Annotated in this window: 97 protein-coding genes and 1 pseudogene (2 of these 98 running past the window's edge); 42 read left to right on the forward strand and 56 right to left on the reverse strand. The window is 71.5% G+C overall.

Going from position 1 to position 114652, the window contains the following annotated elements:
• Both yaaA and AB0K35_RS17950 read right to left on the reverse strand, forming a co-directional pair.
• Positions 1 to 660, reverse strand: the 5' portion of a protein-coding gene (gene yaaA / locus AB0K35_RS17945; protein ID WP_238669357.1) for a peroxide stress protein YaaA. 138 nt of this gene lie to the left of the window's left edge; 660 of the gene's 798 nt are visible here — the first part of the coding sequence; its start codon is at positions 658 to 660; the stop codon falls past the left edge of the window.
• A gap of 65 nt (positions 661 to 725) precedes the next feature.
• Positions 726 to 2381 carry a hypothetical protein gene (locus AB0K35_RS17950; protein ID WP_363886332.1) on the reverse strand — a complete coding sequence of 552 codons (1656 nt, stop codon included), beginning with the start codon at positions 2379 to 2381 and terminating at the stop codon, positions 726 to 728.
• Between the two features lie 174 nt (positions 2382 to 2555).
• Here AB0K35_RS17950 and AB0K35_RS17955 point away from each other — a divergent pair, with 174 nt between their 5' ends.
• Positions 2556 to 3596, forward strand: coding sequence for a phosphatase domain-containing protein (locus tag AB0K35_RS17955; protein ID WP_238669359.1), 1041 nt, complete (start codon positions 2556 to 2558; stop codon positions 3594 to 3596).
• 13 nt (positions 3597 to 3609) lie between these two features.
• Here the strand turns inward: AB0K35_RS17955 and glgB are convergent, their stop codons facing one another.
• Together glgB and AB0K35_RS17965 are read right to left on the reverse strand one after the other, a co-directional pair.
• A complete protein-coding gene (gene glgB / locus AB0K35_RS17960) occupies positions 3610 to 5712 on the reverse strand; it encodes a 1,4-alpha-glucan branching protein GlgB (protein WP_363886335.1) in 2103 nt (700 codons plus the stop codon).
• 212 nt (positions 5713 to 5924) lie between these two features.
• Positions 5925 to 7973 (reverse strand): annotated as a pseudogene (locus AB0K35_RS17965) (maltotransferase domain-containing protein); the annotation flags it as partial.
• A gap of 177 nt (positions 7974 to 8150) precedes the next feature.
• Between AB0K35_RS17965 and AB0K35_RS17970 the strand changes: the two are divergent.
• The 3 genes from AB0K35_RS17970 to AB0K35_RS17980 all read left to right on the forward strand — a co-directional run bounded on the left by AB0K35_RS17970 (position 8151) and on the right by AB0K35_RS17980 (position 10004).
• Positions 8151 to 9095: an inositol-3-phosphate synthase gene (locus AB0K35_RS17970; RefSeq protein ID WP_363886337.1), complete on the forward strand. Its 945-nt coding sequence runs from the start codon at positions 8151 to 8153 to the stop codon at positions 9093 to 9095.
• A gap of 115 nt (positions 9096 to 9210) precedes the next feature.
• Positions 9211 to 9609, forward strand: a complete 399-nt coding sequence (locus AB0K35_RS17975) for a CrcB family protein (RefSeq protein ID WP_363886340.1) — start codon at positions 9211 to 9213, stop codon at positions 9607 to 9609.
• Positions 9609 to 10004 (forward strand): CrcB family protein, encoded by a 396-nt coding sequence (locus AB0K35_RS17980; protein ID WP_238669364.1) that lies wholly within the window; start codon positions 9609 to 9611, stop codon positions 10002 to 10004. Before AB0K35_RS17975 ends, AB0K35_RS17980 begins: the two co-directional genes overlap by 1 nt.
• A gap of 135 nt (positions 10005 to 10139) precedes the next feature.
• On the opposite strand, the gene AB0K35_RS17985 is transcribed toward AB0K35_RS17980, so the two are convergent.
• Entirely contained in the window at positions 10140 to 11063 is a 924-nt protein-coding gene (locus AB0K35_RS17985; protein WP_363886343.1) for an aldo/keto reductase family oxidoreductase, read from the reverse strand.
• 139 nt (positions 11064 to 11202) lie between these two features.
• Here AB0K35_RS17985 and AB0K35_RS17990 point away from each other — a divergent pair, with 139 nt between their 5' ends.
• On the forward strand, positions 11203 to 11652 hold the full coding sequence (locus tag AB0K35_RS17990) for a helix-turn-helix domain-containing protein (protein ID WP_238669365.1): 450 nt from the start codon (positions 11203 to 11205) through the stop codon (positions 11650 to 11652).
• 10 nt (positions 11653 to 11662) lie between these two features.
• Here the strand turns inward: AB0K35_RS17990 and glgA are convergent, their stop codons facing one another.
• On the reverse strand, positions 11663 to 12883 hold the full coding sequence (gene glgA, locus AB0K35_RS17995) for a glycogen synthase (RefSeq protein WP_363886346.1): 1221 nt from the start codon (positions 12881 to 12883) through the stop codon (positions 11663 to 11665).
• 70 nt (positions 12884 to 12953) lie between these two features.
• Between glgA and glgC the strand changes: the two genes are divergently transcribed.
• A complete protein-coding gene (glgC, locus tag AB0K35_RS18000; protein WP_363886349.1) occupies positions 12954 to 14186 on the forward strand; it encodes a glucose-1-phosphate adenylyltransferase in 1233 nt (410 codons plus the stop codon).
• 31 nt (positions 14187 to 14217) lie between these two features.
• On the forward strand, positions 14218 to 15861 hold the full coding sequence (gene pgm / locus AB0K35_RS18005; protein ID WP_238669368.1) for a phosphoglucomutase (alpha-D-glucose-1,6-bisphosphate-dependent): 1644 nt from the start codon (positions 14218 to 14220) through the stop codon (positions 15859 to 15861).
• A gap of 139 nt (positions 15862 to 16000) precedes the next feature.
• Here the strand turns inward: pgm and AB0K35_RS18010 are convergent, their stop codons facing one another.
• The 10 genes from AB0K35_RS18010 to AB0K35_RS18055 all read right to left on the reverse strand — a co-directional run bounded on the left by AB0K35_RS18010 (position 16001) and on the right by AB0K35_RS18055 (position 31571).
• The gene (locus AB0K35_RS18010; RefSeq protein WP_238669369.1) at positions 16001 to 16933 is read right to left on the reverse strand and encodes an NAD(+)/NADH kinase; all 933 of its coding nucleotides are present in this window, start codon (positions 16931 to 16933) and stop codon (positions 16001 to 16003) included.
• 91 nt (positions 16934 to 17024) lie between these two features.
• Positions 17025 to 20129 (reverse strand): M14 family zinc carboxypeptidase, encoded by a 3105-nt coding sequence (locus tag AB0K35_RS18015; protein ID WP_363886352.1) that lies wholly within the window; start codon positions 20127 to 20129, stop codon positions 17025 to 17027.
• Positions 20130 to 20384: 255 nt separating this feature from the next.
• Positions 20385 to 22268 carry a nucleoside-diphosphate sugar epimerase/dehydratase gene (locus AB0K35_RS18020; RefSeq protein WP_238671680.1) on the reverse strand — a complete coding sequence of 628 codons (1884 nt, stop codon included), beginning with the start codon at positions 22266 to 22268 and terminating at the stop codon, positions 20385 to 20387.
• Between the two features lie 105 nt (positions 22269 to 22373).
• The gene (locus tag AB0K35_RS18025; RefSeq protein ID WP_238671679.1) at positions 22374 to 23624 is read right to left on the reverse strand and encodes a glycosyltransferase family 4 protein; all 1251 of its coding nucleotides are present in this window, start codon (positions 23622 to 23624) and stop codon (positions 22374 to 22376) included.
• Positions 23621 to 24889: a glycosyltransferase family 4 protein gene (locus AB0K35_RS18030; protein WP_363886355.1), complete on the reverse strand. Its 1269-nt coding sequence runs from the start codon at positions 24887 to 24889 to the stop codon at positions 23621 to 23623. Before AB0K35_RS18030 ends, AB0K35_RS18025 begins: the two co-directional genes overlap by 4 nt.
• Before the next feature lie 17 nt (positions 24890 to 24906).
• Positions 24907 to 27780 carry an O-antigen ligase family protein gene (locus AB0K35_RS18035; protein ID WP_363886357.1) on the reverse strand — a complete coding sequence of 958 codons (2874 nt, stop codon included), beginning with the start codon at positions 27778 to 27780 and terminating at the stop codon, positions 24907 to 24909.
• Positions 27777 to 29000, reverse strand: a complete 1224-nt coding sequence (locus AB0K35_RS18040; RefSeq protein ID WP_363886360.1) for a glycosyltransferase family 4 protein — start codon at positions 28998 to 29000, stop codon at positions 27777 to 27779. The genes AB0K35_RS18035 and AB0K35_RS18040 overlap by 4 nt, the downstream gene beginning before the upstream one ends.
• Before the next feature lie 74 nt (positions 29001 to 29074).
• Entirely contained in the window at positions 29075 to 29719 is a 645-nt protein-coding gene (locus AB0K35_RS18045) for an acetyltransferase (protein ID WP_238671676.1), read from the reverse strand.
• Complete coding sequence (locus tag AB0K35_RS18050; protein WP_363886363.1) at positions 29716 to 30864, reverse strand: aminotransferase class I/II-fold pyridoxal phosphate-dependent enzyme; 1149 nt, start codon at positions 30862 to 30864, stop codon at positions 29716 to 29718. The genes AB0K35_RS18045 and AB0K35_RS18050 overlap by 4 nt, the downstream gene beginning before the upstream one ends.
• Positions 30861 to 31571, reverse strand: coding sequence for a sugar transferase (locus tag AB0K35_RS18055; protein ID WP_363886366.1), 711 nt, complete (start codon positions 31569 to 31571; stop codon positions 30861 to 30863). The genes AB0K35_RS18050 and AB0K35_RS18055 overlap by 4 nt, the downstream gene beginning before the upstream one ends.
• Positions 31572 to 31809: 238 nt before the next feature.
• Between AB0K35_RS18055 and AB0K35_RS18060 the strand changes: the two genes are divergently transcribed.
• Positions 31810 to 32757 carry a DUF389 domain-containing protein gene (locus AB0K35_RS18060; protein ID WP_363886368.1) on the forward strand — a complete coding sequence of 316 codons (948 nt, stop codon included), beginning with the start codon at positions 31810 to 31812 and terminating at the stop codon, positions 32755 to 32757.
• Here the strand turns inward: AB0K35_RS18060 and AB0K35_RS18065 are convergent.
• The 3 genes from AB0K35_RS18065 to AB0K35_RS18075 form a co-directional block, all read right to left on the reverse strand.
• Positions 32687 to 33154 (reverse strand): hypothetical protein, encoded by a 468-nt coding sequence (locus AB0K35_RS18065; RefSeq protein WP_363886371.1) that lies wholly within the window; start codon positions 33152 to 33154, stop codon positions 32687 to 32689. The genes AB0K35_RS18060 and AB0K35_RS18065 overlap by 71 nt on opposite strands.
• A gap of 24 nt (positions 33155 to 33178) precedes the next feature.
• Positions 33179 to 34063, reverse strand: a complete 885-nt coding sequence (locus AB0K35_RS18070; RefSeq protein ID WP_363886574.1) for an aminoglycoside phosphotransferase family protein — start codon at positions 34061 to 34063, stop codon at positions 33179 to 33181.
• Positions 34064 to 34397: 334 nt separating this feature from the next.
• Entirely contained in the window at positions 34398 to 36875 is a 2478-nt protein-coding gene (locus AB0K35_RS18075; protein WP_363886374.1) for a Tex family protein, read from the reverse strand.
• 173 nt (positions 36876 to 37048) lie between these two features.
• Here AB0K35_RS18075 and dgt point away from each other — a divergent pair, with 173 nt between their 5' ends.
• Complete coding sequence (gene dgt, locus AB0K35_RS18080; protein WP_238672000.1) at positions 37049 to 38560, forward strand: dGTP triphosphohydrolase; 1512 nt, start codon at positions 37049 to 37051, stop codon at positions 38558 to 38560.
• A gap of 97 nt (positions 38561 to 38657) precedes the next feature.
• On the opposite strand, the gene AB0K35_RS18085 is transcribed toward dgt, so the two are convergent.
• From AB0K35_RS18085 to AB0K35_RS18115, 7 genes are all read right to left on the reverse strand, one after another.
• On the reverse strand, positions 38658 to 39806 hold the full coding sequence (locus AB0K35_RS18085; RefSeq protein ID WP_363886377.1) for an MBL fold metallo-hydrolase: 1149 nt from the start codon (positions 39804 to 39806) through the stop codon (positions 38658 to 38660).
• Between the two features lie 245 nt (positions 39807 to 40051).
• A complete protein-coding gene (locus tag AB0K35_RS18090) occupies positions 40052 to 41056 on the reverse strand; it encodes a serine hydrolase (RefSeq protein WP_238672002.1) in 1005 nt (334 codons plus the stop codon).
• Positions 41057 to 41168: 112 nt separating this feature from the next.
• Positions 41169 to 42098: an SDR family NAD(P)-dependent oxidoreductase gene (locus AB0K35_RS18095; protein WP_363886380.1), complete on the reverse strand. Its 930-nt coding sequence runs from the start codon at positions 42096 to 42098 to the stop codon at positions 41169 to 41171.
• A 55-nt stretch (positions 42099 to 42153) separates the two neighbouring features.
• Entirely contained in the window at positions 42154 to 43338 is a 1185-nt protein-coding gene (locus tag AB0K35_RS18100; RefSeq protein ID WP_357283656.1) for a zinc-dependent alcohol dehydrogenase, read from the reverse strand.
• A gap of 270 nt (positions 43339 to 43608) precedes the next feature.
• Positions 43609 to 44373 carry a succinate dehydrogenase/fumarate reductase iron-sulfur subunit gene (locus tag AB0K35_RS18105; protein ID WP_238672004.1) on the reverse strand — a complete coding sequence of 255 codons (765 nt, stop codon included), beginning with the start codon at positions 44371 to 44373 and terminating at the stop codon, positions 43609 to 43611.
• Positions 44370 to 46307: a fumarate reductase/succinate dehydrogenase flavoprotein subunit gene (locus AB0K35_RS18110; protein WP_238672005.1), complete on the reverse strand. Its 1938-nt coding sequence runs from the start codon at positions 46305 to 46307 to the stop codon at positions 44370 to 44372. Before AB0K35_RS18110 ends, AB0K35_RS18105 begins: the two co-directional genes overlap by 4 nt.
• Position 46308: 1 nt before the next feature.
• Positions 46309 to 46992: a succinate dehydrogenase cytochrome b subunit gene (locus AB0K35_RS18115; protein ID WP_308193583.1), complete on the reverse strand. Its 684-nt coding sequence runs from the start codon at positions 46990 to 46992 to the stop codon at positions 46309 to 46311.
• Positions 46993 to 47075: 83 nt separating this feature from the next.
• Here AB0K35_RS18115 and AB0K35_RS18120 point away from each other — a divergent pair, with 83 nt between their 5' ends.
• Positions 47076 to 48008, forward strand: a complete 933-nt coding sequence (locus tag AB0K35_RS18120) for a LysR family transcriptional regulator (protein ID WP_238672006.1) — start codon at positions 47076 to 47078, stop codon at positions 48006 to 48008.
• Between the two features lie 17 nt (positions 48009 to 48025).
• On the opposite strand, the gene hrpA is transcribed toward AB0K35_RS18120, so the two are convergent.
• Positions 48026 to 52090: an ATP-dependent RNA helicase HrpA gene (gene hrpA / locus AB0K35_RS18125; RefSeq protein ID WP_238672007.1), complete on the reverse strand. Its 4065-nt coding sequence runs from the start codon at positions 52088 to 52090 to the stop codon at positions 48026 to 48028.
• 143 nt (positions 52091 to 52233) lie between these two features.
• Here hrpA and AB0K35_RS18130 point away from each other — a divergent pair, with 143 nt between their 5' ends.
• Complete coding sequence (locus AB0K35_RS18130; protein ID WP_238672008.1) at positions 52234 to 52626, forward strand: cytidine deaminase; 393 nt, start codon at positions 52234 to 52236, stop codon at positions 52624 to 52626.
• 4 nt (positions 52627 to 52630) lie between these two features.
• On the opposite strand, the gene AB0K35_RS18135 is transcribed toward AB0K35_RS18130, so the two are convergent.
• The gene (locus AB0K35_RS18135) at positions 52631 to 52990 is read right to left on the reverse strand and encodes a YciI family protein (protein ID WP_357283676.1); all 360 of its coding nucleotides are present in this window, start codon (positions 52988 to 52990) and stop codon (positions 52631 to 52633) included.
• 118 nt (positions 52991 to 53108) lie between these two features.
• Here AB0K35_RS18135 and AB0K35_RS18140 point away from each other — a divergent pair, with 118 nt between their 5' ends.
• From AB0K35_RS18140 to AB0K35_RS18160, 5 genes are read left to right on the forward strand one after another with little or no spacing between them, the layout of a single operon-like run.
• A complete protein-coding gene (locus AB0K35_RS18140; protein WP_363886386.1) occupies positions 53109 to 55067 on the forward strand; it encodes a multicopper oxidase domain-containing protein in 1959 nt (652 codons plus the stop codon).
• A 60-nt stretch (positions 55068 to 55127) separates the two neighbouring features.
• Positions 55128 to 56174 carry an iron ABC transporter permease gene (locus AB0K35_RS18145; RefSeq protein WP_238672011.1) on the forward strand — a complete coding sequence of 349 codons (1047 nt, stop codon included), beginning with the start codon at positions 55128 to 55130 and terminating at the stop codon, positions 56172 to 56174.
• A complete protein-coding gene (locus AB0K35_RS18150) occupies positions 56171 to 57343 on the forward strand; it encodes an iron ABC transporter permease (protein ID WP_238672012.1) in 1173 nt (390 codons plus the stop codon). Before AB0K35_RS18145 ends, AB0K35_RS18150 begins: the two co-directional genes overlap by 4 nt.
• 19 nt (positions 57344 to 57362) lie before the next feature.
• Positions 57363 to 58265: an ABC transporter ATP-binding protein gene (locus AB0K35_RS18155; protein WP_363886388.1), complete on the forward strand. Its 903-nt coding sequence runs from the start codon at positions 57363 to 57365 to the stop codon at positions 58263 to 58265.
• On the forward strand, positions 58265 to 59212 hold the full coding sequence (locus AB0K35_RS18160; RefSeq protein WP_238672014.1) for an iron-siderophore ABC transporter substrate-binding protein: 948 nt from the start codon (positions 58265 to 58267) through the stop codon (positions 59210 to 59212). Before AB0K35_RS18155 ends, AB0K35_RS18160 begins: the two co-directional genes overlap by 1 nt.
• A 218-nt stretch (positions 59213 to 59430) precedes the next feature.
• Here the strand turns inward: AB0K35_RS18160 and AB0K35_RS18165 are convergent, their stop codons facing one another.
• From AB0K35_RS18165 to trmB, 4 genes are all read right to left on the reverse strand, one after another.
• Positions 59431 to 60333 carry a hypothetical protein gene (locus AB0K35_RS18165; RefSeq protein ID WP_363886391.1) on the reverse strand — a complete coding sequence of 301 codons (903 nt, stop codon included), beginning with the start codon at positions 60331 to 60333 and terminating at the stop codon, positions 59431 to 59433.
• Positions 60334 to 60784: 451 nt separating this feature from the next.
• Entirely contained in the window at positions 60785 to 61429 is a 645-nt protein-coding gene (locus AB0K35_RS18170; protein WP_238669877.1) for a hypothetical protein, read from the reverse strand.
• Between the two features lie 156 nt (positions 61430 to 61585).
• Positions 61586 to 64099: a DUF3516 domain-containing protein gene (locus AB0K35_RS18175; RefSeq protein WP_357287196.1), complete on the reverse strand. Its 2514-nt coding sequence runs from the start codon at positions 64097 to 64099 to the stop codon at positions 61586 to 61588.
• A gap of 112 nt (positions 64100 to 64211) precedes the next feature.
• Complete coding sequence (trmB, locus tag AB0K35_RS18180; RefSeq protein ID WP_363886577.1) at positions 64212 to 64841, reverse strand: tRNA (guanosine(46)-N7)-methyltransferase TrmB; 630 nt, start codon at positions 64839 to 64841, stop codon at positions 64212 to 64214.
• A gap of 208 nt (positions 64842 to 65049) precedes the next feature.
• Between trmB and AB0K35_RS18185 the strand changes: the two genes are divergently transcribed.
• Positions 65050 to 65688 (forward strand): hypothetical protein, encoded by a 639-nt coding sequence (locus AB0K35_RS18185; RefSeq protein WP_238669950.1) that lies wholly within the window; start codon positions 65050 to 65052, stop codon positions 65686 to 65688.
• Positions 65689 to 65965: 277 nt separating this feature from the next.
• On the forward strand, positions 65966 to 66631 hold the full coding sequence (locus AB0K35_RS18190) for a class F sortase (RefSeq protein ID WP_363886394.1): 666 nt from the start codon (positions 65966 to 65968) through the stop codon (positions 66629 to 66631).
• Positions 66632 to 66872: 241 nt separating this feature from the next.
• Here AB0K35_RS18190 and AB0K35_RS18195 read toward each other — a convergent pair whose 3' ends face one another.
• Positions 66873 to 67748: an alpha/beta hydrolase gene (locus tag AB0K35_RS18195; RefSeq protein ID WP_363886397.1), complete on the reverse strand. Its 876-nt coding sequence runs from the start codon at positions 67746 to 67748 to the stop codon at positions 66873 to 66875.
• Positions 67749 to 68113: 365 nt separating this feature from the next.
• Here AB0K35_RS18195 and AB0K35_RS18200 point away from each other — a divergent pair, with 365 nt between their 5' ends.
• On the forward strand, positions 68114 to 69031 hold the full coding sequence (locus AB0K35_RS18200; RefSeq protein ID WP_363886399.1) for a zinc-binding dehydrogenase: 918 nt from the start codon (positions 68114 to 68116) through the stop codon (positions 69029 to 69031).
• Between the two features lie 130 nt (positions 69032 to 69161).
• On the opposite strand, the gene AB0K35_RS18205 is transcribed toward AB0K35_RS18200, so the two are convergent.
• From AB0K35_RS18205 to AB0K35_RS18215, 3 genes are read right to left on the reverse strand one after another with little or no spacing between them, the layout of a single operon-like run.
• The gene (locus tag AB0K35_RS18205; RefSeq protein ID WP_238669882.1) at positions 69162 to 69479 is read right to left on the reverse strand and encodes an antibiotic biosynthesis monooxygenase; all 318 of its coding nucleotides are present in this window, start codon (positions 69477 to 69479) and stop codon (positions 69162 to 69164) included.
• Between the two features lie 17 nt (positions 69480 to 69496).
• The gene (locus AB0K35_RS18210) at positions 69497 to 70294 is read right to left on the reverse strand and encodes an exodeoxyribonuclease III (RefSeq protein WP_363886401.1); all 798 of its coding nucleotides are present in this window, start codon (positions 70292 to 70294) and stop codon (positions 69497 to 69499) included.
• A gap of 37 nt (positions 70295 to 70331) precedes the next feature.
• The gene (locus AB0K35_RS18215) at positions 70332 to 71252 is read right to left on the reverse strand and encodes a PAC2 family protein (RefSeq protein WP_091401570.1); all 921 of its coding nucleotides are present in this window, start codon (positions 71250 to 71252) and stop codon (positions 70332 to 70334) included.
• A 420-nt stretch (positions 71253 to 71672) separates the two neighbouring features.
• Here AB0K35_RS18215 and AB0K35_RS18220 point away from each other — a divergent pair, with 420 nt between their 5' ends.
• From AB0K35_RS18220 to AB0K35_RS18230, 3 genes are all read left to right on the forward strand, one after another.
• The gene (locus tag AB0K35_RS18220; protein ID WP_238669884.1) at positions 71673 to 72527 is read left to right on the forward strand and encodes a peptidase M23; all 855 of its coding nucleotides are present in this window, start codon (positions 71673 to 71675) and stop codon (positions 72525 to 72527) included.
• A gap of 106 nt (positions 72528 to 72633) precedes the next feature.
• Positions 72634 to 72780 carry a hypothetical protein gene (locus AB0K35_RS18225; RefSeq protein ID WP_167457721.1) on the forward strand — a complete coding sequence of 49 codons (147 nt, stop codon included), beginning with the start codon at positions 72634 to 72636 and terminating at the stop codon, positions 72778 to 72780.
• Between the two features lie 49 nt (positions 72781 to 72829).
• Complete coding sequence (locus tag AB0K35_RS18230; protein ID WP_363886403.1) at positions 72830 to 73585, forward strand: EcsC family protein; 756 nt, start codon at positions 72830 to 72832, stop codon at positions 73583 to 73585.
• 18 nt (positions 73586 to 73603) lie between these two features.
• Here AB0K35_RS18230 and AB0K35_RS18235 read toward each other — a convergent pair whose 3' ends face one another.
• Both AB0K35_RS18235 and AB0K35_RS18240 read right to left on the reverse strand, forming a co-directional pair.
• Positions 73604 to 74455 carry a GDSL-type esterase/lipase family protein gene (locus AB0K35_RS18235; RefSeq protein ID WP_238669886.1) on the reverse strand — a complete coding sequence of 284 codons (852 nt, stop codon included), beginning with the start codon at positions 74453 to 74455 and terminating at the stop codon, positions 73604 to 73606.
• A 120-nt stretch (positions 74456 to 74575) separates the two neighbouring features.
• Positions 74576 to 75169 (reverse strand): antibiotic biosynthesis monooxygenase, encoded by a 594-nt coding sequence (locus tag AB0K35_RS18240; protein ID WP_238669887.1) that lies wholly within the window; start codon positions 75167 to 75169, stop codon positions 74576 to 74578.
• Positions 75170 to 75291: 122 nt separating this feature from the next.
• Here AB0K35_RS18240 and AB0K35_RS18245 point away from each other — a divergent pair, with 122 nt between their 5' ends.
• Genes AB0K35_RS18245 through AB0K35_RS18265 form a run of 5 tightly spaced genes read left to right on the forward strand, consistent with a single transcriptional unit; the run spans position 75292 to position 79864 of the window.
• A complete protein-coding gene (locus AB0K35_RS18245; protein WP_130400182.1) occupies positions 75292 to 75555 on the forward strand; it encodes a DUF6343 family protein in 264 nt (87 codons plus the stop codon).
• Positions 75556 to 75567: 12 nt separating this feature from the next.
• Positions 75568 to 76983: an NADP-dependent succinic semialdehyde dehydrogenase gene (locus AB0K35_RS18250; protein WP_238669888.1), complete on the forward strand. Its 1416-nt coding sequence runs from the start codon at positions 75568 to 75570 to the stop codon at positions 76981 to 76983.
• Between the two features lie 52 nt (positions 76984 to 77035).
• Positions 77036 to 78001, forward strand: coding sequence for a TIGR03885 family FMN-dependent LLM class oxidoreductase (locus tag AB0K35_RS18255; protein ID WP_238669889.1), 966 nt, complete (start codon positions 77036 to 77038; stop codon positions 77999 to 78001).
• A 37-nt stretch (positions 78002 to 78038) separates the two neighbouring features.
• Positions 78039 to 79610 carry a Na+/H+ antiporter gene (locus tag AB0K35_RS18260; protein ID WP_238669890.1) on the forward strand — a complete coding sequence of 524 codons (1572 nt, stop codon included), beginning with the start codon at positions 78039 to 78041 and terminating at the stop codon, positions 79608 to 79610.
• Positions 79607 to 79864 (forward strand): UBP-type zinc finger domain-containing protein, encoded by a 258-nt coding sequence (locus AB0K35_RS18265; RefSeq protein ID WP_091401591.1) that lies wholly within the window; start codon positions 79607 to 79609, stop codon positions 79862 to 79864. Before AB0K35_RS18260 ends, AB0K35_RS18265 begins: the two co-directional genes overlap by 4 nt.
• A 3-nt stretch (positions 79865 to 79867) precedes the next feature.
• Here the strand turns inward: AB0K35_RS18265 and AB0K35_RS18270 are convergent, their stop codons facing one another.
• Together AB0K35_RS18270 and AB0K35_RS18275 are read right to left on the reverse strand one after the other, a co-directional pair.
• On the reverse strand, positions 79868 to 81121 hold the full coding sequence (locus AB0K35_RS18270) for an MFS transporter (RefSeq protein ID WP_363886406.1): 1254 nt from the start codon (positions 81119 to 81121) through the stop codon (positions 79868 to 79870).
• A gap of 207 nt (positions 81122 to 81328) precedes the next feature.
• The gene (locus AB0K35_RS18275) at positions 81329 to 82195 is read right to left on the reverse strand and encodes a hypothetical protein (protein ID WP_363886409.1); all 867 of its coding nucleotides are present in this window, start codon (positions 82193 to 82195) and stop codon (positions 81329 to 81331) included.
• 358 nt (positions 82196 to 82553) lie between these two features.
• Here AB0K35_RS18275 and AB0K35_RS18280 point away from each other — a divergent pair, with 358 nt between their 5' ends.
• Positions 82554 to 83210 carry an HAD family hydrolase gene (locus AB0K35_RS18280; RefSeq protein WP_363886411.1) on the forward strand — a complete coding sequence of 219 codons (657 nt, stop codon included), beginning with the start codon at positions 82554 to 82556 and terminating at the stop codon, positions 83208 to 83210.
• A 65-nt stretch (positions 83211 to 83275) separates the two neighbouring features.
• On the opposite strand, the gene AB0K35_RS18285 is transcribed toward AB0K35_RS18280, so the two are convergent.
• Entirely contained in the window at positions 83276 to 85885 is a 2610-nt protein-coding gene (locus tag AB0K35_RS18285; protein ID WP_363886414.1) for a glycoside hydrolase family 9 protein, read from the reverse strand.
• A gap of 274 nt (positions 85886 to 86159) precedes the next feature.
• On the opposite strand from AB0K35_RS18285, the gene AB0K35_RS18290 reads away from it, so the two are divergent.
• The gene (locus AB0K35_RS18290; RefSeq protein ID WP_238669896.1) at positions 86160 to 86885 is read left to right on the forward strand and encodes a protein phosphatase 2C domain-containing protein; all 726 of its coding nucleotides are present in this window, start codon (positions 86160 to 86162) and stop codon (positions 86883 to 86885) included.
• Positions 86886 to 86893: 8 nt separating this feature from the next.
• On the opposite strand, the gene hrpB is transcribed toward AB0K35_RS18290, so the two are convergent.
• The 3 genes from hrpB to AB0K35_RS18305 are packed head-to-tail and all read right to left on the reverse strand — an operon-like array spanning position 86894 to position 90529.
• Positions 86894 to 89434, reverse strand: coding sequence for an ATP-dependent helicase HrpB (hrpB, locus tag AB0K35_RS18295; protein ID WP_363886417.1), 2541 nt, complete (start codon positions 89432 to 89434; stop codon positions 86894 to 86896).
• Between the two features lie 28 nt (positions 89435 to 89462).
• On the reverse strand, positions 89463 to 89663 hold the full coding sequence (locus AB0K35_RS18300; RefSeq protein WP_112678514.1) for a DUF397 domain-containing protein: 201 nt from the start codon (positions 89661 to 89663) through the stop codon (positions 89463 to 89465).
• 41 nt (positions 89664 to 89704) lie between these two features.
• Entirely contained in the window at positions 89705 to 90529 is an 825-nt protein-coding gene (locus tag AB0K35_RS18305) for a helix-turn-helix transcriptional regulator (RefSeq protein WP_308193514.1), read from the reverse strand.
• Positions 90530 to 90712: 183 nt separating this feature from the next.
• Here AB0K35_RS18305 and AB0K35_RS18310 point away from each other — a divergent pair, with 183 nt between their 5' ends.
• From AB0K35_RS18310 to AB0K35_RS18320, 3 genes are read left to right on the forward strand one after another with little or no spacing between them, the layout of a single operon-like run.
• Positions 90713 to 91339 carry a GPP34 family phosphoprotein gene (locus AB0K35_RS18310; RefSeq protein ID WP_363886420.1) on the forward strand — a complete coding sequence of 209 codons (627 nt, stop codon included), beginning with the start codon at positions 90713 to 90715 and terminating at the stop codon, positions 91337 to 91339.
• Between the two features lie 48 nt (positions 91340 to 91387).
• Positions 91388 to 92899 (forward strand): APC family permease, encoded by a 1512-nt coding sequence (locus AB0K35_RS18315; RefSeq protein WP_238669899.1) that lies wholly within the window; start codon positions 91388 to 91390, stop codon positions 92897 to 92899.
• Positions 92896 to 93486 (forward strand): GNAT family N-acetyltransferase, encoded by a 591-nt coding sequence (locus AB0K35_RS18320; protein WP_238669900.1) that lies wholly within the window; start codon positions 92896 to 92898, stop codon positions 93484 to 93486. The genes AB0K35_RS18315 and AB0K35_RS18320 overlap by 4 nt, the downstream gene beginning before the upstream one ends.
• Positions 93487 to 93601: 115 nt before the next feature.
• On the opposite strand, the gene AB0K35_RS18325 is transcribed toward AB0K35_RS18320, so the two are convergent.
• On the reverse strand, positions 93602 to 94426 hold the full coding sequence (locus tag AB0K35_RS18325) for a SigB/SigF/SigG family RNA polymerase sigma factor (protein ID WP_238669901.1): 825 nt from the start codon (positions 94424 to 94426) through the stop codon (positions 93602 to 93604).
• Positions 94427 to 94805: 379 nt separating this feature from the next.
• On the opposite strand from AB0K35_RS18325, the gene AB0K35_RS18330 reads away from it, so the two are divergent.
• Entirely contained in the window at positions 94806 to 95555 is a 750-nt protein-coding gene (locus AB0K35_RS18330; protein ID WP_238669902.1) for a hypothetical protein, read from the forward strand.
• Here AB0K35_RS18330 and AB0K35_RS18335 read toward each other — a convergent pair.
• Entirely contained in the window at positions 95504 to 97093 is a 1590-nt protein-coding gene (locus AB0K35_RS18335) for a phospholipase D-like domain-containing protein (RefSeq protein ID WP_357361300.1), read from the reverse strand. The genes AB0K35_RS18330 and AB0K35_RS18335 overlap by 52 nt on opposite strands.
• A 134-nt stretch (positions 97094 to 97227) precedes the next feature.
• Between AB0K35_RS18335 and AB0K35_RS18340 the strand changes: the two genes are divergently transcribed.
• Positions 97228 to 97356, forward strand: coding sequence for a hypothetical protein (locus AB0K35_RS18340; RefSeq protein WP_256441970.1), 129 nt, complete (start codon positions 97228 to 97230; stop codon positions 97354 to 97356).
• Positions 97357 to 97421: 65 nt separating this feature from the next.
• On the opposite strand, the gene AB0K35_RS18345 is transcribed toward AB0K35_RS18340, so the two are convergent.
• Positions 97422 to 98408 carry a pirin family protein gene (locus tag AB0K35_RS18345; protein ID WP_238669904.1) on the reverse strand — a complete coding sequence of 329 codons (987 nt, stop codon included), beginning with the start codon at positions 98406 to 98408 and terminating at the stop codon, positions 97422 to 97424.
• A 10-nt stretch (positions 98409 to 98418) separates the two neighbouring features.
• On the reverse strand, positions 98419 to 98901 hold the full coding sequence (locus AB0K35_RS18350; protein ID WP_238669905.1) for a MarR family transcriptional regulator: 483 nt from the start codon (positions 98899 to 98901) through the stop codon (positions 98419 to 98421).
• Between the two features lie 158 nt (positions 98902 to 99059).
• Here AB0K35_RS18350 and AB0K35_RS18355 point away from each other — a divergent pair, with 158 nt between their 5' ends.
• Positions 99060 to 99593 carry a GNAT family protein gene (locus AB0K35_RS18355; RefSeq protein ID WP_238669906.1) on the forward strand — a complete coding sequence of 178 codons (534 nt, stop codon included), beginning with the start codon at positions 99060 to 99062 and terminating at the stop codon, positions 99591 to 99593.
• 61 nt (positions 99594 to 99654) lie between these two features.
• On the opposite strand, the gene AB0K35_RS18360 is transcribed toward AB0K35_RS18355, so the two are convergent.
• Entirely contained in the window at positions 99655 to 100143 is a 489-nt protein-coding gene (locus AB0K35_RS18360; RefSeq protein ID WP_363886426.1) for an FBP domain-containing protein, read from the reverse strand.
• A gap of 60 nt (positions 100144 to 100203) precedes the next feature.
• Here AB0K35_RS18360 and AB0K35_RS18365 point away from each other — a divergent pair, with 60 nt between their 5' ends.
• Positions 100204 to 100773 (forward strand): TetR/AcrR family transcriptional regulator, encoded by a 570-nt coding sequence (locus AB0K35_RS18365; RefSeq protein WP_238669908.1) that lies wholly within the window; start codon positions 100204 to 100206, stop codon positions 100771 to 100773.
• A 56-nt stretch (positions 100774 to 100829) separates the two neighbouring features.
• On the opposite strand, the gene AB0K35_RS18370 is transcribed toward AB0K35_RS18365, so the two are convergent.
• Both AB0K35_RS18370 and AB0K35_RS18375 read right to left on the reverse strand, forming a co-directional pair.
• Positions 100830 to 101243: a VOC family protein gene (locus AB0K35_RS18370; RefSeq protein WP_238669909.1), complete on the reverse strand. Its 414-nt coding sequence runs from the start codon at positions 101241 to 101243 to the stop codon at positions 100830 to 100832.
• Complete coding sequence (locus AB0K35_RS18375; protein WP_363886430.1) at positions 101240 to 102247, reverse strand: hypothetical protein; 1008 nt, start codon at positions 102245 to 102247, stop codon at positions 101240 to 101242. Before AB0K35_RS18375 ends, AB0K35_RS18370 begins: the two co-directional genes overlap by 4 nt.
• A 94-nt stretch (positions 102248 to 102341) precedes the next feature.
• On the opposite strand from AB0K35_RS18375, the gene AB0K35_RS18380 reads away from it, so the two are divergent.
• Together AB0K35_RS18380 and AB0K35_RS18385 are read left to right on the forward strand one after the other, a co-directional pair.
• Positions 102342 to 102746, forward strand: coding sequence for a helix-turn-helix domain-containing protein (locus AB0K35_RS18380; RefSeq protein WP_238669911.1), 405 nt, complete (start codon positions 102342 to 102344; stop codon positions 102744 to 102746).
• Positions 102743 to 103330 (forward strand): DUF1684 domain-containing protein, encoded by a 588-nt coding sequence (locus AB0K35_RS18385; RefSeq protein WP_238669952.1) that lies wholly within the window; start codon positions 102743 to 102745, stop codon positions 103328 to 103330. Before AB0K35_RS18380 ends, AB0K35_RS18385 begins: the two co-directional genes overlap by 4 nt.
• Before the next feature lie 47 nt (positions 103331 to 103377).
• On the opposite strand, the gene AB0K35_RS18390 is transcribed toward AB0K35_RS18385, so the two are convergent.
• A complete protein-coding gene (locus tag AB0K35_RS18390; protein WP_363886433.1) occupies positions 103378 to 103965 on the reverse strand; it encodes a general stress protein in 588 nt (195 codons plus the stop codon).
• A gap of 111 nt (positions 103966 to 104076) precedes the next feature.
• Here AB0K35_RS18390 and AB0K35_RS18395 point away from each other — a divergent pair, with 111 nt between their 5' ends.
• From AB0K35_RS18395 to AB0K35_RS18405, 3 genes are all read left to right on the forward strand, one after another.
• On the forward strand, positions 104077 to 105909 hold the full coding sequence (locus tag AB0K35_RS18395; protein ID WP_363886436.1) for a glycoside hydrolase family 15 protein: 1833 nt from the start codon (positions 104077 to 104079) through the stop codon (positions 105907 to 105909).
• A 153-nt stretch (positions 105910 to 106062) separates the two neighbouring features.
• The gene (locus tag AB0K35_RS18400; RefSeq protein ID WP_363886438.1) at positions 106063 to 108939 is read left to right on the forward strand and encodes a ricin-type beta-trefoil lectin domain protein; all 2877 of its coding nucleotides are present in this window, start codon (positions 106063 to 106065) and stop codon (positions 108937 to 108939) included.
• A gap of 130 nt (positions 108940 to 109069) precedes the next feature.
• Positions 109070 to 109570, forward strand: a complete 501-nt coding sequence (locus tag AB0K35_RS18405) for a metallophosphoesterase (protein WP_363886441.1) — start codon at positions 109070 to 109072, stop codon at positions 109568 to 109570.
• 119 nt (positions 109571 to 109689) lie between these two features.
• On the opposite strand, the gene AB0K35_RS18410 is transcribed toward AB0K35_RS18405, so the two are convergent.
• Positions 109690 to 109908, reverse strand: a complete 219-nt coding sequence (locus AB0K35_RS18410; protein WP_091402204.1) for a DUF3072 domain-containing protein — start codon at positions 109906 to 109908, stop codon at positions 109690 to 109692.
• Positions 109909 to 110012: 104 nt separating this feature from the next.
• On the opposite strand from AB0K35_RS18410, the gene AB0K35_RS18415 reads away from it, so the two are divergent.
• Positions 110013 to 110951 (forward strand): FAD-dependent oxidoreductase, encoded by a 939-nt coding sequence (locus AB0K35_RS18415; RefSeq protein WP_238669953.1) that lies wholly within the window; start codon positions 110013 to 110015, stop codon positions 110949 to 110951.
• Positions 110952 to 110991: 40 nt separating this feature from the next.
• Here AB0K35_RS18415 and AB0K35_RS18420 read toward each other — a convergent pair whose 3' ends face one another.
• From AB0K35_RS18420 to AB0K35_RS18430, 3 genes are all read right to left on the reverse strand, one after another.
• Positions 110992 to 112287, reverse strand: a complete 1296-nt coding sequence (locus AB0K35_RS18420; protein WP_238669916.1) for a cation:proton antiporter — start codon at positions 112285 to 112287, stop codon at positions 110992 to 110994.
• A 107-nt stretch (positions 112288 to 112394) separates the two neighbouring features.
• Positions 112395 to 113072 (reverse strand): HAD family hydrolase, encoded by a 678-nt coding sequence (locus tag AB0K35_RS18425; protein ID WP_363886445.1) that lies wholly within the window; start codon positions 113070 to 113072, stop codon positions 112395 to 112397.
• Between the two features lie 25 nt (positions 113073 to 113097).
• On the reverse strand, positions 113098 to 114652 hold the 3' portion of the coding sequence (locus AB0K35_RS18430; RefSeq protein WP_363886447.1) for a SpoIIE family protein phosphatase. The gene runs 584 nt beyond the window's last position; 1555 of the gene's 2139 nt are visible here — the last part of the coding sequence; its start codon lies off the right edge, out of view — the gene reads right to left on this strand; the stop codon is at positions 113098 to 113100.

Raw genomic sequence — 114652 nt, forward strand, 5'->3', positions numbered from 1 at the left:
GTCCCGGACCAGACGCCCCTTTGTCGCCTTGTTGAAGTGGCTGACCACGGAGCGGACCGGCACGCCGTCGACCTCCCGCTCGTGCAGAACCCGCACTGTGACAGTGCGCTCGGCCGCTTCACCGCGCGGCGTCCAGGTGGCCGCGTACGCGCCGGAGCGAAGGTCCAGCACCGGGCCGCGCCCGGCGGCGGCGTCCACCGCCGGCGTCAGCTCCCTGCGCCAGTACGTCGACAGCGCCCCGACGTCGGGCAGGCGGGCGCCGATCGGGCAGCGGTACGGCGGAATCCGGTCGGCCAGTCGGACCGCGCCCCACAGCCCGGAGCTGATCAGGATCGACCGGCGGGCCGCCCGTTGCGCAGTGGGCGGCAACGAGGCCAGGTCCAACGCCTCGTAGAGCACCCCGGTGTAGAGCCGCTCGGCCGGCGCGGTGGCCGCCTCCCGCAGGCGGGCGTTGCGCCGCAGCTCGCCCCGCTGGCCCTCGCTGAGGCCGAGCGCCGCTCGCGCGGCCTCCTCGTCCGGCCCGGCGCACAGCGCCACCAGGGCGTCCAGAACCCGTTGGCGGGCCGGGTTCAGCTCGGGCAGTGAGAGCCGGTCCGGGGCCCAGCGCCGTCCGGTGCCGGCGTCGGCTTTCCCCTCCGAGGGCGGCAACAGGATGAGCATGGGTCTCCTCGACTGGCGAAGCGGCGGCGCCCCACGCGCCGGCCCGGCCAGCGTACGACCAGCCCCTACCGCCAGGGCCGCACCGGGGTGTCGGGGTGGTACACGCGATAGCCGCCGACCTCCCGTACCGGCGCGGCGTCGGCCCGGTCGGCGAGCAGCCTGCGCAACCGCCGGTCCATCGGCGAGTCGATCTCCACCACGTAGCCCGGCCGCTCGGCCCGCCCCACCTGCCGCCAGTACGGCCGGTAGCGGTTCTGCCCCGGCGACAGGTCACCGTCGAGCACCCCGCAGACCACCGACTCATCCGTGTTGAAGATCAACCGGTTGCAGGTCCAGTAGTCCCCGTACACCTCGTGGGGTCCGTCGGCGCGCAGCGCGGCGGCCAACTCCCGGGCCTGGCGCTCCTCGGTCCGCGACGCCGCGGTGCCGGTGGCCGCGAACAGCACGGTGGTCACCAGGGTGATCACTGTCAGCGCGGCCAGTACGGCGGCGGACAGCGCGCCGGTGAACCGCCCCAGCACGCTGCTGGTGCCCCGCCAGGCGGTCAGCGCCGCCACCCAGAGCGGCCAGAGCACCGCCGGCAACGACAGTTGCAGCACCGACAGGTAGCGGGCGTTGTCCAGCGGGCTGGTCGCGGCGAGCGGACTGCGCACGTACGACAGCAGTGTCAACGCCGCGCCGGCGATCAGCGCGAGCTGCACGACCGGCCCGACCCGGTCCCCACGCAGCCCTCCGGCCCCGCGTCCGGCCCGCTCCCCGCGCGGTGCCCGGGCGGCGCGACGGTACGCGAGCACAGCGAGTGCGGCGCCGGCCAGCAGCAGCACCGGGTAGAGCACGCCGAACCACTGTTGCCAGCGTCCGCAGCCGTCCACCGGGCAGAGCCCGTGCGCCAGCGGCACCCCCTCCAGCAGGCCGCCCCGGATCCGGTCGGACCACTGCGGTTGCGGCCCGGCCTTGGTGCTGACCTCCCGGAACACCGACAGCGAGTCCTCACCGGGCCCGGCCCGCAGGTTGTCGACGATCATCGGGGCCACGCCGACGACCACCCCCGCCACCAGCAGCAGACCGGACCATCCGAGCAGCTCTCGCCGTACCGCCCAGACCAGTGCCAACCCGGCCACCGCGAGGTACGGCAGGATCAGCCAGTCCGACCAGACGGCAAGTCCGACGAGCAGCCCGAACAGGCCGATCGCGAGCCGACGGCGGTGCACGGTGCCGGCCGCCAGTCCCACGGTGATCAGCAGCATCAGCAGCACCGCCGGCTTCACCTCCGGCCTCCCGCCGACGACGGTGAGCTGGTCGCGCACCACCCGCTCCGGCCCGAGCGCGAGCAGACCCACCACGAAGGCGGCGAACCAAGGGGTGCCGAGCCGGCGGGTCAGCCGGTGGATCAGGTAGAGGAAGATCGCGTACAGCGCGAGCATCGGCAGGCGCAGCACCGGCCAGCTCGGCCCGGCCAGCGCCACCAGGGGAGCGGCCAGGTACGACTCCAGCATCCCCATGTAGTGCTGGCCGTAGAGAAAGACCGGGTGTTCCCGACCCTGCCCGATGTGCAGGGCCGCGAGGCCGAAGGTCGCCTCGTCGCTGTTCGACACCGGCACCGTGAACAGCGTCAGGACCAGCCGGTAGACGACACCGGCGAGCCCGAACAGCAGCGCGACGAGCGCCGGCCGATCGAGTCGCGGGCGCCGTCGCCCACTGTGCTGCTCTGGATGCGACACGACCAGCGCCCCCGTCGTCGTCCCGACCGGAGTGTTTCACGTTCGGCCGGGTCGCCGAGGTGGATCGGCGCAGCCGGGGTGGGGCCGGACCGACTCCACGGCGGGCGGGCCGCAGCGGCGCGGCCGGGGTCGGCTCGCGTGGCCGTGGCTGTCGACGTGTGGCAGGGTTGGCGCGTGCCACCCACTCCCGCCGGCCAACTGGCCGTTCCGAACCTGCACCGGGCTGCGCGGATCGAGGACGCCGTGCACCAGCTCGTCGAGCGCCGGCTGCGGCGCACCGGCTGGCGGGTCAACATCGTCGCGTACACCGGCTACGGCGCGCCGGGTTGGGTGCGGGTGATGTGTCGGGTGCTGCTGGGCCGTCCGGACACCCGCCAACGGGGTCGGCTGGACAAGGTCCGCGGCTGGCGCAGCTTCACGACGCTGCCGAACAAGCACGTCACGGTGACCATCGAGGCCGGCGGGGTGCGGCACGAGACGCGGGCCGACCGCAGCGGCTTCGTCGACACGCTGGTCGAGGCGGACCTGCCGCCCGGTTGGGGCACGGTCCGGCTCAGTGTCCCGGACGCCGAGCCGGTCGACGCCCCGGTGCGCATCCTCGACCCGGAGGTCAAGTTCGGCATCATCTCCGACATCGACGACACGGTGATGGTGACCGCGCTGCCCCGGCCGCTGCTCGCCGCATGGAACACGTTCGTGCTCGACGAGCACGCCCGCAACGCGGTGCCCGGCATGGCGGTGCTCTACGAGCGGCTGGTCACCGCGCACCCCGGCGCACCGGTCTTCTACCTCTCCACCGGGGCCTGGAACGTGGCGCCCACGCTGACCCGCTTCCTGTCCCGGCACCTCTACCCGGCCGGGCCGCTGCTGCTCACCGACTGGGGCCCGACCGCCGACCGCTGGTTCCGCAGCGGCATGGAACACAAGCGGGTCACCCTCGCGCGGCTGGCGAAGGAGTTCCCCGACGTGCGCTGGCTGCTCGTCGGCGACGACGGCCAGCACGACCAGGAGATCTACCGGGAGTTCGCCGCCGCCCACCCGGAGAACGTCGCCGGGGTGGCGATCCGCAGGCTCTCCCCGACCCAGTCGGTGCTGGCCGGCACCCTGCCCGCCCCAGCCGGCCGCCCGTCGTCGGGGCCGGTGGGGCAGAAGTGGCTGTCCGCCCCCGACGGCGCCGGCCTGTGGCAGTTGCTGCGCGACGCCGGCCTGGTCTGACGGTCCGGCCGCGTCAGCTTCGGCGCAGCCAGATCACGCCCAGTGGCGGGACCTGGAGGGCCGCCGAGGCGACCATCCCGTGCCACGGCACGTCCTCGGCGCGTACCTCGCCCAGGTTGCCCACTCCCGACCCGCCGTAGTGCTGCGCGTCGGTGTTGAGCACCTCCTGCCACGTCCCGCCGGCCGGCAGGCCGATCCGGTAGTCGTGCAGCGGCTGGGCGGAGAAGTTCGCCACGCAGACCAGCGTCGAGCCGTCCGGGGCGATCCGGACGAACGACACTGTGTTGTTGGCGACGTCGTCGCCGGCGATCCAGCGGAACCCGGCCGGTTCGGTGTCCTGTGCCCAGAGCGCCGGGGTGTCCCGGTAGACCCGGTTGAGGTCACCGACGAGTCGTTGCACTCCGGCGCGGGCCGGGTCGTGCAACAGGTACCAGTCGAGGCCGCGTTCCTCGCTCCACTCCCTGTCGTCGGCCAGTTCGGAGCCCATGAAGAGCAGTTGCTTGCCGGGGTGCGCCCACATGTACGCCAGCAGGGCCCGCACGTTCGCCAGCCGCTGCCAGGTGTCGCCGGGCATCTTGCCGGCCAGTGAGCCCTTGCCGTGCACCACCTCGTCGTGGCTGATCGGCAGCACGTAGTTCTCGCTCCAGGCGTACGCCAGGGAGAAGGTGAGCTGGTGGTGGTGGTGCTGGCGGTAGATCGGGTCCTTCGAGGTGTAGAGCAGGGTGTCGTGCATCCAGCCCATGTTCCACTTGAAGCCGAAGCCCAGCCCGCCGTCGGCGGTGGGGCGGGTGACACCCGGCCAGGCGGTGGACTCCTCGGCGATCATGACGACGCCGGCGTGGTGCTTGTAGACGGTCGCGTTCACCTCCTGCATGAACGCGATGGCCTCCAGGTTCTCCCGGCCGCCGTACTTGTTCGGGGCCCACTCACCGTGGTTGCGGGAGTAGTCCAGGTAGAGCATCGAGGCGACAGCGTCGACCCGCAGCCCGTCGATGTGGAACTGGTCGCACCAGTAGAGCGCGTTGGCGACCAGGAAGTTGCGGACCTCGTTGCGGCCGAAGTCGAAGACGTACGTGCCCCAGTCGGGGTGCTCGCCGCGCCGCGGGTCGGGGTGCTCGTAGAGCGGGGTGCCGTCGAAGCGCGCGAGGGCCCACTCGTCCTTGGGGAAGTGCGCGGGCACCCAGTCCAGGAGTACGCCGATGCCGGCGGCGTGCAGTTGGTCGACGAGGTGGCGGAACTCGTCAGGGTCGCCGAACCGGGAGGTCGGCGCGTAGTAGCCGGTGACCTGGTAGCCCCAGGAGCCGCCGAACGGGTGCTCCATCACCGGCAGGAACTCCACGTGCGTGAACCCCAGCTCGGTGACGTACGCGGTGAGTTGTTCGGCCAGTTCGCGGTAGCCCAGGCCGGGCCGCCACGAACCGAGGTGCACCTCGTAGACGCTCATCGGCTCCTGGTGCGGCTGCCGTTCGGCCCGCCGGGCCAGCCAGTCCCCGTCGTTCCACCGGTATGTCGAGTGGTGCACCACCGAGGCGGTGGCCGGCGGCACCTCGGCGTACGCCGCGAGCGGGTCGGCCTTGTCCCGCCACTGCCCGTCGGCGCCCAGCACCCGGTACTTGTAGCGGGCCCCGACCCGGGCGTTGGGGACGAACAGCTCCCACACCCCGCTGGAGCCGAGTGACCGCATCGGCCAGCCGTCGTCGGGGCCCCAGCCGGTGAAGTCGCCGATCACCCGCACCCCACTGGCGTTGGGCGCCCAGACGCTGAACGCCACGCCCTCGTCGAAGACCCGGGCGCCGAGCGCCTCCCACAGCCGCTCGTGCCGGCCCTCGCGGATCAGGTGCAGGTCCAGTTCACCGAGGGTCGGCGGGTAGCGGTACGGGTCGTCGTGGGTGGTGCCGTCGACCTCCACCCGGTAGTCGAGCACAGTGCCGTCGACCTGCGCCTCGAAGACGCCCACGTCGTGCACCCGCTTCATCGGGTACCGCTCGTCGCCGACGAGCAGCGCGACGTCGCCGGCGCCCCGACGCATCGTGCGGATCGTCGTCGAGTCGTCGGCGGGGTGCGCGCCGAGCAGCGCGTGCGGGTCGTGCGTCGCGCCGGAGATCAGCTGGTCCATCGGTCGTCCTTCGGGGCGGGAGCGGTCGGCGCGGAACGGGACGAGCGGGCGGCAGCCGAACGGGCGGCGGACAGCCGGGACGCCACGGTGGCCGGGGTCGTCGCGGCAGCGGTCGTCGTGGCCGCAGTGGTCGTGGCCGCAGTGGTCGTGGTCGTCGCGGCCGGTGTCGTCGCGGCCGCAGTCGTCGTGGCCGGGGTGGCCGGTGTCGTCGTGGCCGGTGTCGTCGGCGCGGTGCCGCCGGAGAGGTCGTCCGGCACCTCGGCGACTGTGAGGTCGGCCGGCTCGGCGCCCGCCGGCTGCGGCGCGGTCGGCGGGGTCGGGCGACGCACTGTCAACACGTGCGCGGGTTGCAGGTACGGGTCGAGCCGTACCGCGTTGCGCTGACCCCAGTCGTAGCTGGTGCCGGTCAGCTCGTCGTGCACGGTGAACCGTTCGTGCCAGTCGAAGCCGAGCGCCGGCATGTCGAGCGTGGTGTTGCCCCACTGCACGACGCGCGGGTCGAACGAGCAGATCACGATGACGGTGTTGCCGGTCTCCGGGTCGTGCTTGGACCAGCAGAGCAACGCCGGGTTGTCGATCTCGTGGAAGCGCAGGTTGCGGAGCTGGTGCAGGGCCGGGTTGTCCCGGCGTACCCGGTTGAGGGTGGCAAGGAACGGCGCCAGCGAGCGGCCCTGCGCCTCGGCGCCGGCCCAGTCCCGCGGTCGCAGCTCGTACTTCTCGTTGTCCAGGTACTCCTCGGCGCCCGGTCGGGCCACGTGCTCGAACAGCTCGTAGCCCGCGTACAGGCCCCAGGAGGGGGAGAGCAGCGCGGCCAGCACCGCCCGGATCTTGAACATCGGCGGGCCGCCGTGCTGCAACGCCTCGTGCAGGATGTCCGGGGTGTTCGGCCAGAAGTTCGGCCGCATGTAGTCGGCCGCCTCGATCAGCTCCTCGCAGTACGCCCGCATCTCGGCGGCCGTCGTGCGCCAGGTGAAATAGGTGTACGACTGGGTGAAGCCGATCTTGCCGAGGCCGTGCATGATGGCGGGCCGGGTGAACGCCTCGGCCAGGAACAACACGTCCTCATCGACCGCCTTCACCTCGGCGATCAGCCAGTGCCAGAAGTCGAACGGCTTGGTGTGCGGGTTGTCCACCCGGAAGATCCGGATGCCCTCGCCGACCCAGTGCAGCACCACCCGCAGCACCTCGGCCCGGATGCCCTCCGGGTCGTTGTCGAAGTTGACCGGGTAGATGTCCTGGTACTTCTTCGGCGGGTTCTCCGCGTACGCGATGCTGCCGTCGGCCCGGGTGGTGAACCATTCCGGGTGCTCGGTGACCCACGGGTGGTCCGGCGCGCACTGCAACGCCAGGTCCATCGCCACTTCCAGGCCCTGTGCCGCCGCCGCCTGGATGAAGGCCCGGAAGTCCGCCAGCGTACCCAGATCGGGGTGGATGGTGTCGTGGCCGCCCTCGGCGGCCCCGATCGCCCACGGCGAGCCTACGTCGGTCGGCCCGGCGGTGAGCGCGTTGTTCGGACCCTTGCGGTTGACCCGGCCGATCGGGTGGATCGGCGGCAGGTAGAGCACGTCGAAGCCCATCGCGGCAACCCCGGGCAGCCGCTCGGTGGCGGTCGCGAAGGTGCCGGACCGGCCGCCCACCGCTCCCTCGGAGCGGGGGAAGAACTCGTACCAGGCCGAGTAGAGCGCCCGCTTGCGGTCCACCCAGATCGAGTACGTGTCACCGGCGGTGACCAGTTCCCGTACCGGGTGCTCCCAGAGCAGGTCGGCCAGGGCCAGTGCCGGGTCGACCCGCTGCGCCAGCGGCAGGTCGGTGTCGACAAGAGCGGTGAGCGCGTCGGCGACCCGGGGCCGGTCGGCGGTCGGGACGAGACCCCGGGCGGCGGCGAGCACCCGCGCGCCATCGGCCAGGTCGTTTGCCAGGTCCTCCGGCCCCTGCCCGGCGGCGATCTTCTTGGTCACCGCGTTCTGCCAGGTCAGGTACGGGTCCTGGAACGCCTCCACGGTGAAGGTCCACGAGCCGACGGCGTCCGGTGCGATGGTGGCGTGCCAGCGGTCCTGGCCGGGCTCGCCGGGGCGCATCCGGGTGAACGGCCGGCTCGCGCCGTCCGGACCAGCCCACACCACGTTGCAGCCCAGCGCGTCGTGCCCCTCCCGGTAGGCGCGTGCCGACACCGGAACGGGCTCGTCGACCACCGCCTTGGCCGGGTATCGCCCGCACGAGACGACGGGGGAGACGTCTTCGATCGGGAACCGTCCAGTCACCCCGCCAACCTACTGCGCGAGATCCGTTCGCGCGCGGCCAAGCCTGCCGGTCCGCCCCGCACGTTGGGCCGCGGGCCAAGATCCACACGACTTCCTTGAAAGCGCGGTGTCGACGCGGCCCGGATGCGGCGGTTTCCTGAAACCCGAGTGACCCAGGAGGTGACGTAGCCTCTCGCCATGATCGAACGGGTGAGGGTCGCGGTTGTCGGGGTCGGTAACAACACGTCGGCACTGGTGCAGGGGCTCGCGCTCTACCGCGAGAGCGGCAGCCTGGTCGGAATCCGCAGGCCGACGATCGACGGGCTCGGGGTGGGTGACATCGACGTCGTCGCGGCCTTCGCCACCTCCAAGGAGAAGATCGGCAGGGACCTGACCGAGGCGATCTTCCTGCCGCCCAACAACTTCCCCCGGCTCAACTGCGACCTGCCCAGAGCGGGTGTGCCGGTCACGAAGGGCCTCGTCGACGCGACCGAGGTGCAGCGGGTGGCAGCGGCGCTGGCCGGGGCTGAGGTGCTGCTCTACTCGGCACCGAGTGGTCGGCCGGAGACCGCCCGGGCGTACGCCGTGGCGGCGCACACAGCGGGTGTCGCCTTCATCAACACCACCGCCGACCCCGTCGCCCGCGATCCACAGCTGCTGGATACCTTCGAAGCTGCCGGTCTGCCACTGCTCGGCGACGACCTGGCCAGCCAGTTCGGCACCTCGGTGGTGCACAACATGTTGCTGCGGCTGCTGGAGGAGCGGGGCCTCACGCTGATCAGCTCCTACCAGGTCAATCTGGGCGGCACCGAAGACTTCCGCAACCTGGTCGAGAACCCCGACTCCAAGAAGCAGTCGAAGCTCAACGCGCTGTCGGGGGCTGACCGCGTCGAGGTGGCTCCGCTCGGCTACCTCCCGCATCTCGCGTCGCAGAAGGTGGCTCACCTCAACATCGAGGCGCAGGGCTGGGGCGAGACAGCGGTGAGCCTCGACGTGAAACTGAAGGTGCACGATCCCAGCGGCGCCGCGGGGGTCAACATCGACCTCATCCGTCTCGCCGCCAGCGCGCTACGGAACGGACGTGGTGGTCACTGCGCCGAGGCGACCTCGTTGCTGAAATCTCCACCTGGAACGGCGATCTGAGCGGGCCCACCGCGCGGCGTCATCACCAGGACCGCGCGGGCGGGGTGTCGACCGTACGGGTGAGGGCCTCTCGACCCGGGGCGGCGGCGGGGGCTGGCGGTGAGTGAATGGGCGAATGACAATCCTCGCGATCGTCGTCGGCGGTGGTATCGGCGCTACCCTGCGTTACCTGCTGGGGCTCGGCCTCGCGCCGGCCACGCCACCGCACTTCCCCTGGGTCACCTTCGTGATCAACATGGTGGGCGCCTTCGCGCTCGGCGCCGTGATGACGCTGCTGGCGGCACACCGGCTGCCCGGCCCGTGGGGCAAGCCGTTTCTGTCGACCGGGCTCATCGGCGGGTTCACCACCTGGTCGCACTTCATCGTCGAGAGCGATCAGCTGATCGGGGCACGGCGCAGTGGGATCGGCATCGCCTATCTCGTGGTGTCCATCGTCGGTGGAGTGCTCGCGGCGGCGCTCGGGGCTCGCCTCGCGGAACTGCGGGTGGGGCATCCGGCGGGACGGGGCGCCTGATGTGGGTGGGCATCGGGGTGTTCCTGGCCGGCGGGCTCGGGGCGCTGAGCCGCGCCGGCGTCGATGCGTTGGTGAAGCCGTGGTGGAGTAGACGGGCCACCGGACCCAGCAAGGCGTTCCCGGCGAGCACCTTCCTGATCAACGTTTCGGGCGCCTTCGTGCTCGGCATCGTCACCGGCTACGCCGTGAAGAACGTCGCTGGGGGAGCGCAGGACTTCGCCTCGATCGTCGGGGTCGGCTTCCTGGGCGCCTACACGACGTTCTCCACGGAGGAGTGGCACTCCCTGGGACTGTTGCGGAAGAATGCCGCCGTCGAGGCGTTCAACGTGCTCGGCAGCCTCGGTGCGAGCCTCGTGCTGGCCGCGCTCGGCCTGTGGATCGGCAGCCTGCTCTAGCCCGCCAAGCCTGACTACCGCAGCGCGCTCGGGTCAGTGAACGAGACCACCGCACGGGGCGCCGGGGCACCCGACAAGAGGCGGCCGTGTGCCCCGGCAGAAAGGCGGCGTGCGCCCCGTGCGGGGGACGCATCGTCACCTTCCGATCTTGTCCAGGTCGGCGAGGTCCTCGTCGGAGAGCGACAGCCCCGCGCCGGCGACGTTCTCGCGCAGGTGCGCGACTGACGACGTACCCGGAATGAGCAGGATGTTCGGCGAGCGCCGCAGCAGCCAGGCCAGGGCGACCGACATCGGCGTCGCGGCCAACCTGGCGGCCACGGCCGACAGGGCCGCGGACTGGAGCGGGCTGAAGCCGCCGAGCGGGAAGTAGGGCACGTAGGCGATGCCCTGTTCGGCGAGCGTGTCGATCAGCTCGTCGTCTTGGCGGAAGGCCAGGTTGTACATGTTCTGCACGCACACGATCGGCGCGATCGCCTGCGCCTCGGCGATCTGCTGCGCCGTCGCGGTGCTCACGCCGAGGTGCCGGATCAGGCCCTGCCGCTGGAGGTCGACGAGCGTCTCGAACGGTTCGGCGAGCGAGCCGGGTTGCGGGCCTTCGGCGTTGCCGAGCCGCAGGTTGACCAGGTCGAGAACCTCGACGCCGAGGTTCTCCAGGTTCTCGTGGACCGCCCGGCGCAGGTCGTCGGGCTTGCGGGCGGGGGGCCAGCCGCCCTGCTGGTCGCGGGTGGCGCCGACCTTGGTGACGATGTGCAGCGATTCGGGGTACGGGTGCAGAGCCTCCCGGATCAGCCTGTTGGTGATGCGTGGCCCGTAGGCGTCGCTGGTGTCGATGTGGGTGATGCCGAGTTCGACGACCTCGCGCAGGACGGCGAGCGCGCCGTCGTGGTCGGCGGGCGGCCCCATGACCCGCGGGCCGGCGAGCTGCATGGCGCCGTAGCCGAAGCGGGTGACGGTCAGATCGCCGAGCATCCAGGTGCCGCCGGGAAGGGAAGCGCTGCTGGCAAGGGAAGCGCTGCCGGCAAGGGTACGGGCGTCGTCTGGATGGGACGTGGAGCGCATGTGCAGACCTCGGATTTCAGTGGAGTGCGGCGCGATCGGTGCCGCGCAGTTACCTGCTTCACTCTGGTCGGGTAACTTCCTGTTGGGAAGTAGGCACCTCAAAGTGCGTAACACACCGACAGGTGGGGGAGTGGCGCGGATGGCGACGACGACGGCGGCCCAGCAGAGAGCACAGACCAGGGCGGAGTACGACGTATTCCTGGCCGAGTGCCCCAGCCGCAAACTGCTCGACCGGATCTCCGACAAGTGGGTCACGTTGATCCTGGCCGCGCTGGGCAGCGACGGCTCCCACCGGTTCGGCGCCGACTGCGCCGGAGAACCCCGCCCGCTGCGCTACTCCGAGCTGTCGCGCCTTCTGGCCGGCGTCAGCCAGAAAATGCTCACCCAGACGCTGCGCTCCCTGGAACGCGACGGCCTGATCACGCGCACGGCGACGGCGACTGTGCCCGTCACGGTCACCTACGAGCTGACCGACCTCGGCCTCTCGCTGCACCACATGATCCGAGGCCTCAAGGGCTGGGCCGAGACGCACATGGACGAGGTGCTCGACAACCGGGCGACGTACGACACCCGAGCCTCCGCGGGATGACCGGGGCGGGTCAGCCCGCCGCGCCGACCGAGCGGTACACGTCCAGGGTCTGCCGGGCGATCGCGTCCCAGGAGAAGTGCTCCACCGCCCGCCGCCGGCCGGCCAGGCCGAACCTCTCGGTGCGCGCCGGGTCGGCGAGCAGCGTGTTGATCGCGGCCGCCAGGTCGGCCACGAAGCGGTCCGGGTCCAGTGGGGTGCCGGAGCCGTCGGTGGCCTGCGCGATCGGCACCAGCAGGCCGGTCTCGTCGTCGGCCACCACCTCGGGGATGCCGCCGGTCGCGGTCGCCACCACCGCCGTCTCGCAGGCCATCGCCTCCAGGTTGACGATGCCCATCGGCTCGTAGACCGACGGGCAGGCAAAGACTGTGGCGTGGGTGAGCACCTGGATCACGTCGGGCTTGGGCAGCATCTCGGCCACCCAGACCACCCCGGAACGGTTGGCCCGCAGCTCGGCCACCAGCTCCTCGACCTCGGCGGCGATCTCGGCCGTGTCCGGCGCGCCGGCGAGCAGCACCAGTTGGGTGTCCGCCGGCAACTCCCGGGCGGCGCGCAGCAGATAGGGCAGACCCTTCTGCCGAGTGATCCTTCCCACGTAGACGACGCTGGGGCGGGACGGGTCGATGCCGAGCCGGGCGAGCACGTCGGTGCCGGGGTCCGGGGCGTACTGGACGGTGTCGATGCCGTTGTAGACCACCCGGACCCGGTCCGGGTCGATCTGCGGGTACGCGGTCAGCACGTCGTTGCGCATCCCCCCGCTGACCGCGATGATCGCGTCGGCCGACTCGTACGCGGTGCGCTCGATCCAGGAGGAGAGCGCGTAACCGCCGCCGAGCTGCTCGGCCTTCCACGGCCGCAGCGGCTCCAGGCTGTGCGCGGTCACCACGTGCGGCACCCCGTGCAGCAGCTTCGCGGTGTGGCCGGCCAGGTTCGCGTACCAGGTGTGGCTGTGCACCACGTCGGTGCCGGCCACGCCGGCGGCCATCTCCAGGTCCACGCCCATCGTGCTCAGCGCGGCGTTCGCGCCGGTGAGGCCCGGCGGTTCGGCGTACGCGGTGACGCCCGGCTCGGTGCGCGGCAGGCCGAAGCAGTGCACCCGTACGTCGGCGAGGCCGCGCAACTCCCGAGCCAGGTACTCGACGTGCACGCCCGCGCCGCCGTAGACCTCCGGTGGGTACTCGCGGGTGAGCAGATCGACGCGCAGGGATCCGGTGGCCGGGGAGGAGTCGGTCATGTGCGCACCCTAGTGCAGAAGACTCCCCGTACGAGTGGTGAAGTGGGACGCGGGTGGATAGCGTCGGGGCATGGCTGCCAAGGTGCTCGCGATCGTCCTGGCGGGTGGGGAGGGCAAGCGCCTGATGCCACTCACCACGGATCGGGCCAAGCCGGCCGTCCCGTTCGGCGGGATGTACCGCATGGTCGACTTCGTCCTCTCCAACCTGGCCAACGCCGGCTATCTCAAGATCGTCGTGCTGACCCAGTACAAGTCCCACTCCCTCGACCGACACATCACCAAGACCTGGCGGATGTCCACGCTGCTCGGCAACTACGTCACCCCGGTGCCGGCGCAGCAGCGTCGTGGCCCGTGGTGGTTCGCCGGCTCGGCCGACGCCATCTACCAGAGCTTCAACCTGATCAACGACGAGCAGCCCGACTACGTGATCGTCTTCGGCGCCGACCACATCTACCGGATGGACCCGCGGCAGATGGTGGAGGACCACATCGCCTCCGGCGCGGCGGTGACGGTGGCCGGCATCCGTCAGCCGCTGTCGATGGCCGACCAGTTCGGCGTCATCGAGGTGGGCGAGGACGGCAAGCGGATCCGGGCGTTCCGCGAGAAGCCCACCGACGCTGTCGGTCTGCCCGACGCGCCGGAGGAGATCTACGCCTCGATGGGCAACTACGTCTTCACCACCCGGGCGCTCTGTGAGGCGGTCGAGCGCGACGCCGCCGACAAGTCCAGCAAGCACGACATGGGCGGCAGCATCATCCCGATGCTCGTCGAACGCGGCGAGGCCAACGTCTACGACTTCCGCGACAACGAGGTGCCGGGCAGCACCGACCGTGACCGCGGCTACTGGCGGGACGTGGGAACGCTGGACTCGTTCTACGACGCGCACATGGATCTGATCAACGTGCACCCCGTCTTCAACATGTACAACTTCGACTGGCCGATCTACACGGAGCAGCCGCCGTGGCCGCCGGCGAAGTTCGTGCACCAGTGGGGTGAGCGGATCGGCCGGGCGGTCGGCTCGATGGTTTCCCCTGGTGTGGTGATCTCCGGCTCGTTGGTGGAGAACTCGATCGTCTCGCCGAAGGTGAGGGTGCACTCCTGGGCGCACGTCGAGGGCTCGGTGCTGATGGAGGGTGTGGAGATCGGCCGGCACGCTGTGGTCCGGCGGGCCATTCTGGACAAGAACGTGTTCGTCCCGGAGGGCGTCGAGATCGGCGTCGACCTGGAGAAGGACCGGCAGCGTTACACCGTTTCCGACAACGGCATCGTGGTGATCGGCAAGGGCCAGAAGGTCGTGCCGTGACCGACAGGCACTCCCCGAGGAGGATCCCGCAGTGACCCACCCCCGTGCCGGCCAGCCCGCCGAGCCCGCCGACCTGGTCGACGTGCCGCGCCTGGTGACCGCCTACTACGCCGAGCATCCGGATCCCGCGGACCCGGCCCAGCAGGTCTCCTTCGGCACCTCCGGCCACCGCGGCTCCAGCCTGCGCAACGCGTTCAACTCCGACCACATCCTGGCGGTCACCCAGGCGCTCTGCGACTACCGGCGCGAGCAGGGGTTGGACGGGCCGCTCTTCCTCGCCCGGGACACCCATGCGCTCTCCGCGCCGGCCGCTGTGGACGCCCTGGAGGTGCTCGCCGCAAACGGGGTCACCGTGCTGGTGGACAGCCGCGACGGTTACACCCCGACCCCGGCGCTGTCGCACGCGATCCTCACGCACAACCGTGGGCGGACCAGCGGGCTCGCCGACGGCATCGTCATCACCCCGTCGCACAACCCGCCCGACGACGGCGGTTTCAAGTACAACCCCACAAACGGCGGGCCGGCCGACACCGACGTGACCCGGTGGATCCAGGACCGGGCCAACGCCATCCTCGCCGCAGGGCTCAAGGAGGTCCGCCGGATCACCTACGCGCGAGCGCGGGCCGCCGACACCACAGGGGAGTACGACTTCCTCGCCAACTACGTCGACGACCTGCCGGCGGCGATCGACATCGACGCGATCCGCGCTGCGGGGATCCGCATCGGCGCGGACCCGTTGGGCGGGGCGAGCGTGGCGTACTGGGGTGAGATCGCCGAGCGGCACCGCCTGGATCTGACAGTGGTCAACCCGACTGTCGACCCGACCTGGCGGTTCATGACCCTGGACGGCGACGGCAAGATCCGGATGGACTGCTCCTCGCCGAACGCGATGGCATCGCTGATCGCCGCGCGGGCCGACTACCAGATCTCCACCGGCAACGACGCCGACGCCGACCGGCACGGAATCGTCACCCCGGACGCCGGGCTGATGAACCCCAACCACTACCTGGCGGTGGCGATTCGTCACCTGTTCCGCACCCGCACCGAGTGGGGGCCGGACGCGGCGGTGGGCAAGACACTGGTCTCCTCGTCGATGATCGACCGGGTCGCCGCCGACCTGGGTCGGCCGCTGCTGGAGGTGCCGGTCGGCTTCAAGTGGTTCGTCCCCGGCCTGCTCGACGGGGCGGTCGGCTTCGGTGGCGAGGAGAGCGCCGGGGCGTCGTTCCTGCGGCGCGACGGCTCGACCTGGACCACCGACAAGGACGGCCTGCTGCTCTGCCTGCTCGCCGCCGAGATCCAGGCCACCACCGGCCGTAGCCCGAGCGAGCACTGGGCGGAGTTGGCCGAGCGTTTCGGCGCGCCCGCGTATGCCCGGATCGACGCTCCGGCCACCCGGGAGCAGAAGGCAGTGCTCGGCAAGCTCTCCCCGGAGCAGGTCACCGCCACCGAGCTTGCCGGTGAGCCGATCACCGCGACGCTGACCACCGCCCCCGGTAACGGCGCGGCGATCGGCGGCCTCAAGGTCAGCACCGAGTCCGGCTGGTTCGCCGCCCGTCCGTCCGGCACCGAGGACGTCTACAAGATCTACGCCGAGTCCTTCCAGGGCCCCGACCACCTCAAGCAGATCCAGGAAGAAGCCAAAACCCTGGTGGACCAAGCCCTAACCCAGGCCTAACCCCACCCACCACCCCCCACGCACCCCTCCACCCGTCCGTTGATCAAGAGGTTTGCGTCATGCCGACCGGCGTGTCGTGACGCAAACCTCTTGATCAACGGCGCCGGGGGCGGGGGTGGGGGGTCAGCAGGGTGGGGGGTCAGCAGGGTGGGGGGTCGGCGGGTGGAGGTAGTTGTTGGCCGCGTCGGCGCAGCTCTTCGGGGAGCAGTTCGCGGAGTTGCTCGGGGAGGAACGGCAGGTCGAGCAGCGTCATCTTCAACTGGTTGCGCTCCTGGTAGCGCAACGGGTCGAAGCGGACCACCAGACCGGCATCCCGGCGGTACGAGATGTCCACCGTCCCCTCCGTGGCCGCGTCGCGGAACACCAACCCGTCCATCTCCACGACCACCGGCGACGAGTTGGGCTGCAGCTCCAACCGGATCTTCTCGTCCGGGGAGAGCACCACCGCCCGGGAGATGCCGGCCATCGGCGCGGCCGGCGTGATCACCACCGAGTCCGCCGCCGGGGAGATCAGTGGACCACCGGCGGCGTAGCTGTACGCCGTCGAGCCGATCGGAGTGCTGACCACCACGGCGTCGCTGCGGTAGTAGCCGTACTGCTGGCCGTCGATGGCGAGCGTGACGCTGACGAAGCCGGCGCCCGGCTGACGAACCAACGCGATGTCGTTGAACGCCACCACGTCGTCGCCGCAGACGTCGCAGGCGAGGCAGGCGTGCGACTCGATGGTGAAATCCTTCGACAGCAGCCGGCTCAGCGCTTCGGGCAACTCCGGCGGCTCGACTTCGACGAGAAACCCCAGACGACCCAGGTGTACGCCGAGTACCGGCTTGGGGTCGCCGATGGCGGAGCGCAGCGCACCCAGCATGGTGCCGTCACCGCCGATGCTGATCAACGCGTCGGCGCGGGTCGCGACCTCACCCGCCGGCACCGGCTCGACGCCGGACGGGACACGGTGCTGGTCCTCCTCGCGCACCATCAGCGTCTTGTGGTGACGCGTCGCCCACCGCTCGATGATCCCGACCACCTCGGTGACATCCCGGGTGGGGTGCAGCACAAGTCCCAGCCCCGACACCCGTACAGCTCACCACATCGGCGGCGACCGTACCCCCCGTACACCGAAGGTGCGCCGACGGTCCGCGGACCGTCGGCGCACCTTGCCGCCGTCAGGGGCGGGGCTGCCCGGTGAGGTGGGTCAACGAGCGGGCGACCAGGTCGTCGCGGGCCGCCGGCGGCAGACCCTCCAACCCGAAGCCCAGGTACACCGTGTCCCCGGTGACCACCACCGAGCCCTCCTCGAACGCCTGCTGGCTGCGCGACCAGTCGTTGGCGTTGCCGGCGGTGCCGGGCGGTGGGCCGGCCACCGTCCAGCCACCCAGGTCGGCCGACTCGAACGAGGTATCCGCGACCGTGGACCCGTTGACCAGCACCCGGGCGTCGTCCACGAAGACGCCGAGACCCTGGGTGCCCCAGTCCGAGGCGTAGGTGATCGACACCTCGACCTGCTTACCGGCGTAGCCCGACAGGTCGGCCACGAACTCCTTCCAGCCTCCCGATGACCCGCTCGCCGCGTTCCAGCTGCCGGTGCTCCCGGTGGGGGAGCAGTCAGCGCCCTGGTAGTGCGTGAGGAACGGGTGCAACTGCGCCCAACCCTCGACGCAGCTGTCCCCGGTGACAGTGCTGGTCTTGCCGTTGGCATCCGGCAGGGTCGTCCAGTCGTCGCTACCCACCTCGTGCGCCTCGACGAACATGAAGTCCCAGTCCTGCTCGATCTCGTAGGAGGTGAAGAAGCGCAACTCCGCGCTGCTCGCCCCGGTGAGATCCACAGTGCGCGTGAGCCGCTTGTACGATTCGTCGGTCTGCCCGCTGTACAGGTACCACTCACCCGTACGCGGATCGAACGGCGCGCCGCCCGGTCGGGTCCAGCCCACCGGCGCGGAACTGGCGAACTGCGGGAACTCGTCCGGCGGCAGGAAACTCGACGTGGTCAGGAACGAGGCGGTGTGCGCCTGGTTCTCCGCCGAGCCGGCGGCGTTGAGCTGCCCGTCGAAGCCGGTGAACGCCGCGTCGGTCCCGACGACCGGGTACGGCTCCCCGTCCGGGCTGGTTCCGCCGTCGCTGACGTAGGTGTGCGCGCCCAGCCAGTACTGCTGGAAGTCGTTCAACAGCGGCAGACAGCTGGCGGCCTCGGCATCGGTGCACTCCGGTGGCGCGTCCGGGTGATAGACGTACGACCCGTTGGCGCCCTGCGCGAACAACGCGTACTGGCCGCTGACGAGCAGTTTGCCGCCCTCGTTCAGGTAGTCCCGGATGGCCAGCTCGGTTTCCAGTGCCGCCCTGGCCGTCGTGCCGGCCACCTGACCGGGGGAGCGCAGGATCACGTCGTCGCCGGTCTCCCAGACCACCGCCTCGTAGTGCGACAGCACGCCGAGCGGGTGCGGCGCCTTGCGGCCCATCGCGTCGAAGTCGTACACGTCGCTGCTGCGCCCGGCGGCGCCCAGCGACGCCGCGACCTCGTCGGCGTACTTCGCGGTGGTGCCGGTCTGCGCCGGGCTGAGGCCGGTGACGTCCTCCACCGCGAGGACCAGCACGTCACCGCCGATGTCGTTGTGCACCCGATAGGTGAAGTGTTCGCTGGCCACCACCCCGGCACGCGGTTTGTTCCCGGTGAACCAGACCTCCACCCGGTCGCCCGGCTTCGCGCCGCTGACAGTGCCCCGTAGCTCGGCGTAGTAGTCGTCGTGTGTGTCGCCGTACCGCTCGCCACCGCGCCACTCGCGGACCGCTACCGTCTTCGGTCGCGCACCGTTGACCGTGTAGTGCATCCGCACGTTCTTCAGCGCCCGACGGGTGATCGAGGCGACCTGCTGGGTGCGCCCGTACGAGGTGTCGAAGGCGTCCACCACGAAGTCCGGAGTGCTCCGACCGACCACCGAGACCGGGTCGTCCGGGTCCGCAGCCGACCGGGCCACGGCCAACGCGAACGGCAGGTTCTTGCTCACCTCGCCAGCGATCAGCGCCTCGTCGTCAGGGAAGATGAAGCCGCTGACGCAGTCCTCGGGGCGCCACTGGTCGTCCGGGTCGACGGCCGAGGCGGCCTCGCAGGTGGACATCTCCGGGGTGAAGCCCAGCGTGCCGTACCTGACGGTGGCGTGACTGTCGGTGTCACCGTTTGTGGTGTACAGCTCCGCGGAGATGTCCGGGTCGTAGCCGGGCACCGCCGGGTGCGCGTCGTCCCCGACCATCGCCTTGTAGATCTCGTCGTCCGGGCTGGGGGTGCTCACCTGCCAGCCGATGCCGTAGAGCAGCAGTTCGGCCGCCGAGTGGTAGTTGACGAAGAACTCGAACCCGACCCGCTTGAAGAGCCGGTCCAGCGCCTTGGTCTCCGGCTCGGAGTTGGGGCCCGGGCCCCGGTAGGTCTCGCTGTTCGGCTCCGGCGACGAGCCCTCGTTGTCGTACCCCCACTTGTAGCTGAAGTTGCGGTTGAGGTCGACGCCGTCGCCGGAGCCGACCTGCCCGTCGCCGTTGTTGTCCCGCAGGTTCTTGCGCCACAGACGGTTGCCCGGGGTGAACGTGAAGTCGTAGCCGTCCGGGTTGGCGACCGGCAGGAACCACAGCTCGGTCGTGTCCAGCAGTCGGGTGATCTCCCGGTCGGTGCCGTAGCTGTCCAGCACGTGATGCATCAGCCGGCGGGTCATCTCCGGTGTGATCCACTCGCGGGCGTGCTGGGCACCGGCGTAGAGCACCGCCGGTCGCCGGCCGTCGGCGACGGTCCGCGCGTTCTTGGTGACCTTCACGGCGACGATCGGTTGCCCCTGCTGGCTGCGACCGATCGTCTCCACCTTGGTCAGCTTGGGATACCGGGCCGCTGTGGCGTTCAACTCGTCTCGCAGGCCGCCCGGCTCACCGTAGGGGCGGAAACTCGTCCAGCCGGCGGCGGCCTGCTCCCGCAGCGCCTGCGACGCGTCCTTGCCTCGCACCTTCTTCACCGACAGCGGTACGCCCTTGTCGGTCAACCGCTTCGCCTGCCGTCTGCTGAGGACCGTCTCGACAGTGGTACGGCCGGACGCGTCCGCCTTCGCGTCGTGTCCGAGGTCGACCCCCGCCGCGCGCAGTTGCTCCCGCTGTTTCGCGTCGACAGTGCCGACGTACACCTCCAGGCCGTCGCGGACGCCGGGGTCGGACGGCGGCCGCGCGCTGGCCGGTGGGGTCAGTGCCAGTGCGCCGAGCAGGGTGACCACGCCGGCGATCGCCAGTCGTCTCGGTCTCATCGCGCCTCCTTGGGTGAAGGACCTGTAGGCGCGAGCCTTCGGTGTGCCGCTATCGATGTCAATCAGTCGATGGGAGCTTCGTTGCTGACCGTGTCGGCTTTGGTGCCAGGTGTGACGCTCAACGCGAGGCGGACCCGCGTCGCGGGCGGGCGTTCGTCGGACCACCTCGCGATGATCGAGTCGGGCCGGCAGGCCGTACCCCGCAGGCGCGTCGAGGATCCATCCCCGGACGCCACCTGCGGGGTCGGCGTCGACTCAGCTCGCGCTGGGTGCCGGAGCTGTCGACTTGACGGCCTGCTGCGCGACGATGCCGGTGGACTGGCCGCACAGCCACGCCAGGCGGTCGATGATCTTCTCTGGGTCTTCGAACGGGTCCAGTGTGGTGATCTCGATGGGGTCGAGTGGGGGCACCGCCACGTGCGAGATGAGCGGGTGCAGCGGGCGGAGGTCCCGCTCGCCAGCGCCGATCAGAGCCTCGTGGAGTTTCTCGCCCGGCCGGAGCCCGGTGTAGACGATCTGGACCGGCCCCGGCGCCTGGCTCGCCAACTGGCGAGCGATGTCGTCGATCCGTACCGGCTCACCCATGTCGAGGACGAGCGCCTCGCCGTCGCGGCCGATGCCGGCGGCCTGCAGCACCAGGTGCACCGCCTCCTGCACTGTCATCAGGTAGCGCGTCACGTCGGGGTGAGTGACGGTGATCGGCAGTCCCGCCTCGATCTGGGCCCGGAACGCCGTGACCACCGACCCTCGGCTGGACAGGACGTTGCCGAAGCGGACGCTGAGGAACGTGCCGCCGTGCGTCGCGGCGGCGTTCGCTGTCAACCGCTCAGTGATCCGCTTGGAGTAGCCGAGAACACTGACCGGGTCGGCGGCCTTGTCGGTCGAGATGTTGACGAACCTCGCCACGTCGCGGCACGCGTTGAGCACGGTCTGCGTGCCGAACACGTTCGTCTTCACCGCCTCGCCCGGGTGGCGTTGCAGCAGTGTCAGGTGTTTCAGGGCCGCGGCGTGGAACACGATGTCGGGTCGGCGTTCCGCCATCACCCGCCGGATCCGTTCCTCGTCGCGCAGGTCGGCGAGAATCAGCTCGGGGCTGTCCAACATCGCGCGACCCGACATCGACAGTTGCAAGGCGTGCAGGGCCGACTCGTCGCGGTCGAGCATCATCAGCTCGCCCGGATCGGCCCGCATGATCTGGCGGCACAGCTCGGAGCCGATCGACCCACCGGCGCCGGTCACCAGGATCCGGCGTCCGCGCAGCTGGGACTCCGCATCCCGGAGGTCGCCGATCACCTGTCGTCGTCCGAGCAGGTCCGCCATGTCCGGGTCGCGAACGTCGCTCACCGTGATCCGATGGTCGACCAGTTCCCGTACCGAAGGAAGGATCTTGAACGTCGCTCCGGTCTTCAGGGTGCTCTCGCGGACCTCGTTGATCAGTTCGGAGTCGGCGTTGGCGGCGGAGAAGATCACCATTTTCGCGCCGGTACGCCGCACGACAGTGTCGATGTCAGAGCGAGAGCCGAGCACGCGCACGCCCGCCAGCGACAGGTGGCGTTTCTGCGGGTCGTCATCGAGCATCCCGACCGGCAGGAACTGCCCTGCCGGATCACTCAGCATGGCTCGCAGGAGCCCCTGACCGGCCGAGCCCGCGCCGAAGAGCAGGACCGGTTCCGCTCGGCCGGCGTCCGGGCGCAACGTCCGGTCGCTGCGGCTGCGGTACGCCAGACGGGTGCCGAGCATGACGGTCAGCGCGATCGCCGCGCCGACGAGTGGCGTGCTCGCGGGCACCGGTCGGGACGTCATGGGCACGAGGGCGATCAGCAGGAGCACGCCGGTGGTCAGGGCCGTGTTGGCGAGCCCCTGCATCTCCTCGACGCTGCCCAGGGGGTGCCGGCCGGACAGGTTGCGGCGAACGGCGGACACTGCGACGTGCGCGGCCGCGGCGACCACGCCCATGCCGATCGCGCGGGCCAGGGCGGGGCCGGTGAGCGAGAACTCGAAGCGCACCCACGCGGCGACGGCGAAACCCGCGATCCAGGCGAGGGCGTCCGCTGCGAGGAGGCCGCCGGCCAGTCGGACGTGGCGATGTGACCGACCGAGGCGTGTGGACTCGCTGGGGCTTGTCCCCAAAAGTGGCATGTGGAAACTCCTGCTGCGATAGCGGCCCATCCCGGGGAAAACCACCAAGATGGTCTTATTAACGTCCTACCAAAACTAATCACTTTATGACTGGTTTTTGGTCATTCACGAAGTTTGTCCCGCTATTGACCTGGCCGGCTGTCGTGGCACCACCGCCCCCCGCAGCACGTCCTCGAACCGTTCGAAGAGCAGGTCGCGGTCGAACTCGTTGGCCGCGACCACCCGCGCCGCGGCCCGCGCCGCGGCGGTCCTGGCCGGATCGCTGACGAACGCGCCCGCGAGCGTCGCCGCGGCGGCGGGATCTCCCGCGGGCAGCACGACTCCGGCCCCGCTGCGGCGCAGGATGTCGGCGATCCACCCCTCGTGGTTGACCGCTACCGGCCGGCCGGCCGCCCACCCGTCGAAGACCTTGTTGGCCGAGTTGGCGTGCAACGCGGGCTCGTCGCGCACCGTCGACACGGCGAGATCGCAGGCACCGAAGAACGCCACCACCTCGGCCTTCGGCACCTGGTCGACCATGAACAGGTTTCGGTCCAGGACGTCGGACGCGGCTGCCTGTGCGCGCACCTGTGCCGCCTCCGCGCCCTGCCCGACGAGAGCGATCCGCACGTCGGGGTGGTCACGACGCAGCGTCGCGGCCATCCGCACCAGATAACCCACGTCGTTGACGAACCCGAGCGTCCCCGCGTACAGAATCAGCGGACGGTCGCCCAACCACGGCGTGCGATCCCGTAGCGCCCGGCCGGCAGCGTCCGCGTCGGCGAACAACTGACGGTCGCAGCCGTTGGGAATGACTGTCACCGCAGCCCCGGGGTGCCGCGCCCGAACGCCCGCCGCCATCCCCGGCGACAGCGCCAGGATGTGAGCGGCATTGCGGTAGGCCCATCCCTCCAGGCCGGTTGCCGCGCGCCGCGTCAGCGGCGACCGCAACGCGCCCAGCGCGATCGGCACCTCCGGCCAGAGATCGCGTACCTCCAGCACCATCGGCGTCCGGCGGCGGCGGGCGGAGTAGACAGCGGGCAACGCGATGGTCAGCGGCGTGCTGGTGGCGAAGACGACGTCCTGCTCCAGCGACGCCGCGCGCGGAGCCGCCAACCGGGCGAACTTCCCGAAGGCCGAGATGCGTTCCCGGATGGACATCGCGTTGCGATAGGGGACGGCCGCCCAGTGCACCACCACGCCCGCCTCGACAGTGGTCCGCCAGGTCTGCCTGGCGTCCGACGAGGACTCGGTGTCGCTGGTCACCACGTGCACGTCGTGGCCGTTGCGGACCAGACGCCTGGCGAACTCGTAGGACCGGGTGCCCCCGGACATGGCCGGTGTGCGGAAGTACTGGTGCAGGTAGACGATCCTCACCGGGCAGCCCCGTCCCGACGTCGTTCAGCTCGGTCGGTGCTCAGCCGCCGGTAGCACTCCTGCACCACGGAGACCTGGCGTGACCAGGACTCCGACGTCTCGATGAAGCGCCGGTTGCGTTCTTGCAGAATCGGCTCCAGCGGGCGGGCGGCCATGAGCTGTTCCGCCAGCGCGGTCTCCAACGGCCCGCTGAGGATGTCGGCCGCCATGCCGTCCTCGACCATCTCGCGATACGGCGGCAGATCCGCGAGCAGAAGCCGGCAACCGGCGAGCGCCGCCTCCAGCACAGTGCAGCTGCGCTGGTCGAAGCGAGGAACCGAGATGCTCACCTCACTTGCCCGCATCAGCCGGAAGGTGTCCTCAGGTGTCAATGACCGGTCCACTACCGTGACCCGTCCGGGTAGGCTCGCGGCGAGTTCGTGGGCTTCCGCGACGCACCGCCGCTGCGCCTGAGCGGCCGCTGCCTCGGCCGGACGGTGCCCGGCCAGGACGACGAGGTGAAGGTCGGGACGAGCGGCGGCCACCCGGGCGAACGCCCGCAGGACCTCGGGCGTGCGGTAGACGGGACCGGCCGTCCGGGCGGCGAACAGCACTGTCGCGTCGGCCGGGATGCCGAATTCGGCCCGCACCGACGCTGGCGTCACGGTGTCCCGGAGCGCGAACAGCTTGTCGTCCACGCCCCACGACACGGTGCGGGTGCTCTCCGCCGGTATCCGGTAGCGCTCGATGATCTCCGTACGGACCGACTCCGCGGTGGGGAGGACGAGGTCGGAGCGGCGCAGGGCGGCCCGGGCGACCCATCTGCGGACCCTGGACCGGCGCGCTGACTGCAGGTCGACCCCCCAGGGCGTGACCACCCGGGCGGGTCGACGCGGGGCCAGCAGCGAGAGCAGACCCGCCATCCCTACCGAGTGCACGTGCAGCACGTCGGGGCGAGCCTCGCGAGTCTGCCGGCGCAGCCACCAGCCGGCGGCGGCGAGCTGCCACACCGCCCCCCACCGTCCGTTGCGGGTCCGGCCGGTCCCGGGCGCCACGCGCAGTTCGACGCCGTCGATCGGCTCCGCGTCGATCCAACTGACGGCGATGACCGGATGACCACGTTCCGCCAATGCGACAGCCCACTTGCGGGCGTGCAGCGAACTCGCGCCGCAGAGCAACATCACTGACGGAAGTACGGGCGTGGGGGCCGGGCCCGGGACGGTCCGCTGCCGACGCGGCTGGTCGTGGCTCTCGACCCTCGGTGTGTCGGGACGCGTCGCTGTCACTTTCGTCTCCTTCATGATCACGTCAGGACCTTGTCGGCGGTGGACCGTCCGCGGCGTGCGCCGTAGCCGCTCTGGCCGGGCGTCCAGGCCGGTCTGGTCCGCACCGAGTGCTTCGCTCCGGCGGGACGCCTGTCGGTCACGCGTTTCGGCTCGCCCTGCGAACGGGCAGTGGCGACGGCAAGGAGGAGCACGAACGGGATGAGTACCGGGAGGGTGAGCAACGGCTCTCCGAAGAGGCTGCACCCACCGACCGCGGCCATGCCGAGCACTGCCGCCTCGGCGCTCTGGTCGCCGTCGCGCAGGCGTCGACGGGTCTGGCGGATCACGATGAACAGGAGCCCGCCCACCAGGAGGACGCCGACCAGCCCGGTCTGGGCCAGCACCGTGAGGTAGGTGTTGTGCGCGTGGTTGAGGCTGTCGAGCTGGACGTCGACGGCGGCCACTGTGACCTCGGGCTGGAAGTACTCCGGCAGGTGGGTCCGGAAGTTCTGGAAACCCACGCCGGCGAGAGGGTGGTCGGCGGCCATCCGCAGGGCACTGAGCCACAGGTCCAGGCGTACGCTGCTGGAGCTGTCCAGTCGTCCGTCCACTGTGGTGTACGCGATCCGCTCGGCCACCTGATCCGGCACCAGTTGCACCCCGGTCAGGCCGACGGTGAGGACGACGACGATGCCGGTGAGGGCCAGGGCCACCGTGCGCCGTCGCTGGATCACGAAGCAGAGCAGGAGCAGCGCTCCGCCGATGTACGTCGAGCGGCTGTACGACAGCACCACGCTGACGACCACGGCGGCGATCCCCGCGACTGTCAACACCCGGGCTGTGCCCGACACGCCCGGTCGCAGCCTGGCCAGCAGCACGGCGAGCGCCAGCAGCAACATCGGCCCCCACGCGTTGTGGTTCAGGCTGCTGAGGGATTCGGCGAGGGCCGGGTTCTCCTCGGCAAGCACCGGTGTTCCGATCAGGGCGAGCGCGGCGTGGAACAGGCCGACGCCGGTCGCCGCGACCGCGAACACGAGGAGGACGGACCGTGAGCGGGCTCGGGCGGTGTCGATCAGCGGTATGCAGGCCAGGGGTATCGCGATCGCGGCCACCGACCGGAACGCCTGGTTGGGTTGGCCGCCGACCGTCACACCGAGAGCGAGGACGCAGGTCAGGCCGGCCACGATGAGGACGGCGGGGGTGCTGCGGCGGGTGGTGCGGCCGCGGAGCAACGTGCCGACCAGAGTGCAGAGGATCAGCGCCAGCAACGGCGTGGTGCTGCTCGCCGCCGGGGCGATGGGCAACTGCGATGCGGGCACCGCCAGCGCGATGCAGTAGAGGCCGAAGCCGGGCACTGTGATGACGAGCACCACCACTGCGAGAGCGGCCAGCCGGAGCAGGAGCGACGTGTCCTGCACCGCCACCACACCGGCGGCCACCCCGGCGACGAGCACGCCGGCCGCTCGTCCCCACGCCGGCAGCAGGGAATCGCGGTCCCGTGTCGTTGGCCTCGCGTGCCGGCCGCCGCGTTCAGTCGTCATTCTGGTCGGACCGTTTCTCCGGCCCTGCACAGGCCGGTGATCGAGGAAGGCCCAGCCGACGACCAGGCCGTAGAGGACATATCCGGCCGACACGGCGAAGCCCGCGCCGAGCGTGCCGAAGCGTGGGATCAGGACGACCATGGCGAGCAGCCCGCCGATGGCGGCGCTCACGGCCGCCAGGGTTGGCGGGCCCGGACGGTCGACGGCCGTCAGGTAGCTCTGCGCGGTGCGGGCGACCGCGAGCACGATGAGGCCGGGCAGCATCGCCCAGAGCACCGGTACGGCCTCGGCGAACTGCCTGCCGAAGAGCAGCGGGAAGGCCAGCGGCGCCACCGCGGCCAGCAGCCCCGCCCCGACGGCGGTGATGAGCAGTGTCTGCACCGACATCCGACGGACCGTGTGCCAGTCGGCGCCGCCGTGCGCGACAGCCGGCACCAGGATGAGGCTGAGCGCCACCGGGAGCACCAGGAGCATCTCGGCGAACGGCACCGCCACCGAGTAGACGCCGACGGCGCCCGCACCGGCCACCAGGTGGATGGCGGGGACCTGGCTGCGCACCATCGCGAACTGGGCCAGGTTGGGTGCGTACACCCGGCGGGCGAACGCCCGGTACGCGGCAGCGTCCTGGGGTGTGCCGGGGTGGCGGCTCAACGGCAGGGCGCGGACGAGCAGCACCGCCGCGGCGCACACCTGGCCCACGAGGTACGCGCCGATGACGGTGTCGGTGTCCGCGCGGTCGGTCACCGCCAGGGCGACGAGCAGCAGGCCGTAGACGAGCAGCCCTCCGATGACGGTCCAGTTGTAGACCGAGGCGCGACTGCGGCCGATCTCGGCAGTGCCGAGCAGGGAGGAGAGCAGCACCACGGGGCCGAGGCTGAGCGCGAGGGCGAAGGTGACCGGGTCGAGCCCGATCCGAACGGCTGGCCCGACCACCAGCGCCAGCGCCCCCCAGGCGGCTGCCACGCCGACTCCCACCGTTGCGACGTGGCGCAGACTCCACCACACGGTTCGCCGGTGGGCGGCGACCGAAGCGCCCGCGTAGCGGAGGTTGGCCGTCTCCATTCCCACTGTGAGGAGCGCTCCGAAGATCGCCGCACAGGCGAGCACGACCGCCACCACGCCGCGGTCGTGCGGGCCGAGGACCCGGGCTGCCAACACCCCGGTTGCCAGGCTGATGGCCAGGAGCACGACCCTGGTTCCGACGGACCCGGCGGCAGCGGCCGACACACTCTGCTCCGAGACCCGCGCCGAAGCGCCCGGACCGGTGGTGGGTCGGCCGCTTTCGGCGACGTCCCGACCGCTTGTCACCGCCGGCCCGGCATCCGTACCGGGGTTGGCGCTCGGACCGAGGGGCGGCGTCGCGGCCGTCATCGGGCCACCTCGGACAGGCGTCCGGCCCGCGGCAGTGGACGGCCGTCGAGCGCCGCCCGGTAGATCGCCTCGACGTCGGCGACCGTCCGCTGAATGTCGAACAGGTCCAGGCAGCGGCTGCGCCCGAGCCGAGCCATGGCAGCCCGCCGCTGAGGGTCCTCCAACAGGTCGGCGACGGCGTCGGCCAGCGCGTCCGGGTCCGCCGGAGGCACCAACAGGCCGCTCTCGCCATGTTGCACGGTGTCCGGCAACCCGCCGACGTCGCTGGCCACCACGCCGCGCTCCATCAGCAGCGCCTCGATGGTGGCGTACGACGCGGACTCCTCGAGCGACGGTGTGACCGCCACGTCGAGACCGGCCAGAACGCCCTGCACGTCGCTCCGGCGACCGGTGAAGTGCACGCGCTCGGCGACGCCCAGTCGGATGGCGCGTTCCTCCAGCTCACGTCGGTAGCCCACGTCACCGGTGAACTCGTCGCCCACGACGAAGAGGTGGGCCGCCGGCACCCGAGCCAGCAGGCGCGGGGCCGCGTCGAGGAAGACCTCGTGGCCCTTGAAACCGATGTCCTGGAACGCCTGGAGTCGGCTGCGGTACATGTGGGCGAGCATTCCGACGGTGGGGGTGCCGGCGGCCAGCCCGAACTCCGCCCGGAAGGGCTCCCCGCTCGCGGTCGGGTCGAGCCGGTGCACGTCGCACCCGTAGTGACTGACAGCCACCGCCCGCGCGCCCAAGCGCCGGTACTGTTCGGCGAACGCGTGGCACGACCCGATCAGGACGTCCACCCGGCGCAGGGTCGCGCTGTCGATTCTGTTGAACAGTGGGCTGCGCAGGTGGACGACGCCGGCGATCTGGTTGACAAGCAGCGGTCGGCGGGCGGCCAGACTGGCCAACCGGCAGACGATGTTGGCCTTCACCAGATGGCCGTGCACCACGTCGGGGTCGAAGCGCCGGACCAGGCGGACGAGACGCAGTTGCGCCGCCGCGACCCGGGGGAGCTGCCGCGGGCGCCAACCCGACATCGACACGATCTCGGTGCGGACCCCGGCCGTCCCGAGGCGGTCGGTGAGCGGACCCTCGCCCGGTACGACAGCGCAGACGTCGTGCCCCAGCCGCGCCAACCCGGTCACCTGGTCGTAGAACCAGTCACCGCCGACGGCCGTGCTTGTCACCTGGAGAACGCGCAGTGGCCGGTTGCCGGCACTGCGGCGGTTTGTGCTCACGTCCTGCTCCTCGTGCCGGACCACATGGGCGCGCGGCGTCGGTGTCGATCCCGTCTGGTCTCGGTCAGTGCTGGTCAGCGCGCCGGTACGCCCTTGACCACGGCATCGGCGGGAACGTCTCTGGTCACGCAGGCGCCCGCGCCGACTGTGGCGTCGCTACCGACGCGCAGCCCCTGGAGCACCGCGGCGGTGGTGCCGATCAGCACTGCCTCGCCGAGCTGGCAGTCGCCCGAGACGGCAGCGAGTGGGTTCACCGAGACGAAGTCGGCGAGAGCGGTGTCGTGGCCGACCGTCACGTTCTGGTTGAGGTGCACGTGCCGGCCGATTGTCACGTTCGTGGTGACCCGGGCCCCGGCGAACGCCACGAACCCGGGGCCGTGTTCCGTGTCCGGCCCGATCGTCGCGGCCGGGTGGATGAGGCTGGTCGCCGGCGTCGCGTAGGCGTCGACGCGCTGGGCCACGGCCCGTCGGATCCGAGGGTCCCCGATGCCGATGACGTGATGGGTGTCGGCAGGGGCGTCGCGCAGCCACGGCAGCCCGCCGAGGTACGGCACGTCCAGCTTCTGCACCCGTTTGAGGTTTTCCTCGCTGGGGCGGTCGTCGACGAAGCCGACCAGGTGCCATCGGGGTCGGCCCGCAGCGGCGTTCATCGCTCGGGCGATGCCCAGCGCCTCGCGGCCGTGGCCACCGCAGCCGACGATCACCAGTGGAATCGTCATGCCGCCCGTACCCTGCTGTGGCTGGTCAGGAACTCGTCGATCGCCTCGAAGACCCGCCCGACCTGTCGCTCGGTCAGGGCGCTGCCGCTGGGCAGGGCGAGCCCGTTGGTGAAGAGTCGGTCCGAGGCGCCGGTGAGCAGACTTTCGGCGCCGGCGAAGACGGGCTGGCGGTGCATCGGATTCCAGACGGGCCGCGTCTCGATGCTCCCGGTGGCGAGGTGGGCTGCCAGGTCGGCGGCCCGCCAGCCACAGTGCTCCTCGTCCACCGTGATGACGGTGAGCCAGCAGTTCGAGTCGACGTCGTCGATGCCGACCAGCTCGACGCCGGGCACCGGTGCGAACACCTTGGCGTACTGGTCACGCAACTGGCGTCGGCGGGCGATCATCCCGTCCAGCCGGACCAACTGGGCCCGGCCGAGCGCGGCCAGGAGGTTGCTCAGCCGGTAGTTGTAGCCGGTCTCGCGGTGCTCGTAGTGCGGCGTCGGTTCCCGCGCCTGCGTGGCGAGGTGGCGGGCCTTGGCGAGCAGTGCCGCGTCGTCGGAGACGAGCATCCCACCGCCGGAAGTGGTCATGATCTTGTTGCCGTTGAAGGAGAGCGCCGCGACCTGCCCGAACGACCCGGCCGAGCGGCCTCGATGGTGCGAGCCGAGCGCCTCGGCGGCGTCCTCGACCACCGGGATACCGGCCTCGGCGCAGAGCGGGACGAGTCGGGTGTAGTCGGCGCAGCTGCCGAACATGTCGACAGGCACGACAGCGCCGACCCGCTCACCGCGGGAACGCAGCCGTCGCACCAGGTCGTCGACAAGGCCCACGTCCACGTTGCCGGTGCGGGGATCACAGTCGACGAAGACCGGACGGGCTCCGATGTAGCGGACCGCGTTGGCGGTGGCGATGAAGGTCAGGGTAGGCACTATGACCACGTCGCCGGGCCCGACGCCGACGCCGAGCAGCGCCAGGTGCAGGGCGGCCGTCCCGGAGTTGACGGCGACGGCCCCTCCGGTGCCCACCCGCTCGGCGACATCGTGTTCGAACGCCTGGAGATCGGGGCCGACGGGGGCAACCCACCCAGAGCGGAGGGCTGCGACCAGGTACGACTCCTCCAGCGGCCCGATGTCCGGCGGGGACAGGTACACGGTGTCACTCATCGGGCACCACCCGAGCCTGTGGTCGCGGTGTTCGAGTTGCTGCGTGGGGGCGGCGACCAGTGCGGCGTACCCGTGAACTCGGGAGCCGTGACGAACCCTGCCGCGGAGATCCCCTCGCGACGCAGCACGGTCCGCACGGTCGCGGCGAGAATCGACAGATCGGTTCTCATGTTGTGGCTGTCCACGTACCGCACGTCGAAGTCCAGCTTCTCTTCCCAACTGAGGCTGTTGCGTCCCCGCACCTGGGCCAACCCGGTGATGCCGGGCCGCACCTCGTGCCGTCGGGCCTGGTGGGGTGAGTAGCGACCGAGGTATTCGGGCAGCAGTGGCCGTGGACCGACCAGGCTCATGTCGCCACGCAGCACGTTCCAGAGCGTGGGCAGTTCGTCAAGGCTGCTGGCGCGCAGCCAGCGTCCGAGCGGAGTGAGTCGGTCCCCGTCGCCGAGCAGGCCGAGGCTCAGGTTGGGTGGCCGCATGGTGCGGAACTTGACCATCTCGAAGGGCTGGCCGTGCAGGCCGGCGCGGCACTGGCGGAACAGCACCGGGCGACCGAGGCCCACCGCTACCAGCACCGTCACCACGATCAACGCCGGTGCCGCCAGGATGAGAAGGACCGCCGCCACGACGACGTCGATGATTCGTTTTCCCCGCTCCGGGCTGGTCCGGGGCAGCGACAGGTCGTCGACGAGACCACCAGGCACCGGCACGTTGTGACCTCCCACGCGATCCAAAAAAGGTATGTATTCGTCATACCAGGACAGACCGTACGTCGGTGCTGATTAGCGACGGTCGGTCCGCATTCCCCCGATCAACCCCGAAACCCCGTAGTCGGACACGGCCAGATCCGTGACCTTGTGCAGCTCCTGCCGCCAATGGACCGAGCGGTAGAGTCGCGGCGGCCGGTCGGGCGAGGGAAGAACTAGCCGGTCGGGCGAGGGAGATGACGTGCTGCACCTGAGGGTTATCGCCCCGGTGGACCGGTCGGCGGAGGTCGTCGACCTGCTCGCCGAGGAGGCTGGGGTAACTCACCTGGCCGTGCTGCCCGGTGCTGCCCGGCAGCCACCGGGCGACCTGATCCTCTGTGACGTGGTGAGGGAGAGCGCCGACCGCGTACTGCGGCAGTTGCAGCAGATCGGCGTGGACACCACTGGCGGCATCGCGGCCGAAGACGTCGAGTTGACCGTCTCCGCGGCGGCCGACCGGGCGGCGGACAGTGCGCCGGGCAGCGGCGCGGACGCGGTGGTCTGGGACGAGATCGCCGCGAAGACCGGCGAGCAGACCGAACTGTCCGGCACCTACCTCGTGCTGATCGTGGTGGCCACCATGATCGCCGGCATCGGTGTGCTGCTGGACCAGCCGATCCTCATCGTCGGGGCCATGGTGGTCGGCCCGGAGTTCGGCCCTCTCGCCGCGCTGTGCGTGGCGCTGTTGCGCCGCCAACTCGGGGTGGTCGGCCGCTCGGTGCAGGCACTCGCGGTCGGCTTCCTGGCGGCCATGGTGGCGACCGTGCTGAGCACCTGGGCGCTGACCGCCGTCGGTCTGGTCAGTCGGGAGATGCTGCTCGCCGAACGTCCGCTCACCGACTTCATCTGGCGGCCGGACGCGCTGTCCTGGGTGGTCGGGTTACTCGCCGGCGTCGCCGGCATGCTCTCGCTGACGTCGAAGAAGTCCGGCAGCCTGGTCGGCGTGCTGATCTCGGTCACCACGGTTCCGGCGGCGGCGAACGTGGCGGTAGCGGCCGCCTACGGAGTGTGGGACGAAGCGGGCGGCTCGGCCCTCCAACTGGTGATCAACCTGTCCGCGATCGTCCTCGCCGGCCTGCTCACCCTCGTGGTGCAGCAGGCCTGGTGGTGGAGCCTGGCCCGCCGGACCCGTCGCCCAGCAGCCGGTTGAGCAGCGTCCGCAGCGGAACCGACTCACCGTCGCGGCCACCCGCTCCGACGACCAACGGCGCCGGGCTGGGCTGCGGGTCGACGCCGAACAGCCGAGCCCGCAGACCGCCGGGCACGGTCAGCAGGTGGAACCGGCCGTCCACGTCCACCGCCCGGGTTTCGGCCCGGTCGACGTACCAGCCGGTCAGCCCGGTCCGGTAGCGCCCACGCCCGTCGTAACCCCGGGCGACCAGCCGGGTGGTGGGCAGCCCTCGCCGGGTCGCCTCGGCCACGAACCAGGCCACCAGCTCCGCCGCCTCCGCGTGCTCGGCGGCCCGCCGCCGAGCGTCCGCATCGGCGTGCGCCCGCACCGCGTGCCGCTGCTGATCCCGCCACGTCCGGCCGTCCGGCTCACTCACGACGCCGACGGTACGCGAGCCGACTCAGTCGAGCACGGCCCGCAGGGTGTGCCGGGCGATGCCGGCCATCACCGGGTTGGTCTCCACGTAGTACGGCAGCGCGTTGATCGCCTGCTCCAGGGCCCAGCCGCGACCCCGCTCCCAGGTCGCGTCGTCCACGCCCAACGCCCGCCGGTACGTCTCCCGGGAAGCCACGTCGAACAGGTTCCACGCCGGCATCAGGTCCACCGCCGGGTCCCCCACGCCCACCGAGCCCAGATCGATGACGGCGGCCAGCCGGCCGTCGCGGACCAGCAGGTTTCCCGGCATCAGGTCACCGTGGATCCACAGGTCGGCCGGGTCGTCCCGGGGCGCGTCCCGGCACCTCTCCCACACCCCGGTGAGCGCGGGGGTGTCGGTGAGCGCGCCGCTGACCGCGAGTGCCGCCCGGACGTCGGTGTCCCCGGCGGCCAGTCGCCCGCCGCGCCCGGTCCCGGACCAGACCCGCCCGCCGGTGTCGATGCCGCGCAGGGCCGTCACCACCTCGGCCAGGTCACCGGCGAAGACGTCGAGGTCGCCGATCCGGTCGGGCTGGGCCGTCTCGCCAGCAATGAACTGGTACGCCGTCCACGGCCCCGGATACCCGTCGCCCCCCTCGCCGAGGCCGAGGGGTTCGGGCACCGCGACGGGCAGGTGCGCGCCGAGCAGCACGGCGTACTCCTGCTCGCGCCGCAGCTCGGCGCGCAGCTCGGGGCCGGTCGAGGGGAGCAGCGGAAACCGCAGCACGATGTCCGGGCCGAGCCGGAACAGGGCGTTCACGGTGCCGGTCGAGGGGAGCGGCCGGACCGGCCGGCCCCGCCACTGCGGAAACTGTTCGGCCACCAGCGCGGAAACCACGTCCACGCTCACGTCCACCTGATCGGCGTGCATCTTCACCGCGAGATCATCACCCCGACCCTCGCGACCACGCGATCAAATTTCCCGCCGCCGCCGCCGCCCCGCCGCCGCCCCGCCGCCGCCCCGCCGCCGCCCCGCCGCCGCCCCGCCGCCGCCGCCCCGCCGCCCCGCCGCCGCCGCGCCGCCCCGCCGGTCGCGGCCCGTGCGGCCGTCCCAGGCCGTCTGCGGGCTGCGGCCCGTGCGGCCGTCCCGGCCGGGGTTCGCCTCGATGACTCCAGATCTTGGACAGTTTCCGTTCCGTCTGAACGGAAACTGTCCAAGATCTGCTGTGGCTGGCGTTCCGGTGGCGGGCGCCTCGCTGACGGGGTCAGGCCAGTCCGGCGCGGCGCAGGGCTTCCGCCATCGCGTCATTGGCCGGCGCCGGCGCACCCTGCCGCTGCTGCCCGCCACGACCGCCCTGCCCGCCGCCACGACCGCCCTGCTGCCCGCCGCCACGACCGCCCTGCTGCCCGCCGCCGCGACCGCCCTGCTGCCCGCCGCCACGACCGCCCTGCGGGCCACCGGACGTGCCCTGCCCGCCGCCGCGACCGCCCTGCGGCGCGCGCTGCGCCGGGCCACCACGCCCCTCCTGGCTCGTCCGACCACCACCACCGGCGGCGGGCTCGTCGTCGAGGCGCAGGGTCAGCGAGATGCGCTTACGGGGTACGTCCACGTCGAGCACCCGGACCTTGACCACGTCACCGGACTTCACCACGTCGCGGGGGTCCTTCACGAAGGTCCGGGACAGCGCCGACACGTGCACGAGACCGTCCTGGTGCACCCCGACGTCGACGAACGCGCCGAACGCGGCCACGTTGGTGACCACGCCCTCCAGCACCATGCCCGGGTTCAGGTCGCTGATCTTCTCCACCCCTTCGACGAAGGTGGCGGTGCGGAACTCCGGGCGGGGATCGCGGCCCGGCTTCTCCAACTCGGCGAGGATGTCGGTGACGGTGGGGAGGCCGAACCGGTCGTCGACGTAGTCGGTGGCCCGCAGCCCGCGCAGGATGCCGCTCTTGCCGATCACCGAGCGCAGGTCCTGCCCGGTGGTGGAGAGGATGCGGCGCACCACCGGGTACGCCTCGGGGTGCACGCTGGAGGAGTCCAACGGGTCGTCGCCGCCGGGGATGCGCAGGAAGCCGGCGCACTGCTCGAACGCCTTCGGCCCGAGCCGGGCCACCTTCTTCAGCTCGGTACGCGTCCGGAACGGCCCGTTGGCGTCCCGGTGCAGCACGATGTTCTCGGCCAGGCCGGCGCCGATCCCGGAGACCCGGGTCAGCAGCGGCGCGGAGGCGGTGTTGACGTCCACGCCGACCGCGTTCACGCAGTCCTCCACCACCGCGTCCAGCGACCGGGACAGCTTCACCTCGGACAGGTCGTGCTGGTACTGGCCGACGCCGATCGAGCGCGGGTCGATCTTGACCAGCTCCGCGAGGGGGTCCTGGAGGCGGCGGGCGATGGAGACCGCGCCGCGCAGCGACACGTCCATCCCGGGCAGCTCCTGCGAGGCGTACGCGGAGGCGGAGTAGACCGACGCGCCGGCCTCGGAGACCATCACCTTGGTCAGGTTGAGCTGCGGGTGCCGGGCGATCAGGTCACCGGCGAGCTTGTCGGTCTCGCGGGAGGCGGTGCCGTTGCCGATGGCGATCAGCTCCACCCCGTGCGCCCCGGCCAGCCGGGCGAGGGTCTCCACCGACGCGTCCCACTGCCGGCGCGGCTCGTGCGGATAGATCGTGTCGGTGGCGACCACCTTGCCGGTGGCGTCCACCACCGCCACCTTCACGCCGGTCCGCAGGCCCGGGTCCAGACCCATTGTGGGCCGGGTGCCGGCCGGCGCGGCGAGCAGCAGGTCCCGCAGGTTGGTGGCGAAGACCCGAACGGCCTCCTCCTCGGCCGCCTGCCACAACCGCATCCGCAGGTCCGCGCCGAGGTGGATGAGGATCCGGGTACGCCACGCCCAGCGGACCGTGTCGGTCAGCCACCGGTCGGCCGGGCGGCCCGCGTCGGACACCCCGAACCGGCCGGCGATGGCCGCCTCGTACCGGGTCGGGCCGGTCGGTACGGCGTCCGCCTCACCAGCCTCCTCCGACTCCATGGTCAGGTCGAGCACGCCCTCCTTCTCGCCCCGGAACATCGCCAGGATCCGGTGCGAGGGCAGCTTCGGGTACGGCTCGGAGAAGTCGAAGTAGTCGGCGAACTTCGCGCCGGCCGTCTCCTGACCCTCGCGTACCCGGGAAACCAGCCGGCCCCGCGACCACATCTGCTCGCGCAGCGTGCCGATCAGGTCGGCGTCCTCGGCGAAGGTCTCGATGAGGATGGCCCGCGCGCCCTCCAGCGCGGCGGCGGCGTCGGCGATGCCCTTCTCCTCATCGACGAACCCGGCGGCGGTGGTGCGCGGGTCCTGACCGGGGTCGGCCAGCAGCGTCTCGGCCAACGGGGCCAACCCGGCCTCGCGGGCGATCTGCGCCCGGGTCCGTCGCTTCGGCTTGTAGGGGAGGTAGATGTCCTCCAGCCGGGACTTCGAGTCGGCGGCCATGATCTGCGCTTCGAGGGCCTCGTCCAACTTGCCCTGGCCGCGGATCGACTCCAGTACCGCGGCCCGGCGCTCGTCCAGCTCGCGCAGGTAACGCAGCCGCTCCTCCAGGGTGCGCAGCTGGGTGTCGTCGAGCAGGCCGGTGGCCTCCTTGCGGTAGCGGGCGATGAACGGCACTGTGGCGCCGCCGTCGAGCAGCTCCACGGCCGCCCGCACCTGACGCTCGGCCACGCCGAGCTCGTCGGCGATCCGCTGATGAACAGACTGGGTCACGATCTCGATCCGCCTTCAACTCGATCCGCCTTCAAAGAGCGGGTACCGCCTGCATTCTGCCGGGCGGCCCCCAGCGCTGTCGCCGCGCCCGGCCGGGGCGGAGGGCCGAACCGCCGCGTCCGGCCGGGGGTGACCGGCGGCGGTCCCGTCGGGCCTGCGCTAGCGTGGCGATCATGGAATCTGCTGCGGAGCCGCGCGCCCGGCGGCTCTTCGGCGGCAGCGCCCGGGCCCTCGGCGACCTCACGGCCAACCCGTTCCGTGCCGACCGGGACCGGATCGTCGGCTCGCCGTTCTTCGCCCGCCTCGGTGGTGTCACCCAGGTGATCAGCCCGGTCGGCTCCGGGCTGCTGGTGCACAACCGGCTCACCCACAGCCTCAAGGTCGCCCAGGTGGCCCGCGCGGTCGCCGAGCGGTTGACCGCCGATGAGCGGTGGCGTGACCTGCTGGACAAGCTCGGCGGTTGCGACCCCGACGTGGTGGAGGCGGCGGCGCTCGCCCACGACCTCGGGCACCCACCGTTCGGGCACCTGGGGGAGCGGGTGCTGGACCGGCTGGCCCGCCAGCGCCTGGGTCTCTCCGACGGTTTCGAGGGCAACGCGCAGTCGTACCGGATCGTCACCAGTACCGAGATCCGCGGCGCGGCCACCACCGGGCTGGACCTGACCGCTGCGGTCCGCGCGGCAATGCTGAAGTACCCGTGGACTCGCCTGGACCACCCCGACCCGCACCCCCGCACCATGGATCCGCCGCCGCGCGGCGCCACCCCGCCGCCGGACGACCCGGAGAGCGGCTCCTCGAAGTTCGGCGCGTACCGCACCGAGCTGGACGACCTGCGGCAGGCCCGCGCGCCGTTCGCCGGTCGCATCCCGGACTGGCAGCAGACAGTGGAGGCGTCCGTGATGGACACCGCCGACGACATCGCGTACGCCATCCACGACGTGGAGGACTTCTACCGGGTCGGGGTGCTCCAGCAGGGTTCGGTCTCCGCCGAGTTGATGGCCTGGCAGCGCGAGAGCGGGCAGTTGCGGGCGATCACCGACGCGGCGCTGGTCACCGCGGCGCGGCGACCCGGGGCGGCGATCGAGCGGCTACGCCGGCAACTGCACCGCAAGGACGCCTGGATCGCGGACGACGACGCGTTCGCCGCCGCCGTCGAACACGTCCGCGAGGAGTTGGTGGACGGGCTGCTCGCGATGCCGTTCGACGGCTCGATCGAGGCCGAGCAGTACGTGGCCCGGTTCTCCGCCCGCTGGTCCACCCGCTTCGTCGAGGCGATCACTGTCACCGAACAGCCGTCGGTGCGCTCCGGGCACGTGCTGCTGGGCTGCGCCCAGTGGCACGAGGTGCAGGTGCTCAAGTTCGTCCACCACCGGTTCGTGCTGGCCCGCCCGGACCTCGCCCTGCACCAGCGCGGCCAGGCCCGGCTGCTGGGCACCCTGGTCGAGGCGCTCTGGGAGTGGCTGCTCGACCCGGAGGAGGAGTCCCGGCTGCCCCGGCGGCTGCACGACCTGGTCGAGTTGGCCGAGGCGGAGCTGCACCCGCGTACGCCGGACCGGATCGGGCGTGCCCGGGGGCGAGCCATCGTGGACTTCGTCGCGCAGCTCACCGACGGTCAGGCGGTGGCCATGCTGGACGCGCTCTCCGGCCGGTCCGGCGCGCTCTGGACCGACGCGTTCGTGCTCTGACCCGACGTCAGGCCGCGACGGCCCGACGTCGGGCGACGGCCTGCTCGGCCTGACTCAGGCGACGGCCTGCTCAGGCACACGGCTTGCTCGGCCTGACTCAGGCCACGGCCTGCCACCAGCCGTCGACGGCGGGCGGCTCGTCGACCACCACCCGCTCGCCCGGCCGGGGCACGGCGAGCCGCACGTCGCGGGCCTTCGCCTCGGCCCACAGCCGGTCGACCGGCTCGGACCAGTCGTGCAGGGCCAGGTTGAACGTCGCCCAGTGCACCGGCACGAACAGCCCGCCGCGCAGGTCGAGGTGGGCGTCGACCGCCTCCTCGGGGAACATGTGGATCGTCGGCCAGGCCCGGTCGTACGCGCCGATCTGCATCAGCGTCACGTCGAACGGCCCGTGCTCGGCGCCGATCTCGGCGTACCCGTCGAAGTAGCCGGAGTCGCCGGTGTAGAAGACCTTGCGGCGGGCCCCGGCCACCACCCACGAGCTCCAGAGCGTGCCGTCACGGCGCAGCCCGCGTCCGGAGAAGTGCTGGGCGGCGGTGGCGGTGATCTCCAGGCCGGCGACCCGGTGCGACTCGGACCAGTCCAGCTCGATGATCCGTTCGGCGGGGACGCCCCAGCGGTCCAGGTGCGCGCCCACGCCGAGCGGCACCAGGAACGGCGCTGACTGCCCGGCGAGCAGCGCTCGCACGGTTGCCATGTCGAGGTGGTCGTAGTGGTCGTGCGAGATCAGGATGGCGTCCAGCGGGGGCAGCTCGTCGATGCCGACCGGTGGCTCGTGCAGCCGGCGCGGGCCGACCAGGCCCGACGGGGAGCACCGCTCGCTCCACACCGGGTCGAGCAGCACCCGGCGGCCCTCGATCTCGATCAGGGTCGAGGCGTGGCCGTACCAGACGATGTTGAGCTCGTCGGCGGTGTCGGCGGCCGTCGGCGCGCCGACGCTGGGGCGCAGCAGTGGCACGGCTACCGTCGGACGCCGCTTCTGCTTGCCGAAGATCAGCTCGCGGACCAGGTTGCGCCCCGGCTCGGCGATCATCGTTCGGGTGCCGGCCCGGTTGTGGAAGGTGCCCTCGCGGAACTGCGGCGAGCGGGCCGCCCGCTCGGCCCGCGCACCGCTGAGCCGGCCACCCAGCGCCGCCGGCACATCCCGGGCGACCCAGGCCAGGCCGGCCAGCGCTGCCAGGCCGGCGGCGCCCCGCATCCGCCGCCCGAGCGACCGTTCGACGTCCGTGTTCTGCGCTCGTGCCATTGCCGTCCCTCCGACGTGTCCGCCCTACACGGTAGTCACCCGGACCGACCCGTGCCTCGGTGGTCGCCACGCCGGGTCGGTCGCCGGCAAGCGGCGACCGACCCGGGACGAGCTCAGAGCGTGCCCTAGGGCGTGTGTCGGAAGTGCTGGCCGGCCTGCGCCGAGCCCAGCCGTCGCCCGGCGGCGTTGTCGCCGGGCGACGCCTGGACTCCGGCTCGGCTCGACCGACACTTCCGAAACACGCCCTAGCCGCCGTTGCTGGGGCGTCGGGCGGTGATCCGGAACGTCCTGCCGACGCCCGCGATCCGGTCCACGGCGGCCAGGAACTTCGGGCCCATGGCGGCCCGGGCCTGCACGGCCGGGTGGGTCGCGCCGAAGTCCTCCGGGTTGGCCTGCCCGTCGGCGAAGAGGGCATAGGTGAGCACCGCCGCGCCGGAGCGGTCGAAGATCACGCCGGCCTCGTGCCGGGCGTCGGCGAACCAGCCGGCCTTGGTGGCGATCCGGGCCCGCTCGTCGGAGGACATGGTGCGCCGGATGCCGTCGGTGAACGCCACCGGGGAGCGCAGGATGCCCAACAGGTACGTCGTCGAGGCGGGGGAGAGCAGCGTGCCGGCGACCAGGGCGCGCAGCAGGTCGTGCGTCTCCCGGGGGGTGCTGGTGCCGAGGAAGAACCGGTTCGGGTTGGCCACCGGCTGGACCTGGGTGTTCGGGAAGCCCTTGGCGACCAGGATGGAGTTGATCTCGGCCGCCGGGGCGACCAGCCCGCACAGCCGCACCGCCGTGTCGTCCGAGACGGTCAGCAGGTTGGCCAGCACATGCCCGATGGTCACCAGACTCGGGTACGCGCCGTCCAGGCTGAAGATGCCGTCACCGCCCGGTACGACGATCGCGGCGCTCACCTCGACCTGCTGGTCCAGGGTGAGCAGCCCTCGGTCGACCTTGTCGAGCACCGCCGTGGCGACGGCGATCTTGTTGACGCTGTACGCCTCGATCCGCCGGTCCGCGTCAGCCTCCACCGCTACCACCGGCGCGCCGGCCGGGTCGGCGACGCTGACGTACGCCTGCCAGTTGCCGCCGGCCTCGGCGCTGTGCTTGGTGAAGATGGAGGAGACCCGACGGGCGGCCCGTGCGGGGGTGGTCGGCGACGCCTCGGTGGTCTCGGCGGCACTCGCCGGGGCGGCGGCGCCCAGCACCGTGCCGGCGGTGGCCACAGTGCCCAACCCGAGCGCGGTTCTGCGGTTCAGTCGCATTGTCAATCGTCTCCCCGATCGTGGTGTGCCATAGCGCTTGCTGGCCCACCACCCTAGGCGAGTTGATCGATGCACGATGCCCCCGAATATGTCCCGAACAGTCCCGAACAGGTCAACCGAACCGTCGGCGCAGCGCGTTGCCCACCGCACCCACCGGCCCGGACACGAGTTGCCGCAGGTCGGGCAGGTGGCCGCCGCGGACCGCCTCGCCGGCCGGGTTCGGAGCGAAGACCGAGCCGTCATGCGCGGCGACCGACCGTCCACTCAGGCCGGCGGCCCGCATCAACGGCCCGACGAGGACGTCGTAGACCCCCGGCAGGACGGTGAAGCCGGCCCGCAGCACCACATTGAGTCGGCCCACCGACACCTCCCGGCGGGGTCGGTCCACACAGTCCACTATGGCCCTTGCCACCCGCTGCGGGCCGGCGACCGGTGGCGGAGGTCGCCCGATCCGGCCCAGATAGTTGGCCGCCTGCTGGTACACGGGTGTGTCCACGCTGCCCGGGTTGACCAGACACAGCCGGATCTTCGGGCTGTCGCGCAACTCCTGCTGCACGGTTCGGGCGAGCCCCTGCAACCCCCACTTGCTCGCCACGTACGCGCTCATGTACGGGGCGGTGATGTGCCCGAGCACCGAACCGGTGAGGATCAGCGTGCCCGCCCCGGTGGCCCGAAAGTGCCGCAGCGCCACCCGCACCGAACCGGCGGCGCCGAGCAGATCGGTCCGTACCACCTGGTCGAAGACCTGTTCCGGCAGCTCGTCGAAGCGACCGTAGGCCATCACCGCCGCCGTGTGCACCCACACGTCGACGCGGCCGAAGCGGTCGATCGCGGCGTGTGCGAGCGCGTCCAGCGCGCCCGGCTCGGTCACGTCGGTCGGCACTGTCAGCACGTCGACGTCGGCGCACTCCGCGCGTACCTCGGCCAGGGTCGTGGTGGCGCGAGCGGCGAGGACCAGGCGGTCGCCGCGCTCGGCGAAGGCCCGGGCCGTCGCCCGGCCGATCCCGCTGCTCGCGCCAACGATCACGACCGCCCGGCTCACGGCACCGGCTGCCTTCGTGAGTGCGGGGCCCGCAACCCCGGCCCGCTCCTCGCACTCATGGTTCGAGCACTACCTTGATGCAGCCGTCCTCCTTCTTCTGGAACATCTCGTACGCCTGCGGCGCCCGGGCCAGCGGCAACCGGTGGGTACGCAGGTCCTCCACGCCCAGCGGGTCGTCGTCGCCGGAGAGCAGCGGCATGATCTCGTCGGTCCACCGGCGTACGTGACACTGCCCCATCCGCAGCTGGATGCCGCGGTCGAACATCTCCATCAGCGGCATCGGGTCCGCCTCGCCGCCGTACACCCCGGAGACCGACACGGTGCCCCCGCGGCGAACCCCCTTGACCGCGGCGTGCAGGACTGAGAGCCGGTCCATGGCGGCCCGGTCGGTCACCGTCTGGGCCAGCTTGTCCGGCAGCAGCCCGACAGCGGCGTGGGCGAACTTGCCGACCGGCGAACCGTGCGCCTCCATCCCGACCGCGTCGATCACGGCGTCCGGGCCGCGACCGTCGACCAGATCGATCAACGCGCCCGGCACGTCGGACAGTTGGCTGACGTCGAGCACCTCGATGCCGTGCCGGCGGGCCAGCTCCAACCGCTCGGGCACCAGGTCCAGCCCGATCACCCGGCCCGCGCCGAGGTGGCGGCCGATCCGCGCGCAGAACTGCCCGACCGGGCCCAGGCCGAAGACGGCCAGGGTGCCGCCCTGTGGGGTGTCCGCGTACTTCACCGCCTGCCAGGCGGTGGGCAGAATGTCGGACAGGTAGAGGTAGCGCTCGTCCGCGCCGGTCTGCGGGATCTTGATCGGCCCGAAGTGGGCCTGCGGGACGCGCAGGTACTCGGCCTGCCCGCCCGGCACCGAACCGTAGAGCGAGGTGTAGCCGAACAGGGACGCGCCCTTGCCCTCGCTGGTGACCTGGGTGGTCTCGCACTGCGCGTAGAGCTGGCGTGAACACATCCAGCAACTGCCGCAGGCGATGTTGAACGGCACCACCACCCGATCGCCCGGCTTGAGCCCGGTCACCTCCGACCCGACCTCCTCGACGATGCCCATCGGCTCGTGGCCCAGGATGTCGCCGGGCTTCAGGAACGGCCCGAGCACCTCGTACAGGTGCAGGTCGGAACCGCAGATCGCGGTGGAGGTGATCTTCACGATCGCATCGGTCGGTTCCTCGATCCGAGGGTCCGGGACCTCCTCGACCCGTACGTCTCGCTTGCCCTGCCAGGTGAGCGCCTTCATGTCCCTCATCCCTTCTCACTGCCGTCTCGGAAGACTGCTACCCGGGCGCGGGCACTTGAACCGGCCGCGTGGCCCTGGCCTGCCTTCGGCCGTGGGGGAGCGGTGTGGGGCCCTCTCAGGCGGAATCGAGTTGATCCACTCGCGTTCCTTGAAGTCGCGGTATCCGAGGCCCGGCGACAGGCCGACTTCCTGAAAAGAAGGCCCAAACGCCAGACCGCCGTACCCCCCGGAGAGCGCGGGGTACGGCGGTCTGGCGTGGTGCGGTGGACCTCAGGAACCGGGGGTGTTGTTGGCTCCCTTGGCGGTGGCCGCGAGGTAGTCGCGGTTGAGCCGGCCGATGGTGTTCAGCGGGATGCCCTTCGGGCAGGCCGGGGTGCATTCGCCGGCGTTGGTGCAGCCGCCGAAGCCGGCCTCGTCGTGCGCGTCGACCATGCCGATCACCCGGGTGTAGCGCTCGGGCTGGCCCTGCGGCAGCAGCGAGAGCTGGGTGAGCTTGGCGGCGGTGAAGAGCATGCCGGAGCCGTTCGGGCAGGCTGCCACGCAGGCGCCGCAGCCGATGCAGGCCGCCGACTCGAAGGCGGCGTCGGCGTTGGCCTTGGCCACCGGGGTGGAGTGGGCTTCGGGGGCGCTGCCGGTCGGCGCGGTGACGTAGCCGCCAGCGGCGATGATCCGGTCGAAGGCGCTCCGGTTGACGACCAGGTCCTTGACCACCGGGAAGGCGCTGGCCCGCCACGGCTCGATGTCGATGGTCTCGCCGTCGGTGAACTGCCGCATGTGCAGTTGGCAGGCGGTGGTGCCGCGCTGCGGCCCGTGCGCGTCGCCGTTGATCATCAGGCCGCACATGCCGCAGATGCCCTCGCGGCAGTCGTGGTCGAACGCCACCGGGTCCTCGCCCGCGAGGATCAGCCGCTCGTTGAGCACGTCGAGCATCTCCAGGAACGACATGTCCGGGGACACGTCGTCGACCGGGTAGGTCACCATCCGACCCTTGTCCTCAGGGCCCTTCTGGCGCCAGATGCGCAGGGTCAGGTTCACTTGTAGCTCCGCTGCGTGGGGTGGACGTATTCGAACTTCAGGTCTTCCTTGTGCAGCACCGAGGGCTCGCCGTCGGCGGTGAACTCCCAGGCCGCCACGTACGCGAACCGGTCGTCGTCGCGCTGCGCCTCACCGTCGGGGGTCTGGTGCTCGGCCCGGAAGTGGCCGCCGCAGGACTCCTCGCGGTGCAGGGCGTCGATGCACATCAACTCGGCCAGCTCGAAGAAGTCGGCCACCCGGCCGGCCTTCTCCAGCGACTGGTTGAGTTCCTCGCCGGTGCCGGACACCTTCACCCGCTGCCAGAACTGCTCGCGCAGGGCACGGATCTCGTCGATCGCCTTGCGCAGCCCGGCCTCGCTGCGCTCCATGCCGCAGTGTTCCCACATGATCTGGCCCAGTTCCCTGTGGAACGAGTCCACGGTCCGGTCGCCGTTGACAGCGAGCAGCCGCTGGACGCGGTCCTCGACGTCGGTGCGCGCCTCGACGGCCGCCGGGTGGCTGGCGTCGACCTTCTCGAGCGGACCGGAGGCCAGGTAGTTGGCGATGGTGGTGGGCAGCACGAAGTAGCCGTCGGCGAGGCCCTGCATCAGCGCCGAGGCGCCGAGCCGGTTCGCGCCGTGGTCGGAGAAGTTCGCCTCGCCGATCACGAACAGGCCGGGGATGTTCGACTGGAGGTCGTAGTCGACCCACAGGCCGCCCATCGTGTAGTGCACGGCGGGGTAGATGCGCATCGGCACCTCGTACGGGTCCTCGCCGGTGATCCGCTCGTACATCTCGAAGAGGTTGCCGTACTTGGCCTCGATGGCCTTGCGGCCCAGCCGGCCGATCGCGTCGGCGAAGTCGAGGTAGACGCCGAGCTTGGTCGGCCCGACGCCCCGACCCTCGTCGCACACGTTCTTCGCGGCGCGGGAGGCGATGTCGCGGGGGACCAGGTTGCCGAAGGAGGGGTAGATCCGCTCCAGGTAGTAGTCCCGCTCGTCCTCCGGAATGTCCTTCGGGCTGCGGTCGTCACCCTTGGTCTTCGGCACCCAGACCCGGCCGTCGTTGCGCAGCGACTCGCTCATCAGGGTCAGCTTCGACTGGTGGTCGCCGGAGACCGGGATGCAGGTCGGGTGGATCTGCGTGTAGCACGGGTTGGCGAAGTACGCGCCCTTGCGGTGCGCGCGCCAGGTGGCGGTGACGTTGCAGCCCTTGGCGTTGGTGGAGAGGTAGAAGACGTTGCCGTAGCCGCCGGAGGCGAGCACCACGGCGTCGGCCATCTCGGTGCTGATCTCGCCGGTGACCAAGTCCCGGACCACGATGCCCCGGGCCTTGCCGTCCACCAGGACCAGCTCCAGCATCTCGTGCCGGGCGTTCATCTCCACGTTGCCCAGGCCGATCTGCCGCTCCAGGGCCTGGTACGCGCCGAGCAGCAGTTGCTGGCCCGTCTGGCCCCGGGCGTAGAAGGTGCGCTGCACCTGGGCGCCACCGAAGGAGCGGGTGTCCAGCAGGCCGCCGTACTCGCGGGCGAACGGCACCCCCTGGGCGACGCACTGGTCGATGATGTTGACCGACACTTCGGCGAGCCGGTGCACGTTCGACTCCCGGGAGCGGAAGTCGCCGCCCTTGACGGTGTCGTAGAAGAGCCGGTGCACGGAGTCACCGTCGTTGCGGTAGTTCTTCGCCGCGTTGATGCCGCCCTGCGCCGCGATGGAGTGCGCCCGGCGTGGGCTGTCCTGGTAGCAGTAGGACTTGACGTGGTAGCCCTGCTCGGCCAGGGTCGCGGCGGCGGAGCCGCCGGCCAGACCGGTGCCGACCACGATCACCGTCATCTTGCGGCGGTTGGCGGGGTTTACCAGCTTGGCCTCGAAGCGCCGGGTCTCCCAACGCTTCTCGACCGGGCCGGCGGGAGCCTTGGTGTCGGCGAGCGGGTCGCCCTCGGTGAAGAGTTCCATGTCAGGACACCAATCCGGTGAGTACGGCGAACGGGACCACCAGGTACCCGGCGCAGAGCAGCACGGCGAAGATCAGAGCCGCGGTTCGCGCCCTGCGCTCGCCGCGTGGCGTCTGCTGGCCGAGGCTGCGGAACGCGCTGAACGCGCCGTGGCGCAGGTGGAAGCCCACCGCGAGGATGGCCAGCGTGTAGAAGAGCGTGACGTACCAGCGCTCCGGGGCGAAGTCGGCGACGACGTTGCCGTACGGCTTGCTCTCGTTGCCGACCGGGTTCAGCGTCCCCGTGGTCAGGTCCAGCAGGTGGTAGATCACGAAGAGCAGGATGATCACGCCACCCCAGCGCATCGTGCGGGCCGCGTAGCTGCCGTTGACCTTTTTGCGGTGGGCGTACTTGACCGGCCGGGCGGCTCGGGCCCGCCGGGCCAGCACTGTGGCGGCCACGATGTGGGCGACGACAGCCACCACCAGCACGGTGCGCAGGATCCAGAGGAACCAGACGCCGGGCAGCAGTGGCTTGCCGATGTCGCGCAGCCAGTGCGCGTAGTGGTCGAACGAGGTTTCCCCCGTGAACACCTTGAGGTTGCCGAGCATGTGGGCGATGAGGAACAGCGCCAGCAGGATGCCCGTCACCGCCATGACGGCCTTGAGGCCGACGTTCGAGCGGATGGGCGACCGAGTCTTCGTGATTACCACAGGACCGACGCTAGGAGCACTTCGATCAGTCGTCCAATGCATCAAACTCGCAGTGTTGATAGCCGTAAGCTATTTAGATGCAGCTCCATCAGCTCCGGTACTTCGTCGCGGTGGCCGAAGTACGACATTTCACCCAAGCCGCCGACCTGGTGGGCATCACTCAGCCTTCTCTCAGTAAGCAAATTCACGCTCTGGAGGCCGACCTCGGAGCCCCACTGTTCGAGCGGCTAAGGGGCAACATCGCGCTCACCGCGGCGGGTGAGGTGCTGCTGCCGTTGGCCACCCGGATCCTCGCCGACGTGGAGACAGCGACCCGGGAGGTCCAGGAACTGGTCGGGCTGCGCCGGGGCCGCGTCCGCCTCGGGGCCACCCCCAGTCTGGCCACCTCACTCGCCCCGCCGGTGCTGCGCCGCTTCCGCGACGCGCACCCCACCATCGACCTGCGCGTCGAGGAGGGCGGCTCCCAGGACCTGGTCCGCGACCTGCTCCGCGGCGACCTCGACCTGGCCCTGATCATCATGCCGGCACAGGGGGCCGACCCGGGGCTGCGGGTCGACCCGATCCTGCGGGAGAGCCTGGTGGTGGCCTCGGTGGGGGAGGTGGCGACCGCGTCGACGACAGGGGAGCTGCGCATCACCGACCTGCGGGACCAGCCGATGGTGATGTTCCGGGAGGGGTACGACCTGCGCGACGCGACCATCCAGGCGTGTCGGGAGGCGGGCTTCGAACCCACCTTCGCCGTGGACGGCGGCGAGATGGACGCGGTGCTCAGCTTCGTCGAGGCGGGGCTCGGCATCGCTCTCGTGCCCGGCATCGTGCTGGCCCGCCGGCCGGGCGTGCGGATCACCCCGCTCGCCCCGCCCGGGGTGCGGCGGACCATAGCGGTGGCCCGTCGGCGCGACGTCGTACCCACCCACGCCGGTCGGGAGCTTCGGCGCATCCTGCTCGACTACATCCAGTCGGCGATCGACCTCAGCGAACTGCCCCCAGGCGTCGAGCCACTGACCTGACCCCCGACCGGGCTCGGTCAGCGGCCCTCGGCGTCGTCCATCGCCCGGTAGATCCGCTGCTCGGAGACGGGGTACGGGGTGCCCAGCGCCTGGGCGAAGACGTTCACCCGCAGCTCCTCGATCATCCAGCGGATCTGCCGGACGGCCGACTCCTGGCGGCGGGCCGGCGACAGGTTGGCGAGCAGGTCGGCGTACTCCTTCTGCACCACGGCGATCCGGTCCTGCTGCTGGCGGTCCCGCTGCGGGTTGCCGCCCAGCCGTTCCAGTCGACGCTCGATGGCGGTGAGGTAGCGCAGCAGGTCGGGCAGGCGCGCATACCCGGTCTCGGTGATGAAACCGGCGTGCACCAACCCGGCGAGCTGGTTGCGGATGTCGGCCAGCGCCGCCACCACGGCGAGGTTGCGGGTCGCACCGAGCCGCTGCTCGACGGCGTACGCGGCGGCGAGGACCTTGCGGACCCGCTCCATCACCTCGACGACGGTGTCGACCAGGTCGGCGCGGACCTTCTCGCGCAGAGCCGCGAAGCCGTCGCCGTCCCACGCCGGCCCGCCCGCCAGACCGATCAGCCGGTCGATGGCGGCGCCCGCCGCGTCCTCGATCAACTCCTGCACGCCGCCGTGCGGGTTGCGACTCAACGCCAGCTTCGCCTCGTTGTCCAGCCGCCCCTGCAGGAACCGCGCCGGGGACGGCACTGTGAGCCGCAGCAGCCGGCGGGTGCCGGCCCAGTGCGCCGCCTCCGCCTCGGCGGGGGAGTCGAACACCTTCACCCCGACCGTGGCGCCCTCGTCGACCAGCGCCGGGTACGCGGTGACCGCGTAACCGGCGCGGACCTGCTCGATGGTCCGGGGCAGCGTGCCGATGCTCCACTCGCGCAACCCGGTGCGGGCGATCTCCGGTGCGGCGGCCGCCACCACCTGGCGTACCTCCTGGCGGAGTTGGCGTTGCAGGGCCGGCAGGTCCTTGCCCTCGGCGACCGGCTTCTCGTCGTCGCCGAGGATCCGGAAGGTCACCCGCAGGTGCGCCGGTAGCCTGCCCGGCTCCCAGGCGTCGCGGGGCACCGTCACACCGGTCATCCGGCGCAGCTGACGGGTGAGCGCGTCCAGCAGCGACTCCTCGCCGGGGGTGATCGCCGCCAGGGCGGCCCGGGCGTAGTCCGGCACCGGGACGAAGTTGCGGCGGATCGCCTTGGGCAGCGAGCGGATCAGCGCGATCACCGTCTCCTCGCGCAACCCCGGCACCTGCCAGTCGAAGGTCTCCGCCGGCACCTGGTTGAGCAGCGGCAGCGGGATGTCCACTGTGACGCCGTCGTCGGGCGTGCCCGGCTCGAACCGGTAGGTCAGCGGCAGGCTCACCCCGTCGGCCTGCCACTCGTCCGGGTAGTCGTCCTCGTCCACCCCCGGTCGGCCGTCGTTGATCAGCAGGTCGCGGGTGAAGGTGAGCAGGTCGGGTTGCTCGCGCCGGGTCTTCTTCCACCAGCTGTCGAAGTGCCGGCCGGAGGACACGTCGGCCGGGATCCGCTGGTCGTAGAAGCCGAAGATGGTCTCGTCGTCGACCAGGATGTCGCGGCGTCGGGCCCGGCTCTCCAGCTCCTCAATCTCGGTGAGCAGTCGTTTGTTGTCCGCCCAGAACTGGTGGTGGGTCTGCCAGTCACCCTCGACGAGGGCGTGCCTGATGAACAGCTCCCGGCTCAGGGTCGGGTCGATCCGCCCGAAGGTGACCTTGCGGGAGGCGACCAGCGGGACGCCGTACAGGGTGACCTTCTCGTAGGCCATCACCGCGGCCTGCTTCTTCTCCCAGTGCGGTTCGCTGTAGCTGCGCTTGACCAGGTGCTGCGCCAGCGGCTCGACCCACTCCGGCTCGACCCGGCCGGCGATGCGCCCCCACAGCCGGGACGTCTCCACCAACTCGGCGGCCATCACCCAGCGCGGCGGCTTCTTGAACAGCGCCGAGCCGGGGAAGACCGCGAATTTCGCGCCCCGCGCCCCCAGGTACTCGTGTTTCTGGGCGTCCTTGAGGCCGATGTGCGACAACAGGCCGGGCAGCAGCGACTGGTGCACCTTCGGGGTGTCGATCTCCTCCGGCAGGTCCGCGCCACCCCGGCGACCCCGGCCGGCGTCCGCGTCGTCCGAGCTGTCGCGCGCCGGCCGCCCACCACGCCGATCGCCGTCAGTCGGGGTACGCAACACCTGGCGCAGCTGGCTGACGATGTCCTGCCACTCGCGGATCCGCAGGTAGTTCAGGTACTCCGCCTTGCACATCCGGCGGAACGCGCTGGAGGACAGCTCCCGCTGCTGCTCGCGCAGGTAGCGCCACAGGTTGAGGTACGCGACGAAGTCGGACTCCTTGTCGGCGAACCGGGCGTGCGCCTGGTCGGCCTGGGCCTGCTTCTCCGCCGGTCGCTCCCGCGGGTCCTGGATGGAGAGCGCGGCGGCGATCACCAGCACCTCGGTGGCGCAGCCATTGCGTTCGCCCTCGACCACCATCCGGGCCAGGCGCGGGTCGACAGGCAACTGGGCCAGCCGCCGGCCGAGCGCTGTGAGCCGCTTCGCCGGGTCGGCCTCGGTCGGGTCCAACGCGCCCAGCTCGTGCAGCAGGTTGACGCCGTCGGTGATGTTGCGCTTGTCCGGTGGGTCGATGAACGGGAACGCCGCGAGGTCGCCGAGCCCGATCGCTGTCATCTGGAGGATGACCGACGCCAGGTTGGTGCGCAGGATCTCCGGGTCGGTGAACTCGGGGCGGGATCCGAAGTCCTGCTCGTCGTAGAGGCGGATGCAGATGCCGTCCGAGGTACGGCCGCACCGACCCTTGCGCTGGTTGGCCGACGCCTGGGAGATCGGCTCGATGGGCAGCCGCTGCACCTTGAGTCGGCTGGAGTACCGGGAGATGCGAGCGGTGCCTGGGTCCACCACGTACTTGATGCCGGGCACTGTCAGCGAGGTCTCCGCGACGTTGGTGGCGAGCACCACCCGGCGCGAGGAGTGCGCGGCGAAGACCCGGTGCTGCTCGGCGGAGGAGAGCCGCGCGTACAGCGGCAGGATCTCGGTGCCGAGTAGCGTCCGCTTCTTCTGCACCAGCTTGCCCAGCGCGTCGGCGGTGTCCCGGATCTCCCGCTCACCGCTGAGGAAGACCAGGATGTCGCCAGGGCCCTCGGCCGCCAGCTCCTCGACGGCGTCGCCGATCGCCTGGATCTGGTCGCGGACGGTCTCCTCGTCGCCGTCGCCGTCCTCCTCGCCCTCGGCGAGCTCGACGAGGGGCCGGTAGCGCACCTCCACCGGGTAGGTGCGCCCCGAGACCTCGACCACCGGCGCTGGCACGCCGTCGGGCTCGTCGGCGGTGGGCGGCCCGGCGAAGTGCCTGGCGAACCGGTCGGTCTCGATGGTCGCCGAGGTGATGATCACCTTGAGGTCGGGTCGTCGGGGCAACAGCTCCCGCAGGTACCCGAGGATGAAGTCGATGTTGAGGCTGCGCTCGTGCGCCTCGTCGATGATCAGCGTGTCGTACTGGCGCAGCATCCGGTCGGTCTGCAACTCGGCCAGCAGGATGCCGTCGGTCATCAGCTTCACCAGGCTGCGCTCGCTCACCTGGTCGGTGAAGCGCACCTTGTAGCCGACCACGTCGCCCAACTCGGTGCCCAGTTCGTCGGCGATCCGGTCGGCAACCGTCCGGGCGGCCAACCGCCGGGGCTGGGTGTGCCCGATCAGGCCGTGCACCCCGCGCCCCAGCTCCAGACAGATCTTGGGGATCTGGGTGGTCTTGCCGGAGCCGGTCTCGCCCGCCACGATCACCACCTGGTGATCGCGGATGGCAGCGGCGATGTCGTCCTTGCGCTCACTGACCGGCAGACCCACCGGGTACGTGATCACGGGCACCGCCGCCTGCCGGGCGGCGAGCCGCTGCTCGGCCCGGACCAGGTCGGCGGTGATCTCGGTCAGCGCCGCCTCCCGACGCTGCGGGTCGCGCAGCCTGCGGGCACCGTCCAGTCGCCGCTGGAGCCGGCGCTGGTCGCGGAACATCAGAGGTGTGAGGCGGCTGTGCAGCTCGCGAACGGGGTCGGACGCGACTGGGGCGGTTGGATTCTGCATGTCGTGCCCAAGGATAGGCAGCCCGGCGGCGCACCGCCCCTGGGTTACCGAGCGGCCGGCTCTCCGACGGCCACCTCCGGTCCCTCGACGGCCACGACCGGGCCCTAGAGTTGGCGGCCGACGTCGAGCGCTGGGGGAGCCGGATGGAGATGCGCGACACCGACCGCGCGTTGGTGCAGGCCGCCACGGCGGTCTCCAAGCTGCGCTGCCGCAGCCAGCACCACACTGTCGCGTCGGCGGCCCGGACCGCGGACGGGCGGGTCTTCACCGGCGTGAACGTCCAGCACGCCACCGGGGGTGCCTGCGCCGAACTTGTCGTGATCGGCACGGCCGCCACGCAGGGCGTCACCGCGCTGGAGACGATCGTCACTGTCGCCGACCGTGGCCGCGAGGTCGTCGCGCCCTGTGACCGGTGCCGGCAGGTGCTGCGGGACCACTTCCCGCAACTGCGGGTGATCGTCGGCCCGATGGACGCCCTGCGGGTGGTCCCACTCGGTGAGTTGTCGGCGGAGGCTGGCAGCGGCTCGGCCGGCTGACCGGTCAGTCCCCGGAGGCCGCCTCCAGCATCGACTGCGGCACCGGCACGCTCTCGAACCGCAGGGTGCCCTCCGGGAGCAGCCACGACGTGACCCGCGCGACAAGGTGACCGGCCCGCACGGCGGGGTCGTTGGCGAACAGCCCGCGCGCCTCGTCCGGGGCGATGGACAGCACCACGAAACCACGCAGCTGCTCGTCGTCGGGGTGCAGGAACGGTCCGGCGGCGAGCACCAGCCCCTGCTGCACGAGGCCCGCCTGGTGGGCCAGGTGCGCGTCCCGCAACCGGTCGATCGCGTCCTGCGGCAGCTCCGGCGGGTCCGACGGCCGGCTCAGCAGGACGACCGTGTGCTGGTCGAATCGCATGTCCCCACCCTATGAGGGGAATGTCCCTCTTCTGGGTGTCATCTGCCATCTGTCCGTCCTGTGGTCGTCCGCGAATCTCATTCTCATATCGAGGTTCGAAGCGATTGGGAGGTGCGGCATGGTCACCAGACGTGGGCTGCTCGCGGCCGGCGCCACCGGCGGCGCGGCGGCGCTGATCCCGGCGGGCTGGGCGGCCTCGGGCCGAGCGCTCGCCGCGGCCGCGCTGCTGGACGCCCGGGACATCCCGAAGTACGTCACGCCGCTGCGGATCCCCCCGGCCATGCCGACGGTGGCGACCGATCCCGAGCGCGACACGTACGAGATCGCTGTGCGACAGTTCCGCCAGCAGATCCTGCCGCCGTCGTGGCCGCGCACCACAGTGTGGGGTTACGGCTCCACGGCGCATCCGGGCAGCTTCGGCTACCCGGCGCCCACCATCATGGCGCGGGTGGGCCGCCCGGTGCGGGTGACCTGGGTCAACCAGCTCGTCGACGAGCGGGGCGACTACCTGCCGCACCTGCTGCCGGTGGACCCCACAGTGCACTGGGCCAACCCGGCCGGTGGCATCGAGCACCGGGACCACCACGGGCAGTGGGACGGCAGTCCGCAGGGCTATCGCGGCCCGGTGCCCCAGGTGGTGCACCTGCACGGTGCGCACAGCACGCAGGAGAGCGACGGACACTCCGAGGCGTGGTACCTGCCGGCCGCCCGTGACCTGCCGCCCGACTTCGCCGTTTCCGGCAGCGCGTACCGGGAGTTCCGGTCCCGCTTCGCCGAGCGGTCCGGCCTGCGCTGGGCGCCGGGCTCGGCCACCTTCGAGTACGCGAACGACCAGCGGCCGTGCACCCTCTGGTACCACGACCACGTGCTCGGGCTCACCCGGGAGAACGTCTACGCCGGGTCGGCAGGGTTCTACCTGCTCGGTGGTGGGGACGAACCGCCGGAGGGGGTGCTGCCCGGCCCGGCGCCGACCCGCGTCGATGCGCCGAACATCTCGTACCGCGACATTCCGCTGATGATCCAGGATCGCAGCTTCACCGCCGACGGTGAACTGCGCTATCCAAAGAGGTACTCCGGCGGCGGCGACGGGCCACCGACCTCGGTGCCCGGGTTCTCCGGCTCCACGATCGTGGTCAACGGCCGCACCTGGCCCTCGCTGACGGTCCAGCGTCGGCGCTACCGGTTCCGGCTGCTCAACGCCTGCAACAGCCGCTTCCTGCTGCTCAGCGTGGCCGCGAACGCCACCGCACGGCCGGCCCGGCCGGTGCTGCCGGTCTGGCAGATCGGCAGCGACGGCGGTCTCCTGCCCGAACCGGTGCCGCACGAACGCGTGGCACTCGGCCCGGCCCAGCGGGTCGACGCGATCGTCGACTTCACCGACGTTCCGGTCGGCACCGAGCTGTACCTGGTCAACGAAGGGCCGGACGGGATGTACGCAGGCGGTCGGCCCGGGGTGGACTTCGACCCCGCCGACCCGCACACCACCGGGCAGGTGCTGCGCTTCGTGGTCACCGAGGCGGCCGGCGCGGATTCGAGCGTGCCACCGGAGCAGCTACGGCTGCCGTCACACCCGCGCCTCGGCCCGGCCCAGCGGGTACGCCGGTTGTCGCTCAACGAGCGGATGTCCGGCGGGTCGATGATCATGCTGCTGGGTGTCCTCGACGAGCGCGGCCGGGGTCTGCCGTTGCGCTGGAGCGACCCGGTGACCGAGCAGCCCGTCCTCGGCGACACCGAGGTGTGGGAGGTGCGCAACTTCACCCGGCACGTGCACCCGGTCCACCTGCACCAGGTCCAGTTCGAGCTGCTCGGCCGGGGGCGTTCGGGCCGGTCGCTGCCGGGCTCGGGGGAGCGGGGGTGGATGGACACGGTGCTCGCGTACCCGTGGGAGGTGACCCGGATCAAGGCGCACTTCGACCTGCCGGGTCGCTACGCCTGGCACTGCCACCTGCTGGAGCACGAGGACAACGAGATGATGCGGCCGCTGAACGTCCTGCCACGCGGTGCCGCGGCGGCCGGGGACGGTGGCTCGCGGGGCGCACCAACGGAGCCCGGGACGGTATCGACAGACGCCAGTTAGGCCCCTTTCTGCAGCTCGGCTAAGGTTAGGCGAACCTAAGCATGGACGTGCAGGAGATTCGTGACCACCCTCGCCACCCGGCCGACCCCGGCCCGCAACCGGCCCGGCACCCGCACCGGTCGGCGAGTCGCTGTCACCGTCGGGGCCGCACTGGTGCTGCTGCTCACAGTGCTGGCCAGCTTCGCGCTCGGCAGCCGACAACTCGGCGTCGACCAGGTCTGGCACGCGCTCGTCGCGCCGGACGGCGGCGACGCCAGCACCATCGTCCGTGAGTTGCGGATGCCCCGGACCGCGCTCGGCCTCGCCGTCGGGCTCGCGCTCGCCGTGGCCGGGGTGCTGTTCCAGGCGCTCACCCGCAACCCCCTCGCCGAGCCGCGCATCCTCGGCATCAGCGCGGGCGCGTCGTTCGGTGTGGTGCTCGCGATCTCCGTGTTCGGCGTCGGCACGCTCGCCGGCTATGTCTGGTTCGGCATCGCCGGGGCCCTGATCGCCGGGCTGCTGGTCTTCGCCATCGCCACCCGCGCCCGCGAGGGCGCCAGCCCGGTGACCCTCGCGCTGGTCGGCGCGGCGCTCGACGCCAGCCTGGCCTCCGGGGTGTACGCGCTCCTCAGCATCGACGCCCGCACCTTCGAGGAGTACCGCTTCTGGGTGGTCGGCGGGCTGGCCGGCCGGGACCTGTCTGTCGCCGCGCAGGTGCTGCCGTTCGTCCTCGCCGGCCTGGTGCTGGCCGCCCTGGTGGCCCGGGGCCTGGACGCGCTGGCCCTCGGCGACGACGTGGCCCGTGGTCTCGGCCACCGGATCGGTCTGGTCCGCCTCGGTGGCGGCCTGGCCGCCGTGCTGCTGACCGGCGCCGCGGTGGCCGCCGCCGGCCCTGTCGCATTCGTCGGGCTGGCCGTGCCGCACCTGGCCCGCGCCCTGGTCGGCGCGGACCACCGCTGGACCCTCGCCGTGTCCGCACTGCTCGGGCCGGCGCTGCTGCTCGCCGCCGACATCGTCGGCCGGCTCGTCGCCCCACCCGGCGAGATCCCGGCCGGGATCGTCACCGCGCTGATCGGCGCGCCACTGCTGGCAGTGCTGGTCCGCCGTGCCCGGGTGGTGACCGCGTGACCACCACCCGCCGTTCCTCCGGCCCCGCTGACCCGCCCAGCCCTGCCGGCCCGGCTGGCCCCGCTGACCCGCCCGGCTCGGCTGGGTCCGCTGGCTCGTCGACCGTCGTGCCCGCCGGCCCGCCTGGTGCCGACGGTGCCCGGCTGGCCGGGCGGTCGCTGCTGCGGATCGGCCCGGTCAGCCTGCTGATCCGCCGACGCGCGGTACTGGTGGCCGCCGTGCTGACAGTGCTGCTCCTGCTGGCCGTGGTGCTCAGCCTCTCGCTGGGCACCCCGTACGTCGCCCCGGCCGACGTGCTGCGCGCCCTCTCCGGTGCCGGCACGCCGTACGACCTCGTGGTCTTTGATCTTCGGCTGCCGCGGGTCGTGCTGGCGGCCGTGGCCGGCGCCGCCTTCGGCGTGGCCGGCACGCTGATCCAGAGCGTGGCCCGCAACCCCCTCGCCAGCCCGGACGTCATCGGCATCACCCAGGGCGCCGGCCTGGCCGCGACAGTGGCCCTGACCAGCGGAATGGCCGCGGTGCTGGTGGCGCCCACCGCGCTGGTGGGCGGGCTGCTCGCGGCCGTGCTGCTGTTCGCCCTCGGCGCCCGGCACGGGCTGGCCGCACAGCGGTTCGTGCTCGCCGGGGTGGCCGTCGCGTTCGGCTTCCGGGCGCTCACCGAGGTGGTCATGCTCACCGCCGATCCGATCGACGGACTGCGCGCGCAGATCTGGCTGATCGGCACCCTGGCCGGCAAGGGCTGGACCGAGGCCGCCTGGATCGCCGGCACACTGCTGGTGCTGCTGCCGGTGCTGGCCTGGGCCGGCTGGGCGTTGAACAGCACCGCCCTGGACGACGACACCGCCCGGGGCGTCGGGCTGCGTCCGGTGGCCCGCCGGATCGGCCTCGCCGGCGCCGGCGTACTCGTCGCCGCGATGGTCACCGCCCAGGTCGGCGCCGTCGACTTCGTGGCGCTGGTCGCCCCGCAGGTGGCCCGTCGCCTGGTACGCGCCGAACGACCACCACTGGTCTGCGCGGCGCTGCTCGGCGCCCTCCTGCTGGTGCTGGCCGACCTGGCCGGCAGGCGCCTGTTCGCACCCACCCAACTACCCGCCGGTGTGCTGACCGCCGCGATCGGCGGCCCGTACCTGATCTTCCTGCTGCTGCGCGGCCGGCGGCGGTCGTCGTGACGCCTCAAGGAGTCGTGTGATGCTCTCCACCCGGGACCTGGTCGCCGGCTACGACGAGCGGACAGTGCTCGACGGGCTCGACCTCGACCTGCCCACCGACGCGTTCACCGTGATCGTCGGACCCAACGCGTGCGGCAAGTCCACCCTGCTGCGCACGATGGCCCGGCTGCTCACCCCCCGCCGAGGCACTGTGCTGCTGGACGGCACCGCCATCCGCGACCTGCCGACCCGGGAGGTCGCCCGCCGCCTCGGCGTCCTGCCGCAGAGCCCGCTGGTGCCCGAGGGCGTAACCGTGGCGGACCTGGTCGGGCGCGGCCGACAGCCCTACCAGCGGTGGTGGCGGCAGTGGTCGTCGGAGGACGGCGCGGCGGTGGACCAGGCGATGGCCCTCGCCGACGTCACCGACCTGGCCGACCGGCCGGTGGACAGCCTCTCCGGCGGTCAGCGGCAACGAGTGTGGATCGCCATGACCCTCGCCCAGGACACCGACGCCCTGCTGCTCGACGAACCGACCACCTTCCTCGACCTGGCCCACCAGGTGGAGGTACTGGACCTCCTGCACCGGCTGCGCTCCGAGCGGGGCCGCACCGTCGTCGCCGTCCTGCACGACCTGAACCAGGCCGCCCGCTACGCCGACCACCTGGTCGCCATGCGGGCCGGCGCAGTGGTCGCCGCCGGCCCACCCCGGGAGATCCTCACCGCCGACCTGGTCCGCGACGTCTTCGGGCTGGCCTGCGTGGTGGTGCCCTGTCCGGTGACCGGCGCACCGCTGGTGGTTCCCGCGTACACGGGTGGTAACGCTCCGGCTCCGGCCGTCGCTGGTGACCACTCCCCGTCGACGGCGTCCGTGCCGGACGCCCGACCCTCCACCGGCGACGCGGCCAACCCGCTCGCCGGCTCGCACCCCTCGAAAGGACTCTGATGCGTCGTCTCGTCGCAGCTCTCGTCGCGGCCGTCGCCCTCGGCGCCAGCCTCACCGCCTGCGGTGAGAGCGACCCGGTCGCCGGCTCCACCACCGGGGAGACCCGGGAGATCACCCACGCCATGGGCACCACCAAGGTCCCGGCCGAGCCCAAGCGCGTCGTCGTGCTCGACACCGACAAGATCGACACGGCGCTCTCGCTGGGCATCACGCCCGTCGGCGCGGCCACCGCCGGTGAGGCGAAGAGCTGGCCCACCTACTTCGGCGCGGACAAGCTCGCCGGCATCAAGGAGGTCGGGGTGCTCACCGAGCCCGACCTGGAGGCGATCAACGCGCTGAAGCCGGACCTCATCCTCGGCAGCAAGTTCCGCCAGGAGAAGTTCTACGACGAACTGGCCGCCATCGCGCCGACCGTGTTCACCGACAAGGTGGGCATCACCTGGAAGGACAACCTCCTCCTCGACGGCAAGGCACTCGGCCGCGAGCAGCAGGCCAAGGATCTGCTCGCCACGTACGAGAAGCGGGCCAAGGACTTCGGCGCGACGCTCGGCGACGCCTCCGCGCGCAAGGTCTCCATCGTGCGGTTCCTGCCCGGCAACATCCGGGTGTACGGCCCGGACTCGTTCTCCGGCATCGTCATCGGCGACACCGGCCTGGGCCGCCCCGAACGGCAGCTGCTCGCCAACAAGGAGGACAAGCGTTTCGACCTGGTCAGCCCCGAGCGGGTCAACGAGGTCGACGGTGACGTCATCTTCGTGACCGCGTACGGCGACAAGGCCGCCGCCGAGCAGACCAAGGTCTCCGGCGGGACGCTGTGGAAGGGCCTCGGCGCGGTCAAGGCCGGCAAGGCGTACCCCGTCTCCGACGAGGTCTGGATGACCGGCATCGGCGTCGGCGCCGCCAACAAGATCCTCGACGACCTGGCCAAGTACCTCCCGGCCGCCTGACACCCTGCCCCGCGCCGCCCGCGCCCGAAGGCGCCCACCCCGCGCACCCCGCTTGCCGGCACGCACCGCGCACCCTGCGCGCTGGCATGCACCGCGCACCCTGCGCGCCGGCACGCACCGCGCACCCCGCGCCCCGGCTCATGATCGTGCTCGATCCAGGAAGTAGTGGCCTCCCCGTCTAGGGAGGCCACTACTTCCATGTTCGAGCACGATCATCGTCAGCGGGGGGAGCGCGAGCGTGCCCGCAGAGCGGCCCGGACCTCGGCGAGAAACCCATCGAAGTCGTCCCGGAGGCGCTTGGCGGTCAGGTGCAGCACGATCCACTCGCCGCCGAGCAGTCGGTTGAGGCGTTGCCGGTCCCGATGGAACTGCTCGGGGTCGTCGTGCCAGAGGCCGTCGTACTCCACCGCGACCTTGAACTGCGGCCAGGCCAAATCCAGGCGGGCCACGAATCGGCCCTGCTCGGCCACTACCCACTGAGTCTCCGGTCTCGGCAGGCCGGCCAGCACCAGCCCGACCCGGGTGCGGGACTCCTGAGGGGACTCAGCTCCCGCGTCGGCGAGGTCGACCGCGCGTAGCAGCGATCGCCAGCCGCGTCGACCGGCCCGGCTCAGCGCGTACTCGCGCAGGTCCTGCACGGTCGTCTGCCGCTTGGCCAGCATGGCGTCGATGACGACCACCGCCTCGATCACATCAAGCCAACGGGCCAGGTCCCAGCAGGTACGCGCCGGGCTGGTCACCGTGACGCCGGCCCGGTCCACGGTGTCGCCGGAGTCGATCTCCCCGTGGTGGACCCGGATGCCGGCGCTCGGGCCGATCCGGCTGGCGGCGGGAACGAGGACGTCGACCGGCTCGCTCGCGTTGGGCTTCCCGCAGCCGTACAGGCCGGCGGCAGCGCGTCCTGCGATGGCCGCACCGGGTGGGACCAGCCAGCGTCCGACGGCGGTGCATCTGATGGTGTGGGTGACCGCGATCTGGGCATCGGCGTAGACGTCGCGGAAGAGCGGTCGCCACGCCGAGCTGCGTAGCTCATTGCGGGTCAGTAGGCCTCGCGAGACGGCGGTCGAGCCACGGAAGACCCGACCCCGTAACTGCGGCGGCCGACGAGGAATTTTCGGCATGGGCCTCAGGCTGGCCGAACCTCCCCGCGTCACGCTGCCCCTGTGGATAACCACAGCCACCACACCGGCGCCGATGCGCGTCGTTATCCCCATGATCGCGCTCGAACATGGATGTAGTGGCCTCCGCTTTTCGGGAGGCCACTACATCCTGGATCGAGCGCGATCTTGCCGGGCGGGCGCGTGGTGCGTGGCGCGTGGGCGTGGGGCGTGGGCGTGGAGCGCATTGGCCGTGGCGCGGAGCGCCTGGGGCGCGGCGCGTGGCGCGTGCGGCATGGGCCTGGCGCGTGGCCCCTGCGGCATGGGCGTGGTGCGTGGAGTGCGTTTGGCGTGGGCGTGGAGGGTGTTTGGGGCGTGGGCGTGGGCGTGGGCGTGGGCGTGGAGGCGTGGGCGTGGGCGTGGAGGCGTGGAGGGCGTTGGGGCGTGGGCGTGGGGCGTGGAGGGTGGGGGCGGGTTAGGCGGCGGTGGACCAGATGGCGCGGAAGGCGGCGGCTTCACCGGAGAGCCATCGTTCGATCTGGTCGGGCTTGGCGTCGGTGGGCATGCGGTGGGCCAGGCCGCGGCGGACGTCGACCAGGACCGGCTCGGCGTGCGGGAGCACAGCGTCCATGTGTCGGGCCATCAGGTGCAGGGTGGCGAGCACCGACTCCTCGCTCGGTGGGGTCTCGTCGAAGTGCAGGCGGACCGCTTCGGCGCGACCGTCGGCGTGGCGTACCCCGAAATGGGGGTTGATCTTGACGGGCAGGTCGCCCAGCATGGCCAGGGCGTCGCGGGTCTGGGCGAGATCGACAGCGGCCGGCTCGCCGAGGGAGTGCAGCCAGGTAGTGGCACCGGGAACGAGCGCCTGGTAGAGCGGGCGCCACCGTGGCTTGACGATGTCGGCCACTCCGGCAAGGTGCGTGCCGCCGGTGTGGAAGGCGATGTCGGCCTTGAGCGCCTTGACGAACTGGCCGTGCGGGTTGAAGCCGGACCGGCTGGCGCGCTGCTTGCGCAGCCCGCCCACGAAGGTCGCCTTGGTGGGGCCGGTGCGGTCGACGTAGCGGGTGAAACCGAGCAGTGTGGCGTAGGGGGTGAGGGGTGTGGAGGCGGGAGCGGTCACGGGCGTCCTCCCGGATCGTAATCCTGCAGGTCAGGAACTCGATTAGTACATACATTCTAATCGACAGGTCTGACATCGCCCAGCGAAAGAAGGGGTGCGGAAGACGCGACAAAGGGGGCCGTCCGGCGTACGGACGACCCCCTTTCGAGGCGCTTGCTAGAGCTGGCCGACGTCGGTGATCCGCACGACGGCCGCGCCGACCTCGTCCGAGGCCACCAGGTCGATCTCGGCGCTGATGCCCCAGTCGTGGTCGCCGTCCGGGTCGTCGAAGATCTGCCGTACGGTCCACCGCTCCCGGCCCTGCTCGATCATGAGCAGCGCCGGACCGCGGGCGTCCGGCCCGACCCCGATCGAGTCGTACGCCTCGAAGTACGGCGCCAGGGCGTCGGCCCACGCGTCGTAGTCCCAGCCGTCCTCGGCGTCCAACTCGGCGAGCAGGTCCCAGCGGCGCAGCGCGGCCAACTCGACGCGGCGGAACAGCGCGTTGCGCACCAGCACCCGGAACGCCCGCGCGTTGCGGGTCACCGCCGGTGGCCGATCGGTCAGGGCGGCGTGCGCCTGGGCGACCTCGGCCACGTCGGACGGGTTGCGCAGCCGCTCCCACTCGTCGATGAGGCTGGAGTCGACCTGGCGGACCAGCTCGCCCAACCACTCGATGAGGTCGATCAGCTCCTCGGTCTTGGCGTCCTCGGGCACTGTCTGGCGCAGCGTCTTGTACGCGTCGGCCAGGTAGCGCAGGACGAGACCCTCCGAGCGGGTCAGCCCGTAGAACTGCACGTACTCGGTGAAGGTCATGGCCCGCTCGTACATGTCGCGGACGACGGCCTTGGGGGAGAGCTGGTGGTCGGCGACCCAGGGGTGACCCTGCCGGTACATCTCGTACGCGGCCTCCAGCAGCTCGGCCAGGGGCTTCGGGTGGGTCACCTCGTCGAGCAGTTCGAGGCGCGCCTCGTACTCGATGCCCTCTGCCTTCATGGCGGCGACCGCCTCGCCGCGCGCCTTGAACTGCTGCGCGGAGAGAATCTGCCGGGGGTCGTCCAGGATCGACTCGATCACGCTCAGCACGTCGAGCGGGTACGACGGGGACTCCGCGTCGAGCAGCTCGATGGTGGCCAGCGCGAGGGGGGAGAGCGGCTGGTTGAGGGCGAAGTCGAGCTGGAGGTCGACGGTGAGCCGGATCCGCCGGCCTGTCTCGTCCGGCTCGGGCAGCTCCTCGACGACCCCGCCGGCACGCAGGGCCCGGTAGATGGCGATCGCCCGACGGATGTGCCGACGCTGCGCGGCCGGCTCCTCGTGGTTGTCGGTGAGCAGGTGCCGCATCGCGGTGAACGCGTCCCCGGGCCGGCCGATGACGTTGAGCAGCATCGAGTGGCTGACCTGGAAGCTGGAGGTCAGTGGTTCCGGCTCGGCGTCGACGAGTCGGTCGAAGGTGGGCTGGCCCCAGCCGATCGAGCCCTCCGGCGGCTTCTTGCGGACCACCTTGCGCCGCTTCTTCGGGTCGTCACCGGCCTTGGCGAGAGCCTTCTCGTTGTCGATGACGTGCTCCGGGGCCTGCACCACGACCCGGCCGATGGTGTCGTAGCCGGCCCGGCCGGCCCGCCCGGCGATCTGGTGGAACTCCCGGTTCTTCAGCAGCCGGGTACGGACCCCGTCGTACTTGGACAGGCCGGTGAACAGCACAGTGCGGATCGGCACGTTGATGCCGACGCCGAGGGTGTCGGTGCCGCAGATGACCTTGAGCAGGCCGGCCTGGGCGAGGGTCTCCACCAGGCGGCGGTACTTGGGCAGCATGCCGGCGTGGTGCACGCCGATGCCGTGCCGGACCAGTCGGGACAGCGTCTTGCCGAAGCCGGCGGTGAACCGGAAACCACCGATCGCCTCGGCGATCATGTCCTTCTCGGCGCGGGTGCAGACGTTGACGCTGGTCAGCGCCTGGGCGCGTTCCAGCGCGGCGGCCTGGGTGAAGTGCACCACGTACACCGGGGCCTGCTTGGTCTCCAGCAGCTCCTCCAGCGTCTCGTGCAGCGGCGTCATCGCGTACGAGAAGATGAGCGGGACCGGCCGCTCCGCAGTGCGCACGACGGCGGTCGGCCGCCCGGTGCGCCGGGTCAGGTCGTCGACGAAGCGGGTGGTGTCCCCCAGGGTGGCGGACATCAGGATGAACTGGGCCTGCGGCAGCTCGATGATCGGCACCTGCCACGCCCAGCCCCGGTCGGGCTCGGCGTAGAAGTGGAACTCATCCATGATCACCTGGCCGACGTCGGCCTTCGTGCCCTCGCGCAGCGCCAGGTTCGCCAGGATCTCCGCGGTGCAGCAGATGATCGGGGCGTCGGCGTTGACGCTGGCGTCGCCGGTGAGCATGCCGACGTTCTCGGCGCCGAAGACCTCGCAGAGCGCGAAGAACTTCTCCGACACCAATGCCTTGATCGGCGCGGTGTAGAAGGTCGTCCGGCTGTCGGCGAGGGCGGCGAAGTGCGCGGCGATCGCCACCAGGCTCTTACCCGAGCCGGTGGGCGTGTTCATGATCAGGTTGGCGCCGGAGACGATCTCGATGACCGCCTCTTCCTGATGGGGGTAGAGGTCGAGGCCGCGCTCCTTCGCCCAGCCGGCGAACGCGTCGAAGAGGGTGTCGGGGTCGGCGCTTGTCGGCAGCGCGGCGGTGAGCGTCATAGCCTGTCCATGGTGCCTGGATCATGCCCCGGTACGCCAACCCGGCCCGCACCGGACCCCCGTCCGGGCGTCCCGAATGCGTCGCCGCGTTGTGGTTTGGGCGTTTCGCCGGTCACCGTCGGCGGTACAGCAGGTCGGCGACCGGCCGACCGGCCGTGATCGCCCGTCGCTCGAACTTCGTCACCGGGCGGTGCGCCGGCCGCGGCGCGAAGCCGCCGTACGCGTCCACCAGCTCCGGGTCCGCCTCCAGGGTCTCCCGCATCGCCTCGGCGTACTCGGCCCAGTCGGTCGCGCAGTGCAGCATGCCGCCGGACCGCAGCCGGGACCGCAGCAGCGCCACGTGCGCCGGCTGGATGATCCGCCGCTTGTGGTGGCGGGTCTTCGGCCACGGGTCCGGGAAGAAGATGTGTACAGCGTCCAACACGCCCTCGGACAAGCCGCTGACCAGTGACAACGCGTCGCCCTCCGCCACCCGTACGTTGCGCAGGTCACCGCGCTCCACCAGGTCGAGCAGGTTGGCGATTCCCGGCGTGTGCACCTCCACCGCCAGATAATCTCGATCCGGGTCGGCGGCAGCCATCGCAGCGGTGCTGTCGCCCATGCCCGAGCCGATCTCCAGCACCACCGGCGCCCGGCGACCGAACAGGTCGGCCAGGTCGACGGGCAGCACAGGTCCGTCCGGCACGTCCAGGCCGTACACGGGCCAGAGCCGGCTCAGCGCGTCGGTCTGCCGGTCGCTCATCCGACCCCGGCGGGGGTGGAACGTGCGGATCGTCCGGCTCGCGGGCGGGACGGCGGGGTCATGGTCGATGGCTGTCACAGCGACCCGAGCGTACGCGACGCCGCCGGCGGATCGGATGTGATGTGCGACCGGAAATGAGAGGATCCAACTGGTACGGCAGGTCGGGTGTTCCACCGCCCGACCCGGCCGCACGGCGTCGAGAGGGGGCATCGTGACAGTGACCCGCGGCGTCGTGACCCTGTCGCTGGTGACCGTGCTGGCCGGCCCCCTGTTGACCTCCACGCCCGCCCTCGCCGCGCCTGCCGCAGTCGCTCTTGCGTCCCCGTCTGCCGTCGCCGGTCTTGCCGCGCCCGAGCGGGCCGTCGCCGTCGGGCTTGCGCCGCAGCCCGGAGGGCCGCCCGGCGGAGCGCCCCAACCGACGCCGGCGGTGGACATCTTCGTCGAGGTCAGCCCCAGCACTGTGCAGCCCGGTTACCTGGTCGGCATCCGGGCCAGTTGTCGGGACAACTCGGTGGGCGCCACGGTGGTCTCCGACGCCTTCGGGGCGGTCGGCGTGCAGCCGCAGCGCGGGGTGCTCACGGCCGCGCCGATGGTCCGCGAGCGCACCCGCCCCGGCAACTACCGGGTCAAGCTGGAGTGCCGCGACGGCGAGACCGCCTCGACGATGCTCCAGGTGGTGAAGAAGGTCCCCGTCCAGCCCAGCCGTGGTCCGGCGACCGGCTTCGGGGGGAGCACCGGCGGGATGACCGGCAGGCTGCTGCTGCCCGGCGGCGCGGCACTGATCATCACCGGTCTGATCGTCGCCGTGATGGCGCTGCGCCGCCCCCGAGCCGCCGCGCGTCGCTGAGGCCGCCATGACGATCTTCCGCCCCACGCCGCCGCCGGCCGGTTCACGCCCGCCGTCGCCTGGTCGTCCCGCCTCGCCGCCGGACGCTGCCCGTCAGCCGTTCGCCGGCCGTCCCGCCTCGCCGCCGGACGCTGCCCGTCAGCCGTTCGCCGGCCGCCCCGCCTCGCCGCCCGATGACGTTCGGCTGCCCTTGGACGACGGTTGGCCGGGCGACCGCCCGCCAAGGCCCCACCGCTCGCTGGATCCTGACCGCTCGCTGGATCCCGACCGCCCGTCGGTGGCCGCGCGTCCGCCGACCGCCGTCGCCCCCCGGCGTAGTCGTCCCTCCGGCCGCAGCCCCTGGTCCGTACCGTTGGCTGTGGTGTTGGTGTTGGCCGGGGTCTTCGCCACCGGGGCCGGGCTGGGCCGTTCGGTGGGCCCGTTCGACCTGGCCCCGACCGGCGGCGACCGGCCGGCCCGCACCGAGTCGGTCGGCTTGTCGGCCAGTCGGCCGGTGCGCCTCTCGGTGCCGGCGATCAAGGTGACCGCGCCGGTGGCGCCCGTCGGGCAGGCGCGGGACGGCTCGATCGCCGTGCCGCCGTTGGAACGGCACAACGAGACCGGCTGGTACGACCAGGGCCCCACGCCCGGTGAGCCTGGCCCTGCGGTGATCGTCGGGCACGTGGACACGAAGACCGGTCCGTCGGTCTTCTACGACCTGGGCAAGCTGCACCCCGGCGACCTGATCGAGGTGGCCCGGGCGGACGAGTCGGTGGTGGTGTTCCGGGTCGACACCGTGGAGCACTTCCCGAAGGACCAGTTGCCCGCCGAGCGGATCTACGGCCACGACGGGCCACCGGGGCTGCGGTTGATCACCTGCGGCGGGCAGTTCATCGGGGGCCGTACCGGCTACGCCGACAACGTCATCGCCTTCGCCACCCTCCAGTCCTCCCGCAAGTCCTGAGGCCGACCCCGGCCTGCCCGGCGGGGCCGTCCCGCTCGCCTGGCCGTCGGCCTGTCCGGTCGGCCGACCCTCGGCCGCTGCCGTTGATCGACTCGGGATCATTGACGTCGCGGTATCGGGCCGGCCGGGACACCCCGGTTTCAGTGAACCCGAGTGGATCAAGTCGGCGGGAGCGCCGGGGCAGCGTCGGCGGCGGGCGCCGGGGGCAGCGTCGGCGGGGGCGCCGGGGGCAGCGTCGGCGTCAGTTCAGGAACGCCAGGAGTTGGCTGGTGGTCTCGTCGGGGGCTTCCTCCGGAATGAAGTGCCCGACCGGGACCGGCTCGCCGCGTACGTCGTCGGCCCACTCCCGCCAGATCGCCAGCGGGTCGTCGTAGAGCTTCGCTACCTGGCCGCGTTGGCTCCAGAGAAACAGCACCGGGCAGGCGATCTTCCGGTTTCCGCGATCCGCCTCGTCCTGCTGGTAGTCCAGCGTCGCTGCGGCGCGGAACTCCTCGCAGATCGCGTGCACAGTGGCAGGGTCGCTGAACTGCTTGACGTACGCCGCCCGGACCTCGGCGGGGAAGGCGTCCTTCACCTCGGGCCAGGTGTCGAGCATGAAGTCGACGAGCACCGTGGGTGCCGCGTCGATGAACTGCTCGGGCACCGGCGCCGGTGCCGCCAGGAAGGACCAGACCCAGTAGGAGAGGCTGAACGTCCGGTCGGCGCGGTTGTACACGTCGCCGATGGGGACCACGTCCATCACGGCCAGTCGGGTGACGGCGTCCGGTTCGTCAAGCGCGAGCCGGTACGCGCAGCGCGCCCCCCGATCGTGGCCGACGAGTCGGAACTGCTCGTGGCCCAGGCTCCGCATCACCGCGATCTGGTCGCGGGCGATGGCGCGCATGCTGTACGGCTCGTGATCCGGAGTGCTCGGCGGCTTGCCGCTGTCACCCCAGCCCCGCAGGTCGGTGGCGACGACTGTGTAGTGCTCGGCGAGCCGTGGCGCGACCTGGTGCCACATGAGGTGCGTCTCGGGGATGCCGTGCAGCAGCAGAACGGGCGGCCCGCTTCCGCCGCGGCGTCCGTGGATCGTCGCGCCGGGCGTCTCGATGTCGAACTCTTCGAAGCCGTCGAACATGACCAGGGTCCCCCGTGCCTTGGGATGCGCCCTGAACGAACGGCGTGGAATGGCTGGCAGGGCGACTGGAGGCCGACTACCGCTCGGTCTGCCTCGACGCTATCAACGGCGACAGCCGGTCCGGCGCGATTCGGCTGCGGTGCTGGCTTGGGCACATCTGTGGGTGTGGCGGCGTGGTTCCGACGTACCGGCGAACTTCGCCATCGATCTCCCGACTTCCGCTTGACTTCAACCAGCATTCAGGTCCTAGCGTCGCGGACACGAGGTATGGAAGCGGGTCCGAAGCACTGGACCGCGGCTGATCGGAGACATACGTGCGGGCGATCCAGGTTTCTGAGTATGGAGGGCCAGAGGTTCTGATCCTGGTGGACCTGCCCGATCCGCACGCGAGGGAGGGGGAGGTCATTGTTCGGGCCGAGGCCGTGGACACGATCTACCTTGAGACTCAGATCCGCGGTGGCTGGGGTGGGATGTTCGGTGTCACCCCGCCGTACGTACCGGGCGGCGCAGCGGCGGGAACGGTGGTCTCCACCGGTCCAGGCGTCTCTGGGTCCTGGCTTGGCCGCCAGGTCGTTGCGGGTGCCGGGACGCGGGGTTCATACGCTGAACTGGTTCGGGCCAGCGTCGACCGGCTGGTGCCGGTCCCCGACGGACTGAGCCTGCGGGAAGCGGCTGCTCTCGCACACGACGGCGTGACCGCCATGGGCATCATCGACGGTGTCGGCGTCAAGCCGGGCGACCGGGTCCTGATCCTGGGGGCCGCGGGCGGCATGGGAACGCTGCTTGTTCAGCTCGCACACCGTCTCGGTGCGCAGGTCGTGGGAGCGGCCCGTGGCGCGGACAAGCTCACACTGGTACGACGGCTCGGCGCCGACGCTGTCGTCGACTACGCGGGTGACGGATGGACCGACGCGGTACGCGAAGCCCTCGGCGGTCTGTCTGTCGATGTGCTGCTGGACGGTGTCGGGGGAAAACTCGGCAGCGACGCCTTTCACCTGGTGGCCGACGGCGGGCGGGTGTCGGCCCATGGGGCGGCGAGTGGCGAGTTCGCCACGATGGACCTGTCGAGTTCGCGGGCGCGCGGCATCGACCTGCACGGCATCGTGGATGTCCAGTTCGAGGCGCCGGAGATGGTGCGGCTCGCGAGCAGGGCCCTGACCGAGGCGGTGGAGGGGCGGATACGCCCGGTGATCGCACGCGAGTACCCACTGTCCTCCGCGGCTGACGCTCACCGCGCGATGGAGGCGCGCTCGATTCCGGGCAAGGCCCTCCTCATTCCGTGAGGCGGGTTGCGTTGCTCCCGGGGTTGATCGACACGGGATCCTTGATGTCGGGGTGTCCCACTGACGCGGACACCCCGGTTTCAGCGAAACGGAGTGGATCAAGCCGCGTCGGCGCCCTGAGGCGGCGCTCCTAGGGCTGGGGGACGTGCAGCGCCACCTCGAACTCCAGGAGGCTGGCGCCGGTGGAGACCGGTGGGCGGGGCTTGTCGCCGGGGGTGGCGGCGTGGGCGGCGCGTGACGGGCCGGCGGCCCACGCCTGGAATGCTTCTTCGCTCTCCCACTTGGTGTAGACGAAGTAGCGGGTCTCGCCGGCCACCGGGCGGAGGAGTTCGAAGCCGAGGAAACCAGGGGAGTTCTCCACAGCGCCGGCCCGCGCGGCGAACCGCTTCTCCAACTCCGCGCCGCCACCGGGCGGGACGTCGATTGCGTTGATCTTCACGACTGCCATCTGCCCACCCTAGCCACTCAGAACGCCTCGACCGCCGGGACCAGGTCCACGTCGACAACGATCGGCGCGTGGTCGGAGGGGCCCTTGCCCTTGCGGGCCTCCCGGTCCACGTACGCGGCGCGGACCGCGCGGGCGAACGGCGCGGACGCGTACACCAGGTCGATTCTCATGCCCTTGTTCTGGTGGAACATGCCGGCCCGGTAGTCCCAGTAGGTGAAGGGGTGCGGGCCCTTCATCGGGGTCGGCACGACGTCGCTGAGGCCCAGGTCGCGCAGCGCCGCGAGGGCAGCCCGCTCGGCCGGGGTGACGTGCGTGGAGTGGGTGAAGACCGCCGGGTCCCAGACGTCGGCGTCGGTCGGGGCGACGTTGAAGTCGCCGCAGACCGCCAGCGGCAACTCGCTGGCCAGTTCGGTGTCCAGCGCGTCGCGCAGGGCCGCGAACCAGGCCAACTTGTACGCGTAGTGCGGGTCGTCCGGCGTCCGGCCGTTGGGCACGTACACCGACCAGACCCGCACCCCGTCGCAGGTGGCGGAGATGGCCCGCGCCTCGGGCTCGGGGAAGCCGGGTTCGCCGGCGAACCCGACCCGGACGTCGCCCAGCCCGACCCGGGACAGGATGGCCACCCCGTTCCACCGGCCGTCGCTGTGGCTGGCCACGGTGTAGCCCAGCGCGCCGACCTCGGTCACCGGGAAGGCGCCGTCAGGGCATTTCGTCTCCTGCAGGCAGACGACGTCCGGCTCGGTGTCGGCCAGCCACTCCAGCAGCCGGGGTAGGCGGGCCTTCACCGAGTTGACGTTCCAGGTCGCCAGGCGCATGCCCCCAGCCTGCCGTATCCGCCGCCGCGACGCCCTGTCAGCTGCCCGGGGTGTCGCCGGGACGGGTCTGTTCGGCCAGGAACCGTTCCAGTTCGGCGCCGAGTTCGTCGGCGGTGGGCAGCGGGCCGGCATCCGGGGCGAGCAGGCTCTTCTCGCCCCGACCTCGGGCGAACGCGTCGTACTGCTCCTCCAGGGCCTGGACCAGGGCCGCGGCGTCCTCGGTCTGCGCGACCTGCCGGTCGATCTCCACCCGGACCACCTCGGCGGCCGAGCGCAGCCCGTCGCCGGGCAGCAGCAGGCCCGTGCTGCGCGACACCGAGGTGAGCAGCACCTCGGCGGCCGCCGGGTATTCGGTCTGCGCCACGTAGTGCGGCACGTGGGCGGCGAAGCCCAGCGCGTCGCGGCCCTGCTCGCCGAGGCGGAACTCCAGCAGGTGACCGACGCTGCCGGGCACCTGGACGCGCTGCAACCAGGGCTCGTAGCCGGCGATCAGCTCGGGGCGGGTGGCGTGCGCTGTCACCCCGGTCGGCCGGGTGTGCGGGACGGCCATCGGGATCGAGTTGAGCCCCACTGTGAGTCGGACGTCCAGCCGGGCGGCGAGCCCGGCCACGGCGGCCACGAAACGTTCCCACTGCAGGTCCGGTTCGGGGCCGGTGAGCAGCAGGAACGGGGTCTCGTCGTCGTCCTGTAGCAGGTGCAGCTCCAGCTTGGGCGCGTCGACGCTCTCCCAGTGGTCCTCGACGAAGGTCATCACCGGTCGTCGCGATCGGTAGTCGAAGAGCTGGTCGACGTCGAACGTGGCGATCGGCCGACCCTCCAGCGAGGTGAGTAGCTGCTCACGCGCCAGTCGGCTGGCGTTCCCGGCGTCCACGAACCCGGTGAGGGCCTGGATCAGGACCGGCTGCCCGAGGTCGGGCAGATCGTCGGTGAGCTGGTAGAGCTCGTGTGGGTCGAGCACCGGTGCGGACCTCCCTGAAATGTGCCTGCGGGGCGCCGTCGCGACGGAGGGCACCCGTTCGGGCAACGTACCCGCCATCCTGGCGCATTCCTGCGTCGGGCGATCCGTTGGCCGGGTGGTGGGCGTGACCGGACTAATCGGCTGTTTACGCCTCCAGGTCGAGCCTGCTGGCCGAACGGCCGAGGGGCGGTTCGGCCCAAAGGCCGAGTTTGTCGATCATGTCAGGCTCGGCGGTGGAATGGTGGGTGCTGTCCGGGCTTGTGCCGGTCCGCGTGCGGCGCCAGCTTCATCCGGTACGCGAGGTCCGTTCCCCGGGCGGGTCACCGCGCCCCGCTCGTCCACCAGTACGGCTCCGATCTGTGTCGAGTGCCACGTGATCACCGTGCGTGATCAGGGTTTCCACCTGCCTAGCCTCGGTTGATGCGTGACGACGGCACCCTCGACGACCCGTACGCCCCGAGCAGGCCCACTGCCGATACGGAGGATGGCACCTCAACCGAACGGACAACCGCCGCGAGCCGGCTCCGGGCGTACGCCCGGGACCTGAGCGGTCGACGCCGGGCACAGCTGGCGCTGGCCACCGGTGTGGTGTGCTGCCTCGGTCTGACCGCCGTCGTCCAGGTTCGGAACGACGACGCCGACGCGGCGACCCGTGGATCGCTTTCCAGCTCCGAGTTGGCGCAGCGCGCCGAGCAGCAACGTGCCTCCCGTTCCCTCGACCGCACGGCTGCCCCGAGCCTCTCCGCCGCCCCGTCCGCCACGGCGAGCCCTGCCGACCCGGACACCACCGCGTCGGCCCGCAAGGCCGCTCCGGCTCGCCCGACCGACCCGGCCCCCGTCGCCGGGCTGGACGAGGACCAGATGGAGAACGCCGAGGCGATCGTCCGTACCGGCCGCAAGATGGGTGTGCCGCGCCGGGGTCTGGTGATCGCGGTGGCCACCGCCATGCAGGAGAGCAATCTCTACAACGTGGCCAGCGGCGTGCTGCCCGAGTCGCAGGACTATCCGCACCAGGGCGTCGGCTGGGACCACGACTCGGTCGGGTTGTTCCAGCAGCGTTCCAGCAGCGGTTGGGGCCCGGTGGGGCGGCTGATGGACCCCGAGTTCGCCACCCGGCAGTTCCTCAGCGCGCTGGAGCAGGTGCCCGGCTGGCAGCGGATGCGGCTCACCGACGCCGCCCAGGCGGTACAGGTCTCCGCGTACCCCGAGCACTACCAGCAGCACGAGTGGCGGGCCGCCCGGGTCGTTGACGCCATCGTGCCGGCGGGGCGGTAACCTACCGCCCACTATGGACGGTCAGGGTTGGGGCTGTCGCATCCCGGGTACATGTGTTGCGGGTTCGAGGTACACATGACTACGGGACCATCGACAGGAGGACGCCATGTCACTGATGCAGCGGATCACCACGTTCCTGAGATCGCCGAAGGGGCAGCAGTTGGTCGAGCGGGGTCGTCGAGAGATGGCCAAGCCGGGCAACCAGCAGAAGCTGAAGGGGTTGGCGGCTCGACTGTCCAACCGCCGCCGCTGACCGCTCCATCGGCCGCCCTGTCCACCGTTTCCACCCCTGGGGAGACCTGGTGACCGACACTCCGCCCGTCGGCGGTCAATCCGCCGCCCCTACTCCGCAGCCGTCCGTCGACCTGCCGGCCGGGCCGGTGGACGCCCCCGAGGGTCCGCCGGCCCGGCTCTGGGACCGGATGCGTGACGACCCGCAGTACGCGCCGGAGCACCTTGCCCTGGAGGCGGTGCGCCGCCTCGGGCCGGAAGCCGTGCAGTGGGCCGCCCGTGCCCGGGCCGAGCAGCCCGGGGTTTCCGCCGACGTCCTGGCCGACCAGGCGGCCCGCAAGTTCGTCAACCTGGCCCGACTGTCCGGCGCGGTCTCTGGCGCGGCCGGGCTGCCCGGCGCCGTGATCGACGTGGGCGTGCTGGCCTGGACCCAGGCGCGGATGGTGCTGCACATCGCCGCCGCGTACGACGTCGACGCCCTGCACAGTGACCGCGCCACCGACCTGCTGGTGCTCCAGCGGGTGCACAAGGTCGCCGAGAGCGCCCGGCTGGCGCTCGGCGTGGCCGCCGGCCGGGAACGCGCCGACGCGCTCTTCGGCCTGGGCGGCCAGCGTCCGCTCGGTCGGGTCATGCTGCAACTCGGCATCCGGCTGGCCCAGATGGCCGGCGTCCGGGCCGCGAAACGGATGGTCGCCAAGATCGTCCCCGGTGCGGCCATCGTGCTCGGCACCTGGGCCAACTCGTCGGCCACAAAGGACCTCGCCCAGCGGTCCCGGGCCCTCTACGGCACCCGCGGCAACGCCGTCCCCGAGCCGCGCCAACCCTGACGGACCCGTCCGGGGTCGTCAGCTGGCCAGGCCGGAGGAGCGCCAGGTCACCTCGGCGATGCGGCCCTGGCCGGTGGCGTTGGGGTGGAACCAGTCCAGCGGGTTGAGCAGGTCCAGGGTGAACCGGACCTTGTGCAACGCGCCGCCGTCGTGCCGGCACCGGGATCCGTACGCCCGGCAGGCCGCCTTCAGCTCGGCGTTGTACGCGTCGATCCGGTCCCGGACGGCGGCCCTTCGCGCCCGGTCGGCCGGAGCGGTCGAGGTCGCCTCGGCCAGCAGGGCCGGGCAGATGCCCCGCCGCCACGCGCGGGTCGCCCGGGCGTCGTCGTGCCCGACCTCCCAGAGCCGGTACAGGTCGGGGATGCTCACCACCAGCACCCGGGCCTTCGGCCGGCCGGTCCGTAGGACCCGCAGCCCGCTGTCGACGTTGGCCCGGAACTGCGCCACCGGGGTCATCGCGTCCACCCCGCCCCGACAGACGTCGTTGGCGCCGATCAGCACTGTGACGTAGTCGGCGCGGTCGCGTACCGCAGCCTGGGCCTGACCAACGAGGGCGTCCGCGCGGGCGCCGGGACGGGCGTGGTTGTACGTCCGGTCGCGGATCGCCGGGTTCTGTTCGAGCAGCCGCCGGTAGTGGCTCTGCACCCGCAGCCCGTCCCCGGTCGACCAGGAGTTGCGTTCGCAGGAGGTGAGCACCAGGCAGGAGGCGAAGCCGGTGCTGATCGAGTCGCCGAGGGCGGCGATGCCGCCGGGCCCGCCCGACGGCCTGGCGCTCGTGGTGGGGCGGGGTTCCGCGGAGTTGCCGCCCTCGCAGGCCAGTGCGACAAGCGCCGCGAGACAGGCCAGGGCGGCGACCCAGCGTCGAGGCATGACGTCTCCCGTTCCCGCAGCACAGAGCGACAGCGCGGTAACTCTATGCGCAGGATGCGGTTGGCCGGGAAGTTGCTGTCGGGTATGCGGCAGAGTGCCGACGCGCGAGCCGTCGGGGTGCTATGCGTCCCGCCACGGTGCCCGCTGACCGTGCAGCCACCAGTGCAACGCCCGGGTGATCCGGGGCAGCACCAGGTAGGTCATCAGCGGGGTCAGGCAGAGCGTCATCAGCAGCACCCGGGCCGCCAGCGGCACCGCGTCGAGGAAGCGGCTCGTCAACAGGGTGGCGGTCAGACTCAGGGGGAAGAACGCCAGCCAGATGGTCACCGCCTGCTTCCAGCGGGGCGGCGACGCTGGCAGGGCCGGCTCCACCGGGTCCACCGCATGCTCCAGCGGCCTGTCGAACCAGCCCTCGATCCCGGTACGCCGCTCGACCCGGGTGTGCTCGACGATGCCCTGCGCCGAGCTGAGCCACCAGAGCCGCTGCGGCGACTCCTCCCACCGGTGCAGCGTCTCGGCGTCGGCGAAGCGGTAGAGCATGTGCCACTCCGGCGACCCGGGGCCGCTCTGCACCCAGCCGGCGCCGAGGAACCCGGGGAACGCCTCGGCCAGCGCGGTGCCGGCCCGCATCCAGGCCACCATCTCGCTGGCCCGGTCGGGATCGACGCGGCGGGCGATGGAGACGGTCACCGGCACGGCGAGGGTCATTGACATGCGCCCATCCTGCGATCGACGAGGCCGCAGCGCGAACGGATGTGCCGGAGCACACCGCCGGGTGCGGGGTTGCAGGCGCGCGGTACCGGTTAATCCGGCCGATCGGGGGTAGGTCGGTGGGTATGACGAGATCGCAGCCCCGGCGCGCCCGTGGCACGGTCGGCCACGCGAACAGCGCGTTGAACCTTCGGCTCACCCTCGCCAGTTTCGGGCTGGTGATCATGGTGATCTTCGCGGTGCTGGCGTTCTGGGCCGGCATCGCCTGGCTCGGCGTACTCTGCGCGATCTTCGCGGTGGTCGCCGTGGTCGACCTGGTCGTGATCCAGCGCCGCCGCGCCGCCCGCCGCCGCGAGGAGCCGGGCGTACGACACTCGTTGTTCGAGTGACAGGAGGACGGAATGCCCCACATCGCCACCACCAACCCCGCCACCGGACAGGTGCTCAAGACCTATGAGGCGATGTCCACCGAGCAACTCGACGACGCCATCGAGCGCAGCGACCTCGCGTTCCACCAGCTGCGGGCGACGACGATCGACCAGCGCGCCCAGTGGATGAACGCCGCAGCCGACCTGCTGGACGCCGAGCGCGACGAGATCGCCCGGATCATGACCACGGAGATGGGCAAGACGTACGTCGCGGCGCAGGCCGAGGTGACCAAGTGCGCCAGCGCTGCCCGCTTCTACGCCGACAAGGCCCCCGCGTTCCTCGCCGACGAGCCCGCCGACGCCGACGCCGTGAAGGCCACCCGGGCGTTCATCCGCTACCAGCCGATCGGCGTGGTGCTCGCGGTGATGCCGTGGAACTTCCCGCTCTGGCAGGTGATGCGCTTCGCCGCCCCGGCGCTGATGGCCGGCAACACCGGCCTGCTCAAGCACGCCTCGAACGTGCCGCAGACCGCGCTGCTGCTGGAGGACGTGTTCCGGCGAGCAGGCTTCCCCGAGGGGGCCTTCACCACAGTGCTTGTCGACTCGGAGGCCGTCGACCACATCCTCAGCGACCCCCGGGTTCGCGCCGCGACGCTCACCGGCAGCGAGCCCGCCGGCCGGTCCATCGCGCAGATCGCCGGACGGGAGCTGAAGAAGACCGTCCTCGAACTCGGCGGCAGCGACCCCTTCGTGGTGATGCCCTCGGCCGACGTGGACCGGGCCGCCGAGGTCGCCACCACCGCCCGCTGCCAGAACAACGGCCAGTCCTGCATCGCCGCGAAACGGTTCATCGTGCACACCGACGTGTTCGACGCCTTCGCCGAGAAGTTCGCCGCCAACATGGCCGCGCTGCGCGTCGGCGACCCGATGGACCCGAACACCGACGTCGGGCCGCTGGCCAGCGAGCGTGGCCGCGACGAGGTGCACGCCCAGGTCCGCGACGCTGTCGACAACGGCGCGACAGTGCTGTGCGGCGGCGAGCCGCCGAGCGGCGACGGCTGGTTCTACCCGCCGACAGTTGTCACCGACCTCACCCCGCAGATGCGGATGTGGTCCGAGGAGGTCTTCGGCCCGGTCGCCGGCCTGTTCCGGGTCTCGTCGTACGAGGAGGCGATCGAGGTCGCCAACGGCACCAGCTTCGGACTCGGCTCGAACGCCTGGACCCGGGACCCGGCCGAGCAGGAGCGCTTCGCCACCGACCTGGACGCCGGCAACGTGTTCATCAACGGGATGACCACCTCGTACCCCGAGTTGCCCTTCGGCGGTGTGAAGAACTCCGGGTACGGGCGGGAGCTGTCGGCGCTGGGCATGCGGGAGTTCTGCAACACCAAGACGGTCTGGGTGGGCGAGGGCGCCGCCTCGGCCGGCGCCGGCGCGCACGCCGAGTAGTTCGGGGCGCGGCACGCGTCAGCCGGTGCCGTCGTGGGTAGGAAGTGTGCCCATGACGTCGTTCGGGTTCCACGCCTCGCATGAGCAGATCGGTCCACGCGCCCTGTTGGAGGCGGTGATCCACGCCGAGCGGGCCGGCTTCGACGCCGCCATGTGCTCCGACCACTTCTCCCCGTGGAGCGCCCGGCAGGGAGAGTCCGGCTTCGCCTGGTCCTGGCTGGGCTCGGCGTTGCAGGCCACCGGCATGCCGTTCGGCGTGGTCAACGCGCCCGGTCAGCGGTACCACCCGGCGATCATCGCGCAGGCGATCGGCACCCTCGGAGCGATGTACCCGGGCCGGTTCTGGGCGGCCCTGGGCACCGGCGAAGCCAGCAACGAGCACATCACCGGCGACCCCTGGCCGCGCAAGGACGTGCGCGCCGCCCGGCTGCGCGAGTGCGTGGACGTGATCCGGGCCCTGCTGGCCGGCGAGGAGGTCAGCCACGACGGCCTGGTCCGGGTGGATCGGGCCCGACTGTGGACCCGCCCCGAGCAGCCGCCCGCGCTGGTCGGCGCCGCCGTCAGCGTGGCCACCGCCCGCTGGTGCGGCGAGTGGGCGGACGGGCTGATCACCGTGAACGCCCCGGTGGCGCACCTGCGCGAAATGATCGACGCGTACCGGGACGCGGGCGGACGTGGGCCGCTGCACCTCCAGGTGCACGTCTCCTGGGCGCCGGAGCAGGCTCAGGCCGAGGCGCTCGCGTACGACCAGTGGCGCAGCAACGTCTTCGCCCCGCCGGTCTGCTGGGACCTGGAGACCGTCGAACACTTCGACGTGGTCTCCGCCGACGTGCCGGCACAGCGGGTCGCCGAGGTGGTGAACGTGTCGGCGGACCTGGGTCGGCACGTCGGTTGGCTCGAGGAGTACCTGGAGCTCGGCTTCGACCAGATCGCCCTGCACCACGTCGGGCAGGAGCAGCGCGGCTTCATCGACGCGTTCGGCGCGGAGGTGCTGCCGAAGCTGCGCCCAGGCGGCTGATCGAGGCCGAACGGGCGTACCCCTAGGCTCGTACCCCATGGAAAGCCTGTTTCCGGTAGTCGTCTTCCTGGCGATCGCCACACTGGGTGCCGCGTTGGCGCGCCGGCTCGGCCTGCTCGCGCCGATCGTGCTGGTCGTCCTCGGCCTGGCGCTCTCGTTCGTGCCAGGCTTCCCACAGGTGGAACTCGACCCGGAGTTGGTGCTGGTCGGCATCCTGCCGCCGCTGCTCTACGTGGCGGCGTTGGAGACCTCGGTGCCGGCGTTCAAGAACAACATCCGGCCGATCCTGCTGCTCGCGGTCGGCCTGGTGTTGTTCACCGCCTTCGTGGTCGGGTTGGTGCTGCACCTGCTGTTGCCGCAACTGCCGTTCGCGATCTGCCTTGCCCTGGGCGCGGTGGTGGCCCCACCGGACGCCGTGGCCGCCACTGCCGTCGCCCGTCGGGTCGGACTGCCCCGCCGGGTCGTCACCATCCTTGAGGGCGAGAGCCTGGTCAACGACGCGACCGCGCTGGTGCTGCTGCGGGTCGCGACGATGGCCACCGTCGGCTCGGCCGTCGGCGCCGACAAGATCGCCATCGAGGTGCTGCGGTCCACCGGCGGCGGCATCCTGATCGGGGCGCTCGGGGCGCTGGTGTTCGGTTTCCTGCATCGGCGGATCACCGACCCGCTGCTGGACAACGCGCTGTCGCTGATCATCCCGTTCGCTGTGGTGTTCACCGCCGAACACCTGCACGCCTCCGGTGTCGTCGCCGTGGTCGTCACCGGCCTGGTACTCGGGCACAAGCTGCCCCAACTGCTGTCGGCGGCGTCCCGGTTGCAGATCGGCGCATTCTGGCGGCTGGTCCGATTCCTGCTGGAGGGTCTGGTCTTCCTCCTGGTCGGGTTGCAACTACGGGAGGTGTTGCGCGATCTCGACGAGCCGATCGGATCGCTCATCCTGATCACCTTCGCGGTGCTCGCCACCGTCTTCCTGACCCGGTTCGTCTGGCTCTTCCCGGCCACCTACCTGGCCCGGTTGGTCCCCAGGGTGCGCCGCCGTGACGAGCGGCCGTCACCGAAGTTCCCGATCATCATCGGGTGGGCCGGCATGCGGGGCGTGGTCACCCTGGCCGCCGCGCTGGCCCTGCCGCTGACCCTGGCCGACGACGAGCCGTACCCCAGGGCGTTGTTGATCTGGCTGGCCTTCGCCGTGATCGTTTTCACCCTTGTCGGTCAGGGCGCCACCCTGCCGCTGGTCGCCCGCCGGTTGAAGCTGCCACAGGACGACCCGGTGCAGGACGCGCTCTCCGCGGCCGCCGTGCAGCAGCAGGCCAGCAAGGCCGCCCAGGACCGCCTCGACGAGTTGGCCGCCAGCGCGCCCGACGCGGTGGTGGACCGGCTACGCCGAGCGGTGGAGGACCGCACCAACATGGCGTGGGAACGACTCGGCGGCGACGAGCGGGAGACCCCGTCGCAGGCGTACGGTCGGCTGCGGCAGGAGATGATCGACGCCGAGCGGGACGTGTTCCGGGCGGCCCGAGACTCCGGTCGGATCCCTGAGGAAGTGCTGGTGCGGGCCTACCGTGACCTGGACCTGGAAGAGTCGTTGCTGCGAGAGGTTGAGAAGTGAGCTGTCAGCACCTGACCGAGGCCGGTGCCGCCGAGCCGCGTACCCCCGACGAGTGCGCGGACTGCGTCGCCATCGGCGACACCTACTGGGTGCACCTGCGCACCTGCCTGAGCTGCGGGCAGGTCGGCTGCTGCGACTCGTCGCCGAACCAGCACGCGAGCAAGCACTTCGCGTCCACCGGCCACCCGGTGATCCGCTCGGCGCAGCCGGGAGAGGCCTGGCGCTGGTGCTTCGTCGACGAGGAGATCGGCTGACGGTCAGCCCTGGTGCGGTGACCGGTTGACGCGGTGGGCCAGGGCGCGTCGGGTGAGTGGCGGCACGGCGAGGCCGGTGAGCGCGAGCAACCCGGCCAGCACCAGCCAGCCGACCGGGCCGCCGTCGATGATCAACCAGGTCAGCAGGGCCGGCCCGGCCGCACGGACCAGTCCGGCGAGCAGTCCGTCGACCCCCTGGTAGGCGCCGAGGGCGTCCGGGGTGGCGAGGTCGTAGGCCAGCGCCGCTCCGGCCCCGGCGTGCCACAGGTCGCCCACGGTGTAGATCACCGTCGCGCCCAGCAGCAGGCCGACCGCCACAGTGGTGGGCACGACGGCGGTCGCGGCCCAGAGCAGCATCCCGGCCGCGAGCATCAGCCCGGCCCGGCGCATCGTCGCCGCCGCCGGCACCGCGTGCCGGGCGCTCCCGCTGAGCCGTACGGCGAGCAGCACCGTGAGCAGCGTGTTGACCAGCAGGAGGGCGGAGACCGTCACCAGAGGCGCATCGGTGTGCGCCACCACCCACAGCGGCAGCACCAGCGTCAACGCCACGTGGTGCACGGAGAGCACCGCCGAGGCTCCGGCGACCGCGAGGAACGGCCCGTCGCGTAGCGCCCGGCCGGCTCTCTGCCGCACTGGTCGCCGGGCCGGCGGGTACGCCGGGAGTCGCATGATCAGCGCCGCCGAGACCAGATAGGTGGCGACGTTGCCGAGCACCAGCAGTCGGTACGCCCACCCCGTGTCCGCCAGCAGCGCGAACGCGGCCAGCCCCGCACCGAGCGCCACGCCCAGGTTGGCCACCGCGCGCAGGGTGGCGAAGGCGTGCACCCGGCCCTGCGGGCCGCCCACCGCGGCGACCAGCGCGGCGCGGACGGCAAGGTTGCCGGAGATCAGCAGAGCGTCCAGTGTGGCCACCAGCAGAAAGACCGGGAAAGAGTCGACCAGCAGGTACGCGGCGGCGACGGCGGCCTGTGCCAGTTGCAGGACGGCCCGGAGGCTCCGGGGGTCACGTCGGTCGGCGAGCCCGCCGAGCGGGACGCTGGCAGTGAGCCCGACCAGGCCGGCGAGAGTGAGCCCGAGCCCCACCTCGGTCGGGTTCAGCCCCACGACGCGGGTGAGGAAGAGCGCCGCGCCCGTCACCCACAGCCCGGTGCCGACCGTGTTGGCGAGGGTGGCCAGCGACAGAGTGCGCAGCCGACCGGGCGGCGGAAGCGGCGACAGCGACCGCCAGCGTCCGCCAACCTCTGCCGTGGTGCCCACACCTCGACCGTAGGGTCGACGGATGCTCGCCGACGCCCTGCCGGGTGCGGCATCCGTCACAGCCCGCCTCCGGATCCCCGGCCAGGATCGGTCGCTTCCAGCGACGACGACGAGTGGCCACTCGGAACGATGGACGAGGTGGTCTTCGCGAGTCGTGCGCACGACGGCCTGCGGCTGGGCTGGGTCTCCAGGTTCACTGAGCCGGGCTCAGCGGCTGATGCCGTCGACCAGACGTTCGGTGGCGAGGCAGGAGACGAGGCAGCGTTCCTTCGCGTCACCGCTCAGCCGAGCGGTCCAGTCGGTGAGGCCGCCGTCGCCGATCTCCAGGCTGCCGTCCAGCATCGTGATCCGCAGGGCGCAGCCGGTGTAGTAGCCGCGACCGCGAGAGCGCTCCGGTTCGTCCACGAGTGGCACCACACCCACGTCGAGTGCCGGTCGGACGGTGTCGGTGAGCCGCTCCCGGACGGTCTCGTCGTCGAAGTGGGTGACGTGCAGTTGGGGCGCGGCGGCCGGTGCCAGTTCGGCGAGGACCGTCCGCCAGTAGGTGAGGTGCCGAACCAGCAGCCGGGCCTGCGTGGCACCCGAGCCGGTGTCCTGGGCGCTGGATACCACGGCGAAGAGCCGGAAGTGCGCCGACGCTTCGCCGCCGAAGTCCTGCGCCCGTAGCACCCGATGGGCAGCGGCCAGGTGCACCTCGCTCTGTCGGCGGCGACGTACGGCCGCCTCGATGGCGAGGGCGTTGGTGGGATCGCTCAGCACCTCGCTGGCGCGCATCGTGGTGACGATCCTGTTCTGGCTGACCGGCGCGACCGCCGAGCAGGTGCCGACCGGTACGACCGGCGACAGCTCCACCCCGGCGACGTCGGCGGGCAGTAGCTGCCACATCCTGGCCTCCACCTGTGCGAGCACACGCGGATCGGCGCGGGCCGGGCGGACGAAGCGGTCCTCGTGCCACCGTCGTACCACAGCGGACGGTCGCGCGGTCGCCGCCCGGTCGCGGGCCACGCTCAACAGCAGACTGCGTAGGTCTGCGCCGGACAGCCCGGACAATGCGCTGCGGGACCCCGCTGGCATCGCCGCCCACACTCGACGCTCCGCGCCGGTCAGGTCCCCGCCTGCCGACCCACCGCCTGCCGACCCACTGCCAGCCAGATCGTCACCAACCAAATCGCCGCCATCCATGGCGTCACCATGGCTCAGTCGGCGCGTCCGATCCATCGGTTTTGCCGCGTGCCGGCGATTCGTTCACGTCATCAGCTCGACAGCGCCAGCCGCGGGCACCTCGTCCGCGCGCCCTCGAACTGTCCTGCGCAGCGACAACACCGCCGCCGGAGTTCCCGTCACCCACCATCAACTGATCATGCAAGCTCGCCGGCCGCGCGTACCCCCGTCTATGCTCCACCGACAGTGCGAGCGTCAACGGGGGACGGGCATGATTGGCACGGTCATCTTTGATGTTGGTGGGACAATTCTCGACGAGTCCCACGAGTTCGCCGCCTGGGCCGACTGGCTCGGCGTGCCCCGGCACACCTTCTCGGCGGTCTTCGGTGCGGTGATCGCCCGGGGTCTGGACTATCAGGAGACGTTCCGGGTCTTCCGGCCCGACTTCGATCTCACGGTCGAGCTGGAGCGTCGGGAGGCTGCCGGCCAGCCGGAGTCGTTCGCCGAGGAGGATCTCTACCCGGACGCCCGGGGGTGCCTGGCGTCCTTGAAGGACCAGGGCCTGTTCGTGGGCCTGGCCGGCAACCAGCCAGCTCACGCCGAGGCGACCCTGCGCGATCTCGACCTTCCGGTGGACGTGATCGGCACGTCGCACGGGTGGGGTGTGGCGAAGCCGTCACCGGCGTTCTTCGAGCGGATCGTCGCCGTCTGCGGTGGTGTCGCGTCGTCGATTCTGTACGTCGGCGACCGGCCCGACAACGACGTGCGCCCGGCCCTGGAGGCGGGCATGAAGACCTGCCTGATCCGACGCGGTCCATGGGGGCACATCCTCGATCCCTCCACAGTGGCCGAGCGGTGCCTGTTCCGGATCGACTCGCTGGACGAACTCCCGAGCCTGGTCGCGAAGCACAACGCGGCCGGCGGTTGACCCGCCGACCGCGTGCTCGTGCCGTCCTGGTGGCCGCCTTCCCCTGGCGGCCACCAGGACGGGTCTCAGGTCAGCGAGCAGGCCGCGCCGTTGACGGTGACCAGGCCGGGGCCCGGGTTCGCGCCGCCGCCTGTGGTCGCGTTGAAGCCGAACATCACTGAGCCGCCGGGGGTGATCTTGGCGTTGTGCGACTCGTTGCGCGCGGTCACCGTCGCGCCGGACTGGGTGACCTTCGCCAGCCACGCCTCGCGCACCCGCTGGTCACCGGTGAACGCGAACCGCACGCTCCAGCCGTTGACGGCGGTGGTGCCCGTGTTCTGGATGGTCAGCTGCCCGGTGAACCCGGTGCCGCCCTGCCAGGCGCCGTAGTTGGTGTAGCGAGCCGTGCAGGTGGTGGCCGGCACCGCGCCGGCGTCACCCTGGTCGGCCAGGAACGAGGCGATCCAGGTCAGCGCCGAGTTCCAGTTGATCGCCACCTCGTTCGTCGAGTACGAGTTGATGTCGTCGACGTAGCAGAACATCGGTTCGCAGCCGGCGAGCAGTTGCGCCACGAACGGGTCCTGAAGGGCGGCGTTCGGGCCACCGGCGAGGGAGCCGGCGGGCGGTCGGGGCAGGTTCGGGTCGAGCTGGTGGCCGAAGATCCGGCTGTGCTGATTCTGCGCGGCGTGCTCTCCCCACCCGGTGACGTAGGAGATGTTCAGGGCGTTGCGACCGAGGATGTAGTCCATTGCCTGCACGGCCCCGTCGCGGTAGGCGGGGTTGCGGGTCAGGTCGAACGCGGTGGCCAGCACCACGGCGTTGTTGATGACGTTGCTGTTGCCGCCCCAGAAGTAGCTGTTGGCGTCACCGGGCATCGGCAGCCCGTACGCCTGCCGGCGCAGCTCGGCGAGGTACGTGTCGGCGGCGGCGGTGACCGAGGCGCGGACCCGGGCCAGGTCGGCGGCGGGTAGCCCGTTTGGCACGGTGGCCAGGTCGAGGCGGCCCAGCGCGGCGACGCTCTGCCAGCCGAAGCCCCGGGCGTCGAACACGTTGCCGGTGTGGTGCGGCGAGGCGGTCAGGTCGGCCAGGTAGTTCTGCGCCCCGGTGGTCAGGTACAGCTCGGCGGCCGCCCAGTAGAACTCGTCGGTGACGTTGCTGTCGTCGTACGCGCCGCCGCCGGTGCCGTCGGTCGGGCTGGCGTACACCGCCGGGTGGGCCTTGGCCGCGGCGTAGGCGGTCTTCGCGGCAGTGCCGCAGCGGGTCGCGAACGCCGCGTCGTAGGGGGCGAAGAGCCGGGCGCACTGGGCGGCGGTGGCGGCCATGTTGAGGGTGGCCGCGGTCGACGGCGGGTGCAGCTCGCGCGGCTGCGGGTCGTCCTGCGGGGACAGCGGCAGCCCGGTCCAGTTCTGATCGTGGATCTTGTGGTGGACCATGCCGGCGAGCGGCTTGCCGGCGGGCACCTGCATGCGCAGCAGGAACTCCAGCTCCCAGCGGGCCTCGTCCAGGATGTCCGGCACCCCGTTGTTGCGCTCGGGCACCCGCAGCGTGCTGTCGGCGAGTTCCGCGCCGCCGTTGGCGGTGGCCGCCGTCTTGGTCCGCTCGAAGGTGTTCAGCAGCTGGTAGGTGGCGATGCCGCCGTTGACCACGTACTTGCCGTGGTCTCCGGCGTCGTACCAGCCGCCGCGCACGTCCAGGGAGTAGTCGCAGACACCCGGCTGGCAGGGCACGCTGGTGTCGCCCTGGTTGGGTGCGACGCCGAGGTGGCCGGCGGGGCGGGCGTACTCGTCGCCGATCAGGTCACCGTCGATGGCGATGCCGCTGCGCTGGGCGTAGAAGAACTGCAACGAGTCGGAGCGCAGTTGGTCGTAGAGGGCGCCGGAGATGTCGAACGGGTGGCTGGTCTCGCCGTCGACGGTGAGCGTGAGCCCGGTGCCGGGGGTGCGGTAGCTGGAGAAGTCGACTGTCTGCACGTTCTGCCCGGAGGCGGCGTCGACACCGCGAGCGGTGGTGGTGCCACTGGCCACGACGGCGCCGGCGGCGCTGCGCAGCTGCCAGGGCAGCGCCGTGGTGGCCTCGGTGACGACAGTGGCGTTCTTCGGGCCGCCGGGAAGGTAGCCGACCTGGTTGACGCGCACCCGTGGCCCGGTGTCCGGCACGTACGGCTCGGGCGGCTCGCCGCCGCGCAGCGAGACGTCGTCCAGGCAGATGGTCTGCGCCTGGGCGGCACCGCCGACCTGGAAGATCAGTTGGGCGTTGGGGTTGTCGTCCGGGACGGTGAAGGTCTGCTCGACCCGCTGGAGGGTGCCGGTCGCGGTGGCGTCCACTGCCGCGTACGTGGTGTACGGGGCGCTGCCGAGCTGCAACACGGCCTTGACCGCGGCGCCGGGGGTGGCGGAGACAGCGAAGCCGAGGGTGTATTCGGCGCCGGCGATCAGCGGCACGCCGTCCTGGCCGATGCCGGCGTCCCACGGGTTCGCCAGCCCGCCCGCGACTGTGGTGCAGAGCTGGCCGTCGGTGACCGCCAGCGCGCCGGTGCCGAAGGAGAACCAGGGGCTCACCCCGGCGCTGAAGTCGCCGTTGTCGATCTGCTCGGGGGCGTCCGGTGGTGGGTCGGCGTGGGCCGCGCCGGCGCCCGCGCCGGTGAGGGCCAGAGTGGTCGCCGCAGCCAACAGGAGGCGGCGTCGGGATGGCGTCACGGGGAGTCCTTCCGGGACGGAAAGTGGGACGTTGGTGGTGGCACTGTGATGCGAAGGAACCTGGGAGCGCTCCCAGGTATCGGCTCGATGTTTCCAGTGCCGGTACGCCATGTCAATTGATCTGGTTGGATGGGTTTCAGCATCCGACGAGGGCGCTCAGCCCGGGCGGCGCCCTCCGACGCGCCACCACCCGGACGTGAGATTGGCCGCGCCACGCGCCGTCGTCCTGATCTCCTAGAGACAACTGCGCCCTTCGCCTGGCAGGCTGCCTCCCATGACCCTGAAGCTGCGTTCCGTGGGAACGAGCGACCGTGGGCTGATCCGCAGCGGAAACCAGGACGCCCTGCACGCCGGCACCTGGCTCGTCGCCGTCGCCGACGGCATGGGCGGAATGGCCGCCGGCGACCTGGCCAGCGCCCTCACCATCGACGCGTTCGCCCCGCTGGACGTGGAGACACCCGAGGACGCCCTGGTGGCCGCGCTCGAAGGCGGCATCGCGCTGGCCACCTCCAGGATCCGACAGGCGGTCGCCGAGGATCCCGAGCGCCAGGGCATGGGCACCACGCTGACCGCCCTGCTCTTCGCCCGTACCGGCAGCTGTCTGGCGCTCGCGCACGTCGGCGACTCCCGGGCCTACCTGTTCCGCGAGGGAGTGCTCAAGCAGGTCACCCGGGACGACACGTTCGTCCAGATGCTGGTGGATCAGGGCGTGATCACCCCGGACCAGGCCAGCAGCCACCCGCGCCGGGCCGTTGTGACCCAGGCGTTGCAGGGTGACGAGGTCTCCCCGTCGTACGCGACGATGGTGCCCCGGGCCGGCGACCGGTGGCTGCTGTGCAGCGACGGCCTCTCCAACGTGGTTCGCCCGGACACCCTCACCGAGGTGCTCAGCGGCTATCCGGACCGGGACGCCTGCGCCGCCAAGCTGATCGACCTGGCCCTGCACGCCGGCGCGCCGGACAACGTCACGGTAGTGGTGGCCGACGTCGTCGAGGAGTAGGCCGGCGCTCAGCGCCGACGTGGCGTGGCGTGCCGGGTGGGTGTCGCCGTTCCCGGATCCTCCGGCCACGGGTGCCGGGGATAGCGCCCGCGCAGCTCGGAGCGGACCTGCGGATAGCCGGTACGCCAGAACGACGCCAGGTCGGCGGTGACCGCCACCGGCCGGCCGGCGGGGGAGAGCAGGTGCAGCAGCACCGGCACCCGACCATCGGCGATGCGGGGGGCCGCTGGCCAGCCGAACGTCTCCTGAAGCTTCACGGCGAGCACCGGCGCGGCCGGGTCGCCGTAGTCCAGCCGGATCCGAGAGCCACTCGGCACCTCGATCCGCTCCGGGGCCAGCTCGTCGAGGCGGGCGGCCTGCGCCCAGGGCAGCAGCCGACGCAGCGCCGACGACACGTCCACTCGCGCCAGGTCGGCCCGGCGTCGCGCGGCGGCCAGCTCCGGGCCCAGCCACGTCGGCGCGGTGTCGAGCAACGAGTCGTCGCCGACCTCCGGCCACGGCTCGCCCAGGTGGTGCCGCAGGAACGCGAGCCGCTCGCGCAGCGCCCGAGCCGCTGGCGTCCACTGCAACAGGCCCAGCCCGTCCTGGCGTAGTCCGGTCAGCAGCGCGGCGGCCACCTCCGCCCGGTCCGGCCGGTCCAGCCGCCGCTGGACCAGCTCGATCGCGCCCAGCCGGGTCACCTCCCGGGCCACCACGTCCCCGTCGGACCAGCCGACCTCGCGGCCGGTGCGCAGCAACGGACCGGCCGCCTCCCGGGCCGTCGCCTCGTCCACCGGGGAGGCCCGGCGGATGCGGGCCGACGGCGCGCCGGGGGTGCGGTCCGCGACTGCCACCGCCAGCCAGTCGGACCCGGCCAGGCCTGAGCCGGCCGCCAGCTCCGCGGCGGTCCCGCCGGTCATCAGGTACGCCGAACCGCCCGGCCGCCGCACCCGGGCCAACCGTTCCGGGTACGCCAGACCGACGAGCAGCCCGGCGGCGAGATCGTCGCTCAGCCCACCCGAGCCGGTGCGGCCGGTGGCGTCGGCGCGGCCCTTCGGCGGGGCGCCGGCAGGCAGCGCGGCCCGCAGCCGGCGTACCTCGGTGCGCCAGCGGGCGGTCGCGCCCGCGTCCACGCCGGTGCGCAGCCGACGCCAACCGGCGACCAGATCGTCACCGGGGCCGGCCGCGCTCTCCTCGGCGAGCAGGGCGACCACCTCGGCGGCCCGGTCGGCGCCGACCCGGCCGGCACCGTCGAGCAGCGCCCGAGCCAGCCGTGGGTGCGCCCCGGCGGCGGCGATCGACCGCCCCCGTGCCGTGATCCGACCGTCGGCGTCGACAGCGCCCAGGGTCTGCAGGGTGTCCCGGGCCACTGTCATCGCGGCGGCCGGTGGCGCGTCGGGCAACGCGAGCCCGACGCCGTCCGGTCGACCCCAGGCGGCCAGCTCCAACGCGAAGCCGGTCAGGTCGGCGGTGGCGATCTCCGGCTCGGCACGGGCGGGCAGCCGCTCGTGGGTGGCCGCCGACCAGCAGCGGTAGACGTACCCGGGGGCCTCCCGGCCGGCCCGGCCGGCCCGCTGGGTGGCGGCGGCGCGGGAGACCGGCACGGTGACCAGCGCGCCCAGCCCACGGGCCAGGTCGATCCGGGGCACCCGGGACAGCCCGGCGTCCACCACGATCCGCACACCCGGGACGGTCAGACTGGTCTCGGCCAGCGCGGTGGCCAGCACCACCCGCCGCCGGTCCGCGCGACGCAGCGCGGCGTCCTGCTCGGCGCCGCGTTGACGGCCGTGCAGCGGCAGCAGCGCGACCGCGTCCCGCAGGTCGGCCAGCCGGCCGGTGACCGCCGCGATCTCGCCGGCGCCGGGCAGGAAGACGAGCACGTCGCCGTCGTGCTCACGCAGCGCACGCCGGACGGTGGCGGCCACGTGGTCGAGCAGGGCCCGGTCCACCGGTCCGGCCCCGGGCGGGGCGATCGGACGCGCCGGGGGCACCCAGATCCGCTGCACCGGGTGCAACGCCGAGTCGGCCCGTACCACCGGGGCCGGGGCCGGCCCGCCCAGCAGCGCGGCGAACCGGTCGGTGTCCGGGGTCGCCGACATCGCCAGCAGCCACAGGTCCGGCCGGAGGGTGGCGCGCGCCTCCACTGTGAAGGCCAGCGCGAGGTCGGCGTCGAGTTGGCGTTCGTGGCACTCGTCGAGCAGCACCGCACCCGTGCCGGGTAGCTCCGGGTCGTGGTGCAGCCGGCGGACCAGCAGGCCGGTGGTGACCACCTCGATCCGGGTCGCCGGACCGACCCGGCGCTCGCCGCGTACCGCGTAGCCGACCCGTTCACCGACCCGCTCACCGAGCAGCTCGGCCATGCGCCGGGCAGCCGCACGGGCCGCCACCCGGCGGGGTTGGGCGATCACCACCCGACCGGTCACCCGGTCGGCCACCGCCAGCGGCGCGAGGGTGGTCTTGCCGGTGCCCGGCGGGGCCACCAGCACACCGGCGCCGGCCGCGTCGAGTGCCGCGACCAGCGCCGGCAGCACCGGACGGACCGGCAGGTCAACTGTTACGTCGGAGAGCACGGCCCAGTCTCGCACCGGGACGGGTGCGTCAGGAGCGACGGACCTCGCCGACGCCGAGCACGAAGGCCCGCCAGGCCGTCGCACCGAAGGCGAGCACCGGGCCGGAGCGGTCCTTGCTGTCCCGGACGGCGACCTGACCGTCGACTGTCGCTACCTCCACGCAGTTGCCGTTGCCGCTGCTGCGCGTGCTGGTGCGCCAGTCCGCTCGGGTCAGGTCGTACGCCGTCATCCGCGGTACCTCTCGTCTGCGTCGGCGTGCCGCAGAGGCGGTCACGCAAAGTTACGAGAAGCATGCTCAAGACGGGTCAACGACGCCGTCGGATCGAGCGCCATCCGGCACAGCTCCTCGTGCAGAAGGCTATACCCGAGCACATGATCGCCTTCCTCCAGAGCCAGCCCCATCGTGAGGTTATCCAGGTAAACCACTGACGCGTCGGCGGCATCGGCGAAGTTGAGGATCACGTACGGGGTGCTCATCGCGGGATGCCCGCCAGCGGTGAAGGGAAGTACCTGGATTGTCACGTTGGGTAGTTGAGCGATCCGGCTCATGTGGACGAGTTGTTCGGCCATCACCGCGGCCCCGCCGACCGGGCGCAGGAGCACCGCCTCGTTGAGGATCACCGACAGATCGACAGGGTCCTCGCGGCGCAGCACCTCCTGCCGACGCAGCCGGGCGGCGATCTTGCGCTCCAGGCCGTCCTCGCCGGCGGTGCGTCGGAAGATCTCCCGGGCGTACGCCTCGGTCTGCAGCAGTCCGGGCACCGACTCGGCCTCGTACGTGCGCAGCGCCGCCGCCTCCGCCTCCAGCCCGACGTAGAACTCGAACCACTCGGGGAGCACGTCGCTGTAGTTCTGCCACCAGCCGCGCTGCTGTGCCCCCCTGGCGATCTCGATGAGCGCCTCGGCATCCGAACCGGTCACCTGGTACAGCGCGAGAGCGGCCCGGACGTCGCGCGGTTTGATGCCGATCTGCGCGGTCTCGATCCGGGAGAGGTTGCTCTTCGACATGTCGAGCTGACGGGCTGCCACATCGAGGGTCATGCCCGCGCGTTCCCGAAGTTGGCGGAGTTCCCGGGCGATGCGGCGTCGCCGCACGGTCGGGCTGGCGGCGGGTCGGATGGCGGGAGTGGCGGTCACCGTCCGAGTCTGCCACGACAAGATCCGCAGGTCGCAGATGCACGGAGTGCAACTTTCAAATCTGGGAGTTGCGTTGCAGTAGCTGTCGGTGCATCCTTTCCCGGTCGCGATCACTGTGGACACACCTGTGCGGGAGGACCGTTGCTCATCGCCGACGAGTTCTTCCTGATCGCACACAACGACAGTCGTGGCAAGGCCAAACTGCACCCGGCGGCGACCGGGCTCGGGTTGGCCGGTGGGCTCCTCGGCGAGCTGCTCCTCTATGGACACATCACGGTCACGGCCGGGCAGATCACCGTCATCGACCGGCGTCCCCCGGCCGATGCCCTGGCGCACACGGTGCTGGACCAGTTGGTCGGCGAGTCCCAGCACCGGGAGCTGCGCACCTGGTTGAGCTTCCTGGCGCAGAGCGCCACGGCCTCGGTGGGGGAGCGGTTGGCCCGCGCCGGGGTGCTGCGCCGCCAGGAGAGTCGCCGGCTGCTGCGTACCACCGTCAGCTACCTGCCGATCGACCTCAACGCGGTGGCCTGGCCGGCCACCCGGCTACGGGCCCTGCTGGACCGGCCGGACCCGCCGGGTGTGCCGGACGCCCTGCTGCTCGGCCTGGTAGTGGCCGCGGGGCTGACCCGCGAGGTGCTGTGGAGCGCCGGCCCCCGCGCGCACCACCGGTTGAACGTCCTCATCCCCGCGCTGCCGGCGCCACTCAAGGAACTCGTCGGGCACACCGAGGCCGCCGTCGGCGCCGCCGTGCTGCGCGGCATCCCGTGATCCCCTCCGGTAACCCCCAACCCTCCCCTCGACAATCGGAGTAGTCGTATGCCCCCGACATCGACAGTCGACCGACCCAGCAACGTCTCCGAAGCCCTGGCCCGAGGCCGCCTCGGCATCCCCTCGGTGATCTTCTTCGTCCTCTCCGCCGCCGCGCCGCTGACAGTGGTGGCCGGCGTCGTCACCACCGGCTACGGCGTCATCGGGGTGACCGGCATCCCCCTGGCGTTCCTGCTGATCGCCGCGGTGCTCGCGCTCTTCTCGGTGGGTTACGTGGCGATGTCCCGCCGGGTGGAGAACGCCGGCGCCTTCTACGCCTACGTCTCTCGCGGCCTCGGCCGACCGGCCGGCGTGGGCGCCGCCTGGGTCGCGCTGATCGCGTACAACGCGTTGCAGGTCGGGCTGTACGGCACCATCGGCGTGGCGGCCGAGCCGGTGCTCGACCGGCTCTTCGGCGGGCACCCGCACTGGAGCGTCGTGGCCCTGGTGGCGTGGGCGTTGGTCGGCCTGCTCGGCCTGCTCCGGGTCGACCTCAACGGCATGGTCCTGGCCGCGCTGCTGGTCGCCGAGATCGTGGTGGTCCTCGTCTTCGACCTGGGACAGCTCGGCAACCCGGCCGAGGGTGGGGTCAGCTTCGCCCCGTTCTCACCGGACAACCTCTTCGTGCCGGGTGTCGGCGCGGTGCTGGTGCTCGCCGTCCTCGGCTTCGTCGGCTTCGAGTCGGCGGTGGTCTTCAGCGAGGAGAGCAAGGACCCGAAGCGCACCGTGCCGCTGGCCACCTACCTCTCGGTGGCGATCATCGCCGGGCTGTACGCGTTGTCGTCCTGGACCATGACCGTCGCGGTCGGGCAGGACCAGATCGTCGCCGAGGCCGGCGAGCAGAGCGTCGGGCTCATCTTCAACCTGGCCGCCGCGCACCTCGGCGACACCGCTGTCACCATCGGGCAGGTGCTCTTCCTGACCTCGGTGCTCGCCGCGATGATCTCGTTCCACAACACCACGGCCCGCTACACCTTCGCCCTCGGTCGGGAACGGGTGCTGCCAGCGGTGTTCGGGCAGACCTCGGCTCGTACCGGAGCGCCGCGGGCCGCCTCGGTGGCGCAGAGCGTCCTCGGACTGCTGGTCATCCTGCTGTACGCGATCAACGGCTGGGATCCGGTGGTCCAGCTCTTCTTCTGGGTCGGCACCACCGGCGGCTTCGGTGTCCTGCTGCTGATCGCCACCACCTCGGTGGCGGTGATCGCCTACTTCGCCCGCTCCGCCGGGGGCGAGAACCTCTGGCGACGGGCCATCGCGCCCGGCCTGGCAACCATCGCGCTCTTCGTGATCATCTGGTTGGCCGTGTCGAACTTCGCCAACCTGCTCGGCGTCGCGCCGGACTCGACGCTGCGCTGGGCGCTGCCCGCCGCGTACCCGGTGGCGGCCCTGCTGGGCATCGGCTGGGCCCTGCTGCTGCGCAGCAACCGCCCGGACACGTACGCCCGGATCGGTCTGGGGGCGGCGAGCGCCACGGCCGCCGTCAAGCCGGACGCGCCGGCCGCCGTGGAGGTGACCCGATGAGCGTGGTCATCGAGCAACTCGGGCCGGAGGAGACCACGCTCGTGGCGGGTCGGATCGCCGAGGCGTTCACCGTCCTGGAGGTGACCTACTGGCTGGTGCCCGACCCGAGCAAGCGGGAGGCGGTACTGGCCGGCGACTTCGAGATCCTGGTCGGGCACGCGATGCGGCACGGCATCGTCCACGCCACAGCGGACCGGGCCTCGGTCGCGGTGTGGTTTCCGTCGGTCGGTGAGCCGGCGCCGCCGCCGGCGGACTACGACGCCCGACTGGCCGCCGCCTGCGGTGAGTGGACCGACCGGTTCCAGCACCTCGACGAGCTGTTCGCGGCGCACCACCCGCATCCGGATCACCACCACCTCGCGTTCCTGGCGACCCGGCCCGACCGGCAGGGGCAGGGATTGGGAAGCGCGCTGATGCGCCACCACCACGCCTGGCTGGACGCCAACGGAATGCCGGCGTACCTGGAGGCGAGCAGCCCGCGCAGCCGGGACCTGTACGCGAAGCACGGCTACCTGGCCGGCGAGCCGTTCCGGGTGCCTGACGGCACGCCGTTCTGGCCGATGTGGCGCGAGCCCGTCGGGCACTGAGTCGGTCAGGTCGACGCGAGCAGCACATCCTGTGGTCGCACTGTAACGCTCGCGTGACAGCACGGACAGAGGGAAGGGCCGGGTCCACGGACCCGGCCCTTCCCTCGTCGAACTGTCAGTACGTGCCGTCGAGCTGGCCGCGCAGCTTGGTCAGCGCCCGGGTCAGCAGCCGCGAGACGTGCATCTGCGAGACACCGATCTGGTCGGCGATCTGCGACTGGGTCAGGTTGCCGTAGAAGCGCAGCGTGAGGATCTTCTGCTCGCGCTCGTCGAGGGTGGCCAGCGCCGGGCCGAGGGCCACGCGCAGCTCAGCCAGCTCGAACTCGCTGTCCTCGCCGCCGAGCATGTCGCCCAGCTCGGTGGCGCGCTCGCCGTCGCCGGTCGGGGTGGACAGCGACACCGCGTTGTACGCGCGGGCGCCTTCCAGGCCCTCCAGCACCTCTTCCTCGGTGAGCTTGAGGTGCGCGGCGATGTCGGCGACCGTCGGCGAGCGGCCGAGGGTCTGCAGCAGCGAGCTGTTGGCGTCGGAGATGGCCAGCCGCAGCTCCTGGAGCCGGCGGGGCACCCGGATGTCCCAGGTGCGGTCCCGGAAGTGCCGCTTGAGCTCGCCGATGATGGTGGGGATCGCGTAACCGGCGAAGTCGACACCGCGCTCGGGGTCGAACTTGTCGATGGCCTTGATCAGGCCGATCGCGGCGGTCTGCGCCAGGTCGTCGTTCGGCTCGCCGCGCCCGCTGTAGCGGTGGGCCAGGTGGTTGGCGAGCGGCAGCCAGGCCTCGATCGCCCGGTCCCGCAGGGCGGCGCGCGACGGGTGGTTGGCGGGCAGCGCCGCCATCGCGTTGAGCAGGTCGGCGGCGCTGTCGGTGAGGGCGCGCGGGTCAAGCTTGGTGGTGGCCTTGACGGGGGCGCTCGGCTGCTCGGTGATCGTTGGCGCGGTCATGGGTGGTCCTCCCTGCACCTCGTCCGCTGACAAAAAAGACGTGACGCTTTGGTTTAGCTTCCAATAGGCCGTTCGGGAGTCACCTTAACCTGATCGTCTCCCAGAAATCTAGCCGAAAGGTTGATGTACTTAAGGTGTGTTGAGCAACAAAAAGGGCAAGTGGGGCGGAAGTTCGGGTGGTTGTGAGGATCCTTACCCGTTGTTCCCGCTGCGGATCCGCTGCCCGGTCGGTCCGGCCGGTCCGGCCGATCGGCCCACGGGTCGCGTCGACTGGTCAACATGAAATCCGACAAGTCGGCAGGAGTGTCGACTATCCGTCCTTGTCCCGCTGGTGGGACCGGCCGTAGCGTCGCGTGTACACACCCGGTTCGGAGGCACCGTGCTCGATCCAGCCGCTCCCCAGCTTGTCGTGAACAGCCGCACCCTCTACTTCAGCTGGCTGCCGGCGGATCCCGACGCGGTCGCCGCGCTCGTCCCACCCGGGCTCTGCCCCCGCCCCGACCGGCAGGTCTTCCTCAACCAGTACATCGTCGACGACGAGACACAGACCTCCGGCTTCGGCGCGTACTCGCTGACCTACCTCGGCGTCTCGCTGCTGGGCGTCGATGCGCCGGGCGGCCTCAACGCCGGTGGCTGGTGGACCCACTACGTGGCCTCCACCCGGCGGGTCCGCGAGTACGCCCTCGCCCGCGGCGCCCCGGTGCTCGCCGGGCGCACCCGGATCGACGTGAACGGCGAGGACCTGCTCTCCGAGACGGAGATCGACGGCACGCCGTTGATCCGAGCGCGGTGTCGGGTGGGGGAGACCGGGCACGTGATCAGCAGTGGCCACCACCGCTACTTCACCCGGCGCGACGGCCAGTTGCTCAGCTCGGCCTACCCGTTCGTCGCCGAGCCGGTCGCCCCGTTCGAGATCGAGTCGGTGGAGTTCCTCCAGCGCGGCCACCCGATGTACGCGCTGCGCCCGGCCAACCCGCTGACCATCGGCTTCGGCTACTACTCACCGCGCTCGTCGTTCGCCTACCCCGGCGGGTTGAACGTGCATGCGGTCGCCGCTCCTGAGCCGGCCCGATCGCTTCACCAGGTGCCGGCCAGCCTCGCCCGCAGCGGCCTGCCGTCCGGGTCGTAGACCAGCCGGTACATGGGCAGCGCCCAGGCCCTGGTGTACCACGGAAGCCGTTCGGGGCGGTGCGGGCGCAGTCGCCCCGGCGGCCGTTGCCCCACCTGGCCGTCGTCGTACCACCGCTGTAGCGCGTCGGCGGCGGCCGTGACGGCCGCGACGGCGTCCGCCGGGTCCAGCAGGTCGGCGTCGTCAGCGCCGTCCGGGTCGCGGTCCAGGTGCTCGCGCCACAGCCGCAGTCGCAGGTCCCGGGCGAAGCTGCGCGCGCCGTCGCCCCGTCCGGCGGGGTCGGCGGGCTCCCGCTGGTCCAGGGTCTCGTCGAGGACGGCGCAGGACAACTCGCTGTCGTGAGTCCAGGACCGCCGGTTGAAGTTGTCGCTGCCCACGCTGGCCCAGACGTCGTCGACGACACAGACCTTCGCGTGCACGTAGACCGGGTCGCCGGCGTGGTTCTCCACGTCGAACACGTGCACCCGGTCCGGTGCGGCCCGCTCACACAGTGACAGCGCCTGCTCGCGCCCGACCATGTTCGGCGGCAGTGCCAGCTTGCCGTCCACGTCCGGGTGGCGGGGGACGACGGCGATCAGGTGCAGGTCCGGGTTGTCCCGCAGCGCGTGCGCGAACAGGTCCGCGACCTCGGCCGACCAGAGGTACTGGTCCTCCAGGTAGATCAGTTGGCGGGCTCGGCGCACCGCCTTCGTGTAACCCCGGGCCACTGTCCGCTCTCCGTCCGGTGCGAACGAGTAGCGCGGGCGGACGGCGGGGTAGGTGCGCAGCACCTGGATCTGGTGCGGACCGCAGGGCGGCGGATCGGCCGGCTGTTCGGGCAGCGGGTCGGGGCGCAGGTCCGAGCCGCGCAGCCGGTCCCGCAGGTAGGCCACCGGGTTCTCCGAGTCCAGCGGCATCGGGTCGGTCCAGCGTTCCCGGAACACGGTGTCCAACGCACCGACCACCGGACCGCGCACCGCGAGCTGCACGTCGTGCCAGGGCGGGTTGGGTCCGTACCGGGGGGACATCTGCACCGGTTGCGGGTCACCGTGGTGCGCGGCGTCGTCGCGGCGGCTGTGGCACAGGTCGATCCCGCCGGCGAAGGCGACGTCCCGCTCGGGCGCGCCCAGGTGTCGCAGCACCACGAGCTTCTGATGGTGCGAGCCGCCGCGCCGGACGCGTTGGTCAAGCAGCACCTCGCCACCGGCGGCCGAGATCGTCTCGCTGAGGTCGCGGTTCTCCGCCTCGCTGTACGCCAGGACGTCGAGGTGCGAGCGCCAGATCAACCCCTTCACCACCACACCGCGCTGCGCGGCCTGGGCGAAGAGTTGGGCAACTGTCGGACCGTCCGGGCGCAGTCGCTGGTCCGGGTCACCCCGCCAGTCGGTGAAGAACAGGTGGTCGCCGGGGCCCAGGGCCTCGACCTCGTCGACCAGTCGGTCGAAGTACGCGGCACCGTGAATCAACGGCTCGGCGAGGTTTCCCGTGGTCCATACGGGTATGCCAGAGACCGGGTTGGCGCGTTCCTCAGCGGTGAGAAACCAGTCCTGCAACGGCACCGTCCAGCCCCCCTGGAGGTCGGCAACGTCCTCACGGTAGGACCCCCGACGCGGGTCCGCACGCCAGGCCCCCTGACCGGTGACCTGGCCAACGCAGACGGAAGCGACGCGACAACAGCCGAGGAGGCCACACAATGCCCCGCGACACGACGAATCCCGTGACCGAGAACCGCGAGCCGGCGGTGGAGAGCGAACGGGGTGCGCTGGTAGCGGTGTTGGTGATGGTGATTCTGGGCGTCGCCGGGATTTTTGCGGTCTCCTGAGGCGGCGCCGACGCCACCGGGGGTGAACCGGAGGCGTCGGCGCCGAACTCAACTGCCGACAGTGGTCAGGGCCGGGCGCCCTGGCCGCCGGTGTGCGGGAGCCGCTCGGTGGGGATCACGCCGAGACGGCCGGCCTGGAAGTCCTCGAACGCCTTGAGCAGCTCGTCCCGGGTGTTCATCACGAACGGGCCGTACTGCGCCACCGGCTCCCTGATCGGCTGACCACCCATGATGTAGAGGTCCAGTGCCGGGGTGTTGCTGTCCTGCACGGTGTCGGCGCTGAACCGCAGCGCGTCACCCGGGCCGTGCACCGCGAGCTGGCCGGTACGCACCGGCCGCCGGTCGGCGCCGACCGTGCCGCGACCGCCCAGCACGTACACCAGGGCGTTGAAGTCGGGCCGCCAGGGCAGGTCGACCTGCGCGCCCGGTTGCACAGTGACGTGCGTGATGGTGATCGGGGTGAAGGTCGAACCCGGGCCGCGGTGCCCGGCGACCTCGCCGGCGATGACCCGGATCAGCGCGCCGCCGTCGGGCGTGGTGAGCAGCGCCGACTCCCGACCCCGGATGTCCTGGTAGCGGGGCGGGTTCATCTTGGCCGAGCGGGGCAGGTTGACCCACAGCTGGGTGCCGTGGAAGAGCCCGCCGCTCATCACCAGGTGCTCCGGCGGCGCCTCGATGTGCAGCAGGCCGCTGCCTGCCGTCATCCACTGGGTGTCACCGTCGGTGATGGTGCCGCCCCCGCCGTTGGAGTCCTGGTGGTCGAAGACGCCGTCGATGATGTAGGTGACGGTCTCGAAGCCGCGGTGCGGGTGCCACGGAGTGCCCTTGGGCTCGCCCGGCGCGTAGTCCACCTCGCCCATCTGGTCGAGGTGGATGAACGGGTCCAGGTCGGTGGTCGACACCCCGGCGAAGGCGCGACGGACCGGGAAGCCCTCACCCTCGAAGCCGCTGGGCGCCGTGGTCACCGTGCGGACCGGGCGGATCGTGGTGGTCTCGTCGAGCTGGGGCAGGCGGGGCAGGACGAGAACGTTGTCGACGGTGATCGCGGGCATGTCGAGGCTCCTAGCGTGAGGCGGGGGTGGTCGAGCTGGCCCGCGATGCCCGCAGGCGCTCGCCGAGCCGGTCGAAGACCCGGGTGAGGCAGGCGACCTCGGCATCGTCGAGGTCGTCCATGAGATGGGTACGCACCGACGCCAGATGGTGGGGTGCGGCTTCCCGCAGGGCGAGCAGCCCGGCGGCGGTGAGCACCGCCTCGCTGCCGCGCCGGTCGTCCGGGCAGGGCTCCTTGCTGACCAGGCCACGACGTTGCATGGAGGAGACCTGGTAGGTGAGGCGGCTGGGCGAAAAGATCAACCGGCTGGCCAGCTCGCCCATCCGTAGCCGCTGCCCGGGTGCCTCGGAGAGCAGGACCAGCACGTGGTAGTCGGGGAAGCTGAGGTCGCTGTCGACCCGTAGATCCTCTTCCAACTGGGTGTAGAGACGCTGGCTGGCCTCGATGTAGGCGCGCCAGGCGGCCTCTCGGGTGCTGTCCAGGCTCTCGGTCATGTCCACGACGGTAGCACTACTTCAAAATTTAAGTAACAGCGTTGAGCGTTGTCTGGGTCACTTTCCCGCGCCCTCGCCAATGAGATCGTGCAGCTTTGAAGGAAACCGGCGTTAATCCGGCGGCGCGTAGGCCGCAGGTTGTGCCAGACTCCGGCCTCGTGGAACACGTGGAACTCTCCGCCGCCGACCTGCTGCTGCGCCCCTGGCGGGATGAGGACGCCCCGGCGGTGCGCGACGCGCTCCGGGACCCGGCGATCGCCCAGTGGAACCCGCAGGGTGGCGACCCGATCGACGACGAGGTCGCGCTGCTCTGGGTGCGTCGCCGGGCCGACTGGTCCACGGGTGGTCATGCCTCGATGGCGGTCACCGCGGCTGCCGACGGCGAACTGCTCGGCTCGGTGTCGCTGCACCGCATCCACGACGGCGACGCGTCCATCGGCTACTGGACGGTTCCCGCGGCGCGGGGGCGTCGGGTGGCGGTCCGCGCCGTCGTCCGGCTCACCGAGTGGGCGTTCGCGGATCTCGGACTGCACCGGGTGGAGCTGTGTCACGCGGTGGCCAACCCGGCGTCCTGCCGGGTCGCCGACCGCGCCGGCTACCCGGCCGAGGGCACGCTGCGCGAGTCGTACCGGTACGGCGACGGCCGCCGCTACGACGAGCACCTGCACGCCCGCCTGGCCACCGACCGCTAGCCGGAGGCGGACCGGGGCCCGCACACGCTCGGGCCCCGGCCGCACGGTTTGTCGCGAACCGTCACTCGGTGACCTTGCGAAGGAACGTCGCGAGAGCGGTCCTGATGCGGTCGATCCGCTCCGGCAGAGGCAGCGGCTCGGGCGCGGGGGGCCCCGCGTGCTTCTTTCCCCGCAGGTACAGCGAGCAGGCCAGGTCGGAGCACAGGTACGTGCCCACGGAGTCGCCCTGCCGTCCGCTCGGACCGGCCTTCGGGGCGGTCATCAACGTGACGCCACCGCCGAGGTGGGTGGTCAGGCAGAACGAGCACATGCTGTGCCGCACGCGCCCCGTCTGGTGGGTCGCGGCCCGCAGCACCACTCCGGCCGGCTTGCCGTCGGTTTCGGCGACCAGGTAGGCCCGCTGCGGCGCGGCGGGATCCCGCCAGCCGAGAAAGTCGAGGTCGTCCCACTGGCGCATTTCAAGATCGTTTGGAACGGTCAGCCGTTTCGCCTCGCCCCGGCTGCAATTGACGAAGGAGGCGCGGATGACGGATTCGGTCAGGACCAACATAGGTAGTAGCCTAGCCACCCTAGGCAAACCATTAACAAAGATAGGTTTGGAGTGTGGTGGATGGCACGCGCAGGGGTGACCGTCGAGCGCCTGACGCTGGCCGCGGCCGAGCTGGCCGACGAGGTGGGCGTGGAGAACGTCACTGTTGCCGCGCTCGCCCGCCAGTTCGGGGTGAAGGACGCCAGCCTGTACTTCCACCTGAAGAACGCACACGAACTGCGGGTCAGGATCGCCCTGCTGGCGCTGGCGGAGCTGGCCGACCGGGTCGCCGCCGCGCTCGCCGGTCGGGCCGGCAAGGACGCCCTGGTGGCGTTCGCCAACGCGTACCGCGACTACGCGCGAGAGCACCCGGGCCGCTACGCGGCAATGCAGATCGACCTCGACCCGGAGACCGCCGCCGCGAGCGCGGGCGTCCGGCACGCCGAGATGACCCGGGCGATTCTGCGCGGCTACCGGCTCTCCGAGCCCGACCAGACCGACGCGGTGCGGATGATGCACAGCACCTTCCACGGGTTCGTGAGCCTGGAGAAGACCGGCGGCTTCCGGCACACCCCGCGCCCCACTGACGACTCCTGGTCGCGCACCCTGGACGCCCTCGACGCCGTCCTCACCAACTGGCCGTCGCGCTGACGGCCGGGTGGGCAGACGTCTGCCCCACCCGGTCGACGCTCAGGTTCGTGCTCGGATCAGGGCATCGCTGGCGCGCTGACGTTCACCAGCCAGTCGGTTCCGTACCTGTCGGTGCACCTGCCGTAGAGCGCACCCCACGGTGATCTCGCGAAGGGCGCCGTCACCGTCCCTCGCTCGGACAGTCGCTCCCAGTAGGTGGTGAGTTCCGCCTGGTCGCCGCCCAGAGTGATCGACGAGCTGCTGCCGGCCCCGTCGTCGCCCGGCGTCCGGTCGGAGGCCATCAGCACGACCCCGGTCGTGCCGCGGAGCGTCGCGTGCGCGATCAGCTCGTCCCGCGCCGTGTCGGTCGACCCTCGGAGGTCGCCGAAGGTGGTGATCTCCAGGTTGCCCCCGAACACCGACTGGTAGAACGACATCGCCTCCCGGGCGTTGCCGGTGAAGCTGAGGTACGGGCTGACCCGGGCGGTCATCGTCCCACCTCGGCGGTGAGCGGGCGGTGCTGTGCGGTCCGCTGCCGGAGCAGGACGAGCCCGAGGCCCGCCAGGAACCAGGTGCCGAGGATGACGAGAGGTGCGACGGTGTGTGCGCCGCTGAAGTAGCCGAAGTTGTTGACCGCGCGCACGGCCGCGCCCGGCGGGAGCTTCCCCGAGATCGCCTGCGCCCATTCCGGTAGCAGGTCGACCCCGATCGTCGCTCCGCTCGTCGCGTTGCCGATGGTCGTGAGGGTGAGGACGGCGAGAGCGATGCCCGCGGGCCCGAGCCAGGCCCCCAGAGCCTTCGTGGTGAAGGCGCTGGCCGCGGAGAGCAGGATGAGCGAGAGCGCGAGTAGCGGGAACGGGGCCGTGAGTGAGCCGTAGACCGGGCCCGCGACGGTCGCCGCGATCACACCGATCAGGACGGCGAATCCACTCATCGCGTAGAGGCGGTGGCGGAGGCGCACCTTCGCGGTGGCCGCGGTGAGCCCCTGAGCGAGGACGAACGACGAGAGGGTGACGCCGAACACCACGTAGAAGGCGGACAGCCCGCGACTGTCGTAGGTCGCCAGCGGCACGATGTCGTTTTCCTGGACGGTCGCCCCCGCCTTTCTGGCGAGGCCGGCCGCGAGCTGACGCGCCGCCCCGCTCTCGCTGAACCCGCTCGCGCCGGCGTAGTCGAGTGTCAGCGTGGTGGGGGAGGTCGCGCCGAGGACGGCGACGGCGTCACCATGTCGCACCATGGCCTCGCCGTCCGCGACGCTCGCGACCTCGGTGACGGCCACGGTGTTGCCGAACCCGGCTTGTGCGGTGGCCGCCAGCTGATGGCTGGCCACGGCGATCGGCAGCTGGCTCGGCTGAGGGCTGCGTTGCAGTCCGACATACACCGCTATGAACGCCGTGCCGATGATCAGCCCGGTGATCACGAGCGTTGTCCAGGCTCGGCGCTGGGTGACGACGGGCGACGTTCCGTCGGTACGTGGATCGGGTGGCGACGTCATGGGTGCTTCCTCGGGTAGTGTGGTTTGAATGTCCAACCAAACGAACCGTAGCACCGACGGTTTGAAAATCAAACCAGGGCGGGACTCTCTCGCTGTGGCGCTCGACGCGGTCAACGACAGGTGGTCGCTGCACATCGTGCGGGCGCTCGCATTCGGCGCATCGCGGTACACCGAGATCCTCAGAGCCGTCGGCGCGCCCAGGGACGTCCTCGCCGCCCGACTGCGGAAACTCGCCGAATCCGGCATCCTCCAGGCCCGTGCCACCGAGAACGGCAAGGTCGCGGGGTACGAACTGACCCAGAAGGGCAAGGACCTCGGGCAGGTCATCCTCGTGCTCAAGCGCTGGGGTGACACCTACAGCGAGGACGACGTGCCGCGAGTCGACTTCATCCACGACGTCTGCGGCCAGGTCTTCGTCGCCGAGGTGCGCTGCCAGGCATGCGGCAGGCCCCTCCGGTCCGGAGAGCTGTCCTTCGATCAGGAGTCACCGGCATGCTGAGCGAACTGGAGTTGGCCGACTGGCGGGAGCGGGTGGCCCGGCTGTACCTGTCCGACGTCGACCTGACCGGCTTCCGCGCCGGCCGCGACGAACTCTTCGCCACCCACCCGCAGAGCCCGATCCCGGTGGCGGAGCGGCCCGGCTTCGCCGGGGTGCGCTACTTCCCGCCCAATCCCGAGGCCGTGGTCGAGGCGCCCCTGCGCTCGGCGAGCGGTGAGCTGCGCATCGACACCGGTGGCCCGGACGGGGTGGTCGCGTACCGGCGGGTCGCGGTGGCCGAGACACCGTGGGGGCCGCTGACCCTGTGGTGGATCGAGGCGTACGGGGGCGGGCTGTTCGTTCCGCTGCGCGACGGCACCTGCGGGCCGGAGAGCTACGGCGGAGGTCGGTACCTCACCGACACGGTGAAGGGCACCTTCGGCCGGGGCGTCGAGCTCCTGCCCGGCGACCGGGTCCGGCTGGACGCCAACTACCTCTACAACCCGAGCTGTGCCTACGATGACCGCTGGGCCTGCCCGCTGGCACCACCGGAGAACCGGGTCGACGTGCCGCTGCGGGCCGGCGAGCTGGCGTACCACCACTGAACGGCCGCCCGCCCCGGGCGCTGCCGGGACGGGCGGTCGGTCGTCGCTCAGCGGGCGTTCGCCGCCGAGCTGGGCATCTGCATCCGAGCGAGCAGCTGTCGCGCCTGGTCGGCGAGTTGCGCGTCGACGGTCACCGCGTACTGGCCGGCACGCAGCGAGCTGGCCGAGGTGAAGTCGCGCTGCCCGCCCGTCATGGCGTGCGCGACAGCGCCGAACACGGCACCCCAGATCGCACCGATGACCAGCCCGACCAGGATCACCGCCAGCCAGTTGCCGACGGTGAAGATGCCGAACAACAGGCCGATGAAGAGCCCGAACCAGGCGCCGGTGCCGGCGCCGAGCAGGCCGGCGCGACCGGTGGTCATTCGCCCGAGCACCGTCTCCACCAGGGTGAGGTTGGTGCCGACGATGGCGCTGTGCTCCACCGGGAAGCGGTTGTCGGCCAGGTAGTCGACGACCCGCTGCGCGGTCGGATAGTCCGGGTACGAGCCGATCGTCACTGTCGGCGGGCCGGCCTCCGGCCCGTGGCCGTCCCCGGCCGGTGTCGACAGGCGACCGGCCGGCCCGGTTGGAAGCAGGTCGCCACCCTGTGTGCCGGACCGCCAGGCGGCGGTCGGCCCCGAAGCTGACGTCATGAGCATCCTCCCTCGTCAGCTCGCCGGGTTCCCGTCCAGGCCGACCGGTAACGCGGTCTGGACCGTCGGGCGGGAGGGGAATGGGCGCGGACTGCCCGGGTAGGCACTCAGGTGGAGAGCGGACAGATCAGCGACTACGGTTTCCTCGCCGACGGCCGCACCGCGGCGCTGGTGGACGCCTCGGGCTCGGTGAACTGGTGGTGCCCTGGCCGGTTCGACGCTCCGTCGGTGTTCGGGCGGCTGCTCGACGACGGCGCGGGGCACTGGTCGATCCGGCCGGAGGCCGATTTCACCGTCGAACGGAGCTACCTGGAGGACACCCTGGTGTTGCGGACCGTCTTCCGCACCGCGCAGGGGGAGGTCGCGCTCACCGACGCGCTCGCCTTCGAGCCCGGCTCGCGAGGTCACGACATCGGGATGCACCCACCGCAGGTGCTGGTCCGTAGCGTGCAGGGACTCTCCGGTGCGGTGCCTATGCGGGTGCACTACCGTCCGCGCTTCGAGTACGGGCGCACCATCGCGTACCTGGTCGAGCGTGAGGACATGCTCGAGGCCATCGCCGGGGCCGCGCGACTCACCTTCCGCAGCAGCGTGCGGTTGGCGTGCGGCGACGATGGCGATGCCGCAGCGACGTTCACCGTCCGCGCCGGCACGACCCACAACTTCAGTCTCGGGTACGCCCCGACCTACGACGCCCCACTGCCCGAGGTGCCGGACGCCGACCAGACGATCGCCGACACCGTCGCCGGCTGGCGGTCCTGGACCGACGAGCATCCCTACCAGGGACTCTACGCCGAGGAGGTGCGGCGCAGCGGACTGGTGGTGCAGGGCATGACGTACCGGCCCAGCGGCGCGGTGGTGGCCTCGGTGACCACCTCGCTGCCCGAGGAGCTCGGCGGGGACCGCAACTACGACTACCGCTACGTCTGGGTGCGCGATTTCAGCCACACCTTGCGGGCGCTGTGGCGGTCGGCGTGCTTCGACGAGGTGCGGCGACAGTTCGCCTGGTTGGGCCGGGCGATGGGCCGCATCGACGACAGGCCGGTGCCCATCATGTACGGGGTGCTGGGGGAGCGGGACCTCACCGAGCATCGGCTGGACCAGCTCGGCGGTTATCGCGACAGCCCGCCGGTGGTGATCGGCAACGACGCGTGGCGGCAGCGGCAGAACGACATCTACGGCGCGGCCATGGACGCTGCCTGGCTGATGCGCGACCAGCTGGAACCGTTCGACCCGGAGGTCTACCACCTGCTCCGGGTGCTCGCCGATCAGGCCGAGCGGGACTGGAAACAGCCGGACGCGGGGATGTGGGAGGAGCGTGGAATCCAACACCACCACGTGTCCTCGAAGGTGGAGTGCTGGGTAGCGCTGGACCGGGCGGTCCGGTTCGGCGACCAGCTCGGCGGGCCGCAGGACCTGGTCCGCTGGACGGCCGCTCGGGACGAGGTGCGCGCGGCGGTCCTCAAGCGGGGGTGGAGCGACCGGCTCCAGTCGTACACCGGGATTTTTGATTCCGACGAGCTGGACGCGTCGGTGCTGGTGATGCCGCTGGTGGGCTTTCTGCGGGCCGATGACCCGCGGATGCGCTCGACGGTCCGCGCGGTGGAGCGGCGACTGTCGCGCGACGGCCTGCTGCGGCGCTGGGACGGCGACCCGGCGGGCTTCATCATCTGTTCGTTCTGGCTGGTGAGTTGCCTGGCGTTGGCCGGCGAGCGGGATCGGGCGCACGAGTTGTTTCGCGATCTGGCTGGTCGGGTCAACGACCTGGGCCTGTTCGCCGAGCAGATCGACCAGCAGACCGGGGAGCAGCTGGGCAACTTCCCGCAGGCGTTCTCGCACATCGGTCTCATCAATGCCGCCGGTGTGCTCACCGACGTCGAGCAGGACCCGACGTTGCGCGAGTGCGGGATGCCCCCGGCGCACTTCACCCCGACGCGTCGCTGAGGCCGTACTTTTGTGTAAATCTTGACAACTTTCGATCCGATGACGCGAAGTTCTATCGCTTTCCAGTGAAAGGCGTTAATGTCCGGGGCACCCTGCGGTGCTCCTCCAGTCGGCGGGAGCGGCACCGAGATCCCCCGGACAGCTGGAGGTCTCGTGTCCCGCACACCGCGCCGACGTCTCGTCAGCGCCACCACACTGCTCACCGTCCTGATCGCCCTCTGCCTCGTCCCGCAGGCAGGCGTTCTACCGGCCGCCGCGTCCCCGGCCCAGGCCGTTGCCCTCGCCCCGCCCCCCACCAGCGGTTTCGAGAAGGTCGCCCTCGACGGCGGCCTCTCCATGGGCGAACCGATCGAACTGGCCGTCGCGCCCGACGGCAAGGTCTTCTACATCAACCGGGGCACCAGCAGCGCCGGTGGCCAGGTCCGCCTCTACAACCCGGCGACCAGGTCCACCACTGTGGCCCTGACCCTGGCGCTGGACGCCCGCTTCGAGGACGGCCTGATCGGCATCACACTGCACCCGAGCTTCGCGAGCAACCACTGGGTCTACCTCTTCTACTCGCCGAAGGTCACCCCACTCGTCAACCGGATCAGTCGGTTCACCTTCAACCCGTCCACACTGCAGCTCGACCCGGGCAGCGAGGACCCGCTGATCGAGTGGCCCACCGAACGTGATCTCTGCTGCCACTCGGCCGGCTCGATGAGCTGGGACACCGCCGGCAACCTGTACTTCGCCGTGGGCGACAACACCAACTCCGGCGGCGACTCCGCCGGGATGGCCCCGATCGACGAGCGGACGAACCGCAACGCCCAGTACGACGCCCAGCGCACCTCCGGCAACACCAACGACCTGCGCGGCAAGATCAACCGGATCCACCCGGAGAACGACGGCAGCTACACCGTCCCCGCCGGCAACCTCTTCGCCGCCGGCACCGCCCGAACGCGCCCGGAGATCTACGTGATGGGCGTGCGCAACCCGTACCGGATCTGGGTGGACCGCAAGGCCAACAACACCCTCTACTGGGGTGAGGTCGGCCCCGATGCCGGCACCGACCTCGCCAACCGTGGCCCGGCGGCCTACGACGAGTTCAACCGGGCCAACGGGCCCGGCAACTACGGATGGCCGTACTGCGGTGGCCCCAACGTCGCCTACAACGACTGGGACTTCGCCACCGCCACACCGCGTGGCTGGTTCCCCTGCGGCGGCTCGACCGGCCCGGTCAACAACTCACCCCGCAACACGGGCGTCCAGCAGCTTCCGCCGACGAAACCGGCGCTGGTCTGGGAGCAGCACGGCGGCAGTGAGGACTGGCCGGCGCTGGACAACCCGGGTGGGTGCGGGTCGCCCAACCACGTGGAGGTCTACCACTACGACCCGAACCTCGTCTCGGACGCGAAGTGGCCGGCGTACTACGACAACAAGTGGCTGATCTCCGAGTACTGCCGTAACTGGATCAAGGAGGTCCAGTTCGACAACGGCAACCCGTCCACCGGCACGCCGACAGTCATCGAGCCGGTGCTCGCCGGCCTGAAACTCGTCCACCCGATCGACTGGCAGTTCGGCCCGGACGGTTCGCTCTACCTGCTGGAGTACGGCAGCGGCTACTTTTCCGGCGCGGTCGACGCCGGTCTCTACAAAATCAACTATGTCCAGGGTGGCCGGTCGCCGGAAGCCAAGGCCACCATCAACCGGGACAACGGCCTGGCCCCGCTCTCGGTGACCTTCTCCAGCGCCGGCAGCTCGGACCCGGACGGCGACCCGCTGACGTACGCGTGGGACTTCACCAACAACGGCAGCACCGACTCGACAGCCGCGAACCCGTCCTTCACGTACTCCGCCAACGGCAGCTACAGCGCCCGGCTCACAGTCAACGACGGCACCGGCCGCAGCGCCACCACACTGGTGGCGGTGGTGGTCGGCAACAACCGTCCGACGGTCACGTTGACCGGCCTGCCCGCCGGCGGGCTCTTCGACTGGGGGCAGGACCTGACGGTCGGCGCCACGGCCAGTGACCCGCAGGACGGCACGCCGGCCTGCTCGACGGTGGTCGTCCGGGCCGCGCTGGGCCACCAGGAGCACGCCCACGAGGAGGGGGAGGGGACCGGCTGCGGCGCGACCTTCAACACCGGCCCGGTGCACGCCGGCCCCGACTCGGTGCTGTTCTTCGTCCTGCGGGGCAGCTACACCGATCGCGGCGCGACCGGCACGGCCGCACTCACCGGTGAGCAGGAGATCAGCCTCTACCCGAAACAGTGGCAGGCCGAGCACTTCGTCCAGCTCAACGGCCCCAAGGTGATCGACCAGGCGGCGGCCGAGGGTGGCAAGCGGCTGGGTGACGTCCAGAGCGGCGAGAGCGTCCGGCACCACGCGGTGAGCCTCAAGGGAATTACCGGCGTTCGGACCCGGGTCTCCTCCGGCGGCCCCGGCGGCACCATCTCCTTCCGGTACGACTCACCGACCGGCGCCGAGGTCGCCCGGATCGCGGTGCCGAACACCGGCGGCTGGGACAACTACACCGAGCTGAGCACCACCGTGACCAAGCCCGACGACGGCACCCACGACCTGTACCTGGTCGTCACCGGCGGCAGCGGGGCGTTGCTGGACGTGGACAGCTACACCTTCACCGGCCCGGGCGTCGGCACCGGCGGGGCGCGCACCGGTGAGGTCAAGGCCCTCGGCAAGTGCGCGGACATCGCCTCCAGCCAGACCGCGAACGGCACCAGGGTGCAGACCTGGACCTGCAACGGCACCGCCGCCCAGCGCTGGACCCTGCCCGGCGACGGTACGGTGCGAGGGCTCGCCAAGTGCCTGGACGTGAAGGCGAGCGGCACCACCGACGGCACCCTCGTGCAGCTCTACGACTGCAACGGCAGCGGGGCCCAGCAGTGGGCCGCCCAGTCGGACGGCAGCCTGCGCAACCCCCAGTCCGGGCGTTGCCTGGACATTCCCAACTCGGACCTCACCGACGGCCGGCAACTGCGGATCTGGACCTGCAACGGCACCGGGGCGCAACGCTGGACCCTGCCGTGACCGCCCCCTGACCGGCTCGGCACCCGTACCCGAGCGTCGATCACGCACGGGGCCGGCGGCGGAGGCGGAGCCCGGCCGTCCACCCACGTCCCCCGGGTGGGCGGCCGGGTCTCGGGGGACAATGCCGGGTATGCGGCTGGTGCTCACGGCGGACACCCACGTACCGAAGCGGGCCCGGGACCTACCCGGGCCCCTCTGGGCGGCCATCGAGGCGGCCGACGTGGCGGTGCACGCCGGAGACTGGGTGAACGAGGACCTGCTCGACGCCATGACCGCGCGATCGCGCCGACTGGTCGGTGTGTACGGCAACAACGACGGCCCGGCGCTGCGCGCCCGACTGCCCGAGGTGGCCCGGGTCGAGCTGGACGGCCTGCGGGTCGCTGTGGTGCACGAGACCGGGCCCCGGACCGGCCGGGAGAAGCGGTGCGCGGCCCGCTTTCCCGACGTCGACCTGCTGGTGTTCGGGCATTCGCACATCCCCTGGGACACCGAGGCGCCCGGTGGGCTGCGCCTGCTCAACCCCGGCTCACCCACCGACCGCCGCTCCCAACCCCGCGCCACCTACCTAACCGCCGAGGTGCACGCCGGAGCCCTCACCGAGGTCCACCTGCACCTCCTGCCCCGCCCCTGACCCCCCGCCCACCCCGCCCCGCCTCTCACCCGCGATCTTGCACTTGCTGTCGACGATTTGCGCCCTGTGTGGCCTTTGTCGCGACAGAAAGTGCAAGATCGCGTGGAGGGGGGTCGGGGTTACTGGCCTCGGCCCGTTTCGGCTTGCAGTTCGTCGATGCGCTTGGACGCCTCGGCCTTGGTCAGGTCGTCCGGGAGGTCGGCGTGGGCCTCCCGGGCCAGCGTGCTCAGGTAGGACTCCTGCGCGGCGGTCGGCGGCTCGTCCCCGGTGACCCACTCGTCCGGGTCCTTGATCGCGGCATTCTGGTCGGCCTGCTCGGTGCGGCGGTCCGTCATCATCATCACCCTTTCTTTCGAACAGGTGTGCCAGTACCCCGATCGTCGGGGGTTCATGCCCCAACGCCGCGACCTACGATCATCTGATGACCGAGGACCTGTCGAGCGTGGTGGTGGTCGGTGCGGGCATCGCCGGGGTGGCCTGTGCTGTCGAGTTGACCCGGGCCGGCGTGCCGGTGCAGGTCCGGGAGCGGGGGCACGTCCGCGGTGGCCGAATGGCCAGCAAACGCTTCCAGGGCCGGCCCGCGGACATCGGCGCCGCCTACTTCACCGCCACCGACCCGGACTTCGCCGCACTGGTCGAGCAGTGGCGCGCCGCCGGGCTGGTCCGCGAATGGACCGACACCTTCCAGGCGTACGACCGGAGCGGGAACCACGAGGTGCCCGGGCCGATGCGCTTCGCCGCCCCCGGTGGGCTGCGCTCGCTGGTCGAGCACCTGGCCGGCGCGGTGCCGGTGACAGTCGACCGGCTGGTGCTCACAGTGGAACCCGGCCCGGTCGTCGACGGGCAGCCGTGTGCGGCGGTCGCCCTGGCCATGCCGGGCCCGCAGGCCGCCCTCCTGCTCGACCCGGCCCTCACCGACGCCACCCGGGTCGTACAGGCGCAACGCTGGTCGCCGTCGCTGGCCGCGGTGCTGCGCTTCCCGACCCGGCGCTGGCCGGACTTCCGGGGCGCGTTCGTCAATGAGCATCCGGTCCTCAACCTCGTCTGCGACGACGGTGACCGGCGCGGTGACGGCGCGCCGGTGCTTGTCGCGCACACGGTGCCGGAATTCGCGGCCGGGCACCTGGCCCAACCCACCGGGGCCGGCCCGGCGATCGAGCAGGCCGTCCGGGACCTGCTCGGGCTGCCCGAGCAGGCCGTCGACGTGCACGTGCACCGCTGGACGTACGCGAAGCCGACCAGCGGCGCCGGCGGCGCCACCCACCACCTCGACGCCGACGGAATCGGCCTGGCCGGCGACGCGTTCGGCAAGCCCCGGGTGCAGAGCGCCTGGCGCTCCGGCCGCGACCTCGGCCGTGCCCTGGCAGCCCGCCTGGCCTGAGCCGCCCGCTCAGGTGTGATCGGCTGGCTCAGTCACCCGCTCAGACGTGCCCGGCTGCCGCGACGGGCCGAGCGTCGGCGTCCCGCTCGGCCGGGTCGGAGGTCCGCTCTCCCTCCCGGTCCAGCAGCTGCATGACCGGGGTCGCCGTGATGCCGTGCACCACGACGGAGACGAGCACCACCAGCCCGACGGTCGCCCAGAGCAGCTCGGCCTGCGGGAAGTCGGCCTTGGTGGTGGCGTACGCGAGGTAGTAGAACGAGCCGACGCCGCGGATGCCGAACAACGAGATGACCCAGTGCTCGGCCGGTCGTCCGGGAGCGCCGCGCAACGACAACCAGCCGATCAGCGGTCGCACCAGGAACACCAGCGCCAGCCCGACGGCGGCCGCCGGCCAGGTCAGCGGACCCAGCAGGCCACCCACTATCGCGCCGCCGAGCAGCAGCAACAGCACCAGGGTGAGCAGCCGTTCGACCTGCTCGGCGAAGTCGTGCAGCACCGAGTGGAACTCGTGGGTCCGCTCGGCGGCCCGAATGGCCCGGGCGGCCACGAACACCGCCAGGAAGCCGTACCCGCCGACCACCTCCACCAGCCCGTACGCCAGGAACGTGGCGGCCAGCGCCAGGAAACCCTCGGCGTGCCGGGCCAACCGCAGCTCACTGGGCGCGCGGAAGAACAGCTTGCCGAGCAGCCAGCCGATGAGCAGGCCACCGCCGACGCCGACGCTGATCTTCCAGAGCACGTCCACTGTGAACCACTCGGCCAACCAGTCGCTCGGGGCGAGGCTGGTCGAGGCGATGGCGATGGCCGCGTAGACGAACGGGAACGCCAGCCCGTCGTTCAGGCCGGCCTCGGAGGTCAACGCGAAGCGGACCTCGTCCTCGGAATCCTCCACGTCGGTCGGCTCGCCGACCTGCACGTCGGCGGCGAGCACCGGATCGGTGGGGGCCAGCGCGGCGCCCAACAACAGCGCGGCGGCCGGCACCAACCCCGCCCACCACCAGCCGAGCACCGCCACCGCCGCGATGCACAGGGGCATCGCGATCGCCAGCAGCCGCCAGGTGGACGACCACCGCCGCCAACTCAACGGCCGGTCGATCTTCAGCCCGGCGCCCATCAGCGCGACGATCACCCCGATCTCGGTGAGGTGGGTGGTCAGCTCCGGGTGGGCCAGGGGGTCCGGTGACGGCAACCCGACGGGCAGCAGGAACACCAGCATGCCGAGGGCGAGGAAGGCGATGGGCATGGACAGCGGGCGTCGCTCCAGCACCCGCGGCAGGATGCCCGCGAGCAGAGCGCCCAGGCCCACCAGCGCGAACGCCACATCTACCGGCTCCACGGCACCACCCTTCCGCCCGCACCCGCGAGGCGCGGGCAGGTGGTGACAGTCAGTGCCCCGCAAGGGCTCCGGCTATGCGCGTCCGCTCCGGTGGACCCGAGTGATCCTCACCGCGGCCGGGTGAGCGGCGAGTCCGCCAACTCGTGCAACAGCGCGGCCGGGTCGTCGTACACCAACACGGCACCCGCGCCGGCGAGCTCGCCGCGGCTGGTGCCACCGCAGGTCAGGCCCACACACGGAATGCTCAGTTTCCCGGCTGCGGCGACGTCCCACACCGAGTCGCCGACGAAGACCACCCGCTCGGCGGCCAACCCGGACTGCTCCAACGCGGCGACCAGGATGTCCGGTGCCGGCTTGCTCTGCTGGGCGTCCGCGGAGGAGGTGATCGTGTCGATCACGTCATCGGCGGCGAGCGCCCGGCGAAGCGCGCCCACCTCGGGTTCCGAGGCGGAGGTGGCCAGCACGACCCGCAACCCCCGCTCGGCGCAGGCCCGCAGCAGGTCGGCGGCCCGGGGTAGTGGCGTGAGCCGTTCCCAGTACTCGGCGTAGAGGGTGTCGTGCGCGTCGCGCAGCTTCGAGTCGGCGTCGCGGTCCCGCTCCGGGCCGAGGAGATGATCCAGGAGTTTGTCCGATCCCATCCCGATCGAACGGTGCACCACCGCCATCGGCACCGGCTGGTCGGTCTGGCGTAACGCCTCCCACCAGCTAACGGTGTGCAGGTAGGTGGTGTCGACAAGGGTGCCGTCGACATCGAAGAGGACCCCGGCGGGCCGGTCGGTAGCCATGGGCGTCCTCCTACCCTCGGGCGGCTCAGGGATGCGCGGCCGGTGGCGTGAGGATCTCGAACCAGACCGTGGAGCCCCGGACCGACGGGTCGGTGCCCCAGGCGTCGCTGAGTTCCTCGATCAGGCCGAGGCCACGCCCGCGACTGCTCAACGTGTCGGTACGGGCCCGGGTCACGGTGCCCCGGGTGCCGGAATCCGCGACCGAGACGAGCAGCCGCTCGGCGCTGAGGTCGATCTCCACCCGGGCGGCCGTGCCGGCGTGCAGCAACGCGTTGGTGGTCAGCTCGCTGGTGCAGAGCACCGCCGCCCCGATCACCGACTCGGGCACCTGCCACTCGGTGAGCTGACCGGTCAGCCAGTGCCGGACCCGGCTGGGCGCGGTCGGCTCGGCGGGCACCTCCATGCTCGCCGAACGACTCGGTTTGAGCGCGTGCTCGACCGCCAGCACTGCCACGTCGTCCTCCGTGCCACCGGGGACCGCCGCGGTGGCCACCGCGCAGAGCGCACGGGGGTCGCCGCTGCCGGCCTTGGCGATGGCGTCGCTCAGGGTGGCCAGCCCGGCGCTCAGGCTCTGTCGGCGACGCTCCACCACCCCGTCGCTGAACAGCAGCAGGGTGTCGCCGGGGCGGAACGGGACGGTAGTGGTGCCCGGCCGGCCGCCCAACCCCAGCGGCGGCCCGGGCGGGACGTCGACGTACTCGGCGTGGAACCGACCATCCGGGTCACTGCGGCGGATAAGCGGCGCGGGGTGACCGGCGCTGGACAGGGTCAGCTCCCGCCGCTCGGCGTCGATCACCCCGAACGCCACGGTGACGAACAGCTCGTGGGTGCCGGCCTCCGCGCCGAGGCTGGTCACCAGCCGGTCCAGGCCACCCAGGACCGCAGCGGGCGTCGGGTCGGCCAGGGCCAGGGCGCGCAGCGCGGCCCGGACCTGTCCCATCCGCGCGGCGGCCTGCACGTCGTGCCCGGCGACGTCGCCCAGCACCACGCCGAGCGAGCCGTTGGGCAGCAGGAACGCGTCGTAGAAGTCACCGCCGGCCGCGTTGCCGTCCACGCCCGGGTCGTAGCGGGCCGCGATCCGCAACCGGGGCAGGTCCGGCAGGTGCTCCGGCAACATGCTGCGCTGCAACAGTTGGGCGGTGCCGTGTTGGGTCTCGAACCGGCGGGCCCGTTCGGCGGCCTGGCCGATCAGCTCGGCCGAGGCGGCCAGCAGCGCCCGCTCGGCGGGGGACCAGGTGTGCGGAACCTGGTAGCCGACAGCCAGCCCACCGCGAACCACCGAGGTGCCCAGCGGCAGGGCAGCCATCGCGCGGACCTTCTGGTCGTGGCGGTCCACGGCGGTGTCCCGCAGCGGCTGCCCGTCGCGGGTGAAGGACGGGGCGCCGGAGCGGGCCGCCTGCACCACCGGGGCCGACCAGTCCGTCGGCGCGCGCCGCCAGAGCGGGGGAAGCCGCTCGTCGGCCTCGTCCAACAACTCGCCACGGACCCGACGCACCATGCGCCAGCCGCCGCCGCCCTCGTCGACAGCGAACGAGGCCTGGTCGGGGTCGAACGTGGTGATCGCGTACCGCAGCGCCACC

This window comes from Micromonospora sp. NPDC053740 (genome assembly GCF_040677775.1).
GTDB lineage: Bacteria > Actinomycetota > Actinomycetes > Mycobacteriales > Micromonosporaceae > Micromonospora > Micromonospora alfalfae.

Excerpts from the sequence above, each read along its gene's own strand:
- glgB (WP_363886335.1), bottom strand. The coding sequence starts at position 5,712 with ATGGACCAGCTGATCTCCGGCGCGACGCACGACCCGCACGCGCTGCTC.
- AB0K35_RS17970 (WP_363886337.1), top strand. The coding sequence starts at position 8,151 with ATGATCGAACGGGTGAGGGTCGCGGTTGTCGGGGTCGGTAACAACACG.
- AB0K35_RS17975 (WP_363886340.1), top strand. The coding sequence starts at position 9,211 with ATGACAATCCTCGCGATCGTCGTCGGCGGTGGTATCGGCGCTACCCTG.
- AB0K35_RS17980 (WP_238669364.1), top strand. The coding sequence starts at position 9,609 with ATGTGGGTGGGCATCGGGGTGTTCCTGGCCGGCGGGCTCGGGGCGCTG.
- AB0K35_RS17985 (WP_363886343.1), bottom strand. The coding sequence starts at position 11,063 with ATGCGCTCCACGTCCCATCCAGACGACGCCCGTACCCTTGCCGGCAGC.
- AB0K35_RS17990 (WP_238669365.1), top strand. The coding sequence starts at position 11,203 with ATGGCGACGACGACGGCGGCCCAGCAGAGAGCACAGACCAGGGCGGAG.
- glgA (WP_363886346.1), bottom strand. The coding sequence starts at position 12,883 with ATGACCGACTCCTCCCCGGCCACCGGATCCCTGCGCGTCGATCTGCTC.
- glgC (WP_363886349.1), top strand. The coding sequence starts at position 12,954 with ATGGCTGCCAAGGTGCTCGCGATCGTCCTGGCGGGTGGGGAGGGCAAG.
- AB0K35_RS18015 (WP_363886352.1), bottom strand. The coding sequence starts at position 20,129 with ATGAGACCGAGACGACTGGCGATCGCCGGCGTGGTCACCCTGCTCGGC.
- AB0K35_RS18020 (WP_238671680.1), bottom strand. The coding sequence starts at position 22,268 with ATGCCACTTTTGGGGACAAGCCCCAGCGAGTCCACACGCCTCGGTCGG.
- AB0K35_RS18035 (WP_363886357.1), bottom strand. The coding sequence starts at position 27,780 with ATGACGGCCGCGACGCCGCCCCTCGGTCCGAGCGCCAACCCCGGTACG.
- AB0K35_RS18045 (WP_238671676.1), bottom strand. The coding sequence starts at position 29,719 with ATGACGATTCCACTGGTGATCGTCGGCTGCGGTGGCCACGGCCGCGAG.
- AB0K35_RS18050 (WP_363886363.1), bottom strand. The coding sequence starts at position 30,864 with ATGAGTGACACCGTGTACCTGTCCCCGCCGGACATCGGGCCGCTGGAG.
- AB0K35_RS18070 (WP_363886574.1), bottom strand. The coding sequence starts at position 34,063 with ATGCACGCCGATCAGGTGGACGTGAGCGTGGACGTGGTTTCCGCGCTG.
- dgt (WP_238672000.1), top strand. The coding sequence starts at position 37,049 with ATGGAATCTGCTGCGGAGCCGCGCGCCCGGCGGCTCTTCGGCGGCAGC.
- AB0K35_RS18085 (WP_363886377.1), bottom strand. The coding sequence starts at position 39,806 with ATGGCACGAGCGCAGAACACGGACGTCGAACGGTCGCTCGGGCGGCGG.
- AB0K35_RS18090 (WP_238672002.1), bottom strand. The coding sequence starts at position 41,056 with ATGCGACTGAACCGCAGAACCGCGCTCGGGTTGGGCACTGTGGCCACC.
- AB0K35_RS18100 (WP_357283656.1), bottom strand. The coding sequence starts at position 43,338 with ATGAAGGCGCTCACCTGGCAGGGCAAGCGAGACGTACGGGTCGAGGAG.
- AB0K35_RS18110 (WP_238672005.1), bottom strand. The coding sequence starts at position 46,307 with ATGGAACTCTTCACCGAGGGCGACCCGCTCGCCGACACCAAGGCTCCC.
- AB0K35_RS18120 (WP_238672006.1), top strand. The coding sequence starts at position 47,076 with ATGCAGCTCCATCAGCTCCGGTACTTCGTCGCGGTGGCCGAAGTACGA.
- hrpA (WP_238672007.1), bottom strand. The coding sequence starts at position 52,090 with ATGCAGAATCCAACCGCCCCAGTCGCGTCCGACCCCGTTCGCGAGCTG.
- AB0K35_RS18130 (WP_238672008.1), top strand. The coding sequence starts at position 52,234 with ATGGAGATGCGCGACACCGACCGCGCGTTGGTGCAGGCCGCCACGGCG.
- AB0K35_RS18135 (WP_357283676.1), bottom strand. The coding sequence starts at position 52,990 with ATGCGATTCGACCAGCACACGGTCGTCCTGCTGAGCCGGCCGTCGGAC.
- AB0K35_RS18140 (WP_363886386.1), top strand. The coding sequence starts at position 53,109 with ATGGTCACCAGACGTGGGCTGCTCGCGGCCGGCGCCACCGGCGGCGCG.
- AB0K35_RS18155 (WP_363886388.1), top strand. The coding sequence starts at position 57,363 with ATGCTCTCCACCCGGGACCTGGTCGCCGGCTACGACGAGCGGACAGTG.
- AB0K35_RS18160 (WP_238672014.1), top strand. The coding sequence starts at position 58,265 with ATGCGTCGTCTCGTCGCAGCTCTCGTCGCGGCCGTCGCCCTCGGCGCC.
- AB0K35_RS18165 (WP_363886391.1), bottom strand. The coding sequence starts at position 60,333 with ATGCCGAAAATTCCTCGTCGGCCGCCGCAGTTACGGGGTCGGGTCTTC.
- AB0K35_RS18175 (WP_357287196.1), bottom strand. The coding sequence starts at position 64,099 with ATGACGCTCACCGCCGCGCTGCCGACAAGCGCCGACCCCGACACCCTC.
- trmB (WP_363886577.1), bottom strand. The coding sequence starts at position 64,841 with ATGAGCGACCGGCAGACCGACGCGCTGAGCCGGCTCTGGCCCGTGTAC.
- AB0K35_RS18195 (WP_363886397.1), bottom strand. The coding sequence starts at position 67,748 with ATGTTCGACGGCTTCGAAGAGTTCGACATCGAGACGCCCGGCGCGACG.
- AB0K35_RS18205 (WP_238669882.1), bottom strand. The coding sequence starts at position 69,479 with ATGGCAGTCGTGAAGATCAACGCAATCGACGTCCCGCCCGGTGGCGGC.
- AB0K35_RS18210 (WP_363886401.1), bottom strand. The coding sequence starts at position 70,294 with ATGCGCCTGGCGACCTGGAACGTCAACTCGGTGAAGGCCCGCCTACCC.
- AB0K35_RS18220 (WP_238669884.1), top strand. The coding sequence starts at position 71,673 with ATGCGTGACGACGGCACCCTCGACGACCCGTACGCCCCGAGCAGGCCC.
- AB0K35_RS18225 (WP_167457721.1), top strand. The coding sequence starts at position 72,634 with ATGTCACTGATGCAGCGGATCACCACGTTCCTGAGATCGCCGAAGGGG.
- AB0K35_RS18235 (WP_238669886.1), bottom strand. The coding sequence starts at position 74,455 with ATGCCTCGACGCTGGGTCGCCGCCCTGGCCTGTCTCGCGGCGCTTGTC.
- AB0K35_RS18240 (WP_238669887.1), bottom strand. The coding sequence starts at position 75,169 with ATGTCAATGACCCTCGCCGTGCCGGTGACCGTCTCCATCGCCCGCCGC.
- AB0K35_RS18245 (WP_130400182.1), top strand. The coding sequence starts at position 75,292 with ATGACGAGATCGCAGCCCCGGCGCGCCCGTGGCACGGTCGGCCACGCG.
- AB0K35_RS18250 (WP_238669888.1), top strand. The coding sequence starts at position 75,568 with ATGCCCCACATCGCCACCACCAACCCCGCCACCGGACAGGTGCTCAAG.
- AB0K35_RS18255 (WP_238669889.1), top strand. The coding sequence starts at position 77,036 with ATGACGTCGTTCGGGTTCCACGCCTCGCATGAGCAGATCGGTCCACGC.
- AB0K35_RS18260 (WP_238669890.1), top strand. The coding sequence starts at position 78,039 with ATGGAAAGCCTGTTTCCGGTAGTCGTCTTCCTGGCGATCGCCACACTG.
- AB0K35_RS18275 (WP_363886409.1), bottom strand. The coding sequence starts at position 82,195 with ATGCCAGCGGGGTCCCGCAGCGCATTGTCCGGGCTGTCCGGCGCAGAC.
- AB0K35_RS18280 (WP_363886411.1), top strand. The coding sequence starts at position 82,554 with ATGATTGGCACGGTCATCTTTGATGTTGGTGGGACAATTCTCGACGAG.
- AB0K35_RS18290 (WP_238669896.1), top strand. The coding sequence starts at position 86,160 with ATGACCCTGAAGCTGCGTTCCGTGGGAACGAGCGACCGTGGGCTGATC.
- AB0K35_RS18300 (WP_112678514.1), bottom strand. The coding sequence starts at position 89,663 with ATGACGGCGTACGACCTGACCCGAGCGGACTGGCGCACCAGCACGCGC.
- AB0K35_RS18315 (WP_238669899.1), top strand. The coding sequence starts at position 91,388 with ATGCCCCCGACATCGACAGTCGACCGACCCAGCAACGTCTCCGAAGCC.
- AB0K35_RS18320 (WP_238669900.1), top strand. The coding sequence starts at position 92,896 with ATGAGCGTGGTCATCGAGCAACTCGGGCCGGAGGAGACCACGCTCGTG.
- AB0K35_RS18325 (WP_238669901.1), bottom strand. The coding sequence starts at position 94,426 with ATGACCGCGCCAACGATCACCGAGCAGCCGAGCGCCCCCGTCAAGGCC.
- AB0K35_RS18340 (WP_256441970.1), top strand. The coding sequence starts at position 97,228 with ATGCCCCGCGACACGACGAATCCCGTGACCGAGAACCGCGAGCCGGCG.
- AB0K35_RS18345 (WP_238669904.1), bottom strand. The coding sequence starts at position 98,408 with ATGCCCGCGATCACCGTCGACAACGTTCTCGTCCTGCCCCGCCTGCCC.
- AB0K35_RS18350 (WP_238669905.1), bottom strand. The coding sequence starts at position 98,901 with ATGACCGAGAGCCTGGACAGCACCCGAGAGGCCGCCTGGCGCGCCTAC.
- AB0K35_RS18360 (WP_363886426.1), bottom strand. The coding sequence starts at position 100,143 with ATGTTGGTCCTGACCGAATCCGTCATCCGCGCCTCCTTCGTCAATTGC.
- AB0K35_RS18365 (WP_238669908.1), top strand. The coding sequence starts at position 100,204 with ATGGCACGCGCAGGGGTGACCGTCGAGCGCCTGACGCTGGCCGCGGCC.
- AB0K35_RS18370 (WP_238669909.1), bottom strand. The coding sequence starts at position 101,243 with ATGACCGCCCGGGTCAGCCCGTACCTCAGCTTCACCGGCAACGCCCGG.
- AB0K35_RS18375 (WP_363886430.1), bottom strand. The coding sequence starts at position 102,247 with ATGACGTCGCCACCCGATCCACGTACCGACGGAACGTCGCCCGTCGTC.
- AB0K35_RS18390 (WP_363886433.1), bottom strand. The coding sequence starts at position 103,965 with ATGACGTCAGCTTCGGGGCCGACCGCCGCCTGGCGGTCCGGCACACAG.
- AB0K35_RS18405 (WP_363886441.1), top strand. The coding sequence starts at position 109,070 with ATGCGGCTGGTGCTCACGGCGGACACCCACGTACCGAAGCGGGCCCGG.
- AB0K35_RS18410 (WP_091402204.1), bottom strand. The coding sequence starts at position 109,908 with ATGATGACGGACCGCCGCACCGAGCAGGCCGACCAGAATGCCGCGATC.
- AB0K35_RS18425 (WP_363886445.1), bottom strand. The coding sequence starts at position 113,072 with ATGGCTACCGACCGGCCCGCCGGGGTCCTCTTCGATGTCGACGGCACC.